Genomic DNA, 115,343 nt, shown 5'->3' on the forward strand with positions numbered 1-115,343 from the left:
ATTGCAGCCTGTCTCCGATCAGGAATTGGAGGGCGCGGTCAAGGCGGATGTGAGGCAGCATCGGACCATCCGCCTCCGGGCTATCGAGCTGAGGCGGCCGAAAACGGAGAAAGCGAAAATCGGTCTTTTCCGCCGCCGCGCTGGAGAGCCCGCGAAACGCGCCTTCGCCGGCAAAAAGCTGCTCCGGATCGGCCGGCAGATCGCCCGGAAAGGTCGCGACCTCGGTGTTGCCGTCGAAGGCCTCGCCGCCGGTTATTTCACTGGCCGCAGGCGTCCCCAGGATCGACGGCAGCTTTTCCCGACCACGCTGCACCTGGGCCTCGCGGGTGGCGCGCACCGCCGCCAGCGCCACGACGTCGATCTCGGCGCCGGTGTTCTCAGCTGTCGCGACGGCCCGGCTGACGGTCCGCCGCAAAACCGCCTCCAGGCGATCGTGGCTTGAATGGTGCAGGTGATCGGCCTTGGTTGCGGCGAAAAGAATGCGGTCGATCTTCGGGCGGAACAGGCTCGAGAGCAGCGTGCTGCGGCCGATCCGGAAGCAATCGAGAATGCCCGCCAGCGCCGCCTCGAGGTCGACCAGCGCTTCCGGCCCTGAGTTGAAGGCCGCGAGCGCATCGACCAGCACGACCTGGCGATCGAGCCGCGAAAAGTGGTCGCGAAAAAACGGCCGAACCACCACGTCCTTATAGGCCTCGTACCGCCTGACCATCATCGCCCACAGCGATCCCTCTGGCGCGACGCCTTCGGCCGGCAGATCGAGCGGCGCAAAGGTCAGCGCCGGCGATCCCGCAAGATTGCCCGGCATCAGGAAGCGGCCGGGCGGCAACAGGCTCATGGCGAAACGTTCGTCGCGGCAGGCGCGCAGGTAATCCGTGAACAGCCGCGCCGATGTCAGCGCGGCCTGCTCGTCTGCACGTTCGCGGGCATTCAGCGTCGCAAGATGCGCATGCCATGGTGCCGCGAGTCGCGCGCGGGGACGTTCCCGCGACAGGCCGAGGCTTTCGGCGGACCATTGCTCGTAACTCTTGTTGAGCAGCGGCAGATCGAGCAGCCATTCGCCGGGGTAATCGACGATATCGAGCGTCAACGTGCGATCGGCGCCGTTCTGGCGCTGATAGTCGATCACCAGCCGCAGTTCGCTGATATCGACCGTGGAATTCGGCCAGCGCCGTTCCTCGATCAGGGTGCGGACATGGTTCTCATAGTCGAAACGCGGCACCGCGTCGTCGGGCTGCGGCTCGAGCCTGGCACGGGCGATCCGCCCGGTGGCGAACGGCTCGAACACCGGAAAGCGGCCGCCGCGGGTGAGGCCGTGTATCAGCGCCGTAATGAACACGGTCTTGCCGGCGCGTGACAGTCCGGTGACGCCGAGCCGGACCGTCGGATTGAAAAAGTGATCGCCGTAGTCCTTGAGGGCCCGCGCCGACAGGCGCGCCTCCTCGACAATATCGGAAAAACGGAGGGCCATGCGGGCGGGGGAAGCTCGATGTGACGGGGGCAATGGGCGGAACAATTACCGAAAGTGGCTATTAGAGATCGGAAATCAAGTTTCATACTTCGGACGCGATTTGAGCCGAGGGGTTCGTGGGATTCGTTGACCTCTCCGGAGGTATGATTTATCGCTCCAATAGCCAGCTCACCGGGCCGCCATGACCATCTTCAGACTGAAACAGCTCGCCTCGAATTCGGCGCATGCGGCGGCAGGTGCCATCCGCTGGAACTACGATCGGGCCGAACTGATCGCCGACGGCGTGGTGCACGGCATCGGCGTATTCGGGGGCGTGATCGCGGCAACCGTGCTGATCGTGCTCGCGGCCGTATTCGCTTCCGCCTACGAAATCGTCTCGGTATCGATCTACGCTGCGGGCCTGCTCGCGATGCTCGGGTTTTCGGCTGCCTATAATCTGTGGCCGGTGTCTCGCAGCAAATGGCTGCTGCGCCGCCTTGATCATTCCGCGATCTATATTCTGATCGCCGCAACCTACACGCCGGTGTTCGTGCAGTTGCAGGACCGCGTGTTTGCGATGTCGCTGCTGGCGGGAGTGTGGAGCGTGGCCGTGGTCGGGGTCGTGCTCAAGCTGTTTTTCCCGGGGCGTTTCGACCGCGTCTCGGTCGGTCTCTATCTGGCGATGGGTTGGAGCGGCATCATTGCCTACGACAGCGGTCTGTCGTCGCTGCCGCATCTGGCGGTGTGGTTGATCGCGGTTGGCGGCCTGCTCTATAGTTTTGGCGTCATCTTTCATGCTTGGCGGCGGTTGCGCTTTCAGAACGCGATATGGCATGGTTTCGTGCTGTTGGGCGCGGCCTGCCATTACACCGCCGTGCTCGATCTCGTTCTGACCTGAAGACTTTTCAAACGGCGGATTGATACAATGCAGGTCGCCGGCCAAGTCGTGGTTGTGACCGGCGGCGCCAATGGCATCGGGCGCGCGCTGTGCGAAGCCTTTCACCGCGCCGGCGCGGCCAAGGTGGTCGTCGCCGATCTCGATGCCGCGGGCGCCGAAGCTGTCGCCGCCTCGATCGACGGCGCGGCGTTCAAATGCGACGTCGGGCAGGAGAACGACATCCGCCGCCTGATCGAGGAAACCGAACAGAAATTCGGCCCGATCGCGCTGTTCTGCTCCAATGCCGGCATCGGCGGCGGCTTCGATCCGATGTCCGACAATGCCGGCGGGACTTCCGACGAGCCGTGGGCGAAAAGCTGGGCGATCCATGTCATGGCCCATGTCTACGCCGCGCGGCATCTGGTCCCGCGCATGAAGGCGCGCGGCGGCGGTTACTTTCTCAACACGATTTCCGCCGCCGGGCTTTTGTCGCAGGTCGGAAGTCCGGCCTATTCGACGACAAAGCATGCGGCTGTCGGATTCGCGGAGAATCTGGCGATCTCGCACAAGGCCGACGGCATCAAGGTTTCCATCCTGTGTCCGCAGGGCGTCGACACCAACATGCTGCGCTCGATCCCGAAAGGCCCGCAATCCGGCGACGGCGATCTCTCGCCGGAGCAGGTGGCAAAGGACGCGCTGGCGGGCATTGAGCAGGAGACATTTGTCATTTTGCCGCACCCGCAGGTGCTCGGCTACATGCGCAAGAAAACCGAAAATTACGACCGCTGGATCGCAGGCATGGCGAAGATCCAGGCCAGAATGCGCGAAGCTTACGGGAAGTAAGTGCGGAGGCCGTCGGCGCAACATGTGAGTTCGTCATGCCCGGCCTTGTGCCGGGCATCCACGTCTTTAGAGCTACGAAACAAGGACGTGGATGGCCGGGACAAGCCCGGCCATGACGAGGGACGTGCACGTTGCAGAAATGTCTCATGTCAATCCACGCGGATCAACCCGGCGTGCAACTACCGAATTCAATTTTCAAACAGCCACACTACGAAACGCAGATTCGCGATCCCGCGGCGCGATGCGCCCGGGTGATGCCTGAATTTTTCGCCCTTTGAACAACGAGGGCGTGGGGAATGCCGGGCGCCCGATGCACCCGCAGCCTCGTGTGCGCATGGGGTAGTAAGTATGCACACGAGTATTCACAGCGAGCCATCGGAAATCACCCGACATTCCCGCACGCAGTGGTTTACGGCTTATACCGTGCTCTCCCCGGTGATCGGCTTTCTTGCCACCGTCGTTACGCGGATTAATCCGCCAACTTGACACCAGCGTCGGGGTGTCAGGACCACACGTCTTCGCCGTCCGCTGCAGGCAACGCCCGTCAAGCGCGCCGCCGCGTCCACCGCATCCCGCCCCGCGTCCGTGACGTCGCGAGCCGCCCCTCTGAGTGGGACAGGACGCAGGAAATATACAACTGATTTGGGTCTTCGGAAAAACAGAATATTTTTGCAAAAGGGGCTGGACACGAAATCGCGGAGTGAGCCCGTCGGGCAAATCACTTCGTGCCAGATCGCTGGATCAGCGAATGCGATGCGCCAATCGCCATCTCGTCATGCCCGGGCTTGTCCCGGGCATCCACGTCTTGGCGGACACGCATCAGGTAAGACGTGGATGGCCGGGACAAGCCCGCCATGACGGATGGATTCATTTCCGTTAGCGAGCGTAGCCCGGATGAGCGAAGACCGTATGTCCTTCCCTGACCGAGGCGACTCGCCCTCAATGCTGTAGCGAGGGTTACCCGGATAGGCCGGGTAGAGCCTCAGGCAAGGAGGACGAGTCATGGCGGATTGTAGCGAAGTTTTCGTTGGTCTTGATACCTCGAAGTTGCGCAATGCAGTGGCAATTGCGGAGGGCGGGCGGAACGGCGAGGTGCGGTATCTCGGCGAGATTGAGAACACGGAGGCGGCGACGTGCAAGCTGGTGAAGAAGCTTGCGGCGCAGCATCGGCGACTGACGTTCTGCTATGAGGCCGGGCCGACCGGGTATGATCTGCACCGGTTGATCAAAACCCTCGGCCACGAGTGTGTGGTAGTGGCGCCATCGCTGATCCCGAAGAAGCCGGGCGATCGGGTGAAGACCAATCGGCGTGACGCGCTCAATCTGGCCAAGCTGTTGCGCGCGGGCGAACTGACCGCGGTCTGGGTTCCGGATGCGCGGCACGAGGCGATGCGGGACCTGGTGCGGGCGCGCGAGGCTGCTGTCGCCGACCTCAAATCCAAACGCCAGCAGGTTTTGTCGTTGCTGCTGCGGCTCGGCCGGCATTATACGGGCAAGAGAACCTGGACTAGGGCCCATATGAACTGGCTGGTGAGCCAGAAGCTCGCCCACCGCGAACAACGCATCGCATTCGAGGAGATGCTGTTGGCGGTCCGGCAAGCCGACGAGCGCGTGATCCGGCTCGAGCGGGCGATCGCCGCAGCAGTGACGGACTGGTCGCTTGCAGAGGTGGTGAGGGCACTGATGGCCGTGCGCGGTCTCGATCTCATTTCGGCTACGATTTTTCTCGCCGAGATCGGCGACCTGTCGCGCTTTGCAACCCCGCGCCAATTGATGGCCTATCTTGGCTTGGTGCCGGGCGAAGAGTCGACTGGTGACAGGGTCTGGCGCGGCGGCATCACCAAGGCCGGCAACCACCGGGCGCGGCGCATTCTGGTGGAGTGCTCCTGGAGCTACCGCCATCCCCCACGCGTCGGCAAGAAGAAGCTTGGCAAGGTGGAAGCCGCACCGCCCGCCGTCCAGGAGATCGCTTGGAAGGCGCAGGCGCGCCTGACCGCGCGCTACCGCGCATTGGCACGGCGTGGCAAACGGCCGACCCTCGTGGTGACCGCGATTGCGCGTGAGCTGTCGGGCTTCATTTGGGTAGTCAGTCGCGCCATCGGCGCGCCGACGACGCCGGCGATGTGAGCGCAGCGACAGACCTGACAAGGAGCCAGCGCCGGGCGCAATCCGGACAAATATCGTGCAACGGCGGGGGCGAAGCCACGGCAGGGGAATTCCCGATTTCGCTTTGTGGCCGATCAAACGATCGACGCCCGCGCGTAGACAACGGACAGCCCCGGACGAAATCTCGGAACTGCGGTTTAAACCCGCGTATCAGAGCTTGATCACCGACGTCTTCAGGCTTCGCCTCCACCCTTGCACGATCATCATTATCGCGCACTCCAGCGAAAATCGCAGGGAGACGATATCTCGCGTTCAAACCACTTGACGAAGGACATCAGAGCGATATCCGGGGCGGCGTCTTCCGTCATTCCCGGATGTCGCTTCGCTCATCCGGGCTACGAGGTAGCTCAGCTCTTGTGCGCGTAAAGCATCGGCACCGCGGAATCCACCACTGCTTCGATCAGGCTGACGCCGTCATGCGAAAGACCGCGCGTCAGCGCCGGTGCCAGTTCGGATGATTTTGTCACGCGCACCGCATCGCATCCCATGCCTTCTGCGATGCTGACAAAGTCGATGCCGGGCAGATCGAGGCCGGGCACGTTGCGCACCTGCATCACCTGGCTGAACGAGCGCATCGCGCCGTAGCCTGAATTGTTGATCACGACTACCGTCAGCGGCAGCTTGCGCTGCGCCGCGGTCCACAACGCCTGGATCGAATACATCGCCGAGCCGTCGCCGACCAGGCAGACGGTCCGGACGCCGGGGCGGCCGAGCGCCATGCCGACCGAGGCCGGCAGGCCATAACCGAGGCCGCCGCTGGCCATGGTGTAGAAACTGTCCTGGCCGCGCATCGGCATGAATTTTTGCATCGCGGGGCGGTGCGACGGGGCTTCCTCGACCAGGACGGCGTTTTCAGGCATCGCAGAGGAGAGCGCGTGCAACAGGTATTCGACCGGAATCGGATCGGCCGCGCCGGGTGCCGGCGGCAGGATGCGGCCAGTCGGCGTCGCGCGTCCGGTCTCGGGCAATAGATCAAGCAGCATCGTCAGCGCCGGCTTCATGGTGGCGACGATGCTGCTGCCAACCGGCGTTACCGCGGCCGCATTGGAATCGTCGGTGATCTGGAAGATCGTGGTGGCGCCATCGAAGATCGAAGCGTGGCCCTCGACGTGGAACGTAAACACCGGCGCGCCGATCACCACCACCAGATCATGCGCGCGCAATGCCTCCGAGAGCTGCCCCGGCGAGGCATGCAGGAAGCCCGCGAATTGCGGATGCCGCTCCGGGAAACTCGCGCGCGGCGAAAACGGGCTGACCCACACCGCGGCTTTCGTTTTCTCCGCCACCCGCACCATCAGGTCGACGGCCTGCGCGCGGTCGACGCCAGGGCCGACCACGAGGGCCGGGTGCTTGCTGGCCGACAGCGCTGAGACAAGCGCGTTCATCGCATTTGCGTCGGGGCCCAGTTCGCGGCTGACATTGCGGGCTTCGACCGGCTGCGTCGGATGGGTCCAGTCGTCGATCGGCACCGACACAAAGGTCGGCCCGCACGGCGGCTGCATCGCCACGTAATAGGCGCGCGCGATCGCCGCCGGGACATCCTCGGCGCGCGCCGGCTCGATGGAGAACTTGACGTAGGGACGCGGAAATTCCGAGGCCCGCTCGGCATAGAGAAAGGCCTGCAGCGGCAGGATGCTGCGCGCCTGCTGGCCCGCTGTAATCACCAGCGGCGTCTGGTTGCGGTGGGCGGTGTAGATATTGCCGAGCGCATTGCCGACACCGGCGGCGGAATGCAGATTGACGAAGCCGGCATTGCGGGTGGCCTGGGCGTAACCATCGGCCATGCCGATGACGGAGGCTTCCTGCAAGCCGAGCACATAGTCGATATCGTCAGGCCAGTCGCTGAGGAACGGCAATTCGGTCGAGCCGGGATTGCCGAACACCTTCTTGATTCCGAACGCGCGCAGCAGGTCGAGCGTGGCTTGCTTGACGGTGGTTGGCTTGGTCGCGGCTTTAGCGGTTTTGGGGGGCAATGGTGTGTGACCTCAGATTTTTCAGCGTCATTGCGAGAAGCGAAGCGACGAAGCAATCCCGTCATTCCGGGGCGAAGCGAAGCATCGAACCCGGAATCTCGAGATTCCGGGTCTGGTGCTCACGCACCATCCCGGAATGACGTCGATGGGTCTCACCACGTGGCGGTACCCTTCATCGTGGGTTGGCCTTACGGAACACTTTTTTGATGCCGAACGCGCGCAGCAGGTCGAGCGCGGCTTGCTTGACGGTGGTTGGCTTGGTCGCGGCTTTAGCGGTTTTGGGGGGCAATGGTGTATGACCTCAGATATTTTCCGTCATTGCGAGGAGCGAAGCGACGAAGCAATCCATACCTTCTTTGCGGATCAGTGGATTGCTTCGCTTCGCTCGCAATGACGGTTCGTAGTGTTTCAGAAGTTCACATCATATCGATACATCGCTCAACCTCATCCTGAGGAGCATCGCGAAAGCGATGCGTCTCGAAGGATGGCCGCAGTGCAAGCCGCCATCCTTCGAGACGCGCGCAAGTGCGCGCTCCTCAGGATGAGGGCTGGTGAGGATCAGGCCGGCGGGGATGACTCGGAGGCCGATTGACTTGACGACATCAATCGCCTCGATCTGTCTCACCACGTCGCGGTGCCCTTCATGGTCGGCTGACCCTGCGAATTCGCGGTCCATAGTTCCATGCCGGCACCTGCGTCGTTGGCGTTGATGCTGAACTCTGAGCCTTCGAACAGCGGCTGCAGGCCGCGATAGCTGAATTTCTTCGGTGCCGTGCCGCCGTGCAGCTTGGCTGCGAATTCCACCAGCAACGCCGCCTGCAGCGGGCCGTGGAAGATCAGGCCGGGATAGCCCTCGACCCTGGTGACGTAGTCGCGGTCGTAATGGATGCGGTGGCCGTTGAAGGTCAGCGCGGAATAACGGAACAGCAGCACCGGATCGGCCATGTGGCTCTCGCGATGCTGCGCGGCTGGCGCCGGCGCCGGCGGTTTGGCTGGCGCGGATGCCTGCCCAGGCGATACATCCCGATAGACGATATCCTGCCGCTCGCGGATCGCGGTGCCGCGCGGCGTCGTGATCAGATGCTCGACGGAGACGAAACACAGCACGCCAGTGCTGCCGGTCTTCATCGTGACATCCGAAATGCGCGAGGTGCGCGTGGTCTCGTCGCCGACGCGCAGCGGTTCGAAAAATTCCAGTTCACCGCCGGCCCACATCCGGCGCGGCAGCGGCACCGGCGGCAGGAAACCGCCGCGGGCAGGATGTCCGTCGGGACCGAGTTCCGACATCGGGTAGACCGGCTGCGCCAGGCACCAATGCACGGTGAGCGGGGCGGCATCGCCCGGCTTCGGCGTGCCGATCTCCATGAACAGCGTGGCGCGCAGGCCCTTCACCAGTTGCGCGGTGACGATATCGGAAGCCACTTGGGTGCGGCCGATCCATTGCCGCAAATGGTCGAGATCGGGCTTTTCGGTCATGACGATTTTGCCTTGACGGAAGCAGGTTTTGTCACTCCGGCACGGTCGCCGATCCCCGGCACGGCACCATAATGACGGGGCTGGTCGACGACGATCGCTGCCGGCGCGGGATAACTCACCGGCCCCGCGGGCGTGTCGACCTCGATGCGGCGCAGATGCGGATGCACGGCGAGATCGGCCATGGTGTTGACCTCGGCAAAGGCGATGTCGGCGTCGGAGAGACGCTTCAGCAGTTCGTCACGGGTCAGGGCGGCAAAACTATCGCCAACGGTCTTGTCGGTCAGCGCGCGGTTGCGGACGCGCTCGACCATGTTGGAAAACCGGGGATCGTTCGGCAGGTCAGGTTGCCCCAGCACGTCAGTGCATAACTTCTTCCATTCGCGTTCGCTCTGGATCGAAATCAGGATGTCCCTGCCGTCCCGTGAGCGAAACACGCCGTAGGGCGCGATCGACGGATGGGCGAGGCCCATCCGCTGCGGCGGGTTGCCGGCCTCTGCATTGAGCAGCGGCACCGACAGCCAGTCGGCCATCACGTCGAACATCGAAATCCTGATATCGGCGCCCTTGCCGCTGCGCGACCGCGCGATCAGGGCTTCGAGGATGGCGGCGTGCGCGGTGGCGCCGGTGGCGACATCGACGATCGACACGCCGACCCGGGATGGGCCGTCCGGACCGCCGGTGATCGAGGCGAGTCCGCTCTCGGCCTGGATCAGGAGATCGTAGGCCTTGCGCTGCGCGTAGGGACCGTCGTCGCCATAGCCTGAAATGGTGCAGCAGATCAGTTTTGGATAATCTTTCTTCAGGCGCTCCAGCGTGAAGCCGAGCTTGTCCATCGAGCCGGGCTTCAGGTTCTGGATCAGCACGTCGGCGCCGGCGACCAGCGCTTCGAGGCTGGCGCGGCCCTCTTTGGTGGCGAGGTCGACGACCACGGAATCCTTGCCGCGGTTGAGCCAGACGAAATAGCTGCTTTGGCCCTTGGCCGCCGCATCATAGCCGCGCGCGAAATCGCCCTCGGGCCGCTCGATCTTGACGACATGGGCGCCGGCGTCGGCCAGCCGCGAACTGCAGAAGGGTGCTGCGACCGCCTGTTCGACGGCAATGACGGTCAGTCCCTCAAGCGGCAGCATTTGGATTTTCTCAGTAGGAGCGGGGCATGCCGAGCACGTGCTCGGCGAGGTAGGACAAAATGAGGTTGGTCGAGATCGGCGCCACCTGATAGAGCCGCGTCTCGCGGAACTTGCGTTCGATATCGTATTCCTCCGCGAAGCCGAAGCCGCCATGGGTCTGCACGCAGGCGTTGGCGGCTTCCCAGGAGGCATCGGCCGCCAGCATTTTTGCCATGTTAGCCTCGGCGCCGCAATCGAGGCCTGCCTCGTATTTGCGGGTGGCTTCCCTGACCATCAGCTCGGCAGCCCGCATCGCTGCGTAGGCCTTCGCGATCGGAAATTGGATACCCTGGTTCTGGCCGATCGGCCGGCCGAATACCGCGCGCTCTTTGGCGTAGGCGGAGGCCTTGGCGATGAACCATTTGGCGTCGCCGATGCACTCGGCCGCGATCAGGATGCGCTCGGCATTCATGCCGGACAGGATGTAGCGAAAGCCCTTGCCTTCCTCGCCGATCAGGTTTTCCGCCGGTACCCTGAGATCGGTGAAGAACACTTCCGTGGTGGAGTGGTTCATCATGGTGCGGATCGGGCTGATCGAGAGCCCGTTACCCTTGGCCGCCTTCATATCGACGATGAACACCGACAGGCCGTCGGTGCGCTTCCTGGCCTGTTCCTTCGGCGTGGTGCGCGCCAAGAGAATCATCAGGTCCGAATATTCGGCGCGGCTGGTCCAGATCTTCTGGCCGTTGACGATGTAGCTGTCATTGCCCTCGCGCTTCGCAAACGTCTTCAGCGACGAGGTGTCGGTGCCGCTGGTCGGCTCGGTGACGCCGAATGCCTGCAGCCGCAATTCGCCGCTGGCGACCTTCGGCAGCCATTTCGCCTTCTGCTCATCGCTGCCGTGCCGCAGCAGCGTGCCCATGGTGTACATCTGGGCATGACAGCCGCCGCCATTGCAGCCGGCGCGCTGGATCTCTTCGAGGATCGCGGCGGCCGCGGACAGTTTCAGCCCGGCGCCGCCATATTCCTCGGGGATCAGCACCGAGAGATAGCCGGCCTCCGTCAGCGCATCGACGAAGGCCTTGGGGTACGCCATCTCGCGGTCGAGCTTGCGCCAGTATTCGCCGGGGAATTGGGCGCAGAGCTTGGCGACGGCGTCGCGGATGTCGGCATATTCGTCTGTGGGTTCGGGTGAAGTCATCGGAACTCGGCCGGCAGATCGAGGGCGCGCATGGTAGCGGTGCAGAATGCGCAGAGGGTTTCGGTGGCCCCGTCTTTGCTGAAGACTTCGACCGTGGCAACCCCGATCGAACCCGACATTTTCAGGGTTTTGGCGCGGGCCACCAGCTCGGTGCCATCCGCAGGCGAGAGAAAATTGACCTTGATCTCGACGGTGACCCCGATCCGGCCGGCCGGCAGGCTCGAGGTAACGGCGACCCCGGCGGCCTGATCGGCCAGCGCGGTAATGACCCCGCCGTGAAAATGGCCGAAGAACTGCACGAGGTCCGGCCGGCGCGCGAGCGCGACCTCGGCATTGCCGGGCGCAACGGCAACGATGCGGAAGCCCGCGGCGTGACTAAAACCCTTGGCGTTGACGGCCTCGGCGAGGCTCGGCGGGTTGAGGGGTGCGCTCAAGGTGCTGATCTTCTCATGTTGTATTATCTCGATCCGGCGATCGGCGGGCACGGCGCAAACGGCGCCTGTGCCCGTGCTGCGATCTCAACACGTCGGGCGGGCAAAGTGCAAGCGTGCCCAGCGTTACGCTGGAATGCGCACCGGCAGGGACTCGATGCCGCGCACGAAGCTGGAATAAACCCGCTTCGGCTCGCCGACCACCTCGATGTTGTCGAAGCGCTTCAACATCTCCTGCCAGACGATCTTCAATTGCAGTTCGGCGAGCCGCATGCCGACGCAGCGGTGGATGCCGAAGCCGAACGACAGATGGGTGCGGGGCCGGGCGCGATCGATGATGAACTCGTTGGGATTTTCGATGCCCTCTTCGTCGCGATTGCCCGAGACGTACCACATCACCACGCGGTCGCCTTTTTTGATGGTCTTGCCGCCGAGTTCGGTGTCTTCAAGCGCGGTGCGCCGCATATGCGCCAGCGGCGTCTGCCAGCGAATGACTTCCGGCACCATCGAATCGATCAGGTCCGGATTGTCGCGCAGCTTTTGATACTGCTCGGGGTACTCGTTCAACGCGAGCACCGAGCCGCTCATGGTGTTGCGGGTGGTGTCGTTGCCGCCGACGATCAAAAGCAGGATGTTGCCCATCAGATTGTCGGGGTCCATATGGCGGGTCGCGTCGTGATGCGCCATCATCGAGAGCAGGTCGTTGCGCGGCTCGGCATTGACCCGCTCGTTCCAGAGCTTTGTGAAGTAGCCCGCGCACTCGTCCATCTCGGCGCGGCGCTGTTCGGCCGATTCGACGATCCCGCTTTTCGGCAGCGCGGTCGCGACGTCGGACCAGCGCGTCAGCTTGCGGCGCTCCTCGAACGGAAAATCGAACAGGGTCGCCAGCATCTGTGTGGTCAGTTCGATCGACACCCGGTCGACGAAATTGAAGGTCTCGTTGCGCGGGAGGGCGTCGAGCACCTTGCCGGCGCGGGCGCGGATGAGAACGGCGAGTTCGTCCAGATGCGCGGGCGTGAACATCGGCGACACCGTCTTGCGCTGGGCCGAATGTCGCGGCTGATCCATCGCGATGAAGCTCGGGTAGTCGTACCCCGGCGGCACGTCGCGGATCGAGATGCCGCCAAGTGTGGAGTCGGAAGAGAAGATGCCGTGATTGGTGTCGACATGCATGATGTCGTTGTATTTGGTGACCGACCAATAGGGTTCGATCGGCGCGCTGGTGCAGTAGTGCACCGGCTCTTCCTTGCGCAGCCGCTCGAACCATGGCCACAGCGTATCGTTCTGGAACAGCTTTGGCGCGCCCGGGTGAAATTCACTGAGCGGCGTGGCATACGCCTCTTCGCGCGCCAGTCGCTGAAGCTCGGCCTTGTCGGCCCGGACTGAGGTCTGGATGTTCATCGTTGATCAATCCCAAAATGCCGGTCGCCGGGGTACCTCAGCCGGCAATCCGCACCGGCAGGGTCTCGTAGCCCTTGACGAAGCTCGAATACACCCGCTTGGGCTCGCCGACCACCTCAATGTTGTCGAAACGCTTCATGATTTCTTCCCAGACAATCTTCAATTGCAGTTCGGCCAGCCTGATCCCGACGCAGCGGTGAATGCCGAATCCGAATGACAGATGTTGCCGCGGCCGCGCCCGGTCAATGATGAAGCGGTTGGGATCCTCAATCACGTCTTCGTCACGATTGCCGGAGACGTACCACATCACCACCTTGTCGCCCTTCCGGATGGTTTTGTTGCCGAGTTCCGTGTCCTGCGAGGCGGTCCGGCGCATATGCGCGAGCGGTGTCTGCCAGCGGATGATCTCCGGCACCATGCTGTCGATCAGGGCGGGATTGTCGCGCAACTTCTGATATTCGGCGGGGAATTCGTTGAGCGCGAACAGCCCGCCGGACAGCGAATTGCGCGTGGTGTCGTTGCCGCCGACGATCAAGAGAACGATGTTGCCGAGAAAATTCTGCGAGTCGAGATCGCGCGTGGCCTCGCTATGCGCCATCATCGACAACAGGTCGCTTTTGGGCGGCGCGTTGCGGCGCGCCTTGTAGAGTTCCGCGAAATAATCGCCGCATTCGACCAGTTCGGCCTGGCGTTTCAATTCGGCCTCGGGGCTTGGCGGCAGATAGGTCGCGACGTCCGACCAGTGGGTCAGCTTGCGGCGCTCCTCCCAGGGGAAATCGAACAGCGTGGCCAGCATCTGGGTGGTGAGTTCGATCGACACCCGGTCGACCCAGTCGAAGGTTTCGTTGCGCGGCAACGCGTCGAGCACCTGTCCGGCGCGTTCGCGGATGGTGGCGGCCAGCTGATCCAGATGCGTCGGCGTGAACATCGGCGCAACCGTCTTACGCTGGGCGCTGTGGGTCGGCTGATCCATCGCGATGAAGCTCGGCCGCCGGAAGTCGACCGCGGCGTCGCGGATGGTGATGCCGCCGAATACCGCCGCCGACGAAAACGCCTGGTGGTTGGTCTCGACATTCATGATGTCGTTGTACTTGCTGACCGACCAGTACGGCCCGAACACGCTGTCCTTGCAGTAGTGGATCGGGTCTTCCCGGCGCAGCCGTTCGAAATAGGGCCAGAACGTATCGGAGCGAAACAGTTCGGGATCGCCGGGATTGAACTGCTCCAGCGGAATGGAATAGGCGCGCGCCCGCGCCGCCTCTTGATTGATATTTGGCGCTGGATCTATCGTCCCGTGCATTGAGTTTCTCCCTGATTGCCGCTTCCGTGCTCGGCCCGGACGGCTGTTTGGGCGAATTACAACCCGTCGCGCGCTCCGGAGCAAGGGAGAGTTTGCTGCATCGGGAGCTATCGCAGGCGCCGGTCCGGCGGATGCCCCCTTCTCAGCCCCGCCGGCCCGTGACAAGCTTCTGCGCAAGGCCTAGTGCTTGCACTGAAAGCAGCATTGTTTGTCCGGAGGCAGCCCGACCATGATCCCCAACGCGCATCGGATGTTCAATTTCGATCTCGGTGAAACCGCGGATGCGATTCGCGAGACCGTGCATGATTTCTCCACCCATGAGATCGCGCCGCGCGCCGCCGAGATCGACAGGAGCAATCAATTCCCGAGGGATCTGTGGCCGAAGCTCGGCGCGCTCGGCCTGCACGGCATCACCGTCGAGGAGGAGTATGGCGGATCGGGGCTGGGCTACCTCGAGCACTGCATCGCGGTCGAGGAAATCTCGCGCGCCTCGGCGGCGGTCGGCCTGTCCTACGGCGCGCATTCTAACCTTTGCGTCAACCAGCTGCGCCGCAACGGCAACGAGACCCAGAAGCGGAAATATCTGCCGAAGCTGATTTCCGGCGAGCATGTCGGCGCGCTGGCGATGTCCGAGCCCGGTGCCGGCTCCGACGTGGTGTCGATGTCGACCCGCGCCGAGAAGAAGGGCGACCGCTACGTCATCAACGGCAGCAAGATGTGGATCACCAACGGCCCGATCGCGGAAACGCTGGTGATCTATGCCAAGACCGATCCGGCCGCGGGCGCCCGCGGCATCACCGCCTTCATCATCGAAAAAGGCATGAAGGGATTTTCCACCGCGCAGAAGCTCGACAAGCTCGGCATGCGCGGCTCCGACACCGGCGAACTGGTGTTCGAGAATTGCGAAGTGCCGGCAGAAAACGTGCTTGGCGAGGTCGGCCGCGGCGTCAACGTACTGATGTCGGGCCTCGACTACGAGCGCTCGGTGCTGGCCGCGGGTCCGCTCGGGATCATGCAGGCCTGCCTCGACGTGGTCATGCCCTATGTGCACGAGCGCAAGCAGTTCGGCCAGCCGATCGGCAGCTTTCAGCTGGTGCAGGGCAAGATCGCCGACATGTACACGACGATGAACGCGTCGCGTGCCTACGTCTACGCGGTGGCAAAGGCCTGCGACCGCGGCGAGACCACGCGCGAGGACGCGGCCGGCGCCATTCTCTATGCCTCCGAGAAGGCGACGCAATGCGCGCTGGATGCGATCCAACTGCTCGGCGGCAACGGCTATATCAACGACTACCCGACCGGGCGCCTGCTGCGCGACGCCAAGCTGTACGAGATCGGCGCCGGCACCAGCGAAATCCGGCGCATGCTGATCGGAAGGGAGCTGTTCGAGAAGTCGGCCTGATACGATGCTCGCCATGCCCGGGCTTGACCCGGGCATCCATCATTCTTCGCAAGAGGGCTTTTGCGAGATGATGGATTGCCGGGTCAAGCCCGGCAATGACAAGATTGGATATTAATCCGTCAGATCATTCGCCTTCTTCACCCACACCCGGACGTCGGCGAGCACGTCGGGCAGCACGGCCTTGACTTCCTCGACCGTCATGCCGGCCTTGATGCGCGGGTCGTAGAGGATGTTTAAAATGTACTGATCGTAGATGTCGAAGAAGCCCATCGAGACACTGTCGTTGAACATGGTCCAGGGCACCGACGAAGTATCGTTGATCGGCCCCAGCGACTGCAGCAGTTCTTCATAGGCGCAGTCGAGGAAGACGAAATCGCCATTGTCGACGGTGAGGATCACGTCGGAGTGCTCGATCTCGTATTTGTCGCTTTTGCGAAAACCGGACAGGCATTGCGGATCGAGCGAGGTCTTGATCTCGCGCGCGCGTTCGCTGCCATAGAAGCTGGCGATGGTGCGATTGAGATCGCGGTCGCGCACCATTTTGACGACCACATTGGCGGCTTCGCGGCTCTCGGCCATCGCGATGTCCAGATGCGCGATCCGCTGCCCGATGTCGGCCACGACTTTGGCCAGTTGCGCCTTGCGGTCGGGGCGGTTGCCGTCGGCGAACACCCGCACCGGCTCGTCGTATTTCCTGATGCGGTCGACCCGGCCGGCCAGATGATATTCGGCACCGAACGCGGTCTTTAGAAATCCGTCGGTGATTTCGCTGTCGGTGAAGATCTTCTTCTCGGCGCGCTGGCGCAAAGCGATCGCGGGAATTTCGGCCGCTATTGCAAGCGGCGACACGACGCCGACGAACGCGATAGCAGCGAAAGCGGCCGCGAATATCGGTAAAGCCTGCGAAGACCGGCGAGAGCTGTTCATTGCGCGATGACGCTGCCGCAATCGACGTCTGCGCGCAAGGCTCGATCCGGCACGGCTGACGCGTGAGCGATGCGGGTTTCGCCCTAGTTCTTCACCACCACGGTGGCGCCGACCGAGACGCGGTTGTAGAGATCGGTCACGTCCTCGTTGGTCATGCGGAAGCAGCCGGAGGATACCGCTTGGCCGATCGTCTCGGGCTCGTTGGAACCGTGAATCCGATACAGCGTCGAGCCCAGATATATCGCCCGCGCGCCGAGCGGGTTATCGATGCCGCCCGCCATGTGGCGCGGCAGATCGGGCCGCCGCGCCAGCATCTGCGAGGGCGGAGTCCAGCCCGGCCATACCTTCTTGGCGGAGATGCGGTGGACGCCGCCCCAGCGAAAGCCGTCGCGGCCGACGCCGATTCCGTAGCGCAGCGCCTGGCCGTTGGGGAGCACGAGATAGAGCCGCCGCTCGGCGGTGCTGATGACAATGGTGCCGGGGGCGTACCGGCTGTCGAAGTTCACGGTAGTGCGCGGAATCGGGCTGGAGCCGCGGCCGAAGAAATAGGGGCCGCCGCCCATGATATCGCGGGTGTCGGAGCCCGGGAAACCGAACCCCTGGGCCGATGCCTGGCCGGCGCCGGCCAGCAAGGTCACCGCTGCAAACAGCAAAGCCAACGCCCGGGTCATTATTCTTCCCCGCGAAAAATCCGATCCAGGTGCAAGTCAGGCCATAATTGCCTTGATTTCGCAAGCAATCAACCCGTGATCCGGCCGGGTTTGGGATGCCGCGGTTAAAAAGGCACCGCTATCGGCGGCGATGGCAGCAATGCCCGCGAAGCCTTTGACGAAAGGCGCTGGGAATGATTGATCTGCCATCAGATCCAAAAGATGTCGCCAACGGGAGTGGAATGATGAACGGTGCGGAAAGTCTGGTGCGGACCCTGGTCGCGGGCGGTGTTGACGTCTGCTTCGCCAATCCCGGCACCTCCGAGATGCATTTTGTTGCGGCCCTGGATCGGGTCGAGGGCATGCGCTGCGTGCTCGGCCTGTTCGAGGGCGTGGTGACGGGTGCGGCGGACGGCTATTTCCGCATGAAGGGCACACCGGCCTCGACGCTGCTGCATCTCGGACCGGGCCTCGCCAACGGCCTTGCCAATCTGCACAACGCCAAGAAGGCCAATTCCGGCATCGTCAACATCGTCGGCCAGCACGCGGTCTACCACATCGGATTCAATGCGCCGCTGACCTCCGATATCGAGGGCCTGGCCCGGCCGATGTCGGCCTGGGTGCGGACCTCGCCCGACGCGAAATCCGTCTCCAAAGACGGCGCTGCCGCGATCGCCGCGGCCAAAAGTGCGCCGCCGCAGATCGCAACCCTGATCCTGCCCGCCGACACCGCATGGAACGAGGCCGACGGCATTGCCGAGGTGCCGGCGGAGTCGCAGCGCGCCAGCTATTCGTCCCAGGCGGTCGACAACGCCGCCAAGGTGCTGCGCGGCGGCGCACAGACGCTGCTGCTGCTCACCGGCAGCGCCCTGACCGAGCAGGGGCTGGCGCTGGCGGCACAGATCGCGGGCAAGACCGGCTGCAAGGTGATGGGCCAGACCTATAATCCGCGGATGGCGCGCGGCCGCGGCCGGTTCGCGATCGACCGGATTCCCTATGTGATCGAACAGGCGCTGCCGATCCTGAAGGATTTCAAGCACATCGTTCTGGTCGAAGCCAACGATCCCGTGGCGTTCTTCGCCTACCCGAACAAGCCGAGCCTGTTGAAGCCGGAGGGCTGCGAGGTCCATCGCATGACCGCGGGCGGCGAGAATTCGGTCGCGGCGCTGGAAGCGCTGGCCTCCGCGCTCGGCGCCAAGCCAGGCGATGCGAAACCGCAAGCCATGGTCGAACTGGCAAAGCCAACGGGCGCGCTGACCCACGCCTCGATCGCGCAGGCGATCGCGATGGCGATCCCGGAAAACGCCATCGTGGTCGATGAATCCATCACCACCGGGCGCGGCTTCTTTCCACCGACGGCGGCGGCCGCGCCGCACGACTGGCTGCAGAACATGGGCGGCTCGATCGGATTTTCGACACCGGTCGCGACCGGTGCGGCGGTGGCATGCCCCGACCGCAAGGTGATCTGCATGGTCGGCGACGGCAGCGCGATGTACACGCTGCAGTCGCTGTGGACCCAGGCGCGCGAAGGCCTCAACGTCACCACCATCGTGTTCGCCAATCGCATTTATCAGATCCTGCGCGGCGAATTCGACGGCGTCGGCGCCGGCGAGCCGGGGCAGCGCGCGCTCGACATGCTCAAGATCGACCGCCCGACGCTCGACTGGGTCTCGCTCGCCAAGGGCATGGGCGTCGCGGCGCGTTCGGTCACCACCGCGGACGAATTGGTCAAGGCGCTCGCGGAAGCCATTCCCGAAAAGGGACCGCGGCTGATCGAAGTACGGATGTGAGGGCGGGCGTGCGAAAACGACTCGGTTCGTCATGCCCGGCCTTGTGCCGGGCATCCACGTCTTGACAGCCTGGCAGCAAGGAAGACGTGGATGGCCGGGACAAGCCCGGCCATGACGAAAGATCGCTTCAATTTTTCAGAGAGAGTCTGAAAAGGCTCGCGGCTTTTCCGGTCAGGCTTTAAGATGTCTTGCCGGGGGGCCGCATGCAAGCCGCGATGCAGACCGAGTTGAACAAGTTTGTCTGCGCGCTCGCCGAGTTCTACGCGCGCGAGACTTTTCTGTTCGAGAAGGATCTCGGCGAACGTACGCTGACGCACCGGCTGGCGGTGCGACTCGAACAGCACTTCCCGGGCTGGGAGGTCGACTGCGACTACAACCGTCTCGGCGAACGAACGCTGCGACTGCCGCGTGGATCGATCGTCTCAACCGACGACCATCTCGGCAAATCGATCTACCCCGATATCGTCGTGCACCAGCGTGCCATTCCCAACAACCTGCTCGCGATCGAAGTGCGCAAAGCCGCCAATCATCAGCCGCCCGAACACGACCAGCACAAGCTGCGCGCGCTGACCGACCCGGATCTGTGGTTCGCCTACTGGATCGGGGTTTATCTGGTGCTGGGAAAGACCAGCGTCGTGTCGGATGTCTACACCGGCGGCGTGATCGACCAGGCTCTATCCAGCTGGTTGGCCGGGCGGATCAGGGATGCCGGGTTGGGCGTGGGCTAAGCCGCCATAACCATCGGCGGCGGGAAGGCTAACAACGGGCTGTCGAAGTTCGATTTTCAAAACACACGACTGCGCTGGAACCGTTGCACTCCGGAAAGCGAAAACGTACCGCCGAAGGGGTGAACGGTCCTCGCCTGCTACTCCCGATGAACGAACTGGCGATGAATCTCGCGTCCCAGCGCGTTGACCACAGATATTTCGAGATCCTGATCGTCGCGCAGGCTTTCGTCACGGAAGTGCTGCGCGAGTACCTTGCAATGCGCAATCGCGTCGGCATTCGTCTTGAACTCAAGTCCGACGCTATCCCTCAGTGGAACGCCGTCTTTCATATCGAAGAAAAATTTCTGCATGGAATTACCTCTGACGCACCAATTCGACGTCGCGGCATTCGTTCCCTTACTATGACACCAGGCCTTTCCGGGTGTGAGCCTGCAACCATTTTTCACCTCTGAACAATATGCGCAAGGATACAGCCACGCGCCGATGCTTGTTTCGCCCGCAGGAACGCTGCGCGCGTAACGCAACGTATTGCGACGCAGTTCGACAAGTTCTTCGATGCTGTAAAGACGTTCGGGGGTTTCACCGGACAACATCGGTTCACTCTGCGCCCTTCGCAGGGGCGAGCGCGAGCGAATTCGCGTCCACCAAGCGCCGTCGGCAGAGTCGTAGGTCCTGGTTAATGCGGGTAATCGGGCCAGGCTGCCACGCAGGGTTTTCCAAGTGGTCGATACTGCTCACGTTGAGAGATGCGATGACGATGGCGTGTCAGTGCTCAGGCCGATTCTGAAACAATCGGCTCGATACCGGACGACGATTATGATCGCGATCACAAGCAACGCCGCGACCAGCGCGAGCGCAAGCCCGCGTGCCCCGGGATACGAATTGAGAGACTAATGGAAGAAAGCCCCCGCAATGAGCGGGGCAATTTCGTCCTGACATCGCAGGGGGAGCGCGCGCGGAGCGGCAAGGCCTATCGATTTGTCGTGGGCATCCTTGCAGCAAAGCCACCGAACGGCTTGCAGGATTGCTTCGCAAGATCACCGTACAGCGCGCCGATCTTCTGCGTTTCCCTGACGAATGTCTCGAAAGCCGACTTGGCGAATTCGGTCTGAACTTCAACCGCCTTGTCGAAAGACCTCACGCTCGCGAGCTTCTCGGCAAAGGACTTGGTGTCTTCGAACGACTTCTTCGCGTAGTCGCCGTAGGCAGTGGCAATTGCCTGAAAGCCGCCCGGGAAGGCGCTGGTCGGCATATCGGTGGCACCGATTTGTTCGTTGCCATTTTGTTGCTGCGCGAAATTCTGGTTCGAATCGTTCTGGTTTGCGTTCGACATTTTTGACTTTCCCTTGTTTGCTTGACGGCGAACCAATGATGGCCGCCGCCGATGGTTGCGCAGGAACCGCGGTTCCCGCTTGTTCGTTGGGCGGTCCTTGTGTGTTGGTATGATGATTCCGGAACTCAAGGCATGCGCCGGCCGTGTCATGGCAGAGCAATCGCAATTCGCGGCAACGGGTCACGAGCGGAACAGGCAAGACCATTTTATTTTATCGGAACGAAGCCGCACCCCGGGAGGTTGTATTGGCGTTCCCATGAAAGGAAGCAAACATGACGACCCAAAACCAGCCTGGCCAACAGAATCAATCGCCGGGGCAGAAGCCCGCCCCGCAGCAGGGCGGCGGTCAGAAACCGGGCCAGCAGAGCCAGGCTCCCGCAAAAGGTAGCAAAAATCCCAAACAGCCGCACGACCAAACGAGCGACACCGATACGTAACTGACAGAGACGGCCCGCTTCGGCGGGCCGTCTTCTTTTCATGCAAGGAGATAAAACGATGGCACAGAAGAGTCCGGGCACGGACGGCACCCAACAGGTTCCGGGACGACCGCACGACTCCGGAAGTGCCGCTAACGAGACCGTTGACGGGCTCGACGCCACGGCCGAATCGTTGCGGCGCGCCGCCGAAGATACGCCCTCCGGTGCTGCGCCTGATAACATCGAGAACACACCGGTGTTTGATCGAGCCGGCCGCGCGCCGAAAATTTGACGGCAAGACAATAACGCGCCGGGGGAGCTACGCGGGGATATTCGCCCGCGGTTGCCGCGGCAGTGCCCTTGCGCATTCTTGCTCGACAAAGCATCTCGGTTTTGTGACCGAGAGGCCGGCGCGGTTCTCGTCATCGCCTAGCCATAATATGGTATCGATCGTGACAGGGTTGCATTTTTGGCGCCTGGCATTGGATTGACGGGCCAGAGCAAACGTAACCTAATCAATGCACCAAGGTAGTCCTCCCTGCCAGGAGGCCTTCGTGAAGGAACTTTCGAGCTACGTATTTTCGCCGCTGCACGAGGGCGACATCGCTCTCCATCGCGGCTCCGGAAACGGCCTGGCGCCGATCCTGCTGGTTGCCGCGGAAGAAACTTCGCTCGGTTGCATCGAGCGGCTTGAACACGAATATGCGCTGAAAGCTGAACTTGACGCTGAGTGGGCGGCGCGACCAATCGCGCTGACGCACTACAATGGCGGCATGGCGCTGGTGCTAGAGGATCCCGGCGGTGCGCCGGCCGATCGACTGCTTGGCCGGCCACTGGAGGTATCGCATTTCCTGCGCATCGCAATTCCTCTCGCGGGAGCGCTTCGTCGAGTGCATGAGCGCGGCCTTATCCATAAGGACATCAAGCCAGCCAATATCCTGGTGGACTCGGCAGGCGGCGGCGTGCGGCTGACGGGGTTCGGCATTGCCTCGCGTCTCCCGCGCGAGCACCAAGCCCCGGCCCCACCGGAGGTGATCGCCGGGACGCTCGCCTATATGGCGCCGGAACAAACCGGCAGGATGAACCGCTCGGTGGACTCCCGCAGCGATCTCTATGCACTGGGCGTCACCTTCTACGAGATGCTGACGGGGCAGCTGCCCTTCACCGCCGCCGATCCGATGGAGTGGGTGCACTGCCATATCGCGCGGCAACCGGTGCCGCCGAACGAGCGGGTCGCGGGCATCCCGGGGCCGCTGTCGGCAATTGTGATGAAGCTACTCGCCAAGACCGCGGAGGAACGCTACCAAACCGCCGCCGGTGTCCAGGGCGATTTGGGGCGCTGCCTGGCGGAATGGAAAGCGACCGGCCGCATCGGGACATTTCCGCTCGGCGCGCACGACGCTTCGGATCGGCTGCTGATCCCGGAGAAGCTCTACGGCCGGAAGCGCGAGATCGAAACTCTGCTGGCTTCCTTTGACCGGGTCGTGGCGCAAGGCACGCCGGAGCTCGTGCTGGTGTCCGGATATTCCGGGATCGGCAAGTCCTCAGTGGTGAGCGAACTGCACAGGGCGCTGGTGCCGTCGCGTGGCCTGTTCGCGTCCGGCAAGTTCGACCAGTACAAGCGCGACATCCCGTACGCGACCCTGGCCCAGGCCTTCCAGGGCCTGGTCCGCTCGCTCCTCAGCCAAAACGAGGAGGAACTTGGCCGCTGGCGGGTCTCCCTGAACGATGCGCTGGGCCCGAATGGTCAGCTCATGGTCAATCTCGTTCCCGAGCTGGAGCTCGTCATTGGGAAACAGCCGTCGGTCGCGGAACTGCCGCCGCGGGACGCGCAGAAACGGTTCCAGATGGTTTTGCGGCGCTTCCTCGGGGTGTTCGCGCGCAAGGAGCATCCGCTCGCGCTGTTCCTCGATGATTTGCAATGGCTGGATACGGCGACGCTTGACCTGCTCGAACATCTGGTGACGCACCTGGAGGTGCGGCACCTGCTGCTGGTCGGGGCCTACCGAGATAACGAGGTCAGTCCCTCTCATCCGCTTCTGCGCACGCTCGATGCGATCCGCAAGGCGGGAGCGTTGGTGCAGGAGATCCGTCTTGCGCCGCTCGGCCGCGAAGACCTGGGGCGGCTCATTGCGGATACGCTCAGCCGCGCGCCGGACCGTGCCGCCCCGCTGGCCCGGCTGGTGCACGAGAAAACCGGCGGCAATCCGTTTTTCGCCATTCAGTTCATCTCTGTGCTCGCCGAAGAGGGGCTGCTCCGCTTCGATCATGACGCGGCGCGCTGGCACTGGGAGCCCGATCGCCTTCGCGCCAAGGGATACACCGACAATGTGGTGGACCTCATGGTCAGAAGATTGACCCGCCTGCCTGTCCAGACCCAGGCGGCGTTGCAGCAGCTCGCCTGCCTCGGCAACGCCGCTGCGATCACGATGCTTTCGCTGGTTCTCGGGAAATCGAAGGACGAGGTCCGTTCGGATCTCTGGGACGCTGTTCGTCTTGAGCTGGTCGAGCACTCGGAGGGTTCGTACAAGTTCATCCACGACCGGGTCCAGGAAGCCGCCTATTCGCTCATACCGGAACGGGTGCGCGCCGAGGCGCACCTGCGCGTCGGAAGACTGCTCGCGGCGCATACCCCAGCAGGAAAACGCGAGGAGGCCATCTTCGAGATTGTCAATCAGCTCAACCGCGGAGCCGCCCTGGTTACCTCGCGAGACGAGCGTGAGCAGCTGGCCGAGTTCAACCTGCTCGCAGGCCAACGCGCCAAGGCCACGACCGCCTACGCCGCGGCGATCAGCTATCTCGCCGCCGGTGCGGCCCTGTTGCCGGAAGACTCGTGGGAGCGCCGGCACGAGCTCGCTTTTGCGCTGGAGCTGCACCGGGCCGAATGCGAGTTCCTCACCGGCGCGCTGAAAGAAGCGGAGCAGCGCCTGGCGGCGCTGTCAATCCGCGCCGCCAACACGGTGGAACGAGCCACGGTCGCGTGCTTGCGCGTGGATCTGTACACGACCCTCGATCAGAGCAGCCGCGCCATTGCCGTCGGTCTCGACTACCTCCGGCATCTGGGCATCGACTGGTCGCCGCATCCGACGGAAGAGGAAGCGCGACGCGAATACGAGCGGATCTGGTCGCAACTCGGGAGCGGCATGATCGAGGCTCTGATCGACCTGCCCTTGATGAGCGACCCCGCATCCCTCGCGACGATGGACGTTCTGACCAAGATCGGGCCGCCGAGCTTGCATACGGATGCCTACCTGTTTTCCCTGGTCATCTGTCGGGCGGTCAATCTCAGCCTCGAGAGTGGCAACTGTGACGGCTCGTGCTTCGCCTACGTTCGGCTTGGCATGATCGCCGGATCGCGCTTCGGCGACTATCAGGCGGCATACCGCTTCGGCCGGCTCGGCCATGACCTGGTCGAGCGGCACGGACTGAAGCGCTTCCAGGCCAGGACCTATATGTGCTTCGGAGGTTTCGTCCTGCCGTGGACGAGACATGTCCGGGCAGGGCGTGATTTGCTGCACCGCGGCCTGGAGGCAGCGAATAAGACGGGCGACCTGGTCTACGCGGCCTGCGGCCACCATCTGACGACGAACCTTCTTGCGACCGGAGAGCCGCTCGTCGATGTGCAACGTGAAGCCGAGAATCGACTCGCATTTGCGCAGAAGGCGCGGTTCGAGTTTATCATTGACATCGCTGCCACTCAGCTCGAGCTGATCCGAACTCTTCGCGGACTGACGCCGACATTTGGATCCTTTGATGATGGGCAGTTTGATGAGTTTCGGATCGAGCGTCGTTTCACCCGCAGTCCGGATCTACAAGCTGAGTGCTCGTATCTCATCCGCAAGCTCCAGGCGCGCTTCTTTGCAGGCGAGTATCGTACAGCCGTCGAGGCCTCCGCGAGGGCGCAATCTCTGTTGTGGACCTTGGCGTCACATTTCGAAACGGCGGAGTATCATTTTTACGGTGCACTTTCCCGAGCCGCCTCTTGCGATTCCACGCCAGTCGCACAGCGGCAGCAGCACATCGAGGCTCTTGCGGCGCATCATAAACAACTCCAGGTGTGGGCGGAGAGTTGCCCGGACACTTTCGAGAACCGCGCCGCGCTGGTCGGCGCCGAGATAGCGCGGATCGAAGGCCGCGAGCTTGATGCCGAGCGCCTCTACGAACAGGCCATCCGATCGGCTCGCGCGAACGGCTTTATTCACAATGAGGCGCTCGCCAATGAACTGGCTTCCCGCTTCTACGCGGTGCGAGGCTTCGAGAAGATCGCCCGTGTATATTTGCAGGACGCCCGCTACGGCTACTCGCGCTGGGGCGCGTTCGGCAAGGTGCGGCAACTCGAACAGCTTCATCCGCATCTCCGCGACGCGCCAGTCCCTGCATCTCCCACCACTACCATTGGCGCGCCCGTCGAGCGGCTGGATGTCGGAACGGTGCTCAAGGCCGCACAGGCGGTGTCCGGCGAGATCGTCCTCGGTGAGCTCATCAAGACGCTGCTGCGGATCGCGGTCGAACATGCCGGTGCCGGGCGGGGCCTGCTCATCCTGTTCCCGGTCGACAAGCCACGGATCGCGGCGGAAGCGACGACCGGCCGCGGCCAGGTTGAGGTCACGTTGCGCCAGACGGCCCCGTCACCGGCCGAGCTTCCCGAATCCGTGCTCCACACCGTGATCCGGACGCGGGAGAGCGTCATCCTTGATGACGCCTTGACGCAGAATCCGTTCTCGGCGGATGAGTACCTGCGTCAGAAGCACGCCCGGTCGGTCCTCTGCCTGCCGCTGGTGAAGCAGTCCAAGCTGATCGGGGTGCTCTATCTCGAGAACAATTTGGCATCGCACGTATTCACGCCCGCGCGGATCTCGGTGCTGGAATTGCTGGCATCGCAAGCGGCGATCTCGCTGGAGAACGCGAGCCTGTACAACGATCTCCGGGAACGCGAGGCCAGGATCCGCCGCCTGGTCGACTCGAACATCATCGGGATCATCATCTGGGATTTTCAGGGCCGAATCATCGAAGCCAACCAGGCCTTTCTTGATCTGTTGGGTTACAGCCGTGAAGACCTGATCTCGGGTCGGCTACGATGGACCGAACTGACGCCAGCCGAATGGCGCCGCACCGACGAACGGGCCCGCGCAGAACTGAAGGCGGCGGGAACCGTAGAGCCCCGCGAGAAGGAGTACTTTCGTAAAGACGGCAGCCGCGTTCCGGTTCTGGTCGGTGCTACGATGTTCGGCGACAAGCCAGACGAGGGCGTTGCCTTCGTGCTCGACTTGACCACACGCAAACGCGCTGAGTTCGAGCGTCAACTCTCGTCGTCATTAGTTGAGCAGGCTACCGAGTTTATGGCGATTGCCGACCTCGAAGGAGGGACGCCGCTCTACCTGAACAAGGCGGCGCTGAAAATGGTCGGTCTCGACGGCCCGGAAGAAGCGAGAACGAGGCGGGGGCTTCACTACATGTTCCCCGAGGACCGCGAGTTCGTGACTACCGTCCTCTGGCCGTCGGTGCTGGAGAAGGGGGCCTGGTCGGGCGAGATGCGTCTCCGCCATTTCAAGACCGGTGACCCGATCCCGGTGCTCTATTCGGCCTTTCGGATCGACGATCCGGAGACCGGGCAGCCAGTGGGCGTCGGGAATGTGTGCAGCGATATCTCCGACAGCAAGCGCGCGGAAGAGAAGCTGCGCGCCAGCGAACAGCGCCTTCTCGATGCCCAGATGGAGCTTGCGCACGTCACGCGCGTGACGACGCTGGGCGAACTGACAGCTTCCATTGCCCATGAAGTAAACCAGCCGCTCGCCGGTGTCATAGCCAACGCCGAGGCCTGTCTGCGCTGGCTCGACCGTGCAACTCCCGACCTGGACGCAGTGCGTCGCTCCGTGGAATGGATTATCGACGACGGCAATCGGGCGAGCGAGGTGATCCGGCGCACCCGGGCACTCGCGAACAAGACCGAGATTGAGAAGGTGCCGCTCGACATAAACGACCTCGTCAGGGAGGTCATCGCGCTGGTGCAGCGTGAGTTAATCAGTCACCGGGTGTCGTTGCGGATGGAGTTGGCACCCGACCTCCACATGATCACAGGTGATCGGGTCCAGCTGCAGCAAGTGATGATCAATCTGGTGATGAACGGCATTGAGGCGATGCAATCGGTCACCGATCGGCCGCGCGAACTGGAGATCCGATCGCGTCTGGACGAGACACAAGTGCTCGTAAGTGTGACGGATTGCGGCGTCGGGATCCCCGCCGAGAATGCGGACCGGCTGTTCAATCCCTTCTTCACCACCAAATCCAGCGGCATGGGCATGGGGCTCTCGATCTGTCGTTCGATCATGGAAGCCCACGGTGGCCGGCTGTGGGCCACGGCCAACATACCCTACGGCGCCGCGTTTCAGTTCACCCTGCCGGTGAACACCGACGCTGCGTCGTGAGGTTGCGCCCGTAAGCCGTCCAAAGAACGGGTGGGCCGGCCGCGAGTTCAGTTCTGGGGCAATCTGCGAAACACTCGCCAAGCGTAAAGGTTTTCCGCCTTGCTCCCAACGTCAGACATTGCCCGGCCTGTTTCGCGGTTCAATCCACGGTCTCAGGCGCAATTTTGCTTCCAACAGATTCCTGGTGCGGTTGCGCGCCCTCGAGGCGATGGTGGGCGCACAAGGGATCGAACCTTGGACCTCTCCCGTGTGAAGGGAACGCTCTCCCGCTGAGCTATGCGCCCGGGATATTCGTGCAAAGTCGGAAGCCGGAAATCGCGTCCGATCGAACAATGCACACCAGTCAGAGTCCGCGATTTACGAAGTGCGGGGCACCGGTGTCAAGCTATGGTGTAAACCCGCGTCCAGCGGCGCACCGGGATCCCTGATCAAGGTGAATTACCCCGGCTGCCGCGCCCGGGAGGCGTGGGACTGCAGGGCCCGGATGCGTTCAGCGAGCGTGCCGCCGCCCTCGGGCATGCCGCCACTGGGAGCCACGCCATTGGCGGCACCGTTGGCGGGTTTTGCCGGCTTTGCCGGGATCACCGGTTCCGCGGCCAGCATGGCCTCGATCGCCGAATTCGGGCCTTCCAGCTGCATCGCGAGTTTGGCCACTTCGGCCGCAATATCGTTGATGCGCTCGCGCAGTAGCGCGTTTTCCATGCGCTCGGTCGCCCACGAGCTTTCGGCCGCCTGCTGGATCGCGTTGATGTCGCGCTGCAGCTTGGCGCGTTCGTCGCGCGCGATACGGAGTTGTTCCTCGACCGCGGCCTTTTCGGTGCGCAGCTTTTCGATCGCCGGCGATTTGCCGCCTTCGCTCAAGGCCGCGATTTCGGCGCGCAATTGGTTTGCCGCGCGTTCGGTGGCTTCGTTCTGCTGGCGCAGCTGGTTGTTTTCAAAGTCGCGCTCGGCCAGGAGCTTGCCCTGGGTGGTGAGCCGCCCCTCCAGGTCGTTGACGCGGTTGCCGAGCATTTCGGCTTCCTTGACCTGGATGATCAATTGCCGATCGAGATCGGTGACGCGCTGGCTCAAATTCTCGACGCGGCTGCGCGCCTCGGCAAGCTCGCTGGTCGCCTTTTCTGAGTCGCCGCGCTCCTGCGCCAGCCGCGCCTGCGTGGCGGCGAATTCCTTTTCGGCATCGCTGACGCGACTCTTGAGCTCATCGATCTGGGCGCGCACCGCCACCAGCTCGACCTGACGGCTCTGCGCCATCATCGAACGGTCGGACAGCTCGCTATTGATTTTCGCAAGCTCGCTTTGCTTGTCCTTCAGCGCCTTTTCGGCGTCGCGCAGCGATTCGGTCTTGGCGGTGAATTCCTCTTCGGTGGCGCGCATCTGTTCCTTCACCGCCTTCTCGCGCGCTTCCAGCGAGAAGATGGTGGCGTTCTTTTCGCCAAGCTCGATTTTCATGCGATTGATCGCATCGGATTTCTTGCCGAGTTCGGCGAGCTGGCTGGTGGTCTTGCTCTTGAGCTGGTCGACGCTCATCTCCAGCCGCCGCGCCGACATCGCGAATTCCGCGCGCAACTGATCCTTGTCGGCCTGGATCTCGGCCATCGACAGCGGCGTCGCCGCCTCCAGCCGCTTCGTCGTCAGCCGCACCGCGCGGTTATGCACCAGCGGTACGATCATCAGCCCGAACAGCATCGAGAGCAGAAAACCGATCGCCAGATACATGATCGGTTCGACCATCAGCGGTAACTCCCCATGAGAAAATCGTTAATCACAATGCCATGGGGCACAGGGTAAACGCCAGCCTAATGCCGCGTTAACGTGAATCCGTAACCCGACTCATTCCGCCGCGAGCAATCCGCGCGAGGAGACGTCAGAACGGGTTCCAGGTCGCGTGCGGGGTGTATTTGAGATAGCCGATATTGGCGCCCAGCCGTAGGCCCAGACCGGAACGGATCGGCACCAGCACGATGTTGTTCGCGGTCAATGCGGTCATCCCGAAGCCGCCGATGATATAGGCGGAGCCGTTGATGCCGACAAAGCGCTGGTAGATCGCGTTGGTCGCCGGCAGGTTGTAGACCAGCGTCATGGTGCGCGCGCCGTCGCCGCCCCAGTCGAAGCCGACCGACGGTCCCTGCCAGTAGACCCTGAGATCGCCGGCATTCTTGGTGTAAAGCGTGCCTTCGCCGTATCTCAGCCCCGCGACAAAGGCGCCGGAGCCTTCCTCGCCGAGGACATAGCCGTTGGGCAGGCCCCATTGGCTGACCGCGCGCTCGATGACCGAAGCGAGGCCGCGCGAAACATTGCCGAAAAACCGGTGCCCGGCGCTGGTCAATTCGTCCGGACCGTAGGTAGCGGCGCTGGGCTGGCGTTGCGGCGGAGGCAATTGTTCCGGCGGGCCTTGTTGCGAGGAAGCGGGCACAGTCCAGCACATCAGCGCGGCGAGCGTCACCGCTGCAAGGCGTGAGGCTAAAATCATGAAAGAACCCCTGGTATCGAAATCTCGGCCGCCGCCTTAACCTGATGCCAACTTGCACGGCTCTAGGTTGCGTCCGGTGTCCCCCGACTCGGATGTTATCGTTATCAACTATGACGGCAGAACGGCAGGAAAGAAACGGCAGTCGGTCGCGAATCGCTTTTCGCCCCGGAATAGCCTTGATCGTCGTGCTGGCGAGCCTTGTTGCAGTGCCGTGCTTCCGGTTTGCGGCTGAAGCGTCGACCACCGAGCGGGTGGTCGTCAACCGTTTCACCGGGCTGGCCATCGAGGGCTTCGATCCCGTCGCCTATTTCGTCGACGCCTGTCCCGAACGCGGGATCGAGGATTTCGAGGCGTCGGAGGCCGGCGCGGTCTGGCGTTTCCGCAACGAGGGCAATCGGGCGTCCTTTGTCGCCCATCCCGATATTTACGGTCCCCAGTTCGGCGGCTACGACCCGATCGATGTGGCGCGTGGCGTCACCTATGCCGGCAACCCACGGTTCTGGGCGATTGCCGGCGAGCGGCTTTACCTGTTCGGCCGCGAGGACAACCGCGATGCCTTTGCCGCCGACCCCGCGCGTTTTCTGCGCGAAGCCAATTCGCGCTGGCCGGTGCTGCAGCAAGGTCTGGCACAGTAGCGGGCTACAAATCGTTATCGCGCCGCCCCGGGATCGCCGCAGGCGACTCCGGGATCGCCCCAGGCGATGAATTCCGGCACGATGAAGCCCGCGCCGCCTTTGCCGAACTGCAAATCAGCCCCCTGGGCGTCGGTGATCTTGCCGCCTGCCGCGGTAACGATGGCGTAGCCAGCGGCGACATCCCATTCGCAGGTCGGCGCGAGGCGGGGATAGATATCGGCTTTACCCTCGGCCACGCGGCCGAATTTGACCGCCGAGCCGAGCTTCGCGCGAACCGCGCCTGGTCGGGCCGCAATGAAGGCCTCGGTCCGGCTATCGCCGTGCGAACGGCTGACCGCTGCGATCCAGGGTTCGCCGCGCGGCGGCAGCGGGCGGGTATGGATCGGCTTGGCCACGGAACCGGTTTGAGTCGTTAACCGCTCCGCGCCGCGACCGACCAGCCCCCGCCATATCAACCCAAGTGCCGGGGCGCCGATGATGCCCAATAGCGGCGTTCCGTTGCTCACCAGCGCGAGATTGACGGTAAATTCGTCGCGGCCGGCGACGAATTCCTTGGTGCCGTCAAGCGGATCAATCAGAAAGAAGCTGCCGTCATAAAGCGGCTTTGCCAGCTGAACGCGTTCCTCGGACAAAGCCGGCAGCCCTGGAACGAGCCGCGCCAGACCGTCGGCAATGATGCGGTCGGCGGCGAGATCCGCCTCCGTCACCGGCGATCCGTCGGTTTTGCCGTCGATCTTCATCACCTGACGGTTCACGGCAAGAATGGCGGCCCCGGCCCGGAGCACCAGGTCGGTCAACGGCGCCATCAGCGCCGCCGCGGCATCGCGATCGATCACCTCAGCGGACAAGCGTGCCTCATTCATCGGCGGTCCTCATATGCTCCTCGTCTTTCCCATCGGTTTTCGTCCCCGGTTGGCAGCCCGCGCGTTCGCAGTGTATCAAACCAGCAAGCATGCGTGATTCGCCTTAGTCCGCGCTTTCAGCGGATTTCCAGGAACCTCCTATGTCTGGCACTTCGTCTCCCGCTCCGGCCCCCGATGCCCTCGAACTGGCGGCACTGTTATGTTCGCGGGTTTGCCATGATCTCATCAGTCCGGTGGGCGCCATCGTCAATGGGCTAGAGGTCCTCGACGACAATCCCAAGCCGGACGATCGCGAATTTGCGCTCGATCTGATCCGCAAAAGCGCCAAGACGGCGTCGGCCCGGCTGCAGTTCTGCCGTCTGGCGTTCGGGGCGGCGGGATCGTCGGGCGCGCAGATCGACCTCGGCGACGCGCAGACCATGGCGCGTGGCCATCTCGAGGACAACAAGACCACGATCGCGTGGAACTTGCCGCGCGTGCTGCTGCCGAAAAACAAGGTAAAACTGCTGCTGAATATGATGGTGATCGCGCAGCAGACGATACCGCGCGGAGGCACGCTCACGGTCGATCCGATCGGCGAGGGTGATTCCATCGGCTTTCGCGTCGCTGCCAGCGGGCTCAACGCCCGCATGCCGCAGAATATCGCCGATCTCCTGAGTTCGGGCTCGGCCTCCGCCGTCGATGCCCATGCGGTGCAGCCTTATTATACGCGGCTGCTGGCGCAAGCCTGCGGACTGAAAGTAGTGCTGGCGCCCGAGGGCGATGCGGTGGTGGTGACCGCTTCCTGAAGGTGCCGCGCGCATTCCGCAAAAAGCGGGCCGCGGTGCTGCGATCGGAATGGCCGCGAAAATTACGCCAGGTCCGGGAATATGGTTAACCAACGGTTTACCCGTTGGCGCCGAATTCCGTCGGGCGGCCTTATCTCTTTGTTGAGCCCGTTCTTTTGCAATTGCTCAACCAATATTAAACGCTTTGCATAGAAGCTGGCCAAACTCCGAAAGGCGTGGCGAGGTCGCGCGCCCGTGCGTTCGAAGGCCTGTTTCATGGATGATTTGTTGCGGGAGTTCCTGACCGAAACCAGCGAGAGCCTGGATACGGTCGACAATCAACTGGTGCGGTTCGAGCAGGATCCGAACAACGCCAGGATACTCGATAATATCTTCCGCCTGGTTCACACCATCAAGGGCACCTGCGGCTTTCTGGGCCTGCCGCGGCTGGAAGCGCTGGCGCACGCCGGCGAGACCTTGATGGGCAAATTCCGAGACGGCATGCCGGTCACGGCCGACGCCGTCAGCCTGATTCTCGCCAGCATCGACCGCATCAAGGAAATTCTCGCCGGGCTTGAAGCCACGGAGGCCGAACCTGCGGGCGACGATCAGGATCTGATCGTCAAGCTTCAGGAGATGGTGGAGCGCGGGATGGCCGCGATGTCAGCGGCTCCTGTTCCTGCCAAGCCTGCGATCGAGCAGGGCACCCTGGTGCCCCAGATACTGGAGCGGCCATTGCGTCCCGGCGAAGTGTCGCTGGACGAACTGGAGCGGGCGTTCCGCGAGACCGCGATCGAGACTGCCCCCCCGCGCGCGGCCGTGGCCGCGCCACCGCCCGTGACGCCCGCGGCTGAGAAGCGCGCCGGGCTGCCGAAACAGCCGAAACCCGCGGCCGCCAAATCGGTGGTCGAGTCTGATGTGCCCGAGGCCGACAAAGTCGCCAACCAGTCGATCCGCGTCAATGTCGACACGCTGGAACACCTGATGACCATGGTGTCGGAACTGGTGCTGACCCGCAACCAGCTGCTCGAGATCTCCAGGCGCAACGAGGATACCGAGTTCAAGGTGCCGCTGCAGCGGCTGTCCAACGTCACCGCCGAGCTGCAGGAAGGCGTCATGAAGACGCGGATGCAGCCGATCGGCAATGCCTGGCAGAAGCTGCCGCGCATCGTGCGCGACCTGTCCGGCGAACTGCACAAGCAGATCGAACTGGAGATGCACGGCGCCGACACCGAGCTCGACCGGCAGGTGCTCGACCTGATCAAGGATCCCCTGACCCACATGGTGCGCAACTCGGCCGATCACGGGCTCGAGACCCCTGCCGAGCGGGCGGCCGCCGGCAAGCCCGAACAGGGCACCATCCGGCTGTCGGCCTATCACGAAGGCGGCCACATCATCATCTGCATTGCCGACAACGGCCGCGGCCTCGACACCGAGCGGATCAAGGCCAAGGCGGTGGCGAACGGTCTCGTCACCGAGGCCGAACTGGAGAAGATGACGGAAGCCCAGATCCACAAGTTCATCTTCGCGCCGGGCTTCTCCACCGCCGCCGCGGTCACATCGGTGTCCGGGCGCGGCGTCGGCATGGACGTGGTGCGCACCAATATCGACCAGATCGGCGGCACCATCGACGTCAAGTCGGTGGCCGGCGAAGGCTCCAGCGTCACCATCAAGATCCCGCTGACGCTCGCCATCGTCTCGGCGCTGATCGTGGAAGCCGCCGGCGACCGCTTTGCCATTCCGCAGCTGGCGGTAGTCGAGCTGGTTCGGGCCCGGGCCAACTCCGAGCACCGCATCGAGCGCATCAAGGATACCGCGGTATTGCGGCTGCGCAACAAGCTGTTGCCGCTGATGCACCTGAAGAAGCTGCTCAAGATCGACGACGGCTCCTCTTCCGATCCGGAGAACGGTTTTATCGTGGTGACCCAGGTTGGCAGCCAGACCTTCGGCATCGTGGTCGACGGCGTGTTCCACACCGAGGAAATCGTGGTCAAGCCGATGTCGACCAAGCTGCGCCACATCGAGATGTTCTCCGGCAACACCATCCTCGGCGATGGCGCCGTGATCATGATCATCGATCCCAACGGCATTGCCAAGGCGCTCGGCGCCGCCGGCACGGCCGCCCATGAGATGTCGGACGAGAGCGCCGCGATGCGCGCCTCTTCCGCCGAACAATTGACCTCGCTGCTGGTGTTCCGCGCCGGCTCGACCCAGCCCAAGGCGGTGCTGCTGGCGTTGGTCACCCGGCTGGAAGAGATCGCCATCGACAAGATCGAACTCTCCAACGGCCGCCATATGGTGCAGTACCGCGACCAGCTGATGCCGCTGGTGCAGATGTCCGGCGTCAGCGTCCAGACCTCGGGCGCCCAGCCGATCCTGGTGTTCGCCGACGATCACCGTTCGATGGGGCTCGTGGTCGACGAGATCATCGACATCGTCGAGGAGCGGCTCAACATCGAGGTCGCCGGCTCCCAGGAGGGCATTCTCGGCTCTGCCGTGATCAAGGGCCAGGCCACCGAGGTGATCGACGTCGGCCACTTCCTGCCGATGGCGTTCGCCGACTGGTTCAGCCGCAAGGAGATGCAGCCCTCGAAGAGCTCGCAATCGATCCTTTTGGTCGACGACAGCGCGTTCTTCCGCAACATGCTGGCGCCGGTGTTGAAGGCGGCGGGCTACAAGGTGCGGGTGGCTCCCAATGCGCAGGAGGGCCTGGTGGCGCTGCGCTCGGGCCAGACCTTCGATGTGGTGCTGACCGACATCGAAATGCCCGACATGAACGGCTTCGAATTCGCCGAGACCATCCGGGCCGACCAGCACCTGAGCGCGATGCCGATCATCGCGCTGTCCTCGATGGTGTCGCCGGCAGCGATCGAGCGCGGCCGGCTGGCCGGCTTCTACGATTACGTCGGCAAGTTCGACCGCCCCGGCCTGATCGCGGCCTTGAAGGAACAGACCGCCGAACTCCACCGGGCTGCGGCATGAAACAAGTTCAGCCGGACGGCATGAGGTATCCAGCATGACCAGCAAGACCGAAACCACCGAAGGCGCCGTTGGCGAATTCGTCACCGCGGTCATCGGCGGCCAGCTGTTCGGCTTGCCGATCTCGCGGGTCCAGGACGTGTTCATGCCGGAGCGGCTGACGCGGGTGCCGCTGTCGCCGGGCGAGATCGCCGGCGTGCTCAATCTGCGCGGCCGTATCGTCACGGTGGTGGACATGCGCGCCCGTCTCGGCCTGCCGAAGAACGACGACGGCAAGCCGCCGATGGCGGTGGGCGTCGACCTGCGCGGCGAATCCTACGGCCTCCTGATCGATCAGATCGGCGAAGTGCTCAAGCTCGCCGACGACGGCCGCGAGGAAAACCCCGTCAACCTCGATCCCCGCATGGCCAAACTCGCCGGCGGCGTGCATCGCCTTGACGGCCAGCTCATGGTCGTTCTCGACGTCGATCGCGTCCTCGAAATCGTTCCTGATATGCAGGCGGCGTAAGGAATATTAGCGGGCAGGTCGTAAACTCGATCTGCATTTGAAAATGTCCCTTCCGGGAAGAAGCAGAGGCTAAAATGAGAACATGTCTTGTTGTCGATGACTCAAGCGTCATTCGCAAGGTCGCAAGGCGCATCTTGGAAGGCCTGAATTTCCAGATCGTCGAAGCCGAGGACGGCGAGAAGGCGCTGGAAGTCTGCAAGCGCGGGTTGCCCGATGCCATCCTGCTCGACTGGAACATGCCGGTCATGGACGGCTATGAGTTTCTCGGCAATCTGCGCCGGATGCCCGGCGGCGATCAGCCCAAGGTGGTGTTCTGCACCACCGAGAACGACGTCGCGCACATCGCGCGCGCGCTGCACGCCGGCGCCAACGAATACATCATGAAGCCGTTCGACAAGGACATCGTCACGGCCAAGTTCCAGGAAGTTGGCCTGATCTGATCTGTCCGTTTCGATCCGGCGGCTGAACTGCCTTCGGCGTTATCGTTTCCATCGTGCCGCCTTCGGCCGGATCTGGTGAATAATGAGTGTTGCGTTGGCAAGTTGCTCGACCTCCAGTACGACGCGGCAAGAGCCGCTGCGGGTGATGGTGGTCGATGACTCCGTGGTTATTCGCGGATTGATATCGCGCTGGATCGCGTCCGAACCCGACATGGTTGTCGCGGCCTCGCTGCGCACCGGCCGTGACGCCGTCAACCAGATCGATCGCGTCAATCCCGACGTCGCCGTGCTCGATATCGAAATGCCGGAGCTTGACGGCATTTCGGCGCTGCCCCTGCTGCTGGCGAAGAAACGCAACCTGATCATCATCATGGCGTCGACCCTGACCCGCCGTAACGCGGAGATCAGCTTCAAGGCACTGTCGCTTGGCGCTTCGGACTACATTCCAAAGCCCGAAAGCACCCGCGAACCCGCTGCCGCCGAGACGTTTCACCACGATCTGATTCAGAAAATCCGCTCGCTCGGCGCCAAGGTCCGCCGCACCGTGCCGGCAACAGCAAGTCCTCCGCTGGCGCCGGCGCTGGAACGGTCGCGTGAGCCGCAGCCGCGGTCGCCGCTGGCGCAGCCGCAACTGACGCATCGTGCGTTCAGCACGCAGGCGCCGCGCGTGCTCGTGATCGGATCATCGACGGGCGGCCCGCAGGCGCTGATGGCGCTAGTCACCGACCTCGGTCCCGTGATCGATCGGTTTCCGGTGCTGATCACGCAACATATGCCGCCGACCTTCACGACGATTCTCGCCGAGCATCTGGCGCGCTCGAGCCACCGGCCGGCGCACGAAGCCGTCGATGGCGAGATCGTCAGGGCCGGTACGATCTATCTGGCACCGGGCGGCCGCCACATGCGCGTCGCGCGCCACGGCGCCGAGGTTGCGATCGCGCTCGATGATGGACCGCCGGTGAATTTCTGCAAACCCGCGGTCGACCCGTTGTTCACTTCCGCGATCGACGTCTGGCAGGGCGGCGTTCTGGCTGTCGTGCTGACCGGCATGGGTTCGGACGGGACGCGCGGCGGCAAGGAGATCGTGGCGGCCGGCGGCAACGTGATCGCCCAGGACGAAGCCTCGAGCGTGGTGTGGGGAATGCCCGGTGCGGCGGCCAATGCCGGGATTTGCGCGGCCGTGCTGCCGCTCAATCAGATCGCGCAGAAACTGGTTCGGGTGTTTTCGGGAGACCGTTCGTGACGTCGGACTATGAGTTCTTGCGCAAGCTTCTGAAAGAGAGTTCCGGCCTGGACCTGTCTACCGACAAGCAATATCTGGTGGAAAGCCGGTTGATGCCGCTGGCGCGAAGAGCCGGTCTGCCCGGAATTGCCGAACTGGTCGCAAAGATAAAGAGTGGATCCGACGCGCTGACGTCAGACGTGGTCGAGGCGATGACCACCAACGAGACATTCTTTTTCCGCGACAAGCTTCCGTTCGATCATCTGCGCGAGGAGCTGCTGCCGGCCCTGGTGCAGGCGCGCGCCGGCCGCCGCAGCCTGCGGATCTGGTCGGCGGCCTCTTCGACCGGGCAGGAGCCGTATTCGATCGCGATGTGCGTCAAGGAATTCGCGGCGCTGGCGGGCTGGCGAATTGAAATCATTGCGACCGACCTGTCGCAGGCGGTGCTCGAGAAATCCAGAGCCGGCATCTTCAGCCAGTTCGAAGTCCAGCGCGGCTTGCCGATCCAGATGCTGGTCAAGTATTTCGCGCAGGTCGGCGAGTTGTGGCAGCTCAACGCCGATATCCGCGCCATGGTGCAGCACCGGCAGCTGAACCTGCTGCAGGATTTTTCGCATCTCGGAACGTTCGACGTGATCTTCTGCCGCAACGTCATGATCTATTTCGACCAGGACACCAAGGCCGGCATCTTCGACCGTCTTGCCAGGGTGCTCGAACCCGATGGCGGACTGGCGCTGGGCGCCGCAGAATCCGTGCTCGGTATCTCCGACGCCTTCAAGCCCTATCCGGACCGGCGCGGACTTTACCACCCGAACCCGGCGCGCGCCGCGCGCGCGGGTGCTGCGTCGGCGATGAAGGCGGTTGCTGCGCGCTAGAACACGGCGTGGACTCGTCAGCACTTTGCGGGATACCGCGTTATGGTCGCGATCTGTCCGCAACATCATTGTTCCCTGTTGCCCTCGATGCAGGCTCTGCGGGAAGTGGTCCGCCGTGGAGCCGCCAGTGCTCAAAATAACTTCTGCTTTCGGGGCATGACGGCCGTGGCCGGACTTCCCGCTGGCTCGCCCCGGTCGTGAATGACCCCGAAGCGGACTTGGCTTGCAGGAATTTCGCCTCGCCAAGTAGGGGGGGAGATCGATCTAACTCCGCCCACGCCAAGCGCGGCCCGATGGCAGGCTCCGCACCGAACACTGGATCGTGTCCACGCGGCGGGCGCGCGACTTTCGTCACCTGTGGAACCCAATCCCCTCGGGTTTCAAATTCATGTCATTCCGCCGAATGCCACGCTGACCCTTGAAGGCGACGTGCTGCGGGTTTCCATGCCCGCCCCCGCGCGGGAGTATCGCCGCCCCATCGACACGTTTTTTGCCTCCCTTGCGGAGAATCAGGAAGACTGCGCCGTCGGCATTATCTTGTCGGGTGTCGGCAGCGACGGATCGCTGGGGATCAAGGCGATCAAGGAGCATGGCGGCTTCACGCTCGCTCAGGCGGAATTCGACGAAACCGCGATGATCGGGATGCCGCGCAGCGCGGCGGCGACGGGTCTGGTCGATCACGTCGCATCGGTCGAGAAGCTCCCTGCGAAGCTCCTCGAACATCAGGCTTATTTAGCCAAGGTCGAGGAGCGAAAGGGTACAGACGGCGCGCGCGACGACGTCCGGGAAAGTCTGGCGGCGATCACCACCGTGCTGCGCAAGCGCCTCAAGCACGACTTCAGCGGCTACAAGCAAAACACCATGGTCCGGCGCATCCAGCGCCGGATGCAGGTGCTCCAGATCGAAGCCGTTCCCGCCTATGCCGAGCATTTGCGGCGGGAGCCGTCGGAAGGCGACGCGCTGTTTCGCGAACTCCTGATCGGAGTAACGCAATTTTTCCGCGACGAGGATTCATTCGAGGCGCTGAAAGCGAACTTGCTGCCGTCGCTGTTGGCCGCCAGGGAGGCCGGCGATCCGTTTCGGGTCTGGGTCGCCGGCTGCGCCTCAGGAGAAGAGGTTTATTCCATCGCCATCCTGTTGCAGGAGGCCATCGGAGCGCACCGCACCGACGCCACAGTAACGATTTTTGGGACCGACATCGATCCACAGGCCATTGCGTTTGCCCGCGCCGCCCGTTTTCGCAGGATGGACGGCATTTCACCTGAACGGCTACAACGCTGGTTTGTGAAGAACGGCGAGGATTACCTTCCGACCCACGCCATCCGCGACATGTGCGTATTTTCCGAACACAATCTGATCAGAGACCCGCCGTTTTCCAAGATCGATCTGATCTCCTGCCGCAACGTGCTGATCTACATGGAAAACGACTTCCAGCACCGGGTCATGCAGACATTCCATTATGCGCTTCGGTCGGGCGGATATCTGTTCATCGGACCATCGGAAAGCATCAGCCGCGAATCGCGGCTGTTCAGCGTTGCTGACAAGAAGCATCGCGTCCTCCAGCGCGATGACAGCGTGAGAGCGGCGCTTCCGGACTTTCAGCCTCACTCCAGGGCGGCCGCGACAGTGCAGGCGCCTGCCGTCCGCGAGGACCAGATCGACAAAAGCGCGCGTCGCGTCATGGCGAAGCATTCTCCCGCATATTTTGTCGTCGACCGCCACCACAATATCGTGCGCTTTTCCGGAGGTGAGACCGGCCGCTATCTCGAACCGTCGGAAGGCAACGCCAGCCTGAACTTCTTCGCCAATCTGGCAAGAAGCCTGCGACCGCAAGTGCGGCGCGCCGTCGAGGGCGCATTTGCCACCGGCAGGATGGTCGAAGAGGAGAATTTGAGGATCGAAAACGGCGGCCAGTTCGTGGACCTCCTGGTCGAGCCGATCGCCGAGTTGGGAAAGCCGATCGGCATGGTCGTGGTGGGGTTTCGCGAAGGCCGGCCGCGAACCGAGCCGGCGCGCGACGGAGAAGCGTCGTCGGCCACCTTGCGCGATGTTGAGGCGCTCGGGCAAGAATTGCGCACCCTGCAGATTCGTCATCAGGCCACCAGCGATGAACTGGAAAGCCAGCTCGAAAACATGAAGTCGGTGATGGAGGAATACCAATCGGTCAACGAAGAGCTTCAATCGTCCAATGAGGAATTGGAGACTGCCAAGGAGGAAATGCAATCGGTGAACGAAGAGCTTCAGACCATCAACGGCGAACTGCATGGCAAGAACGACCTCTTGATGCAGGCCAACAACGACCTGCAGAATCTCCTCGACAGCACCCAGATTGCGACTATTTTCCTAGATGACGACCTGCGCCTCAGGAATTTCACGCCGGCGGCGATGGAAGTATTTTCCTTGCGGGACAGCGACCGTGGCCGTCCGATGACGGATATCATGTCGCTGCTTTCCTACGACAAACTCCGCGAGGACGTCAGGATCGTTCAGCGCACCCTGAGCGTCGTGGAGCACCAACTCGATCTGAAGGACGAGAGCGCGACCTACATCATGCGGATGCGGCCGTATCGCACCGTTGCAAACGTGATTTCCGGCGTGGTCTTGACCTTCAACAACGTGACCGAGCCGAAGCGGCAAAACGAGCATCTGCAAATCCTGATGCAGGAATTGCAACACCGCACCAACAACCTCTTCACTGTGATTCAGGCCATGGCGCGCCAGACGGCGCGGACCAGCACGACTTTTGGCGAATTTGAAACGCAGTTCGGTTCGAGAGTACAGGGCCTGGCCCAATCCAATGCCTTGCTTATCGATCAGGACTGGAAGGGCGTCTCGCTGGACAAGCTCATCGAAACCCAGCTTGCGCCGTTCGTCGGCGCCGACACGATGCGGATCGAGGCGGTTGGGCCGCAGGTCAGGCTCGCGGCCGGCGCCGTGCAGACCCTCGGGCTGGCGCTACACGAACTCGCGACCAATGCCTCGAAATATGGCGCGCTGTCAGCGCCCGGCGGCAGGGTCGTGCTGAGTTGGAGCTTCGAAGACAAGAACGGCGCTCCCGAATCGTTTCGGATTGAATGGCGCGAAGAGGGCGGACCTCCGGTCAAACCGTCAACACGCAAAGGCTTCGGCCGTTTTGTCACCGATCAGATGGTAACGCGCGCGCTCAATGCGACCGTCGAAACCGACCTTGCATCGGAAGGATTGCGATGGAGGCTGCAAATGCTGGCAAGCGAGGCTCGTGCTCCGGCATGATCCGATCTTCGGACGCTGGCGTTGAAAAGCTCATACTCAATCGTGTTGTGGTCGGGATTCGAAACGGCAGGCTGATCAAACAATTTACCGCTGGTCAGATTAGCTAGAACAGGGCGTGGACTCGTCAGCACTTTGCGGGATACCGCGTTATGGTCGCGATCTGTCCGCAACATCATTGTTCCCTGTTGCCCTCGATGCAGGCTCTGCGGGAAGTGGCCTGCCGTGGAGCCGCCAGTGCTCAAAATAACTTCCGCTTTCCGGGCATGACGGCCGTGGCCGAACTTTCCGCCGGCTCGCCCTGTTCGCTTTTGATCCCGGCTCGGACATTGGCCCTTTTCAACGTAAGGTCGCGCAGAGGCTCCGCCGACCTGGTGAAAAAGGCGGATGAGCGCCCGCGGGCTGATGGATGCGCCGCGTTGTCCATAACGAATCCGGCCCGCTGTTTCGGGATCGACTGAACGAAATTACACACGCGACAATGAAATCGACGCTTTTAGTTCAAACTTGTAGCTGTCGCTGGCGCAGACCAGGTTTTGATTGAGGCCTGAGCCGTCACCGTTCACAGCGTCGGTGGCGCGGCAGCGGATGCGTTCGCTTTCCCCGTGGTCCAACGAGTAATGCCCGTTCCGGGAGGACTTCGATGCTGGCAGATCCTGGGAGTGAGCTTACGAATTTCCCGAACAGGAAACGATGCGCGAGGCAGGTGATCCTCGCAGATTGAATTGTCCCCTTCGATCCGTCAGGGTTGTTCTAGATGGACTACTCGTCTATTTCTTGGTTCGAACACGGGTTTTTCTTTTGCTTGCTATAGATTTAGATTTTGACTTAGCCGAGGTCGGCCTAATTGCCTTGATGAGTTGCGGGGCGATCGGTGAACCGAGGCCGGTGCACGCGTCCCAGCCGGTACTAGCTACGAAGCTGCCGTTGTTTCCCTGCACGATGTCGCGGAAGGCGGCAGTGCCTTGAGTGCCATAAATGGCGGGTTGGATAAAACCGGCGGATTTGCCGTTCTGTTGATTGGCCACAGCAATGACGCCAGCCCACAGCGGAGCAACGGCACTCGTGCCGCCGATTACCAAGGTCTTCCCGTCAACGCGGACGACATAGCCGCTGGCGGGGTCAGCGTCGCCGGCAACGTCTGGAACGCCGCGACCGCCAGCGGGGTCCGTAGGTTTGGGGACTTTCGAATTGGCCTGCCAGGTTGGCAGCGGGAAGATGTTGCTGACGCCTCCGCCGGTCGCGCCGCCCTGTGGCTGGGCATTCCAGACAGTCTCAGCCGTGATGGTTGAGCCGCTGCCCTGTAGGTTGGTGCCACCACAGGCGAGGACGTGCGGGCTCGAAGCGGGGAAATCGACATGATTCTTACCGTCGGTAACGGCGTCTGAGGAGCCGTTGTCGCCCGATGCTGCGGTAATAGTGATGCCGAGGGCAGCTGCAGATTGGCAGGCGGCGTCAAGTGCGGCCATGGCCTGGGCGGTCCAGTTGACTTCAGCCGAGCCCCAAGAGATCGAGATGACACTGGGTTTGTAGGTGGTGTCGTGAATGGCGTGAGCGATAGCGTCGACAAATCCCTGATCAGTGTTGGGCGCAAAGTAAACGACTATGCGCGCACCCGGAGCGACGGCACCGGCAACGTCGATGTCGAGCATGACCTCGCCGTCAGCGCTGCTGGAGTTTGTGGGGTTGTTCCTACCGGTTCCTATTGGGACGGCTATTACGGTAGGTGGCTTCTGGCCGAGGGTTTTGAAGTAGGCCGTAATGTCTGTCTGGCGAAAGCCGCCGCCAAGTTCGATGATGCCGATTGTTTGATTGGATGCTGTAACGCCATTTGGAAGTTGGTAGAGTTCGCCGACCTGCACCGGAGTATACGAGATTATGCCTCCGGCATGGGGACGGGCGAAACCTTGGCCTTGAGCGGCTTGAGCAGCGGCTACATCCTGTTCGCCAAGGATGCGAAAGTGTGGTTCAGCTTGCGGACGATTGTCCAGGCCTAGGACGGCGACCACGTAGCCCTGAAGTTCGGCCGGGAGATTGATGCTGCCTTCACGAACCCGGTAGGTTACGCCCTCCATCGTCTTGTGTGCAAGGGAGACGCCGAATGCTCGTTGCATGTTGGCGACTGTACCGGTGAGCTTGACGGTTCGACGTCCGGGTGCTGGCGTGCCAGGCTGGACGGTAAGGCCAAACTCTTTGGCGAAGCGCTCAACGAGCTTCACGGCGGCGGGGTCTGCCGCATGGCTATCGTTGAACTGTGCGCGAGTGAGGCGTTGTTCGCCTGTGATATGCGCTGCCTTGAGCGGCGTCTTGCGTCGGACAATGACCGATACGGTGATGCGGGCGGCCAAAGGCGCCGGCTTTTCGCTGCCCGCATCCGCGAGGGGTGCTTTCTCGCTGCCCGACAATACAGTGCGGCTTTGAGTGGCGAAGTGAGGAACGGATTTTTTCGATGCCATTTTGGTCCTCCAAGGCGGATAAATTGTGAGGAGTTGGCAAAAAAATGCTGTTTTCGACCACCGGGTTATAAGCTTGTCGGCGACGGTCCTGGCTTCTCACCGACTTCCCTAGATGAGTGTTTTTACACGGCCAAGGTCCAAAGCGCACGACGCGCCGTCAAGTCAGAGGTAATCGAGAAGCCGCGACCGCAACGCCGCGAGCGACGACGTTGCGAACCAAGTGGATCGCCGACCACTTTCGGAGGCCATCAGGCGGCGATGGTTGCGACGCCCTCCAGCTGCTTGATGACATCGTCGGACAAAACGATCGCGGTCGCCGCCAGATTTTCCTTCAAATGCACCATCGACGAGGTGCCGGGAATGAGAAGGATATTGGGCGCGCGACGAAGCAACCAGGCAAGCGCGACCTGCATCGGCGCAGCGCCTAGACGCGCGGCGACGGCGGACAAGGTGGACGATTGCAGCGGATTGAAACCGCCGAGCGGGAAGAACGGCACGTAGGCGGTGCCGTCGCCCGCAAGATCGTCAATCAGCGCGTCGTCGTCGCGGTGCGCCAGGTTGTAATAATTCTGCACGCAAACGATCTCGCAAATCTTGCGTCCTTCCGCGATTTGCGTCGGCGTGACGTTGCTTAGTCCAATGTGACGCACCATGCCTTTGCGTTGCAGTTCGGCAAGGACAGTGAGCGGCGCTTCGAGCGATCCTTCGGCAGGGCCATGCACGTCGAACATGCTGCGCAGGTTGACGACGTCGAGCACGTCGACTCCGAGATTGCGCACATTTTCGTGCACGGCTTGCGTCAGTTCATCCGGTGACATGGCCGGAATCCACGATCCATCGGCGCCGCGCCGTGCGCCAACTTTTGTGACGATGGTGAGATCGTCGGAGTATGGGTGCAGCGCTTCGCGGATGATCTGGTTGGTGATGTGCGGCCCGTAGAAATCGCTGGTGTCGATGTGGTTCACGCCTTGCCCGACGGCCTCGCGCAGGACGGCCAGCGCTCCGTCGTGATCCTTGGGCGGGCCGAAAACGCCGGGGCCTGCAAGCTGCATGGCGCCATAGCCCAGGCGATTAACAGTGCGGCCGCCGAGAGTGAAAGTGCCGGACTTTTGAACACTGGTCATGGTCGATCTCCTTGTTGCGACCACCCTCAGCTAGACCTTGCCAGCATGCACGAAAATAGGCACAATTTGCACAGGTCGTGCGGAAATCCGAACAATGAAAGCGAATCTGGCTGACCTCAATGCATTCGTCTCGGTGGCCCGCGCCGGCGGCTTTCGCGATGGCGCGCGCGCGAACGGCCTCAGCGCATCGGGCCTGAGCGAGGCGGTTCGCAGGCTGGAGGCGCAGCTCGGCGTCAGGCTCCTCAACCGAACAACGCGCAGTGTCGTTCCAACCGAGGCGGGCGAGCGCCTGCTGGAGCGGCTCACCCCGGCGCTGGCCGAGATCGAAGCCGCCATCGACGTGGCCCATGGCCTGTGTGACCGGCCGGCAGGTACGCTAAAGCTGAATGTCCCGGTCAGCGCCGCGCGGCTGGTGCTGCCGGCGATCGTTCCGGCGTTTCTCGCTGCCTACCCGGACATTCGCCTGGAGGTAATCGCCGAGGAGAGTTTCGTCGACGTGCTCGCGGCCGGTTGCGACGCCGGCATCCGGTATGGTGAGCGGTTGGAGCAGGACATGATTGCGGTGCCGATCGGTCCGCATCAGCAGCGTTTTTCCCTGGGCGCGGCCCCGGCCTATCTCGATCGACGAGGAAGACCGGAGCACCCGCGCGATCTGCTCGGCCATACCTGTCTGCAAGGCCGGTTTGCGAGCGGGGCGACGATGACCTGGGAGTTCGAGCGCGACGGTGAAGTCGTCAAGGTCGACGTGACGGGGCCGCTGACGGTGCGCATCGGCGGCGCCACCGATCTCCTTGTCGACGCCGCGATCGCAGGCACCGGCATCGTGCCCTTGTTCGAGGACTGGCTGCGCCCGCACTTTGAAAGCGGCGCTCTCGAACCGGTCCTCGAACCCTGGTGGCAGCGTTTCGCGGGGCCGTATCTCTATTACCCTGGACGGCGGCTTGTGCCGGCGCCGCTGCGGGCCTTTGTCGATTTCATCAAGGTATAGGCCCACAAAGTTTCGCAGCGGCCGTCAAAAGGCTGGCGCCTGATGCATCTGCATCTAGCACGACTGTCGTGGTTCGTAGTAAATTGTTTGAGGGGGAGCGCGAGAGCCATCGGCTAGGGCGCGCACCGCCAGTCGTGGAACTACTTTAGCGCTGCCCTCGGACCCTCATTGAAGGAGGCGCAGCAATGGCCATCGATTTCAGGCTGACGACAGAACAGCAGAATCTGCGGGAGACCGCGCGTGACTTCGCGCAGAACGTGCTCGCACCGCTGGTTCCCGATGCAGATGCAACGCGCGACCCGCATGAGGCCTTCGCCAAGACCAAGCCGGCTTATGTCGAGTCTTATAAGCTTGGGTTCGCCATGGGATTCCTTCCCAAGGAGTACGGTGGCGGCAGCGTCAGCAACCTCGACCTCCAGCTGGTCGCCGAGGAGATTTGCGCCGTTGACCCGGGCTTCGCGACGACGCTCCTGGTCAATGGTTTGGGCCTTATGAACGTCGCCTGGTTCGGCACCGATGCCGAAAAGGAGAAGTGGCTTCGGCCGGCCTGCACGGATGCGAAGGGAGAGTACCTTGCCGGCTGGGTGGTAAGCGAGGCAGGGGGCCGTCCCGGCGGCACCGCAAATTTCGATGCACCACAGCCGTCACCCGTAGGCATCGGTCTCACCGCCGAGCTGACGAACGGCGAGTACGTGCTGAACGGACGCAAATACTGGCCGTGCAATGCCGGCGGGTGGGACAAACAGGGCGCCGACGTCAACGTATGCATCGTCAGGACGGACAAGACGAAGGGCGGCAAGGAGGGTCTGAGCGCAATCATGGTGCCGAGAGGCGCGCCGGGCTTCCGCGTCGAGAAGGTCATCGACACGATGGGCCATCGCCTCTGTCAGAACAATTCGCTCGTGTTCGACAATGTGCGTGTTCCCGAAGAGAACATCATCTCCGGCACGAAGGGCAACGGCGACCTCGTCATCAGCAAGGCCTTCACGTGGTCGGGCCCGGTCGCGGCGATCGCCGCAGTCGGTGTCGCCAGAGCCGCCTATGAATACACCCTCGAATGGGCCAAGGGTCACACGGCAGGTGGTGCTCAGCCGATCATGCAACACCAGCATGTGGGTTATCTGCTGTCGGATGTGGCTATGAAGATCGAGGCTGCGCGCTATCTCTCCTGGAAATCGGCCCAATACCTCGATCTCTATGACAGCGAGGGCCATGTCCCAGGCGCCTGGTCGAAGATTTTCGGCGGGGAGACCTGCGTCGAGGTCGTATACACGTGCATGCGCATCATGGGCGTCAACAGCTACGATCGGAGCCATCCGCTCGAGAAATATATGCGTGAGGCCCTGTGCTTCCCGATCTACGACGCCGGCAACATCGGCATGCAGCGTCGCAAGATTCATGGCGTGATGGCCCACGATTCATTCGACCCGCGCGCCTTGGTCGACAACAAGGCGATGGTCTTCTCGAAGGAGATGGAAGGATTGGACACGTCCCCGAACCTGGTCGAAACGGGGACGCCTCCGGAGCCGCACAGAGTGGCGGCTTAGTGCGCAGTCCGGAGCGGGTGGACGATCCGCGGGCCGAGCGAAGGCCGAGGCCCAGCGCTCGGCCGCTGCCGTCAGCGCCCCTGACGGCAGCGGCCGGCGATCGGTAGCTGTAGCCCGGCGCCGCAAGATCAAGCAGTTGGACGCGAGTGATCGCCAGGATCATCGACGAGGTCCTTACTGGTCCCTCATGCGCGAGAACGAAGCGATTGTCCGGGTATATCCGGGACACGTATCGGAGCGGGAGCGGCCCATGACGCTGATGCTGTTGCCGGACCTTCCGAAAGGCATACGACCGCTCGTGACGCCAATCGTCGACACCGCCGATGCCGCCTTTGTCATGTCATTAGACTGCCAATTCCTGGCCTGGGGCTCTCGCGCTCAGCAGCTGTTCGGCTTCTCCCCTCCCGATGTCCTGGGCCGGTATTGCTACGATGTGCTGCCGGCACGCGACGCCTCAGGTCGATGCCTGTGCAGCGTGAATTGCCCGATGGTCGTCGGCGCGCGTTATGGTTATAGCGTACCCCCGTCGGAGGCTCGCATCTGTACGAAACAGAACGGTGCGATCTGGGTGCGGTTGAGCCCGATTGTGCTCCGCGCACCGCACGGAGCCATTTGCGCCATCTTGGTCCTCGCCACCGACGTGGGTCGCTACAAGCTTGCCGAACAGCTCGTACGCTGGATCGCAAGCCGCCTCGATGCGGGTGAGGATTCGTCGACCTTTGCGGCTGGCGATGCCGCAACCATGCTCAGAACCTGCTTCCCGGATCTGACCCAACGGGAATCGGAAGTGTTGTGGGAAGCGGTCATTGGCAAGGACTACCACGAGATCGCCACGGCGCTTGGCATGCAGCCGACGACGGTGCGCAACCATCTTCAACGCATCCTCACCAGACTGGACGTGCACTCACAACGACAAGCCGTCCTCAAGGCAGTGCTGGCTCTTGTAACGCCACGGACGGGATCCCAAGCTGCACCATCAATGTCGCGATCTTATTAGGTCGGGTTCGTAATATAAGTTGTCACCAAATCTCTACAGGATGGCGTGCGGCAAAAATCGCGACGTATTGCCGGTGATCGGATTCTCGTCCTCGCGGATCGACAGCCCGCACGGCGTGTGGTCGACCAGCCAGCTGCCGAGCACCGGATACTGGCTGGAAAAATTCGGCAGCGGCGCCAGGGCCTGGCGAATAAATCCTTCCGCGCCGTACGGTCCCTCTTGCTCCACAACCGTTACGCCCTCGCTGACCAGCGCGACGTTGGCGCCTTCGCGCGAATAGAGCGGCTTGCGCACGAACGAGGTGCCGAGCCGCGCCGCGTTCGGATCATCCTCGAAATAGGCCGGCAGCAAATTGGGGTGATTTGGAAACATCTCCCACAGCAACGGAAGAATGCCCTTGTTGGACAGGATGGCTTTCCATGGCGGCTCGATCCAGCGCGTCGGCGCTTTTATGAGCCGCTCGCCGAACGCATCGTGAAACATCCATTCCCATGGGTATAGTTTGAACATCAGTTCGATCGAACGCTCGGGATCGACGAAACGGCCATCATCGCGCCATCCGATATCCTCGACATCAATCAAGGTGGTCGCCAGCCCGGCCTGCCGCGCGGTGTCCTCGAGATAGGCCAGCGTGCCGGCATCCTCGGGGTTTTCGATCGTTCCCGCCAGATGAAGGTGGCGGTCGCCGCCGAGCTTGGTCCACGCCTCGATCAGACGTTCATGGATCGAATTGAACTGGTCGGCGTGGGACGGGATGATGCGCCGCTCGATCGCCTGCTCCAGCCAGGTCCACTGAAACACCGCCGCCTCGAAAATCGAGGTCGGAGTGTCCGCGTTGTATTCCAGCAGTTTCGCCGGGCCGCGTCCGTCGAAGCTGAGGTCGAGCCGGCCGTAGAGGCTGGCTTCGTCGCGATACCAGCTTTCGGAAATCAGCGGCCAGAACGCTTCCGGTATTTTCAGCCGGCGCAACGTATTCTCGTCGTCGATCGCGGAGGCGACGAGTTCGAGGCACATCGCGTCGATCTCGGCCGTGGGCGCCTCGATCTGGCGCTCGATTTCATCCAGGGTGAAGGCGTAGCAGGCGCGTTCGTCCCAATAACGCTCGCCGTCGATGGTATGAAAATCGAACCCGGTCTCGTCAGCGGTGATGCGCCAGTCGTCGCGCTCGGGGCAGGCGAGGCGCTGCATCGACGGCCGCTAGCCGCCGCCGTGCGCGTGGCCGTGGAATCGATGCGGTCCGCCACCGAAGCCGCCATAGGTTACGCGGCAAGTCTCGATCAGCCGCCCGTCCGGGCCGCGCACCGGCTGCAACACGAATCCAGGACCGCAGTACCCGCCTCGCGGGACGAATCCCATCGATACCGCGCCGGCGGCCGCGGTCCCCATCATGGTCAAGACGACACGGCGCGAGCGTTTCATGGTGCGGCCCCTAACGGATTTCCCTGTCGTCATTCAGGCATGCGCGACGCGATGAGGCAAGCCCAAAACAAAAACCCCGCCGTTCGCGGCGGGGTCCACTCGGGAGGTTGCGAGCTGCAAAGCTCGCCGAAACTTTTCGATCAGGCGGGAATGCGCTCTTCGACCTCGTGCGGCTCGCGCAGCACGTAGCCACGGCCCCAGACGGTCTCGATGAAGTTGCGGCCTTCGGAGGCGTTGGCGAGCTTCTTGCGCAGCTTGCAGATGAAGACGTCGATGATCTTGAGTTCCGGCTCGTCCATGCCGCCATAGAGATGATTGAGGAACATCTCCTTGGTCAGGGTGGTGCCCTTGCGGAGCGAGAGCAGCTCCAGCATCTGGTATTCCTTGCCGGTCAGGTGCACGCGCTGGCCGCCGACCTCGACCGTCTTGGTGTCGAGATTGACCACGAGATCGCCGGTCTGGATCACCGACTGGGCGTGGCCCTTGGAACGGCGCACGATCGCATGGATCCGCGCCACCAGTTCGTCCTTGTGGAAGGGCTTGGTCATGTAGTCGTCGGCACCGACGCCGAGACCCTTGACCTTGTCCTCGATGCCGGCAAGGCCGGAGAGGATCAGAATCGGGGTTTTGATCTTGGAGACCCGAAGCTGCTTGAGCACGTCGTAACCGGACATGTCAGGCAGGTTGAGGTCGAGCAGGATAATGTCGTAGTCGTAAAGTTTGCCGAGATCGACGCCTTCTTCCCCGAGATCCGTCGTGTAGACGTTAAAACTCTCGGATTTAAGCATCAACTCGATCGACTGCGCGACGGCGCTGTCATCTTCAATCAGCAAAACGCGCATGCCAGTCCCCTATAGTCGCCGCTCCGGGCGTCAGGTCGGCCGCACTTGCGGCACTCAAAACGCCTTTGAACAACTGATTCGGATCCTGACGACATATGGTTAACAAAATCTGATTCGAGTTCGCAAGCTCTATCGGTGCAATTTTTGTCGAATCGCCCTAAGATATTGCAGCGAAGCAGATTTTTGTATCCGTTCTCGTTCAGGTTCCACATTAAGAGACGGGCCCAACCGACTCCTGCGACTCGCCCTTCCTTCTGACGGTCGAGCGTCCTCAGTTACCAAAGACAGTGACGTAATGATTAACGATGCGGGTAAACACGAAGTTAAAGCCGGGGCTGAAAAGCGCTGAAACTTAAGGTTTTCGCAATGAAAGCACTCGCCGAGCAGATCAGCGACATCGACGGCGTCAACATTTATGGCCGCGTGGTCGGCGTGCGCGGCCTGATGGTCGAGATCGCCGGGCCGATTCACGCCATGTCGGTCGGCGCCCGCATCGTGATCGACACCGGCGGCAACCGCTTCATTCCATCCGAGGTCATCGGCTTCACCGGCAGCAACGCCGTGGTGATGCCGTTCGCCGGCCTCGAGGGCGTCAGGCGCGGTTGCCGCGCTGTCATCGCCAATGCCGCCAGCCAGGTAAGGCCTTCGCCGGCATGGCTCGGCCGCGTCGTCAATGCGATGGGCGAGCCGATCGACGGCAAGGGGCCGTTGCCGCAAGGCGCCTCGCCGATGCCCTATCGCAACTCGCCGCCGCCGGCGCATTCGCGCAAACGGGTCGGCGCGCCGCTCGATCTCGGCGTGCGGGCGCTCAATACGTTTTTGACCTGCTGCCGCGGCCAGCGGCTCGGCATCTTCGCCGGTTCCGGCGTCGGCAAGTCGGTGCTGCTGTCGATGCTGGCGCGCAATGTCGACGCCGATATCACGGTGATCGGCCTGGTCGGCGAACGCGGCCGCGAGGTGCAGGAATTCCTGCAGGATGACTTGGGCGACGACGGTCTGGCGCGCTCGGTGGTGGTGGTGGCGACCTCCGACGAGCCCGCCTTGATGCGGCGGCAGGCGGCCTACCTGACGCTGGCGATAGCAGAATACTTTCGCGATGAAGGCAAGGATGTGCTGTGCCTGATGGATTCGGTGACGCGTTTTGCGATGGCGCAACGCGAAATCGGCCTGTCGGCGGGCGAGCCGCCGACCGCCAAGGGCTACACGCCGACCGTGTTCACCGAATTGCCGAAGCTTTTGGAGCGCGCCGGTCCGGGCACCGGCGTCGGCACCATTACCGGCATCTTCACGGTGCTGGTGGACGGCGACGACCATAACGAGCCGATCGCGGACGCGGTCCGCGGTATTCTGGACGGCCATATCGTGATGGAGCGGGCGATCGCCGAGCGCGGACGCTTTCCCGCGATCAATATTCTGAAGTCGGTGTCCCGCACCATGCCGAAATCGGCCGATCCGGTCTATCTGCCGACCATCATGAGGGGGCGTCAGGTGATGGCGACCTATGCCGACATGGAAGAACTGATCCGACTTGGGGCCTATCGCGCCGGCTCGAGCGCCGAGGTCGACGAGTCGATCCGGCTGCATGGCCCGCTCGAAGGGTTCCTGCGCCAGGCCAAGGACGAGGTGACCGGCCTGAGCGAGGGTTACCGCCAACTTGAGCAAATCCTCGGAAGTTTGGAAACGGAACGCTAACTTTGTCAGGCCATCATCCGCGCGACACAAATAGCGATGCCGGCGGGGCCCTCGGGGGATGCCGGTCCTGTCCCGCGTTCAGATTGGGACTTCTGGGGAGTATGAGTCGATGAAGTCACGTGAAACCCTGATCCGCCTGAAGAAGTTTCAGGTCGACGAAAAGCGCCGAAGGGTCACCCAGATTGAAGGCATGATCGCCGATTTTCAGCGTATGTCGGTCGACCTGGAGCGCGAGATCCACACCGAGCAGGAGCGCGCCGGGATCAATGATCCCACGCACTTCGCCTATCCGACCTATGCCAAGGCTGCGATCCAGCGGCGGGAAAACCTGACCCGTTCCGCCGACGAACTGCGGATTCAGCTCGAAGACGCCAAGAGCCTGCTGACCGAGGCGTTCGAAGAGCTCAAGAAAGTCGAGCTGCTGGACGAGCGCGATCAGGCCCGCGAACGCGCCGAAGAAAACGCCCGCGAACAGGCCGATCTCGACAGTATCGGCCTGATGCGCGCACGCATCGGGGCCGTCGCCTGAGGCGCAGCACTCCGTCACCTGCCAAAGCACATCAAAACCCGGGCCGCGAGGTCCGGGTTTTCTTGTGATGTCCACAGGTCGGCGACCGCCGACTTGGTGGACTGGTTCGGCGCAAGCTATGATACGACGAGTCAGGAAATGCCGCTTAGATGTGTAGAAAAGCGATGTTGAATCGCGACTTTGGGGGCAATGAATGCTGACGCCAGCTGAGCTGGTCTGGCTGATCGCCGCCGTGGCGAAGGGGGATGAGGCCGCTTTCGAGCGCCTGTATGCAGCCACACGGGCGAAACTCTTCGGCCTGGTGGTGCGTATCTTGCGCCGGCAGGATCTCGCGGAGGAGGTCATTCAGGAGGCATACGTCAAGATCTGGAACAGTGCAGGACAGTTCAATCCCGGCCTGGCGTCGCCGATCACGTGGATGGCGTCGATTGCCCGAAACCGTGCGATCGACGTCGTGCGCAAGAAGAGCGAGCTCTCGATCGAGGAGGAGCCGGCGGCGATGGAGGTGGCTGCCGAAAGTCCGGATCCGCTGGCGCGCCGGGAGATGAGCGAAGAGTTGAAGCGGTTGCTGGAGTGCATTGGCCGTCTGGAGCCGGATCGGCAAAAGCTGGTGCTGCTGGCCTATTACAACGGTTGGAGCCGCGAGCAGCTGGCGGCAAAGTTCGAGACGCCGGTGAATACCGTGAAGACCTGGCTGCGTCGCAGCATGATGGACATCCGGGAGTGTCTTGGACTCTAGAAGACCTCGGACTTTAGCAGATCTTGGACTTTGAATAATGGCCTACAGCGAAGACCATATCGCGCTCGCCGCGGAATATGCCCTCGGCACGCTCGATACCGAGGAGCGGGCGCAGGTCGAGGCTATGATGGCCGTCGACAAGGATTTCACCGCGATGGTTCAGGCCTGGGAGCACAAGCTCGGGATCCTGAATCAGATGGTTGGATCGGTCGAACCGCGCGCGGAAGTCTGGGACAGGATCAGAACCGCCGTGGGACACTCCGAGCCGCAAGGGCCGCTGATGCTTCCCGACGCGCCGCGACCGCCGCCGGCTGTGCCCGAAGTCGAGACGCCCGCCGTCGTGGATACGTCCAACCTCATTCGGTTGTCCGCCCTGGCGAGGCGCTGGCGCAATATTGCGACGTTGACGACGGCGATCGCCGCCGCACTGGTCGCCATGATCGCGGTCGGGGTCTATCAGCCGGATCTGCTTCCCGAAGCCATTCGCCCCAAACCGCGGACCCAGGTGGTTGAGGTCAAAGCCCCCGCGGCGCCGACGCCGCCGTCCGCCCAGTATGTCGCGGTGTTGCAGAAGGAGGGCGGATCTCCCGCCTTCATTCTCACCGTCGACGCGGCGACCAAGGACTTCACCGTCCGCAAGGTCGGCGCGGCAGCCGATCCCGGCAAGAGTTTCGAACTCTGGCTGATCTCCGACAAGTTGCCGCGGCCGCGTTCGCTGGGCGTCATCGGCGACGGCGATTTCACCGCGCGTCCGGTACTGGCGTCGTACGATACCGACACCATCAAGACGGCAACCTATGCGGTGACGCTCGAGCAGGCCGGCGGCTCACCGGACGGCAACCCGCACTCGGCGCCGGTCTATACCGGCAAGCTGATCGAGACCGTTCCGCCGGCCGCGCCGACGCCGCCGCGGTAGAGCCTGATCAGTCGGAAGAAAAGGACAGGCGTCTTGCGCACCGTCCGCTCTCTCCCTTTGGAGGGGGCGATGGCGAAAGTGGGGGAGAGAACGCACCCGCTTCGCAACCGAGAGTAAGACCAGACCAGCCCACAAAATGAAAACGCCCGTGGGGAGCGGGCGTTTTCGGTAGTCAACTTGGGGGTAGTTGGGTCTTCTTATATCCACGAGGCGACTTTGGGGGGCTGGTTAAAGAGCCACGTGAATTCCTTAAACTCCTCAACGGACGAGCGACGTATCCGAACTGGTGACCGCCACCGGTTTGCCGGCCTTGATGACGCGCGCAGTCTGGGTATAGCCGTCGTCCGAATTGTTCCGAGCCGAGACGCTGAGGCCGACCACCACGATACCTGCCACGAGGGCTACGACCACGATCTTGAGGTGAGTCGAGCGATCCGCGCTGTAGATCGAATGGTTCATGGAAGCCTCCCGGCGTCTCCCCTGCACCCTACGGATTTGTCTCTGTCGCCCGCTGGCAGGTTCAACAGCTCATGGCAAGCAAAGTAGGAATTCGGCTTTAAGTTCCTAAGAGGCGATCACAAAGCAGTGAAAAGACTTGAACGCCCGCGATCAGCGTTCTCGGCCGGAACCCTCCAGCTGACGATAACTAAATTATTTCAAAATGTTATTAGAGATTAAGAGTTTGGTGCGAGCTGTGGCGCCAAACGGCCCCCAACCCGGCTTGGCAGAAAATCGTTTGCCTGTGGCAAAAAAGATGCGGCTTCGGTGCTTCGGCCAGCCCTCGCTGCTAGCTAGATGCTTCCGACCGTCTTCAGCCGCGCGCGGGGATGGATTTCGGCCTGCGACAACACCGTCGTTTGCGACCTGAAGCGCTCCACCAGCGAACGCACGAAGGGACGGATCGCCGCCGAGGTCACCAATACCGGCGCCTCGCCTTCGCGGGCCGCCTGTTCGAAGCGCTCGCGTACCACGGTCATGAACTCCGACAGTCTTGAAGGCTGCATCGCAAGACTGCGCTCCTCGCCCGTGCCGATCAGCGACTCGGCAAAGGCCTGCTCCCATTTTGCCGACAGCGCGATCAGCGGCAGGTAGCCGTTATGGGAGGTATTCTGGGCGCAAATCTGCCGCGCCAGCCGGGCGCGAACATGCTCGACCATGGTGGCCGGGTTGCGCGAAAACGCCAGCGCGTCGGCGATGCCTTCGAGAATGGTCGAGAGATCGCGGATCGAGATGCGCTCGGCGAGCAACAGCTGCAGCACGCGCTGAATGCCCGAGATCGTGACCAGGCTCGGCACGATGTCCTTGACCAGTTCGCCCTGCTCCTTCGGCAGGTCCTTCAGGAGTTTCTGCACCTCGCCATAGGACAACAGGTCCGACATATTGTTCTTGAGAAGCTCGGTGAGGTGGGTCGAGAGCACGGTGGCGGCGTCGACCACGGTATAGCCCTTCAGCGAAGCCTCCTCCTTCAGGCTGGCATCGACCCAGGTTGCCGGCAGCCCGAAGGTCGGCTCGGTGGTATGTATGCCGGGCACTCCGACCTGGTTTCCTGCGGGGTCCATGACCATGAACTGGTTCGGCCAGATCCGGCCGGTGCCGGCATCGACTTCCTTGATCTTGATGACGTAGGTGTTGGCCTCGAGCTGCACGTTGTCGAGGATGCGCACCGCCGGCATCACAAAGCCCATCTCGATCGCGAGCGAACGGCGCAGCGCCTTGATCTGCTCGGTCAGGCGGTCGGTTCCGTCGGGGCCGTTGACCAGCGGCAGCAGCGCATAGCCGAGTTCGATCTTGAGATCGTCGATCTTTAGCGCGGTTGCGATCGGCTCTTCGGCCGCGGCGTTCGCCGCGGCGGCGGCTGCGGGAGCGGCGGCGGCGACCGCCGCGGCTGTCGAGGCCGCGCGTTTGCGTTTGCCCGCCGTGATCGCCAGCGCCGCCGCGCCGCCGCCCAGCAGCAGGAAGGGAATCATCGGAATACCCGGCAGGATCGCCAGCACCAGCATCACACCGGCCGACATGCCGAGCGCCTGCGGATAGCCGGAAAGCTGCTTCATCAGCGCCTTGTCGGCGGCGCCGCTGACGCCCGCCTTCGAGACCAGCAAGCCCGCCGCGGTGGAGACGATCAGCGCGGGCACCTGCGTCACCAGGCCGTCGCCGACGGTCAGCAGCGTGTAGCTGCGTGCGGCTTCGCCGAAACCGAGGCCTTGCTGGAAGACGCCGATGATGATGCCGCCGATGATGTTGATGAAAACGACCAGAAGGCCGGCGACCGCGTCGCCGCGCACGAATTTCGACGCACCGTCCATCGCACCGAAGAAGCCGCTTTCGTCTTCCAGTGCCTTGCGGCGCTCCTTGGCGACTTTCTCGTCGATCAGCCCGGCGGACAGATCGGCGTCGATCGCCATCTGCTTGCCCGGCATGGAATCGAGGTGAAAGCGGGCCGCGACTTCCGCGATACGTCCCGAACCTTTGGTAATGACGACGAAATTCACGATCACCAGAATCGCGAAGACGATAATTCCGATCACGAAATTGCCGCCCATCACGAAATTGCCGAAGGCTTCGATGACGTGGCCGGCGGCGTCGCTGCCCTCATGTCCGCGTGACAGGATCAGCCGGGTCGAGGCCAGGTTGAGCGACAGCCGCAGCATGGTCGAAATCAGCAGAATGGTCGGGAACGAGGAGAATTCCAGCGGCGCCTGGATGAACAGCGATGTCATCAGGATCAGGATCGACAGCGTGATCGAGATCGCGAGAAAGAGGTCGAGCACGATCGAGGGCAGCGGCAGGATCAGCACGACCAGAATGGTGAGGATACCGAACGCCAGCGCGAGATCGCCGCGCTTCAGGATGGTGCCGATTTCGCTGAAACTCGGAATGCCGCTTCCGGGCGCCCTTGCGATCTGCCCTGCCGTGACATCGACCATCGTTGCTGCTTCCCCCCGCGAATGCCGGTCACGGGCGCCAAACGTCTGCGCGGCGGCCGAAGGACCACCGTTTCGAAAGTGAGGCACCGCACTGGCGTCCACGGGTACTCCCCCGTTTTACGCGGCTGACGACACTCAACTTTTTTACTGGGCAATTTTTGCCCGGTTTATGGTTAGGAAAGGGTTAACGGCGTCCCTCAGTCGTTCCGGGCGCGAAGCGAACCTCAGATGCGCAATTGCGCATCGGGGAACCTCGAGATTCCGGGTTCGATGCCAGTGCATCGCCCCGGAATGACGGAAACCCTGTTGCACTGCATCTGCATGCCCAATATCGCGCCATGTTGCTTGACCCACGGGCCGCGGGCAGGGAAGTTGCCCGTCGTGCACGCTCCCTCCGATTCCCAAGGTCGCCAAGCTTTCGCCCCTGATTCCCGCCAGGCTTGGGTGCGGCTTGCGCTCGCGCTGGTGATCGGCTCGATCGGCAGCGTCGGCATGTGGTCGGTCGTGGTCGTGCTGCCGGGGGTGCAGGCCGAATTCGGGGCCAGCCGCGGCGATGTATCGTTGGCCTTTACCTTCACCATGCTCGGCTTCGGTCTCGGCGGCGTCGCCGCCGGAAAGATCACCGATCGCCTCGGCATCGTGGTGGCGATCGGGCTTAGCATCGGCTTTCTTGGCGTGGCCTATGTGGCCGCCGGCCTTTCGACCACGCTGTGGCAGTTCATTGCCGTGTATTTCCTGATCGGACTGGGGACGTCGGCGACCTTCGCGCCGCTGATGGCGGAGGTTTCGCACTGGTTCGAACGCTATCGCGGGCTGGCGGTGACCATCGTTGCCAGCGGCAATTATGTCGGCGGAACGATCTGGCCGCCGCTGGTCAATTGGGGCGTGCAGTTGGCCGGCTGGCGCACCACCCATATCGCTGTCGGAATTTTCTGCGCCGTGACCATGACGATGGTGCTGCTGCTGCTGCGCGCCCAGATCGGCGGCGCAACACGGCGAGATCATGAGAACGCGCCGCCGCCGCGGGTCGATCTGCGGCTCAGCAACAATACGCTGACGGCGCTGCTGTGCATCGCCAGCGTTTCCTGCTGCGTGGCGATGGCGATGCCGCAGGTTCACATCGTCGCCTATTGCGGCGATCTCGGCTACGGTGTGGCGCGCGGCGCCGAAATGCTGTCGCTGATGATGGCGTTCGGGATCGTCAGCCGCATCGGATCGGGGTTTCTCGCCGACAGGATCGGCGGCGTCAGAACGTTGATGATCGGATCGGTGGCGCAGGGTTTTGCGCTGCTGTTCTATCTGTTTTTCGACAGTCTCTCCTCGCTCTATATCATCTCCGCGATGTTCGGGCTGTTCCAGGGCGGTATCGTGCCGAGCTACGCCATCATCGTCCGCGAATCGATGCCGGCCAGCGAAGCCGCGACCCGGGTCGGCATCGTGATCCTGGCTTCCGTGGTCGGGATGTCATTCGGCGGCTGGGTCTCCGGCGTGATCTTCGACGCGACCGGCTCCTACGCGGCGGCTTTCCTCAATGGCCTTTTGTGGAATGCGCTCAACATCACCATCGGGGCCGGGCTGTTGCTCCGGGCGCGGCAACGGCTGGCGATGGCGTCAACGACCTGAGCATGCCCATGGAAGGCCGCCCCAACAACCGCCGGGGCCGACGGCGCCGTTTCATTGACGCTGTCCGTGAAACGTGCATCATACCATCAGGACAACCGAACGCCAGTTCGACATTTGAAATGCTTGATTATCGAAGCGTCATTTGTATTGCGGGAGTATCGTTCGCGTCATTGCACCATTCCAAATTTTTCAAAGTCCGATTATTCAGATTGAGGAGAAAGTCATGCGGCATCTCGTGCGCATTGTCCTTTCCATATTTGTCGCCGCTCTGATCGTTCAAACGACAGCCATCTCGAAGTCTTTCGCCGATTGTCCGCCGAATTGCAGAAAGGGGAATCAGAGTGCGCCTCCGGCCTCGCCCCCGCCCTCGAACCCACCCCCCAAATGAGAGCGTTGCTGTCTGCGATTAGACGCGCCGGCGCTGGTGCGGCTTTCCGTATTTGATATGCTTTTCCAATGCGAACGAATTGACGGACGAGCCACGGCACCATGCTCAGGGCTTCCAAAAAGGCAACGAGCCAGGAATCGCCAGACCATCGGCAACGTTTGAGCGCCTGGGCACCCAAAACGCAGCGCGCGGCGGCACGCTGGTTGAAAGCCGGTCGAAAAGTCTGGTCTTTGCAAGGCGCGGGGCTAATGACCGCCGCGGCGGCGCTGATCAGCATCATCCAAATTCTCGTTGCGGTTCAGGGCAAGCTGGTGATTCTTCCGTTCGAGGTCAGGAGCGATCAAAATACGCCGAGCGATCTGGGAGCGTCGTTTTCGGCCAGCCTGTCGATCGCTCTGAATGAATACAGGTCGCTATTTCCCTCCTCGGCTCCGAACAGCGCACGGCAGACTGTTACGAGCAAAAACTATCCCGACCTCGTTCAATCCTTCATGTCGGACCTGCCGTTTGTTGAGATTCCGAGATCTTCACCCTTGAACAAAGGTGCGACGGTCCTCGAGGCAATTAAAATCGGGCCGATTTCGATACCGGTCAGTCAGGTCGTGTTCGAGAATCTGGCTTTCTTTCACGACGACACGTTGCGAGGAACGCTTGAGATCTGGGGAAACGAACTCGTTGCGAGGATTTCGCTGGGGAACGACGATGCAACGACCACCATTTCTGTTCCGAAAGATCAGGGCTACCGTGCGCTGATAGATCGTATAACCGTGGAATTGCTTCAAAAGAAGAAGTGGATTTCTCCAATCCCGATGAAGCTGTCAGCTTTGACGTTGTTCAGTGAAGGGCTGCACAATTATTTGAACTTCGACTTATATGCAGAAGACAGGTTCATCAGCGCTGCCCGGGAAAAGTACCAAGCCGCGTTGCAGGCGGACCCTGATGCCGATCTGGCCCGTCTCCATCTAGCCGCTACGCAGTACATCAGCACCGACCCGGCAATCATCGCAAAGGCGGTAGAGAATTTCTCGCTGCTGGTCGGAGACCGGCATTTCAACCGCGCCGCCAGAATTGGATATGTCGCTTCTTCTTTGCGATACATTGAGCGCGCGGGCGGGTGCACCGGGTTATACCGGTTTCTGGCTCCGACCCTCCAGGAGGTCCGATCATGGGAGCAGGACGGGAAACCCCCCGCTGGAATCGAAGAACTGCTGCTTTGGAGTGCAACGTTTCAATTGACCGCTGACTTTCTGCTCCCCGGCAAGCCGTGCGCGCAATGGATTAAATCGACGTTACGGGAAGACAGCGTCACCAAGCTGTTCGAGAAGGCACAACAGGGCTACGAACAGGCAAAGGCGAAGATCGCGGAACCAAAGCGATACCCGGATAGCGTAGTTGCACGATATCAATTTTACGTTCTTCTCAGCACCAAATATTTGCTCGATGACATGGTCGATTATTCCCTGCTTTTGAAAACCCCAAATCTGGAGCTTGCAAACGCCGCGCTGGAACGCGGCAAGGAAATCGAGAAGCAGAAGGACGCGATGCCCGAAGCGCAGCAGCGCTTTTTCGCAACCAGCATCGCCGGCTCTGTTGCAGACAGCTATTTGCGGATAGCGAAGATATACGAATCGAACGCATCAGCGGCAGGACCGCTTGTTTCGGCCGCCATCGATCAACTACGGCTGGCGGCAGGATCAACCGAACCGCTCACCGCGCAATGGGCTTTGTTCCGGCTGGCTGACCTTGAACTGGGCCGATCGAACGCGCGAACGTCAATGGAGTGGTTGACCCGGGCCTATAGCGGTTTGCCGTCGTTTTCCAGCGCCTTCGATGAATCCTATTTTCCGTTTGGCATCCTGGTCGAAAAGCCCAGCCAGCGCTGCGAGGCCATCACGCTGCTCAAAAAAGGAAGCGCAGCAGGAAGCGTCGCGAGTAAACTGCTTCTTATCGACGCGCTGCGGCGGATGGGCGATTTGCCCAACGCATTGGCGACTGCGGACACGCTTCGAACGTCCGTCGATTGGTCGACCAAGTGGATGGGCGGCGCGATCCAGCAAAAGCTCTCGCTGGTCGAAGCGAAACTGAAGCCGCACAACACAGTTCCTGTCGATATGGAGGCGCTGTGGAAACAATCCGATTCGCTGGGCCCCGAAAACGAGTTTCTGAAATTTGACGTTTACGAACTGGCGGAAATCATCGGGGATGAAGCGCTCTTGACAAAGCTGAAAGCGAGAATATCGTTTCCGCCATTGCATCAATCTGGAGTTGTCCAGTCCAATTGTTGAGGTTGGTTCAGGAGATAGTCATGAGAGCCCTCGTGCGCATTGTCCTTTCAATATTTGTCGCCGCTCTGATCGTTCAAACCGCTGGTATTTCCAAATCGTTCGCCGATTGTCCGCCAAACTGTAAGCCGAAAGAAGCTCCGCCCCCGAAGCCATAACGCCTGAAGAGCCTCGGGGCCCCGAATTCATTTCGCCTGCGCGATATGGTTATTTTGGCGATCGCGCGGGGATTTGTTTCGTCTTCTGTCCTGAAGTCGGCAAGGCTGACCGGACGGATGCTGAATTTTCGTCTTCAGGCCGCAAATTGTTTTGATGTATCTTGACGCGAACCGGTACGGCCCCGGATTGCGTCGGGGCAGGCTTTGGCTCCAAAACGCTTCACACCCCCTGGCCCGCCTTGCCGGTGCGGAAGCGACCGCAAACGTTGTTTTCATTACCGCGGCATCCCCCGCAGATTTTGCTTCGCTTCGGGATTGCCGAGCGCCGCCGCCTTCTCGAACCACTGGCGCGCGGCCCTGACATTGCGGCGAACGCCGTCGCCTTCGTTGTAGATCACCCCGAGGTTGTTCATCGCGGCGGCGTTGCCGAGCGCCGCGCCTTGTTCGAACAGGTGCCGTGCCTCGCCATAATCGCGGGGTACGCCTTTGCCATAAAGATAGATCAGGCCAAGATTGCCCATGCCTGCAGGCACGCCGGCCTTGGTCGCCAATTCGTACAACCGGCGGGCTTCCGCCAGGTCCTTGACCACGCCGTGCCCGGTCTCATAGAGCCAGCCGAGGTCGACCATGGCGATCGGTTCGCCGGCCGCCACACCCCTCGCGTACCAGCGGCCCGCCTCGACATAATTGGTGGGTACGCCCTCGTTACCCTCGTACACGCTGCCCAGATTGTTCATCGCCATGCCGTAACCGGCGGCGGCTGCTTGCTCGTAGAGCCGCCGCGCCTCGACATAGTCCTTCCGCGCGGTGGCCACGCGTCCGGCCTCGAAGGTAAATCTCACCACTTCCGGATAGTGCGCGATCGCGTCGTTGCAGGCTGTGGAGGCCGCGGCGACGTTGATCCTGTCCACTTCCACGCCTGCGAGGTCCGGCGCATGCCCGGTATCGTAGGGCATCCCGGCCAGCCGGTCGCAGTCGGTGACGAGATCGCGGCGGAGCGGATCGTCCGGCGGCGTGATCCGGGCTTCCTGAACGGGCGTATCAGGCGGTGCCAGCGCCGGCCAGGCGTCCACCGTCGGCGGCTTGCCGGCGAAATAGAAATTGCCCGCGATCGGCGAGGAGGACACCCACGGCAGTTGCTGGCCGCCGGTCGCCTTCTCCACCGCAAGGCCGACTTCGTTGAACGACTTGAACAGGCCGAAGCCGGGCCGCTGCATCGTTTCCGCCAGCGCGCGCGTATACGGGCTGTGACCGTCGTCGCCATCGAGCGAGACGCTGCGCGGCTGGGTCGCAAACGAAATCAAGGTCCCGATGGGTGCCTGCATCTGCGCAAGGCCGCCCGTGGTCGAGCGTACGCCGCGGTCCCTGAACGGGTTGTCGCGACAGGCGTCGAGCAAGACCAGGTTGATCCGCGCCCCGGCTTTTTCCATCTGGCCGAGAATGCTCGCAAGACCGGTCATCTGCGCAAACACATCGCCTTCATCGGCCGGATGGGCGTCGACCGGGACCAGATAGTTGAGGCCGTGCGTCTCCACGCCGTGGCCGGCATAATAGAACAGCGCGACGTCGGCTCCGGTCAGCGCCGTGCCGAACTTGCGCAGGGCCTCGTCGAAGCCTGCCTTGTCGAGGTCAAGCTGGGCGCCGCCGCCGACGATGGCAAAGCCGAGCGAGGACAGCGTATCCGCAATCAGCCTGGCATCGGCCGTGGGGTTGGGCAGCGCCGGCACGGTGCGGTACGCCGAATTGCCGATCACCAGCGCGACGCGTTTTTCCGCATGCGCCGCCGAGCAGCGGCCGGCGCACATCAACAATGCCGCGAGTATCCATCGCGACACGATGCCGATCCGGCCGTCCATGACAATGCACTCTCCGCGCGCGAGCGAATTCCCGCTGTCTGTTGGTGTCGTAACGGCAGGGATTGGTTCGATCAGTGAAGGCCGCCGCGGTCCGAAACGATCGGCGAGTGTGGCCATCTTATTCATTTTAGTTGAATGGCTGGATGCAGCGTCACAGATCCAATCTTTCCAGAGGTCCGGATACCGGGCTACCACACCTATCTTGCATCAATGGTAGAAATTATATATAATTCTACCATGAGGAAGGCGATGCATCTGAACATCAAAAACGACGAGGCCCATAAGCTTGCAACCGAGCTTGCCGAACTGACCGGCGAAAGCCTGACCTCGGCCGTCACGCTGGCCTTGCGGGAGCGTCTCGCGCGAGAGCGCCGTCGCCGTCGAACCGACCGCATCGCGGCCCGATTGATGAAGATTGGTAGCCAGTTTGCTGCGCTCGCCGATACCGGACGCGGCCCGGACGAAATCCTCGGTTATGACGACGACGGCTTGCCGACATGATCGTGGTCGACAGTTCGGCCGTCATCGCAATCTTTCGCCAGGAGGAGGATGCAGAGGTTTATGCGGAAAGCATCGCAGCCGATGAAGATCCGGTGATGTCCGCAGCCAACCTGGTGGAGGTATCGGTTGTGTTGCGTGGGTTGAAAAAGACAGTGCCGGAAAAGGCTGAACGATGGCTTGACGATTTCATCAAGGCGGCGGGCATCCGGATAGAACCGGTAACGCCAGAGCAGGCGCAGGCGGCGCGTTTGGCACACTTGAGATACGGCAAAGGTACCGGGCATGGCGCGGCGCTGAACTATGGCGATTGCTTCGCCTATGCACTGGCAAAGGCAATGGACGCGCCGCTGCTGTGCAAGGGGAACGATTTTCCGTTGACCGACATAGGCATCGCGTAGTCGGAGTGTTCGGACGGACCGGCCTTCATCGCGCGCGGGCGATGCGCTATCGTTTACAAAGGCTCCTTCCACCACGAATGCCGCCCAAGGACGCAATGGAGGACGTGCCATTCGCGCGAGGTCAAGTCCGCCCACTCGGGCGCTTCGCCAGAAAGCGATCGATCGAAAGAGGTCCGGATCCTCCCAAGACGAGGGTCAACAGGCACGCGAGATAAAGAAGATCGGTTTCATAGCCCGGCGGCCCGAACTGTGCGCCGGCTGCCGTTATTGCCTGAAGCTTGATTGAGCTGAAGCCATAGGGCAGGTGCACGGTGAATATCGCGGTCAAAAGGACGATCGCCATCGGGATGCTGGCTAGCGGCACAAGTGCGCCAAGTAACACGGCCAATCCGCCCAGGATCTCCACCGTGATCGTGAGCCATCCCAGCAAATGAGGCGCGGGAAGGCCTATCGCCGACAAGATGGCAGGGAACGCATCGAAGCCCCGCGCCGCCTTGGCGAAGCCGTGTTCCATGAATCCGTATCCAACGATCAGGCGCAGGGGGATCGGAGCCCAGCGGGCGAGCGACGGCCGGGTGCTGGGGTAGAGAAGACGGTGCCACGTTCGCGGCCCTTCTTCATGATAACTCATTGATTCCATTTCCCTCACTCCGTTTTTATTTTGGAAAACCGTTGCATGGCGAGAATTTAACGCGAACTCCATTGACATCAAGACATCATGACGTCACGATGGCGTTATGTCACCTGTACCCCTCTACGAAACGGTCGAGGCCACTCTGGCGGCCGGCATCGCTAACGGCAGCCTGCCGCCCGAAACCCAGTTGCCGCCCGAAGAAGGTCTGACTGAACGGTTCAAAGTCAGTCGCACCACGGTGCGGAAGGCGATCCAGAATTTGATCGAGCGTGGCCTCGTCGAAGTGCGACGCGGAAAGGGGACTTTCGTCACCCAGCCGAAGATCACGCAGGAGCTGACCGAGTTGACCGGTTTCGTCGAGGACATGCAGGCGCTGGGGCGAAGCCCGACCGCCCGCTTGCTCGACAAGCGCATCGTCGCAGCCGACGAAGCCGTCGCCCGCCAACTTGCATTGGCACCCGGGACGCTGGTGGTCAGACTCCGGCGTGTTCGCCTGGCCGACGGCGTTGCCATGTCGTTCGACGAAACTTATTTGCCGCGCGACATAGGTGAGAAGATTGCGGACAACGACCTCGAGGCTGAGCCGGTCTTCGCGCTGCTGGAGGAGAAGTACAACACGCCTCTGGTCGAAGCTGAGTACAAGCTGGAAGCGACAGCGGCGGACGCTGTCGCTGCAGAGGCGCTTGAAGTGCCGACCGGCAGTCCGATCTTCCTCGTCGAGCGCACGTCCTACACGACAGGCAATCGGCCCGTCGACTATGAGCGGTTACACTATCGCGGCGATCTGATCCGGTTCGTGACGCGGCTTGCCCGACGCACCAGGACCTCAACCCAAACCAAAGAAGCCTGACATGGATGCCGGTTCCGGATCGTGGCTGTTCGTCATGTCCGTCGGCGCGAGCGCGCTGGGCGGGATGCTCGGCATGGCCAGCGGCATCTTCATCGTGCCGATCCTTACCCTGTTTGGCGGCGTGGACCTGCGCACTGCCATCGGCGCAAGCATCGTCTCAGTGATCGCCTGCTCCTGCGGCAGCGCGGCATCCTTCCTTGACGGGGGACTCACCAACGTTCGCCTCGCCATCGTGCTGGAGACCACCACGACGCTCGGGGCTCTCACGGGCGTGTGCTTCGTCGGGTTCGTCCCGGTGTCCTTCCTTTACGGCCTCTTCGCCGTCGTGTTGCTGGTGTCGGCGCATCAGATGCTCGCCCGGCGCGGCGATCCGGTCGACATCGGCATTGCCGACACACCCGGCAATTGGGCGGACACACTTCGACTGCACGCGAGCTATCCCGACCATATGCTCGGCCGCAGCGTCACCTACCGGGTACGACAGCTGCCCCTGGGAATGTTCCTGATGTACGGCGCCGGTGTTATCTCGGCGCTGCTTGGGATCGGCAGCGGCGTGCTCAAGATCCCCGCGATGGACACCGCCCTCCGCCTGCCGATCAAGGTGTCCTCGGCAACCTCCAACTTCATGATCGGCGTGACCGCGGCGGCCAGCGCGGGGGCGTACTTCATCCGAGGTTCCATCGTTCCCGCCGTTGCGGGTCCCGTCGCCTTGGGGTCGGTTCTGGGATCAGTCGTTGGAGCCCGTATCCTGATGCGAATCTCAAATGAAAGAGTCAGAGCCCTGTTTGTTGTTGTGCTCATAGCCCTTGCGGCGCAGATGCTGCTCTCTGCCTTCCACATCGAGTTGTTCGGAAAGGCCGCATGATCATGGACGACAAGGCCGTGGACGAAGCTCGCAGGATGGAGTGGCTCGTTTCGCGGCAGCTCAAATACGGTATCTGGCTTGCGTCGAGCGTGACTGCGCTCGGGATGATCGTTGCCCTGTTTGGCCGATCCCTCGTCCCGCATGGGCACACCATGACGCTGGGCACGAGCATCGTCATGAAGGGCATCGCACTGATCATCCTGCTGCCGATCTTGCGTGTTGTCTTGATGCTGATCATGTTCTTGCGCGAGCGTGACTATCTCTTTGGGATGATTTCCGGCATCGTGCTCGTAACGATTGGCGTAAGCGTAGTTGCCGGGCTGTACGCACCGGCGATTCACTGAGGCCTTGGTGGACGCCGGGGAAATCCCGGGTTTTCTCGAGCACAGCTTAAGCCGGGCAGCAAAGGGGCCTCTAAGCGGAATGCCCGATATCTGCAACCGGCGAAACGCGGTGGGCCCGCCAGGACTCGAACCTGCAACCAGACCGTGAGTGACCGCCAGACCACAAGGCGCACTTCGCGCCCGTCTCTGCATTCAAAACTTCCGTTCCCGGCGGCTGGGCTTGAGCGCGGAAAGCCCGACCATAATTGGGCCCGTCTTCAGGCCCATCAAAACGGCCCTGTCGACCAGCACAGTCCTGCGCCGTCGGCGACAGTTGGAGTTTGATCATGCTAAATGACCGAGAGAATATCCTGAGGGCGCTCCGCGAGAAGCCGCTCAAAGTCTATGAGATCATGAAACGCGCCAATGTCGTGAATGAGGAAGCCTGCCAGTCCCTCCTGTTGAAAATGCGAGGCGAAGGTCTGGTAAAGTTCGATATTCACAAAGGACGATGGCTCATCGGATAGACCCGGCGAAGAGATGGCGATTACGCCAATCGATTGAACGCTGACAACAACAATGGTCGGAACAGCACCCATGACCGGCGATCAATCCAGAGGACTCAAAGTCGGCGACCGTGTTTGTTGGGGAGCCACGACAACGGATCTGGGCACGGTTATCGCAACGTCCTGGAGTGAAGTCACCATTTCTTGGGATGACGGAGATGCAAGTTCAGTCTCGCACAACGATATGGTGAAGGTTGAACGGGTGCCTATGAAACCGATGTGAGCGACTGTTCCGGCAAGGGTCGAACTGAATCGACGGGCACGGGCGTGGTGTGAGGTTGCAAGATGAACTATTCAAAAGTGAACGCCGAATAACGCCGCTATATCGCGCAACACGATGGTTCACAGCAACGCTCGCCCGGGCTTAAAGATCGCTGGGCCCGGACGAGGAAAGGGAGCGCCGGTTCACGCCGGCGGGTTTTGTTTGCTTGCCCTAATACCGCGGACCGCCGACTTGCGCGTTGCGCGGTTGGCGGCGCTATCTTCGGCAATCAGTTTCAAAGCCGAAGCTTCGTCGCTACAAGAAGCGATGCTTAGCCGATCAGCGTACACGATCCACTGATGGCCAATTTCCTTGACCGAATATTCTGTCATTTCGAGGCCTACCACTGTGAGACCCCCAGCCAGAATTGGCATTTACACCTGACTGGCCTTACCGTTCGGTTAACTGGCAAAGGAAAGCCGTCAGCACTCGCGCCCCGCATGCGGGCTCCTCTTGGCCAATCCGCTGTTTTGATAATCCAGGTAATGGACGCAACGGGTCAACACGGCACTCATTTCTGACACTTCGAGGCGAGACAAACCTGATGTTGCGGAAACTGATCTGGCTCTTGTCGGTCCTTGTTATCTCGGCGGCTGTGTTTATAGGCGTCGGCCTCGATCGCGCGTTTCGTGTGGTCACCGGTCTTGTGGCGCATGACATCTGCTCAAAAACGTTCATATCAGGTTTCGACCCACAAATTGTTTTTGCGGAAACCATCGAACGTCAAGGCGTTCGTCGGCTGAAGTGGGCACTGAACTATGAGGTCGACAGTTCCAACAAAGTGGTTCGGGCGTCGTTAGCGGGTTGGGCAGTGAGCCGCGCGGCCTTTCATGATGGACTTGGCTGCATCATTTTGCACGGCTCTGCTGAACCGCTTCTGCCCAAGTCCAGTATTGCCGAGTTGAAGGTAGCAACGCCGTTGCTGGCGGAAATCGGAGGCCCAACTGCCGTTGAAACGTCCAACCTCAAACTTGAAGCCGCGCTCGATCACGCCTTTGAGGAGCCCGCGGCGCCGCCCTATCGACGAACCAAGGCAGTTGTTGTTGTGCTGGATGGGGCCATCGTTGCTGAGCGCTATGCCCCTAATGTCGGCATCGATACGCCACTGCTCGGGTTCTCCATGACCAAATCTGTGGTCAATGCACTGGTCGGAATTCTGGTCGAACAGGGCCGGCTTTCCGTCGCGGAGCCAGCACCGATCGCAGAATGGCGCAACGACACCAATCCGCGTCGCGACATTACGATCGAACATCTGATGCGCATGACGAGCGGCCTCGCATTGGATGAAGATAAACTCGGCTTCGACGCTTCCAGCCAGATGGTCTATTTGCACAACGACATGGCGGCATACGCAGCACGCGCGACCGTCGTCGCCCCGCCGGCTACCCGGTTTGCTTACAGCAGTCCAAGCGTTCAACTGCTGGCGCGGATAATTCGTGACAGTGTCGGCGGTCCTGAGCAGACCTTGGAATTTGCGTGGCGTGAACTCTTCAACCCACTTGGAATGCGAGACGTTACTCTGGAATTCGACGCAACTGGCACGCTTCAAGGTTCATCCTATATGTTTGCAAGCGCGAGAGATTGGGCGCGGTTCGGGTTGCTCTATCTGTACGACGGTGTGGTTGGCGGCCGCCGCATCTTGCCGAATGGCTGGGTCGAGTTTTCGGCGAGAGCGACACTTGATACCGATTATGGCGCCGGCTTCTGGACCAATCGCAGCCATAACCAGCAAGCCGTTAATCGAGTCAGCTGGGGCATGCCGCGGGACGCATTTTTTGCCCTGGGGAATCTTGGCCAGATAATTGTCATCTTGCCATCTCAGCAGCTCGTCATCGTTCGCCTTGGCGACTCCGTCGATCCGCTCGGAGAAATGCGCGGCTTGGCGCGATTGGTGCGCGAAGTCATTTCCGCGACCCCGCGTTAGTCGTCGGTGAAGGCGGTCGCTGCTCAGTAGGGCACAGAAATTGCGCTTGTGGTCTCAATCGATGGCGCACACGTCAAAATCGGGCCGTATCGGTAGACATGGCGTCGAAAGAACGGCTCCCAATTTGCAACAGGAAAATGGAGTCTAAAGGGCGGCCAAGGATAAAGGTAAGTAAGCGGTGGTGGACCAATGCTGCAGCTGGCCTCACTCACCAAATAATCGTCGTATTCCGCAACGTGCCGGTAACGCCGGGCTTCCGCAGAATTCATCGTCGCTACCGCAGTCGTCCCAAGCACTACCGATGCGGTCAATATCAGCTTTAAGTTTTGCATGAGGTCCCTCGACTCCTGACGAGTGGATGGTGCCATGAAATTGTACGTCGAATTGGCAGGTTTGGGAATATGGCTCCGACAGTTCAATCGAGCTTTTCGCAATCCCGGGCGAACGCAAGGGGTCCAACCAGTAATCCGAGACTATTGCGCGGCATCCAAACGGTGGCCAGGGGAGAGCGGGGACCATTGCCGTACCCACAATGCCCCGAGAGATCCGCGTCACGACATAACCACCGCCCTGAGCCGCAGCAGAGGTCTGGGTGTCAGAGGCGAGCAGATATGATCTCCTGCTCCTTCGCCGCAAATGCGGGATGACCTCTCACGGTCCTTCTTCACTCGATGTTGCCTATGTGGTAGCATGCCCAATCATCTAGCGGGTAAAACCTATAATGGGCGCCCGCTGGACTGGCGAACGCTAACATTGCTCCCAAGATCGCGCCAAAATACTGCCGCGTAGATCATCCAGGGTTCGAGCGGCGGAATCAACCTGAAGTAAAGTAATGGGCTGCCAGTACGTACCGCTGAACACATCACGTTGGTTGATATCGTGCAGTTCTTCTTTTCGATTGGCAATTTGGAGCAATTCCTGACGGTCGGAACTCTCGATGAAACATTGATTTAGAGAAACCATGAAGCATCTGTCGGTTTTCCTTCTCACGGTCACGAGTAGCGCCGCTCTCGCTCAGACAACCGGTACGGTGAATCCGAGCCGCGCTCCCGCGGAGCCTTCAGTGAAGGAAGATGTCCCGCCCGGCGCCTGTATGCCGATCGGGCTGACCGCTTCTGGAGAAATCGTTTTCCCGATTCAATGCAAGGAGTTTATCGAACGCCAACGCGGAAAGGCGGTGGAGCAGAAACCCGCTGCAGAAGGGGCGCCCGCGCAGGCCGCAAAGCAGCCGGATAGCGCGCCTCCACCGGAGAGCAAACCGGTTGCTCAACCCGTCGAAGCACTTCCACTGCCGAAGAAGCGCGTTGAGCAGGAGCCGGGCGAGCGCGCCAAGAGCCCAGAGGATGGCCACCGCTGCCTCCACTATCGGAGCTACAATGCAGAATCCGGAACTTACACGGGCTTTGACGGACAGCGCCATTCCTGCCCCTAAGTTCAAGTCGGCACTTGGGACATATGTCAGACTAATCCGGCAGAGGCGTGACGGCTCTAGCATTGAAGCGCGGCAGGCGGCGGAATGCGACCGTGCTAATCGACGAGGCCGCCGTCGGCGCAAAAACGGACCGGCCATACTGGCCAAATTAATCGCTTCCTGAAAACCGGTGACACTCTTGTCGTTAAGAGGACCTAGCAAAGTACACCATTGATCTGCTGCTGCTTCCTAAAGGCCATTACAGACCAAAGCGTCAGTCCGATCCCTCGGGGAGAATGGACAGACACCACGACAACTGCCGGTCGGCTGATGTGACCATCTTGGGCGGCTTTCCGGAATTCGAACGCGAATTCATCAAGGCCTAAACAGCGCAGTGTCGCGACCGCGTCCATGGGCGTGGAGTTCGGATGGGGGCGTAAGCAAAAGCGGACGCCGCACCTGCAAGGGGAAGTCAGGATGCGTAAGGCAAAGGGCGGTTGGTTCGAGAGTTCGGCAGTTCGTATGGAGTTTCGCCGACCAAGATCAGCCGCGCCAGATAGGCACGGAGGATAGCCATCCTGCCGTTTGAATTATTAAGAAGTTCGCGTTCAACTACTAGCAAACGAGCCTGGGTCGCTGGACGTCAAGGTTGCAAATTAACTCTGTCGTGGACCTGACGGATGACGGAATCCACCACCGGGGTGCCTTCCGCAGGCCCATATTGTGCTGAAGGCACATTGCCGCATACGGATATTTCCTCTGGTGATCGTCTCCGTATTGTCGCAAAGTTACGTGAACATCAGTTCATTCTGGAGAAGTGGGGGCCGAATTATATCTTTCCGTTCAGAGTAAGGATTAGAAAATGGGCTCGCAATTTACTTTTGGGAATGAAAGTGGAGAAGATATCTACACCCGCGCACAGATTAAGGGTGAAATTTGCCGGCATGAGTTGTCCCTTCGCAAGATCGATGAAGAGCGCCAGCAGCTCGCGGAAGGACTGGCAAAAAACGATTTTCTGCGGCGACTGATCATTCGCCGACGTCGCGAAGCCTGGCTGTCGGTTGACCGGACCAAATGGCGCAATCGGGCGTCCAGGTCCATGGCCCTCCGTTAGCGAAGGGCGACTAACCAGACATATCGTTTTTCCGGTTGAGTTTCTCCAACTACGTTGCGGTAAATCCCGGGAAAAGGGACCGGATTTCGAAGCCGCGGTGGTTTTCAAAACCGTATCGCGAGGTCATCTCGGCAACAGTTGTTGTGCGACTTGGATTGCTCAATTCCTTGGCCGCAAGTCACGACGCGTCGAATGGCCGGCTAACATGTCCATCGTCGTGATGAACCCTTTCATTGAACTCTTCGGTCAACGGGCGCAGCGACCCGGATTCTGTCCAAACGGACAATTGCAGCTCCGCGGGGAGGGTAAACGCACCGCAACATCAGCAATCTGTCATTTCTCGGCGCGAATCGGAGGCCCAATTCAATGGTGAGGAGAAGTTCAGAATTTTGTTAACAGTGCGAAAAAATGCTCAAACGACAATCAGAAGCATTGAAAACGGAAGGTTTAATGGTTTACATGAGAAAGGGCGCTGAGCGGCCAATTTTGGTATTGGCACAAATCCTGGAACTGTGATGAAGTTGAGCAAGTACCATCTAACCTCGTTGTCCGCGGACGAATTGTGGGCTCTCCACGAACAGGTAGGGGCAATTCTGTCAGAAAGGATCTCTTCGGAGAAACGCGAGCTAGAAGAGCGCCTTGCCAAACTGAACGGCAGTTTGAATGCTGATCGAGCGAAGAACAAAAACGAAAATTCGTCGCCCAGTGAACGCCGTGCGGTCCGCCGGAACTATCCCCCGGTCGTTCCTAAATTCCGAAACCCCTCGGACCCGTCAGAGACTTGGGCCGGTCGCGGTAAGCAGCCTCGGTGGATGGTGGCGCAGCTCAAGGCAGGCAAGAAAATGGATGATTTCTTGATCGATCGTTCGAAGCGCAGGCGGGGGTAGGACGACGATTTTTGAAGGCGCTGGTGGGCGGCCGTCGGTTGATCCAAAATTCATAATCCGGGTGCCTTGGCATTCTCGAGTGCTCGAAACGAGCGACCGACGAGGGGTCTCGCGCCGAGGTTGCCCTGATGCCTTGCGAATAACGTGCCGCCGCACCGCATTGCCAAGTGCAAGAAGATCCAGCTTCCCTTGTGATCAATTAGTGCGGTGCATCCGCTCAGGCGATCTTGGTATTGAGGTCTATTCAGGCCGATAAAACTCGCGCCGGAGCTGCGATGATATGTGCAGGTCCGATCGAGGTCGTGTTTTTAAGTCATCGGGGCGCCGCTCGCGATTGCCGGCTTTCTGGGCCGAACTCAGATCGATCTCAGAAAAGCTGCCGTCCCAAGGAGCCGCGTCGCTGCTGATATTCCTGAGAGCTAGCTGACGCGCCATGAACGCATCAACTAGCTCCCTTGGGACATCACTCGTTCCGCCCTGCCCAAAGGTCACCACCGGTGGTAGTTCCGGATGCATAAGAGTATGCGCCATGCCGTACGCCGGCCAAACCGGAGGGTGACTCAAATTTGGCAACCCGAATTTCGTGGGCTCAGCACAAAAACTACAGCTCTCGACGCTCACGAACCCTGAGTATTGTGACAGCTCTTTGTCTAGCCGCAGTTGATATCGAAATGCATCCAAACTTGCAGCAATGCTGACGCCATAGAACCCCGCTAGAAACGTTATCGCCAGATCACGTAACGGCCTCTCTCCGAACCAATCGAAGAATCGGGACGGCCATTCAACAAGGTCGCGATTAAGAATGATCGGTAATGAAGCGATCAACGCCACAATGCCGGCGCTGTAAATGCGGGATGGATAAGCGTACTGAAATTCCCGCGTACGAAGGCCAATCAATTCCGGTACGATTAAAATGCAAAGCGGAACAGCGAACGCAACAAGAGGAGCGGCGGTCCGGAGAACAAAGTTTTCTCCAATAAGCTTCAAGTAGATCGCCCCCACCAATAGTGCCGCAATAAAGATTCCGCTTATTGCAAACACGAACCAATGAAACGCGTCGTGACCCGGACGCGTGGTCTCGCCATAATGACAAATTATTTGAAACGGCAGGGCGAGGACAAGGATTGCAACTAGCGCAAGCTCCTTGGACGAGACCCTTTTGGATCGCCGGCCGGTATAGACGCCAATTGCCAGCACAATGTTTGACAGCGCGACAATTTCGTAGCTCGCCAGAAGTAAAAATCCAATAAAGAGCCGCCGGAACGCTTGAGGATCTCGCTCAGCGTCAAGGGAATATACGACGAAAATCGTTGTAAGACCCAATGCAAAAAGGAGCTCCGTTGCGGCGAAATTGGAAAGAAAGATCGTGGCGGAAATAAACAATGTGACCAGCAGGCTCTTAGTGGGAGCATTCAACCTGGAATTTATAATAATAATCGCCGGAAGCGCTATCTGACAGTAGGTAACAACTCCGTACGCGAAGGTTGCAAGCTGAATCTGTGAAGGAAAGAAGAGACCGATCAGCCGAACCGGGGCAGTCGTCCACAGTACGGCAAAAAAGCGTCTCGGCGTTTCTTGGTCCTGTGGATACCACAATGGATCGAGAAACGACTGCACGACAGAGCTTGCTCCGTCCATAAAAAATTGACGACCAGCAATCGCACTGACAATAAGTACCAAAGTGATAGTCACACTGTGCGCAGCGGCACCGTCCTTCGTGAGCCATGTACGCAAATGCATGGTGGAACTCGTTTTTTACAACAGAAATTCTGAAAATAGCCTTCGAGAACGATTTATTGATTTGGCCCCGAATAGCGTATTGATTTTAAATGATAATTAATATTATTTGTTAAATCAAGCTCATCATTAAAATGGCTCGTTTTAATTCTGTGAGGTTCTCGCCTGTCTAAGCTGTTGTTCTTAGGCTGTTCTTGCTAAAAAAGATCGGATGCCACTTAAAACGCCAATTAATTTGCCCGCCAGAGCAAGCCCCCAGGCAGGTATCGCAAAGAACGCCCGGTCTGTGGTCAAGGTGAGATCGACCGGACTGTTCGCCACCGATCCGGTGCTGCGGAAGCTGGGGAAAGCCAACACCTTTAAGACTGGCCACTCCTGGTTGCGCTGGCCGGTTTTGAGAATCCGGGCACTTCTTTCAACCCGCTGCTCGGCCGCGGCTGTTACGACAGCATGGTCTCGGCGCTTGCGGTTCGCGAAATGCTCGATTGTGCGCCGCATTGCGCGGATGAGGCTAATGCGGCACCGTGAATACTGTGGTGGAGCATTCGTGGTTCTGCAGAAGAGCGCAAGGTTGCAAGCCGACCGGTCCACGATCTCGTCACCGCCAATGGCGCGAGTCACGATTGAGGGGGGCGGCTTGGGGACCTGGCGATGGAGTCATGGCCATTCACGGCCGGCGCTTCCTTCGGAATAAAACGACCACAAGAAAAATTGCGACAATCGCTGCTATCAAAGCCCCCATGCGAATTTCCTCGCGGGAGAAGCCGACATTGACATGAAAAAAATGACGCAGCACGGCCGCGGTTATTCCCGCCACCACAACAAACGCAAGAAAGTGCCTCATCCTAGAACTGATTGGATCCATGCCGGGAACAGTCTCCCTTCCAACCTCACGACTGCCGACTTCGACGATGTACGGACGCTCGGTCCTCTCCTCGCCTGCCCGCCATTTTAGCGCGCCGCGAGAGCGCGCGAAAGCGGCCAAGACGCGCGTGTCGCCTTGTTTTGGCGCCTAGCGCAGTCAAGCGCCCATCTTTGGCAGATCGATGAGGACAAGACGGCCGGCCATCCATGCACTTGAGTAAATGGCGGGTAGGGCGGCCGGCGTCATGGGCGCTAGATTGATCTCGTTTCTGGGCCGATTTACGAACCCAGAAGGATGAGCTCTCAACAGCGCCTAACGATCTCGCCGGAATGGATCGCTTCATTTCCATTGCTTCGGCTCCGGTACGGTTTTTCTTCTCGAATTATACCAATAAATCGTCTATTTTGGGCTCAGAAAATGTCCCCCTTGCTCTAACGGCGGCGCAGCGAGGAAATAACCGGCCGACATTTTTTGACGTTTCTGGTCATTTTGCGGAATGTCGTTCCTGCGCATCAACAAGGGTGAACAAGTGGCGAATGGGTCCAACCGTAGTCGAGCGGTGCTATGACAATCCAGGCGGTTGGAGTTCTTGCTCTTGCGATAGGTTTGGCCGGCTTTTTTTTCGACGCATCGTTCATTTTGTATGCTTTCTTTTGCGCGACGCTCTTGGGGTCAGCCGCGGCGTTTGTCCTGACTTCGCTGGGCGGGACTAACATATCGCCAGCTCATCTTCTTCTTGGATTTCTTGCCGTAAAATTGATTGCCGACCGTCTTGTTCTTCAGAGAATCGCCGAGGGCATTGCCCCAGGCCGGCCCGGCTTCTGGTTGCTCTTGACCGTTGTCTACAGCGCGATTTCGGCATTTTTCCTGCCGAGATTGTTTGCGGGTGAGACGTTCGTCATCGCGGTCCGCGCCGTAGACTCTTTCAATTTTCCGCTCGCACCAACGATGGCGAACTTGACCCAGTCGATCTATTTGATCGCAGACTTCATCTGCTTCATCCTGATTTACGGCTATGCCAGGGATACAACGGGAAGATTGACTGTAGGAAATGCCGCGGTTTGTTGCGTGATCCTTAACCTGATTTTTGCCGGGCTCGATCTCGCGACTTACGCGACGGGTACAACCGAGTTGCTGGCATTTATCCGCAATGCCAATTATGCGTTGCTTTCCGAAACCGAACTGGCCGGCTCCAAGAGAATAGTTGGTTCCTTTATTGAAGCGTCCGCATTCGGAGCGGCGACGCTGGGTTATTTCGCATTTGCAACGAAGCTATGGTTATTGGGCGTGCGCCCGCGACTGATGTTCACACTGTCCCTGCTATCGCTCTGCGCGCTTATCTTCTCAACCTCGTCGACCGCCACTGTAGGGCTCGCCGCGATGTTGTTGTTCAGTTATTCTGAGATACTTTTTGTTGTGATGCGTCGGCCGCTGACTTCGCAGATGTTTTTCTTCCTGATCGGCGCCCCGATCGTATTCGCGATCCTTGGCTGCGCCATAGCATTGAACGAAGAAGCTTCGGCCTATGTTTATAACCTTCTGGACACCACGGTGTTCAGCAAACTGTCGAGCTCTTCCGGAGAGGAACGATCCTCATGGAACGTCCAGGCTTGGCAGGTTTTCGTCGACACGTTCGGTTTTGGAGCAGGTAACGGAAGTATGCGCACGTCAAGTTTTCCGCTCGCGGTCATCGCCAATCTCGGCGTCATTGGCGCGGGATTATTTGCCTTATTTTTCGCAGGCATATTTTTTGGCGGAAACAACACTGGAGCGCACGACTCGCTGGAGGGTGCGTATCGACAAGCTGCCAAGTCAGCCTGCATTGCTTGGCTGATTACAGCGACTATCTCGGGTTCCTTGACCGATCTGGGGATGCCTTTCTTTGCCTTCGCCGCAATTGCCTGGAAGGATTCCGCCAGTGCTGGTTTTGTGAGAAGCCAGGTCGTTCGGGGCCGACGAATTCTTCGGTCGTCTTAAATTCGGTAGTCTTAAAAAGAACGAGTTATCTTATATGCTTATTTGTGTCAGCCTTCTTATAAGCGGCTAAGCCGCTGCGCGGGGAAGGACTGTTAAAAAAGCTGCGCACGGATGAGGTTCCATAAAGCAATGCGTATAGTTGCTATCCTTGCCGTCGTGATCGGAGCCGTGGTTATTCCCATGCGAATACCGAAGGCGTACGGTCAAGTGAGGTCCATATCGACGTCGCAATTGGTCCAGATGATCGGCGTCAACGTACACATGCGTTACACCGACGGCGCGTACGCGAACCCGACAAATGTCTTGCAGGCCCTGAGGTTCCTTGGCGTCAGTCACGTACGTGACCTCATGCCGGGCACCGGGGCTCCGGCAGACATGCAAGCGCGCGATGCGCTGAGACGTATGGTCTTTGCAGGGATAAAGCTTGACCTGATTTTTTCCGGCAGCTGGCGTCCAGCAGAGGCTGTGGAGCTGGTCCGCAACCTTGAGAAGGCGGTACCTGGCTCGGTAGCGTCCGTCGAAGGCTATAACGAAATCAACAATTTTCCCGTGACGTTTGAGGATCAAAGCGGGCTCGCAGCAGCTGCGGCCGGTCAAAAGGCGCTGTACCAATCCTTCAAAGGAAGTCTGGACGTTAGACATATCCCGGTCATCGACATGACGGGGTTCGAGATGCTTAAGGATCCAAAAGTCACGTACGGGTCGTCGTTGGAGGGATATGCTGACGTGATGAATGTGCATGCCTATGCGCAAAATGGGCAGCAGCCGTCGATCTGGATCAATCCTGAAAAAATCGAAGCGTATAAATCGCTTCAACAGGTTCTTCCGAAAGTCATTACGGAATTTGGTTATTCGACGATGCCTCAAAGTGGATGGTTAGTCATCGGTGTCGACGAGCGCACGCAAGCGAAAGGCCTGCTAAATGGCTTGTTTGATGCGGCACGATCCGGCTATGACAAACTCTATTTTTACGAGCTGCTGGATCAGAAGCCGGACCCGGCGTCGAAGCAACTGGAATTCCATTTCGGCCTGTTCACATTTGAAAATCGGCCCAAAGTGGCGGCCCAGGCGATCAGAAATCTTGTGCAAGTTCTCGGAGGGAGAGAAGGCGGGTCCGCCGCCGAACCCAACCGTCCGGAACCCAATGGATCTTTTCATTTGGACGTTCAAAAACCGGAGCGCGGTGACCAATTTTTTACGTTGGGGTTGATGAAATCCGATGGCACTCAAGTGGCCGCAGTTTGGCGGGAGACCATGTTTTGGGATCGTGACACAGGGCAGCCGCTCGAAGCCGACGGGATCACTGCGACGCTGACATTCGACAAGCCTTGCGAATCCGTCAAGGTTTACGACGTTCTCCGGTCTTCCGAGCCAACCGCGGTTTCCACCGGTGGTGCGGTTTCGGTGGTGATCGGAGATCACGTCCAATTGGTCGAGTGTGTTAATTGAAGACCGAACGAATTTACTCGATCGACTCGTTACGCGCCCTTGCGATGACGATGGTCATCGCACAGCATTGCAAACTGCTTCCATTTGGATGGACCGGGGTTTGGCTGTTCTACGTCATTTCAGGATTTGTCATCTCTCGAAACCTCATTGCGGAAAAAGCCACTTTTAAGCCAGCCCCGCTTTTCCACTATCTTTCTTTCGTGCTCAGACGAATCTTCCGGATCGTCCCGCCGTATGCCGCGTACATTCTTATTTGCCTATTGGTCATTCGGCTGCTGGGCTACCCGGAGCAGTATCGGGAGCTGCCCTATCTGGCCACGTTCACTTATAACTGGAGGATGATCTTTAGCGTTGAGCCGCAATTCTCAGCCTTTGGTCATCTTTGGACCATAAGCGTCGAGGAGCAGTTTTACGTTCTCTTTCCAATTCTGATTTTGCTGGTGAACCGCGACCGCGCTATCTTTGGGTTAATTGCAATCTGCCTCCTCGTTCCCGTCTTGAGAAATGTGATGGCCTGGCAGATGGCGGCGCATGGATGGGATGCCGCACGCATCGCATTCGGAGTGTACGCCTCTTCCTTTGGGCAGTTCGACGCCTTTGCGATGGGCGCTTTGCTCGCCCATTTCGAACCGGCGATTCGGCGCCATCCCCAGTTTGCTACGAAATCGGCGTGGCTAGCCCTCGTTATGGCTACGGTCTACGTCGCAACGTATATCGTCATTAATATCAGGCTCGGAGCCCATGGCATTGACGCAATCCGAAATATTGTCTCCGGCGTGCTATACGGCGAGAAGAGAGAGGTCTTCGTCTACATCGTGATGAATTCCTGCGCTGCCGCCACCTTGGCCGGTGCGATCGCCGGATGGAGGGTGTTCAGTCTGATTGAACATCCTTTTGTGGTTGCCGTCGGACAGGTTTCCTACGGCGGCTATTTACTGCACGCACTCGTTTTGCTTTTGATGGGTGAGGCGATTGATTCGTTTTTCGAATCACAGGCGCTCCAGATTCGGATCGTTTTCTTTCTTGTCGCCTGGTGCTGCACGGTCGGGATAGCCTGGCTCTCTTATATCACGTGGGAGCGTAAGCTGATCCGTTATGGGCATAAGGTCAGCCAGCGGATCATGCTGAGGGCAAACGGACGTCCGGTCGGCGTTTCAGTCTGATCGCCACCTTGTGTCTCCTGTTGCACGCTCACTGAGCCATCGACAAGTCTATTGCGCTGTTGGTGCTTTTGCGGAGAGGAGGGGGGTTATGAGTGTCTCTGGAAAAATAAGTCAAATCGCCGGTCTGGCGACTTACCCGACAAACCCGATGTGGAGCGCGCCTAACGCGATGGTCGCCCGAAAGTCTCATCGCGTCGCCGGCGTTTATGGGCGATTTGGCGTGTCCCTAACTTCGTTTGAACCAACGCGCCTGTTTGGCAAGTTTATGTAGGGAACTCGTACGAAATAAATCGGCTACACCTAATTTCGGCATCGTGGGTGTGCGGCTCGCCGCTATTGTGCTATACGGTCGATTGAATGAGAGGCTTAACATGAAATTTATGGCGGTAGTCTTCTTCCTTGGGTCTGTCACGGGCGCGGCTGCCCAATACGGTGTTTCAAACGCGCGAGATGGTAATGGAAATCTTATCCGAGATCGCGGCGTGAATTCGACAAGAACTTTTGATCAGCCGCCCGTCAACAACATCAACAATATCAACAATTCTGTTAATCGGAATGTGCCCGCCGCTGCGCCGACCAGGGGCGTCGCAAAGGGCGTAAGTAAATAATGAGCGACGGAAGCGCATCAAGCAGCGTCGTGCTCTACATCCAGGCTCGGCGTGGCTTTTCCCAATAAGGAACGATCGTCGCGATCAAGCCTTCTAGCCGCACACTAGAACAGGACGGCGTCGATAACCCTGGGGGGTTTCAACGCGCCGCATTTGGATGCAGCCGGGGTAGACCGCCAAACTGTAATGGAAAGGTGGCAGATCGAAATATCCATGGATCGGACAGAGAAAGGCGAGGTCGGGACCACATAGCGTCATGGGAAATGGTCGTCCGCGGGCTGAGGCCTCTGTTAGCGTGCTGCCCAATGCCGTTCCAACCAGAGCGGCGACCAAAGCGATGTTGGATGCAGATGACATTTCATGACCATTGAAATTGATTATTTAAACCGGCGCCGTAGCAGTCCTCAATACTAACGCGATTGGGGTACCTCGCCAAGATGCTTGGATCCAGTGTGACAGAATCCCGAGCAACTGCACTTAGAAATCTCCGACTTCGCCCGAACCAAGCTCAAAAACGACCTGTCCCGGGCCAATGAGCCAAGAGGAAGGGCTTACTGGGCGCGTTGGAAACCGCGATTCGGGGCGTTGGAAGGTTTCCGTGAGTTCTCTGATCGATTCGAACTGCTGAAGGCACCAGCGCACGTTGCATCGCACCATCAATCAAGTGGGGGTCCCAAAATATGGCCCGCAACCGATAGAAATCCGTTTCGGGCCGCCATTTGGGGTGCCGACCGACCAGCCGGTTGCCGATGGCGCCGGCCATTGTGCCATTTGCCGTCGGAGGGCCGCTGGCGGGCCGGGTGGCCCGCTGCAGCGATCTGGGCTCGGGCACGATGTTCGCGTCGTTGCACGCGGAAGTTGACTTCCGACGTCAGGGGGCGGACCTTTTCCCCCTGACGGGGGTGCTCCAAAAATTCTTCCCGCTGGCCGGTACTTTTTACCGTTGCGGGCGAGGTGGTCGATCACAATGCCTGAACTGACGCTGCGAATGGAAACTTCTTACTAAAATTGCCAAAAACAGTGGGATTGCAGCCCTTTTATCAGAAAAGCGGACGCCAATTCCACCTGCCACTCATGGCCCACCGTAAAAGAATTCCCGAAAAGTAACCCAGCTGGAGGATTGTTTGAGCTGCTGCGATCGCAAGCAGTGTGGTGAGAAAGTGCCATCCCTGCAGAACTGCAAAAATCCCTGAACCAATAAGCAAAAGCACCACGATAGGTAGCAATACCTTAAGCCGAAATCTGAGGCCCACCACGAACCCCATTATCGCCAGCGTAATCGCTGCGTATCCCATTCCGAAACGCCTTCCGGCCTTTGGCCCGCCAATCGAATCAGGGCAAAAACAAAGCGAAACTGTAAAAAAACAGGTTAACAGGAACTCCGAGACCAGAACAGATCGCGGCACCTTTGGGCATTCTGGGCCTTTTTAGGGCTCTTTAGGGCTCTTTAGGGGCTTTGCGAGGCAAAGCGGGCGCCCAGAACTGTAAATGGTGTGTTGGAGATGCCACAACCCGCGTGATTCGGATTTGGCGGCCCAAACTGGCTATTTGAACGTGGCCGGCTCGTCTGTAAGGTCTAGCTATCGATGAGGGCAGCAGCTGAATTAACGGCAAATCAATCGTAACAAATTAATCGTAATTGGACCAATTCAACGGATGGGGGCGGATTTGGTGTTACCCAAACGAGCCGTTTCGGGCGGATGGATCGCAACGACTATCGGGGCGCTCTGAAATGCTGAATCGTCTTCCGGCGCTCTCTGCCATCACTCTGGCTGGTTTCCTGCCAGCCTGCGGCCTGTTTCCAGGAACCGGTCCGACCAGCGACGCTGTCAACGGCTATGCAACCGCCGGGATAAGATCCACGGCATCCCTACCGTACGCGTTGGTGGACATCAGCTCAGATACCATCGGCTTCTTGTCGCAGCCCAATCTGATAACTTTTGCGGGGACGTTCCCCGATAAGCGCGCAAAGCCGACCCAGGTCGTGGGCGTCGGTGACATCTTGAACATATCGATTTTTGAAGCGGCCCCGGGCGGACTGTTCACACCGGGAACTGCCTCGGGAGCGCGCCCTGGCAACTTCGTCGATTTGCCGCCGCAGGCCGTGGATCAGAAGGGTAGCGTCTACGTCCCTTACGCTGGAGAGGTTCCCGCTGCCGCGCGAACAATTCCCGAAATTCAAGAGGCCGTCGTGGCTCGGCTGCGAAATCGCGCGATCGAGCCACAGGTTGTGATTAGCCTCAATCAGCAGCATGCGAGTGTTGTGAGCGTCTTGGGAGATGTGAACGCGCCCGGCGTGTTACCGCTTAACAGCGTTGGCGAGCGGTTGCTCGCGCTGGTGGCGCGCGCCGGCGGCCCCAAATTCCAGGCCATCGAGAGCTACGTCACACTCCAACGGAACGGCAAGGAGGCGAGGGTCCTGCTGAGCCGCATTGTACACGATCCGCGCGAAAATATTTTCATTCGGCCGAATGACGTTATTTTCATCAATCATGAAGCCCCGACCTTCACGGCGCTAGGGGCGTTGAATCAAAACATATTCGGATTTAATTCGGAAATACCCTTCGATGTTGAGACGCTTACGCTGTCTCAAGCGATAGGCAAAGCAGGCGGACTTTCCGACGTTCAGTCAGACCCTGGCGAAATTTACGTCTACCGATTTGAAGATCGCCATTTCCTTGAGAAACTCGGCGTCGACACCAGGAGATTCATTCTCGATAAAATACCGACGATTTACCGCATCAACTTGCGCGATCCGTCGGGACTCCTGCTGTCATCTGCCTTCCAGATGCGGACCAAGGACGTGCTGTATATCGCCAACGCCAAGGTCGTCGACTACTATAAGCTGTTGACGTTGATCAACAACACGACAGCTACCGTGAGGAACGTGAACTCCGGCGTCCATGAAATTGCAGCACCGCTCAACTAACCATCTCTGGGCCGGCTGATCCGCGACAATCGACCGCAAGATCGCCGGCCATTAGTCCATCGAGGCGGCGTTTGCGGCGCTACTGCCGTCGGTCACAACTTCAGAGGCGTCCTCCGCCTAGCTGATTTGTGCCTCCTCCGGATCGCGATCGCCGGAGTTAAAAGCAGTTTAAACCCGTAAGAGGACGGAGGTTGTTGGGGAACGAGCGCGTGACTTATTCTGACGCAACTCGCGCGTGCCAGTTCCATGCGGTCCTGATGATGGACTCGAGATCATAACGCGGCGACCAATCAATTATGTGTTTGGCCAAGGTATTGTCTGCGACAAGTGCAGGCGAGTCGCCGTCCCGACGCTGGCCATATTCAACGCGGAAATCGCGGCCTGAGACGCGCTGGATCGCCGAAAGCAGTTCTTTTACGGTCGTCCCATGGCCGGTTCCCAAATTCAAAGCGACGCTGTCACCGCCGCTCAAAAGATGTTCGACCGCGCGAGTATGGGCATCGGCCAAGTCCAGGACATGGACGAAGTCACGGATACAGGATCCGTCGCGGGTTCTGTAGTCGGATCCCATGACCTGGAAATGCGACCGCTTGCCTAGCGCAGTCTCAATCGCGAGTGGAATTGCGTGGGTTTCCGGTAAATGCCGCTCGCCGATCCTTCCTTCAGGGTCGGCACCCGCGGCATTGAAGTAGCGCAGAATGACGGATCGAACGCCGCGATAGCGATCCAAGTCCTGTAGGATCTGCTCGACGATCAGCTTGCTCCGACCGTATGGATTAATTGGCAACTGAGGATGGCCCTCACCCATCGGCATGGAAACGGGAATACCGTAGGTGGCGCAGCTCGACGAAAAGACGATCTTGTCCACGCCGGCAGCCTGCGCGGCCAATAGGAGAGAGATCGTCCCGGATACGTTGTTGTCGTAGAAGCCTGCGGGGTCTTGAACGGATTCGCCGATCTCGATCGCTGCGGCAAAATGAATAATCGCGGCCGGTCGATATTTCCTGATCACATCGTCCAGTTTAGGGAGGTCCCGGATATCTCCCGTTTCCAAAGGCCCCCATTTCACAAAATCCGCATGGCCGTTCGAAAGGTTATCATAGGTTACGGGGATAAAACCCTTATTGAAGAGATCAAGACACGTATGGGATCCGACGTAACCAGCCCCTCCGGCAACAAGAATGTTTGTCATCAATCTCCAGTCCCACATCCGTTTGGAGCACGCCTAACTTTGCGTCCTCACCTGGAAAAGCCGCAAGGGGGCGCCATAGGATATTTTGAAAGATTGTATGAAGGCGCTAATAAGCGTTGTCGGAATCCAGCAGTGCCGGAATCGTGACGATAATGATCTTCGCGTCCAGCAGCATCGACCAGTTGCGGGCATAGAATGTATCACATGCGACACGCTTGCTGTAGGTGGTTCCGCTGCGGCCGCTGACTTGCCAAAGCCCGGTGATGCCGGGTCGACAGGCCAAGTAAGCATCAACGCCGGTGGAGTATCTCACCAGCTCCTCAGGAGTGACCGGACGCGGCCCAACTATGCTCATATCGCCCCTGAGTACGTTGAACAGTTGGGGAAGTTCATCGAGACTGGTCTTGCGAAGAATCGAACCTATTGCAGTGACCCTGGGATCAAATTGTAGTTTCCGGGTAGCAGCCCATTCGGCCTGCGCCTCAGGGTTCGAAGCCAGGTAATCGCGAAGACACTTTTCGGAATCCGCGACCATTGTGCGGAACTTGAAACAGTCGAATTGTTTGCCGCCAAATCCAACGCGCTTATGACGGAAGACAGCGGGGCCGGACGAGCTGAGGGCGCAAGTTATAAAACAAAGCAACAACAGGGGAACCAGCACGATGATGCCAGAAATCGCTAAAATGATATCTACGACCCTCTTGCTTGAAAGCCCCACGGGAAGGGGGGTGTTTGTAGTCGCGAAACTCAAACTTTTACGGGATTCAGCAAAACCGACCATGTCGCACTCCAGAACAGAATAATAGCAATGCGGCCCGGTTATTTAATTCGTGGTTTAGCTATTAAAGCCGCACTGCACAAAATGCGCAAGAGCCTTTTTAAAACAATCTATGATTTAATTTTAATTACTACTAAGCCCTTACGACTGCTCTGAAATTTCGCCGGCGCCCGCTCTTGCGGCAGCTTTCACACGATATTGGTCTAGGATTCGCGCATTAGATTTGTGGGGGTGGATGGCGGTTTGATTAAAATGAAAAATTCCGCGGGCCAAAATTAACAGATTCCGCAGTTCCATTTTAAAATGGCCGCCTGTGCGCGTGCCGAAGAACAGCGCCATGGGTCTTCTCCCGCAATGCCGCCAATTCGGCAGATTTTTGGCGGAACGTCGATCGAAATCGTTCCGCCGGGTTTGCGGAATCCGCTGAAAGTCATCCGGTCAGCGCCCAGCACCGTCGCCGCCGATGAAAACAAGAAACCCATGGCCGGTTGAAACAATGTCTCCTGGTTCAAGACCGGGGTCGTTTGATGGCAAGTTGACCCGTTAGTTCGCCGTTTTCGAGGTTGGACTGGATCGAATGGATCGCGCGGGATCGCGCCTGAGCCACAAATTCCTCTGGTCGATGTCGTGCATCCTCGTTGACGCCATTGTTGTGGGGTCAGAGTGGCATCAGAAAGATCCGACGGATATTGCTGGAATTCCGGTTGCGACTCTTCCGCGAAGCCTCTCGCGGGCGCCCCCGCTAGGCAGCCCAACCCGAGGAGGAGGGGAATGATAGTTTGCGAAAGCAATACTTTCTCCGGGGCGGATCGAACAATAAACCAGCTTTCGGCTGTCCCCGCGCCAATCGAAACACCCAATCCGGACCTAAGCTGCCTCCGGCGAAATATTTTCATTAGAGTAATACATGTAGCGTCGATCCGAATATCCCTCAAAACGATGCATAACAGCTTCGTCGGTCTTGTTCAGCACCGCGCCCAAAAGCCGCTCCGATAAAACCGGGGACGTACGCATAGCCTTGACGATTTCATCGGTCGACGTCGCCGCCCATTCGACAACCAGGACGAAAGCATCAAATAAATGGGCGGTAGCCTTGACGTCCACGACCGGAAGGATAGGCGGCAGGTCAACGAGAATATAATCGTACTCGCTGCTTGCCGCCTTAAGCATGTCCTTTATGGCAGAAGCCGTGAGAATATCCGAACTGTTAGACGTCTTGGTCCGAGCCGAAGCGGGTAAGAAGTCGAATTTGAAGTTGATATCCGAAATCACCAGATCTTTGAAATCCGATCTGTCCGCGACCATATTGAGCAATCCTGGCGCGTTTGAGTATCCTAGCGCTCTGGTCATGGCGGGATTACGCAAATCCGCATCGATCAAGAGAGTACGCGCGCCGGCCTTAGCGAGAAACGCCGCAAAACTGGTCGCGACGGTCGTCTTACCTTCGCCAGTTAGTGCAGAAACGATCCCGATGATTTTGGCTCCAGTGGGATGAAGATCAATCGCCACCTTGATATATCGAAGTGCCTCCGCAGTCGAAGAGAACGGTGCCGCATCGATAATTTGACGGAACGCGCGAGAATCTCGAGTGGCGCGCAGCCGGTTAAGACCGGGCTTGGTCTTCTTTAAAGCCGGCAGCACGGCAAGACAACTCGTGTTTAACAGCCCTTCAATCTGCGAGCGGGTGTGGATCTGTCGATTCATCTGTTCACGAGCAAACGCGGCGATTCCTCCAAGGGCTAACCCGCACAGCGTTGCCAGTGCCATCGTCAACGTGATCTTGGGTGAACTGGGCCGACTCGGGGGGGAGGCGACTGTCACCAGTCGGGCCTCAGTGGAAGGGAACGATTGCTGCTGGACGGATTGTGTGAAGCGGGTCAAAAACGTCTCATAAATTCCGCGATACGTGTTGGATGCAGTCTCGAGTTCACGCAGCCGCACTTGCGCCTGCCGCGCCGAGGCCGACTTTTGGAAAACTTCCGTCATCCGTTTATCAATCGCCTCTTCCTGACTTCGAGCAATTGCCAGCTCACTCTTATAACTCTCGGAAATCCGGGAAACTTCGTCCCAAATCGCGCGTTGGAGGCCAGCCATTTCAGCGCGAAGATTTCGTGCCGCGATGTGATCCGACCCGTAACGGGAACTCCATTCTGATTCTTTGCCCTGATCGTCCAGATATTGCTGGCGGAGCCTGGTGATCACAGGATTGCTCAAGGCGTCGTTTACGACCGGGTCGGGAATGTCAAGATTTCCTTTGTTGTTCGATCGCTGCTCCAAAACACGCGTTATGCGATCAACCTTTGCTCTCGCCTGAGTGGTATCGGATCGGGCCTTGGCTAGAGCAGTGCCAAGCTGATCAAGTTCGACTTCACTCGCTAATTTTCCGTCTACTCCGATTATGATGTTGTTTTCGGATTTAAAGTCTTGAACCTCTTTGAAAGCATTGCTGGCCTGCTGGCGCAGCTCTCCAATCCGCAGCTGCAACCATTCGCTCGCACGGCGGGTCGCTTCAAACTTCGCTTGCAACTGATCTTCGATATAGGCATCCGCTACCGCGTTAGCGATCGTCGCAGCCTTCTCCCTGCTTAGGGAAGTATATTGAATCTGTTCGATATAGCTGTGGCCAAGCCGCAAGACTTTCAGATTGCTCTTGAAGACACCCAACGCCTGCTGCACTAATTCGTCGTTCAATACTGCCGGCTTGGAAGGGTCCGGGCTGGGTGGTGAACGGAATAGAGTAAATATCCGCGACAAAATGCTGGGGCTTGCTCCGGTAAATTCCGGATCTTCCGTCAAATGCAATCGCTTGATAACGGCCAAAGCAACCGTTTCGGACTTGGTGGTTTCGATTTCGCTTTCGACGGAAGCGTCTTCAACCGATAGTTTTTCAGTAGACAACTCGGATTGGGTCCACGTGACTTTTTTGGTATCGATAATCATGTCCGCTTGCGCGGTGTATTTAGTTGGCGAGGTCACGATGTAGAGCGCACCGACGACGATCGACAAACCGGTGATGATGGCGATCAAGCGCCATTGACGCGAAAGAAAGACGCGAACCTGGGTCAACCCGGTGAACGGATCGTCCTTTACCGCCGTCTCGTAGGGTTGATTGAGAAATTGATTCGCGAAATTCATGGTGATTTTCTCTGACTAAGTGCGCCTCATGGCCCCGGCTCGCTCATGTAGCGCGTCGAACTTGCTGGAACTGCCGCAGCCCGTCAAAGCGGATTGATTCAGAGCGGCGACGCCAAATACGCCTGCCGTATTCGTTGAAGAAGCGCCACCACCATCCGAGCCGGACGTACCGCGGACCGACCGGTGCGGGTTAATGACGACCATGCTCCCCGCGGAACCGGTTGCAGCTGTCGACAGATCACCCACCACCGCTGTGAATAGGGTCTGGAACTGGCTGTCTTCAAAACCTGCCGCCGCTCGCTGAACTTGCGGCGCAACCTGCTGATCGACGGCCAGACAAGTCAGCGCCGGCTGGGCAACGCCCGCCGCAATTGCCCCCTGGAACCGTGGTTGTGCGGTTTGCGCCACGTAACCGAGATCGGGCGCGAGTTGTGGTTCGTTCACTGCGAGATTTCCCGCAGAGGCAGCCACGGCTGGCCAATCCGTGCCGGGGGCGCGGATTGTGCTGAACTCATTAAGGTCTTCAAATGAAAGCGGGGGAACCATCATACACGCCGTGGCTGCCGGGTTTCCGAAAAGGGCAGTAACCGCCACCAACCCAAAGACAACGCTCATCAATTTAATACCCATGACATTCCCCGTTTCAAATGCAAAGATCCTCCGCTATTTGTTTGGCGCCGCAATATTTAATCGAGTTAGTAACTCATATGGCCCGCGCGATCAACCAACTTTCGCTGGCTGAGGTTGCTCCGCCGAAAGGCCGCAACCGCGCAATTGGAGTATCTCTATGAAATCAATGGTTTTAACCGACCGAAGAGCGCGCCTTGTCGCGTCAAGTTTTAGCAGAATTAAGCATCTAACGTGCCAGTATAGTATAATTAACGAAAGCGTGATAAGTTGCCGGATAGCCGGTTTAATGTGGATTTGACCATATTGGCTTACAAATTCCGTATTTGCGCGGCGAAGTGACGTGCGTTCAACAGTCTGGCTGCACGAGAAGTTTTTGGTTCGCGGCCGGCGGCCGTCATTGCCGGCCGGACTTCGTGTCTACGCAATCGGCGATATCCATGGTCGACTGGATTTGCTCAATCAATTGCTGGCCCTCATCGATGCGGATATGGAGCAATTTCCAGCGACCAGGCCGGTCTACGTGTTCCTGGGCGATTACATTGATCGCGGGCATTGGTCGCGCGAAACGATCGAGCGACTCATTGAGCATGCTGCCGAGCATGAATCGGTATTCCTGAAGGGCAACCATGAACTGATTGCTATCAGTTGTTTAAGCGACGGCACCAAGATCGATCAATGGTTGCGTCTTGGCGGCATGGAAACGTTGTCATCTTATGGTGTCGGGGCAGACTTAGTCGCCAATCGCAAGCAGACGGCCGGAACGCAACTGGCGTTTCACAGCGCACTGCCGCAGTCGCATTTTCGCTTTTTTCGAAACTTGCGGGAATGGTTTGCGAGCGGGGATTTTTTCTTCGTCCATGCCGGAGTGAATCCTGATGTTGATCTCGCGCATCAGACGGAAAAAGACCTGTTATGGATTAGACACGAATTTCTCTTTTCGAGCCGGGATTTCGGAAAAATCATCATCCATGGACATACACCGACCACGGAAATTGAGCTGCGGTCAAATCGGATCAATATAGACACGGGCGCCTTTGCGACCGGTCGCTTAACTTGTCTGGTGATTGAGGGCGAAACATTGTCGGTCATCGATACCGTGCCTAATCAAAAAAATTGCCAGCGTTGAGCTCACCGCCAAGATGAGTGCTTTTGGGCCTGTAAATCCTCTATATGCGCACGCATCTTGGCAAAAAACTGATCGCGACCGAATTGCCTGGCGTGTCTAGTAATTTTTTCCGGATCGAAACTTATATCAGCAAGGCTCGCGACCGCTGCCGAGATGGCCTCGACAGTATGTTCGTTAAAAAAAACCCCAGAGACGCCGTTTGCTACGGTTTCCACCGCACCACCGCGGCCGAATGCGACGACAGGCCGACCGCTCGCCATGGCTTCAACAGGGACCATGCCGAAGTCTTCTTCACCAGGAAAAATCAACGCTTGGCATCTGGCATAGTGTCGTTTGAGAACTTCGAATGGCTGTGGACCAAGAACCGAGACGGTCGGGCCGGCAAGTTGACGGATCTCCTCTAGCATGTCACCTCCGCCAATGACGATCAGCTTCGATTTCATTGCATTGAAGGCACGCACCGCAAGGTCAGGTCGTTTATAAGCGACGAGTTCGCCAACCATAAGATAGTAGTCTTCAAGTTCCGAAGTCGGTGCGATCGAAAATGCCTCGGTGTCGACGGGAGGAGAAATAACTTTCGAATCGACCCCGTAATAGCGTCGAATACGCTTTGCGACGGTCTGCGAATTGGCAACAAAACTGTCGACGCGCGCGGCCGAGGAAACGTCCCACATTCGCAGATAATGCGATAGGGAAGGCATCAATAGTCGCGCCATCGGACCGGCGCCTTCCCTGTAATCGTGATACATATTCCAAATGTATCTCATCGGAGTGTGACAGTAGCAGACGTGGAGCGCGTCCGGGGCTGGAATTACTCCTTTTGCCGGTCCTGATTCGCTGCTGATGACTAGATCGTAGCCCCGCAGATCGAATTGCTCGAGTGCCATTGGCATCAGCGGCAGATAAGTCTTGTACATTTTGGCAGCGCGGGGCAGAGAATTAATGAAACTCGGAACGACCTTGTGCTGGCGAATCGTTTCGGAAATCTCCTGCGGCGCGTAAACATGGGTGAAGATGTCTGCCTGCGGATACATCTCGCATAGCGCCTCGATTACCTTTTCGCCGCCGCGCATACCCACCAGCCAGTAGTGAACGATTGCGACTTTCATCAAATTCCCCCAAACCCCGGCGGTTCGCGGTGCGCGTTCACGCACCATTCTACATGCATTCAATCGGCAGCATTAAATCGCCCAAAACCAGGGCGTCCAATGGCCTGGGTTTCGAACCTCGATGCTGGTGCTGGGCTATTCTTTGCTAGCGTTCGAATTGCTGCCGTGCTTGTCCCTGTTGGGTAGACCTTATTCCATTCTCAGGCACCCGCGGCCACGATTGCGGGCGTCCAAGACCGATGGATGCCGATTAATACTAAAACCAGCGTCTTGCGCTGTCTAACGTTAACGTATTCTTTTCAGGCAGAGGAAGCTTGCCTTGTTTGGAATTACGAGCATCGTTAAGTGCCGTCGGCCGCGGGTCTTTCGGGGAACGATGGTCGACCCGTCTATTTGGCATTATGACAGCGGATCTTTATCGAACGGACAGGTGAGGGCTTTTTGCATTGAAACGTCGAAGCATTGAAGTGTATTTAAAACGACCAGACAATGAGATGGCGGTGCGCTTTCGGCGGTTAGCAATCAACGGTAAATTTCTGACTGCGGGACCGACGGGCGTGCACCGGGTTGCCGAGCAACTCGTGCGCCAGCTGGCAATGCATCGCGACGAGCTCGCCGATCTGTTTGAACAGCCTCCGCGTCTTATTACTCCGCCCAACGCACATAATGAATCTCTCGATGTATTCGACCGGGAGCGCCGTGGCGTGTTCCGCGGTCAGTTATGGGAGCAAATCGATCTTCCGCGGCTAACCCGATCGGATCTGCTGCTGAACCTTTGCAATTTGGGGCCGATGGCAAGCAGAGCCGCGATCACCATGGTTCATGACGCCCAGACGTTCACGACGCCAAAATCATATTCGTGGGCTTTCGGCAATTGGTACCGCAACGTGTTGCCGGTGCTGGGGCATAGACACGCACGGATACTGGCGGTGTCTGAGTTCTCAGCGAATGAATTGGCGCGGGTTGGCGTTGCTCGGCGAGACAGTATCTCCGTCGTGCCTAATGGGGTCGATCACCTGCTCGACTGTGCCTCGCAGCCTGAAATTGTCCAACTGCTAGCCCTTGATCCTCGCAAATTTATAGTTGGGCTATCCAACGTCCAGGTCCACAAGAATATTGGCGTGTTACTCAAGGCGTTTGCGGCGTCCGAGTTGGACCAACTGAAGCTCGTTCTGGTCGGAGCCGCTAAGCGCGAAGAATTCGAGATGCTTGGGCATTCGGTACCGTCCAATGTTGTGTTCGCTGGGCGGATTAGCGACGGAGAATTGCGGGCCCTGCTGGAATCCGCCTTGTGTGTTGGCTTTCCTTCTACAACGGAGGGATTTGGCCTGCCGCCGCTCGAAGGTATGAGTCTTGGCTGTCCAGCGGTGTTGGCGCCATGTGGTGCGTTGCCTGAAGTTGGAGGCGGCAGCGCTCTTTTTGCCGGGCCGGCCGATCCCCGGCAATGGGTCGCTGCCATCCGACGGCTTGCTGACGATGCTGACTTCTGGGCCAACTATTCTCGCGCCGGCCGCCAACGTGCGGGCTCATTTACCTGGAGGCGCGCAGGACAAAAACTGGTCGATGTTATCAAAGAGGTTGTTCTGGCCGATGTCGCCCAAGGTCGATAGTACATCAATGACGACTCACTCGCCCAGCCGAATTGCCATCGTTATTGCCAGCACTGGCCGGCCGGTGGAACTCGGACGCTGGAGTGATCACGCGCGGAGGCAAACACTTCCGCCATCGGCATTGGTTTATGCCGTTGCGAAGCCCGCGGACTTGCCCCGCTGCAGCGATTTGCAAGGTGCTGTTGCGGTGGTCGCCAGCGTTCCGGGCTTGCCTATACAACGCAACGCAGGTCTCGAGGCAGTGATCAGGTCGAATGATATCATCGCCTATTTCGATGATGATTATGTGCCGTCTTCCTACTGCGTCGAGGGAATCGATCACTTTTTTCGAATGCATCCTGACGTCGCGGCAGCTAATGGGATGCTTCTCGCCGATGGCATTAATTCGGCTGGAATTCCCTACGAGGAGGCGACAGAGTTGGTTAGCCGGCATGATAACCGGCAACGGGCGCAAGGGGTGGTGCTTCATGAATTGAACGGACTTTACGGCTGCAACATGGTTTTTCGCGCCAAGGCTATCGGCGAAGAACGCTTCGACGAACAGCTTCCGTTGTATGCCTGGCAGGAAGACATCGATTTCTCGGCGCGCGTGGGCCGACACGGCCGGCTAGTGAAAACGAACGCATTCCACGGCGTGCATCAAGGCATGAAGGGCGCGAGGCTATCAGGCATTCGCCTCGGATATTCGCAAGTCGTCAATCCGATCTATCTGGTACGCAAAGGGACGCTGCCGGCAAAGGATGCAACCAAGTTAATGCTCAAGAATATCCTTATGAATCATGCCAAGGCACCATTTCCGGAGCCTTGGATTGATCGCCTCGGGCGGTGTAGGGGCAATTGGCTAGCTTTGTTCGACGTGCTGACGGGACGAGACCACCCGAAGAGAATCTTGACGTTGCCCCGATAGGTAAACAATTGTAGTGCTAGTCTGTCCCAAGGTGTTTCCGCGACAAGAGGGGAACATTCAAGATCTTACCGATTTGATCGCACCCATAATGCCGGGCGATCGTTTCGCAGGAGGCGCCGATCTCCTCTTGGTGTGGGTACTATCTTTCCGATCGAGCCGCAGGGTCCTTAGCCCGCGATCGCACGCGTTAGCGCCCAACGCCAACTAGCGACCGCTTTCTCCAACGAAAACCTTGTGACGCTAAGTTGAAGTTGGGAAAGCCGACTGGCGCGCTCCTCATGGGTCATGGCAGCTATCTTTCGCATGCCGGCAGCGATATCAGCCACGTCGAGCGGATTTACGAATACCGCTGCGCAGCCGGCAACCTCTTCCAATGCCCCGCGGCCGCTTAAAACCGGGACCAGACCATAATTAATTGCCTCAGCCGCAGGAAGCCCAAAGCCCTCGAGCAAACTCGGCAAAATGAAGCCCTGTGCCTTTCTGTACAGCCACCGAAGTTGATCGTCTTTCACGTAACCGGCTAGAATTACCCCCGCTGTCGCCTGTGCCAGGGTTATCACCGCCTCCGCGCCCGGCTCCGGACCGCCACAGATGACGTATGCGTACCCTTCCTTCGCAAGCCCCGAAGCATCGAAAGCCTGTATGGAACGCAACTGGTTCTTGCGTGCGCCAATGCTGCCCACTGTCAGAAGGAACTTGGAAGGAATGTCAGGAAACGCTTCTTCGTCTCTCCGCTCCATACCGCTCCGAATTGGCGGATAGACCACCTGCAGCAGAGGGAATTCACTTCCGCAGTAGCTGACGAAATCCCTCCGCGAAGCCTCGCTGACGAACAGCATGAACGGTCTCGCCGCTTTAATCATGTCGAACGCAAGGGTGTACAACTCTCTGACCCCCGGCTCGTAAAGATCGGGATGGGTTATCGGACCCATATCATGACATAAAACCACGTCGTTCGATTTCAAATTATAGAGCACGCATTCCCTTGGGTCGGTAAACACCATCGGACGGGGATGCGAAATCGGCGCCGGACCGATGTGGCCTTGGTAACTCCGCACTCGAAGATCGACTTCGATGCGGGCAAGCCTTCCTAACACTCGTGCAACGGACTTAGGGGGCAGGTTCTTTAGCGGAATTCGCCAGTAATAACAGGTGCGGATCAAATCCCGGGAAGCATCGATCATGTCCTTGCAAAAGAAATACTTACCCGTGCGATTGTTGAGCGCTAACGTGAATTCACAATCCAATGCAGGGGAAACTCCAAGCACAAAACAATCCTCATCTGGTTGATCAAGGTCTAAGATAGAGTGCTGCACTAATCCGGTAGTTGCTCAATTCCTAAATCGGCCCCTGTTGTTGAAGCGGATCCCACAGAGAAGTTCATGGGACCTTCATTCCGCGTTGTAGGAAGTCTTGGAATCCGGTCATGTCCCCGGCTATTGCGAAGCTTTCCCAATAGGCAAGGGCGCTGGCCTGGGCGGCTTCGAGTTCTGAGTTGTTCAAGAGCACCCGCTCGATGCAGGAGCGCTCAATCGGAAAAACGCAGCCCTCGTACCCTGGCGGTAATCCCTCCATTGAGTGGCGCGAAGCGAACACAGGTCGTCCTTGACTGAGTGCTTCGACGGCCTTGATCTTGAGACCGGTACCGTCGACAGGGGAGATAGCCGCTTTTGACGCTGCATAGATGGCGGGCAGATTATCGACGAAGCCGAGCAGTTCGATGTGTGGCTTCCCCTGCGCGAACGCGCGGACGGAAGCGTTTTCCCCGACCCGCCCGACCGCTGCGATCCGCAGCGACGCGAGCCATGTCTTGTTCGCCTCGAAAAACGCCAGCAGACCGCGCGCATTTTGAAACATGTCAGACCCCACGAAGACAAGATCGTAACGGTATCCGGTTTGCGGTCGATCTGCCCTGCGCAGTGGGGTGACAGGTGGATATTGCGGAATGTAGAAAACTTTGGGATCCGCCACAATGGCGCGAAAAAAGCCGGCCTCGACAGGCGAAATTGCGATAATTGCCGCCGTGCAATTGAGCACTCCCAACTCGCTTCGCATCCTGAGCAACGAACGAAGATTGAGGGGCGGCGTGCCATGTTTCTTGGCGACCTGGATAGATTTGATGTCGTGGGTTTCCACCGCAATGGGGACCGACGGCACACCATTAAGCTGCGTCAGGCCGTCGGCATAGTTCACGATCCAAACCGCGTCGCCCGGTTCGGTCACCAGCGCTTCGTAGTTCGGGCTTGCTCCGCGGCGGCGCCACGCGATAATTTCGTGCGCCCTGGCGGGCATAAAAGATGTGAGTGCATTTTTGAGGAACGTCAGGCAACGAAGCACAGGGGTTTGCGTATCCAATACCAATCGAACGGTTGGAAACGCGGTTTTGAACGCGCTTTGAGCGGCTTCGGTCCACGGCTCGGTCGGGTGGTTTTCGAAACTGAAAAGTGTAATTGAATAGCCGGCCTTCACCAGATATTGCAGCAGGGAGGTCATCCGCGCGTGGGCACCGTTACGCAAGTGAATGAACGTTCCATTGTAATAGACCACGACCCGCATGGGCCGCGAGCTAGCCACTGCGGGTCCAACCCGATCTTCATCGCCGACGTAAGAAGATGCTGCCAAGCCGGGCGTGCTCATTCGAGATCAAAGGGTTATTGGGACGCTGGCCAATTGAGCGTGCTCCCTAACATCATTCGATAGGTCCATCCTGGAATTTGTCGCGCCGATTAATCTCTGCCTAGTGACGATAGCCAGAATCGCATGGCGCCCCTGAGGTTACCCCGAAGATTTTTCCGGTGACTGAGACCAAATTCCTTATCGGCGAGCGGACCGCCGAAATACTCCCACAAGCCGCTGCGGATGTCGCGACAAATGCGAAACAACAATTTCCGATCCCTAAGTCCATGCTTGGCGTAAAGTGCCCCGTTGCCAAGATTATACACGTCTTGCAAAAGCTTCACTTCCGCGAAATCTCTCCGTCCATGATGATGAAATACCACGATTGAAGGATCATATAATACCATCACTCCGGACCGGTGCGCGCGGTACACAAAATCCGAGTCCTCTGCTGCCCCGATCGGTTGGCCCGCCCCCAGGCGGGTGTCGAAACGCCCCACGAGTTCCAGGGCTGAGCGCGACATTGTTAGGTTGCAGCCATGTATGAAGCCGCCCGGGTGTCCTCCGGTAAATCTCTGTGGCGCCAAATCGGTCTTGATCGTAAAGGGCAGGTCGCGTGGGTCACCCAATTCAACGCGGCCGCCACGAAGGGCGGGGCCGGCGTCCGTAGCATAAGCTCGCTCAACCTGCGTCAAATAGTCGCGAGCGACTGTGCAATCGTCATCCGTAAAGGCAATTATTTTTCCGGTGGCATGTTCGAGGCCACAATTTCTGGCATGACTTAGACCGCGCTGCTCAGCAAGAAGGACTCTGCAGCGGACCGACGTCGATCTTTGCCAAGCCCGTAGCACGGCAGCAGTCGCGTCCGTCGATCCATTGTTGACGATAAGCAACTCGACTTCTACCGCGCGATTTGCGACTGCCGCCTGTTCTATCGAATTCAAACACGCCGGCAAGCTTTCGGCTCTGTTGCGCGTGCAGACGATGAGCGATATTTGGGGCATCGACAAAAATCGGCATGAGGATAATCTCAATTAACCATCCTAAATATTTACTCTCGCCCATCTAGAGCGGCTCGGTCAATTTGCGTGCGGCTTTTTGTCTCGAACAGTTCCATCACATTCATCAATTAATTGCCGAATTGTGAGTAAATCCTCCCGATGGGAAATAATAATTGTTGCCACCCTGTTGGCCCTTGCGGGGTATGTAACCTCCGGACCCAGATTAGTGACCGATCTCGCAGCGGCGGCGCGCCGCCGTGCCCGCCGATTTCCTGTTTAGGAGAAGCCTAGCCGCCGGTGGGACTGTTCTGCTCATGGAAAAGGCGCAGAAATGTCTAACCTGCAGTATCGTATTGCGTCGTCGGGTCAAACCGTGCGGCAGCCAACGCCAGGCGCCGTTTGCGGTCTTTGAGCTTTTCATGCGGATCGATTTGCAAATCCTTGAGAATTGACTCAAAACGATAAGCGAGATCATGTTTGAGCAAAGACATGTAGACATTTCGCCGCTTAATTGAGCTCATGCGTTTCGTCTCACCCTCCAAGCTGCGCAAAAAGCCAAGATAATCGAAATCGCCGACGGGTGCTGGAATTATCACATCCTCCCAGTCAAACAACCTGGGATAATCAAGCGACGTCGGAGGCGTGCCGAACATCACTGTCCCAGCGGCTGCTCCTTCGTAACATCGATACGTAATCGAATCCTCTTCGCCGGCAAGCTCAACCTCCCTGCTGTGAAAGGATCTAATGCCGAAATTCGGAAAAAATTTTGTCTGCTTCAAAAGCTGTCTCTTCGACAAGCAGTGACCGGCAAAGTCTTTGAGGAACGGCACCGAGCTGTCGAATGAATCGAAAACATAGTTGATCGAACCAGAAACCATCGCCCGCAGCATCTGATCGTGCATCGTCGGAAATCTCCGACCCATGGCATAGACATCGATTGTGCGTTCGCGTTCAATAGAGGCCGGCATCGTTTCCAAGGCCGGAATGCCGTACGCCAAATAATGCACCGGGGGACTGATCATTGATTGAAATAACGGTATTGAACCGATCGACCCGCTGTATACGATGTCAAACGCGTTCAGAACCGTAAGACTTTTTTCAAATTGTTTCAGTTCTGTCCCAAAGGCCTTCAAAACGACGCAAGCAGTTTTGTTGGCCCGGCGTCGCCAGTTCCTAATGCGCGCGATGTCGGGAAGGTCCGGCAGTACGGTTGCAACATATACAAAGAGTTCATAGTCGTCTTCAACCTCGACCGGTTCGATCCGATAGGAAGTGCCTAGCCCGGTCAGCGATTTAATCCGGCGTTTTGCTTTGTCGATGCGTAGTTGCCGGGAACTGTTGGTTGGGCCTGGAGCGAGAACATCCGCGTCATCGCAGCCGGCAAAACCCCAAACCGTCTCGTAGCAATGGGTATCGTATATATAATGCGTCGCGTTGTAATGCGAAGCGACGAGAATGCGGCTTCGGCTCATTTGTACTCCTCGCTGTTAGTCCATGTCCGTGACGATAGCTGAGGTCATTGTCCCAATAGCCCTTTTTGATTAACTTATGAGCGGTGGTGAACATTCAAGGAAACGCAGTGGAGCGCCAAGCATCATATATTTTGCTTTACCGCCGAAAGGAAACATTATCTGCCTCAGCGTGAGTTCCCCGCCAAGGCCTGGCAAAATCGCACCAAATCGAGCTCAACGCCGCCACAACATCTTCGCCATACCTGGCGCGGTTCGATGACCGGCTCAATTAAATAGCCCCGTTCGTTGACCGATTAATCTATTTGAACGCCCCGCGGGGAGCAAAGTATCTTGCGGCGACTGCTATTCGGCCATATTAATCGGAATGGCCCATGGCTCTCGGCGTCGTGGGTTTTGCGGATTGTTTGTGGACAGTTTAATGCTTAAAACCTGATAACTGTTCAGAGTGGGGCGCTCAGGCTGGTGAGCGAAATCGGAACGTGAAGATATTGATTACTGGAAACATGGGTTACGTCGGCCCGCCGGTGGCCAAATATTTGCGGACGGCCCGGCCTGACGCGACCTTACGCGGCTTCGACAATGCATATTTCGCTCATTGCCTTACCGGTGCGTCGGTCTTCCCGGAACGAGATCTCAACGAGCAATTCTATGGCGACGTACGCACAATCCCTGTCGAAATGATGCGCGGTTGCGATGCGGTTGTCCAACTCGCGGCCATTTCGAACGATCCAATGGGAAATCAATTCGAAGCTGTAACGTTGGATATCAATCAAAATACGACGATCTCTATTGCAAAGGCCGCCGCCAAAGCCGGCGTCAAGAATTTTGTGTTCGCCTCAAGTTGCAGCGTCTACGGGATCGCCAAGGGCCCTCCGCGAAAAGAGACAGACCCGCTCAATCCAATCACGGCCTATGCAAAATCCAAGATCGGCGCCGAGTGGGAACTGCAGAAAATCGACACCGACATGGTGGTGACCAGCCTGCGCTTTGCGACGGCCTGTGGCATGTCGGACCGCCTCCGGCTTGACCTGGTGCTCAATGATTTTGTGGCGTGCGCAATCAGTCGGGGAGAAATTACCGTACTGTCAGACGGCTCGCCCTGGCGTCCGTTGATTGACGTGGCCGATATGGCTCGTGCGATCGATTGGGCAATTGATCGGCCGGCCCAAAATGGTGGTCGGTATTTAGCGGTCAACGCCGGCTCAAATGATCGCAATTATCAAGTCCGCGACCTCGCAAATGCTGTGGCCGCGGCCAATCCTGGCACCAAGGTCTCGATCAACACTTTGGCGCCCGTTGATAGCCGGTCTTATCAAGTGGATTTTGGACTATTTCACTCGCTAGCTCCCAATCATCAGCCCTTGGTCGATTTAGACCAATCGATCCAAAACCTGATCGCAGGCTTAAAAAGGATGAATTTCAAGGACGCTGACTTCCGCTTTTCCGAGCTCATGAGGTTGAAGGTGCTGCAAGGACATATCGACAACGATCGGTTGAACCTGGAGTTAAAGTGGAAGAAGTCGGCCGCCAAACATTAGGTTGGCCGCAGGAGTATTTATGCACTTGAACCTATCGCCAGTACTGGGCGCCACGCCAACGTGTCGCCACTGTGGGTCCAAGCTGGGCCTGACGCTTGCCAACCTGGGCCTGTCACCGGTCGCCAATGATTACGTGGACCCGGTGAATTACGCGAGGGCAGAGCCGTTCTATCCGCTCGAGGCATTGGTTTGTCGTGAATGCCGGTTGGTGCAGACCTGCGATATGTTGGCGGCGGGGGACATCTTCCGAGCGGACTATGCCTACTTCTCTTCGCATTCCAGCTCATGGCTGGAGCACGCCAAGACCTATGTCGAGGACATGGCCAGGCGTTTCGGACTGACGCCGGCGTCCCGTCACGTCGAACTCGCATCGAACGACGGTTATCTGCTGCAATATTCGATGGCAAAGGGCATTCAATGCCTGGGCATCGAGCCATGTGAAAGCGTCGCACTGGCCGGCCGGGCGAAAGGCGTCGATACGCGCATTGAATTTTTCGGCAGAGACTACGCCAGGCAACTGCTGACCGAGGGCTGGGCCGCCGACCTGATTACGGGAAACAATGTGCTGGCTCACGTGCCTGACATCAACGATTTTTTGGATGGTGTGAAACTGTTGCTCGCCCCTGACGGTGTTGCCACCTTCGAGGTTCAGCATCTACTCAAGCTGATGCAGCGGCATCAATTCGACACCATCTATCACGAACATTTCTCCTATTTATCGCTGATCGCGGGAGCGCGAATCTTCGCCAAGGCGGGTCTGCGCGTTTTCGACGTCGAACGGCCCGAGACCCATGGCGGGTCTATCCGATTTTTCGTGTGCCATGCGCATTCCGCCCGTTCAGAAAGTCCTCGGGTGGCGAAGCTCCTGGACGAGGAGCGAGCCTATGGTCTGGACAGCGATGCGATCTATACCGCGTGGAACGAATCTGTAAAAGCCACCAAGCGTGATCTCCTTGAATTGCTTGTTGAGTTGAAGCGTCAGAGCAAGACGATCGTAGGCTATGGTGCTCCCGCTAAAGCCGCGACGCTTCTGAACTTTTGCGGAGTCGGGAGTGACTTCCTCGACTTCACGGTGGACCGTGCGCCGTCGAAACAGGGGCGGTATCTGCCTGGAGTTCGCATTCCAATCTTTCCTCCCGAAGCCATCTTTGAGGCAAAACCTGATTTCGTGCTGATTTTACCCTGGAATCTGAAAGACGAGATCAAAGCCCAGATGAGGGAAATCAGGTCGTGGGGCGGCCGATTCATTGTGCCGGTGCCGAAGGCGACCATTGAGAATTAGCTATTGCAGCACCGTTCCAGGATAGGAATTCGGCCGGCGATCAAAGGATATCACCATGAAAGTAGTGGTGTTCGCAGGAGGCCTCGGAACAAGGCTCAGCGAAGAAACCGCAATACGGCCAAAGCCCATGGTGGAAATCGGTGGGCGCCCGATCATTTGGCACATCATGCAATGCTATGCCCATTTTGGGCTTACGGATTTCATCGTACTCGGTGGCTACCGCGTCGAGTTCATCCGGCAATATTTTCTGAATTACAGAATGCATTCTTCCGACTTCACAATAGACATGTCGAACGGTGAGATCGTCTGGACTGCTGCCAAAGGCGAACCATGGCGCGTGACGGTGCTCGATACCGGGCCCAAGACGATGACGGGAGGCCGCATGAAACGCGCCCGCGACATAATCGGCAACGAGACCTTCTGCCTGACTTACGGTGATGGCGTCAGCGATGTCGATATCGGTAAGCTCGTCGCATTCCATCGGGAGGGAGGCAAGTGGGCGACCGTGACCGCAGTCGAACCGCCGGGCCGCTTCGGTGTGTTAAATTTTACCGAGGAAAGTCACGAAGTTGCTTCTTTCCGTGAGAAGGACGGCCGTGACGTAGGGTTCGTCAATGGTGGATTCTTTGTTTGCGAACCGCAAGTCTTCAAGTTGCTTGAAGATGATTCAACTGTCTGGGAGCAGGCGCCGATGCGGCGTTTGGTAGAGGCGGGGCAATTGCGGGCCTATCGTCATCACGGTTTCTGGCAAAGCATGGATACGCTTCGAGACAAGCAGGTGCTTGAAGATATCTGGGCCGCGGGAAACGCACCGTGGAAAGTCTGGAAGGATTAATGGAAGGCGAGTTTTCGTTCCTCGAATTTAAGTTAGAGATATCGAATACGGTGTCCGGGCAAGCCCATGAACAAAGGAACCGGAGAGTGCGAGGCCGTTTTTTTGAACGGGATGCGTGGACCCTGGGCGAGGTCCAAAGGAATTGTCGATGATGTCGAGATCTCTGGAGAACATGACGGCTTTGGTCACAGGTGCAAGTTCCGGCATTGGGCGCGCGACCGCCTCACTTCTTGCTCGTTCTAAAGCAAGGGTTGCTCTGGTCGGGCGGCGCCAGGCAGCTCTTGAAGAACTTGCGACGGAGTGTGGATCTCTCGCATCGGCCTATCCTTGCGATATGACAGATGATACGCAGCTCAAGGGACTCGCCACCAGACTACAAGCCGATTTTGCTCGGATCGATATTTTGGTGCATTCTGCAGGGATAATAAAATTAGGCAGGACAGAAACGTCGCCGGTGGCTGATCTTGACGCGCAATATGCGGCGAACGTTCGTGGGCCTTACATTCTGACTCAACTTTTGCTGCCTTTGTTGCGCGCAGTATCGGGACAAATTGTTTTTGTGAACTCATTGATAACCCGCGTAAATAATACCGGCGGCCGCGGTTCTTACGCAGCCACCCAGCAAGCAGTGCATTCGATCGCGAACGCTTTGCGGGATGAGGTCAATGAGGCTGGAGTTAGGGTGACGACGATCTTTCCCGGCACCACGGCAACTCAAAGGCAAGTCAACCTTCACGAAATCTCCGGCAAGCGATATGATCCGGATCGAATGCTGCAACCAGAGGACGTCGCTGAAGCGGTGTTATTCGCGCTAACGATTGGCAGAACGGCAGAAATTACCGATCTGTACCTGCGGCCCATGCTTAAACCTCTGGTCTAGAGCAGGCACGATGCCCTGCACCCAATGCGCTGGATTGACCCGCACGAGATTCTAAAGGACGCAACTCCCACAATCGGAGCTTGATCCAAGATGAATAATGTAGATCATCGTTCGCTTCTGCGTACGGGCACCTCTCGTGCCGACGCAATCCGGCGTGAAACCCTGTCATGAAGTTCATCCCTCTGGGTAATTCAGATGCCCGGCTCATCGAGCTCGTCGTGCACGGCGACGATCGCGGAAATTTCGCGCGAACTTGGTGCGTCAACAGTTTTTTGGAACAGGGGATCGATTTTAGCCCCGTACAAGGCAACACTTCGTTCACGGCAATTCGTGGCACGGTACGGGGGATGCATTTTCAACGCGCGCCGAAAGCCGATGCAAAGTTGGTTCGCTGCACAAGGGGCCGCATTCATGACGTGATTGTCGATTTGCGAGAGGATTCGATAACGCGGGGCCAAATCTACGTCAACGAACTGGCCGGCGATATTGCCACCATGCTTTACGTTCCGCCTGGCTTCGCGCATGGCTTCCAAACGCTATCGAATGACACGATCGTCGAATATCTGATGGGCGTAGAATACGTGCCCGATCTGTACGACGGCTTTCGCTATGACGACCCGATGATCGGTATCTCCTGGCCCGAAACGGTGGCCGCGTTGTCCGCCAACGATGCTGGCTGGCCATTGCTGGCCGATCGGAATTTTCGGCTAGGAAAGCGAGGCAGCTAATGCCGGGCAGGAAGGGTGTTTCCAATTCGGAAGAGCGTCCCCCCATCGATCTCCATGGTTTGGTTCGGGAACTCTTTCCGATCAACCGAAGCCTTACCGGAGCGGGCGTTCGCGAAACGCTGGCGACCCTGGCTCGACATATTCAATTAGAGGTCACGGAAGTTCCCAGTGGGACTGCGGTGCTCGATTGGCAAGTCCCGCTGGAATGGAACATCCGGAGCGCGACAATCAGGGCGCTCGACGGTCGGTATCTCGTTAATTTTGCGGACAACAATCTGCACATCGTAGGCTACAGCAAGCCGATACGTAAAGAGGTAAGCCGCGCTGAGCTTGCGCAGCACGTCCACACGCTTCCCGACCAACCCGAGCTTATTCCCTATCGCACGGGTTACTTCGCCGACGATTGGGGATTCTGCATGCCGGACAATCTTTGGCGAACGATGCAGGACGAATTTTACCGCATCGACATCGACAGCGATCTTTCGCCGGGATCTCTTACCTATGGGGAGCTGTTTTTGCCAGGGCAGATGCCGGAGGAAGTGCTGATCACCGCTCACCTCTGCCATCCCAGTCTGGCAAACGACAATCTTTCCGGGATTGCAGTCGCCCTGGCGCTGGCAATGAGGCAAGCGCGGCTTCCACGGCGACTTGGCTACCGCTTTCTGTTCATTCCAGCGACCATAGGCGCAATCACGTGGCTCGCTCGCAACGAGGGACATCTCGCCAAAATTCGATATGGGCTGGTATTGACGTGTGTCGGCGACGCGGGCCAGTTCCATTACAAGCGGAGCCGTAGCGGCGCATCAATCGACAGTGCCGTCGCCCACGTTCTTCGCCATTCCGGTCACTCGCACGAAATCGTGCCTTTTAATCCTTATGGCTATGACGAGAGACAATTTTGTTCGCCGGCCTTCGATCTTCCGGTGGGCTGCCTGATGCGCAGCGTTCATGGGACTTTCCCGGAATACCACACGTCGGCAGACAATACCGATTTTGTGAAACCCGACGCACTAGATCAATCCTACGAGGTGTTGGCTGCTTTGCTCGACCTGCTCGATGCTAACTGGAGCTATGTACGAACCGACGGCAGGGGCGAACCCCAACTAGGCCGTCGTGGGCTCTATCGGGCGATCGCAGGGCAAAAGGAGGCAGGCGGCGCCAGCCAAATGGACCTTTTGTGGCTTCTGAATCTGGCTGACGGTAAGTACAGCTTGCTCGAAATTGCAGAGCGCGCTGGCATACCATTCGGTCGCCTTCAGAAAGCCGTCCGCCTCGCACTGGATGCTGATCTCATCCGAGAGGTTGTTCTCGATTAGCAGCGCCTGTCTCACGTCAGCAGGGTAAGAACTGCGGCGCCAGTTTGATCCACGAACCTGAAGTTCCGGCTACGCCGCCGATCAAGATTAGGCGTGAGATTGTCCCGCGCTCTCTTGGTTTCCAGCGGTGAAGCCGCCTATTGGGGGCGGCGGCGTCGAACGCGGCAGATTACTGATCTGTCCCCGGGCTGCGTGAGGCGGTTGATATTCGCACATTGTGCAGAAGAACGACAAGTTACCCAACTGGGCCGACTTTCTATTCCGCAGTAAGCGGGATTTGCGTCAGCTCAGCGATAGGCTTGCCGTAATCTGGATGAGCGAACAGGTGGGCGACAAAAATCTGTTCATGCCATATTTGAGGAATTCGCCTATTCGAAAACCGTAGACCGCTGACAGGCGCAATTTTGATGCTCTCATGGTTCGCGTTAAATTCCTTGATCGCCAGCAGCTCACCGGTAAATTCGTTGTAGGCCCAATCAATATCGCCCACCATATCGTCGAAGTAGCAGGCAACCCGAGGCAACAGATACCGATGCTTTGTCTCGAAAATCTTTAACGCCGTGACCGTCGAGGAATAGTAATCGAGATCGAAAGCTATAAATCCGATGGGCGGAGGATTCTCTTGCTCGACAAAGCCTCGCAGGGTTTGCGCAACGTCGCCGAGGATCAGCCTGGCTGACTTGAGACGAGCTTTCAGTTTGGGGACGTCCATGGCAAAATAGCCGGATTGCCAAAGATAAGGCATGTCGCGGTAGTCCTGCGGCGCTGGCATGCCCTTTCCGGTATCAAAGCCGAACACCATGACCTCAACGCCGGTCTCAGCGTGGACTGCTTCGGCATGTCGTTCCATTGCCACGAGCCCCGCGCCGCCGGCAACACCAAATTCGATGCATGAAATGCGCGAATACCCGAGCTTCCGTGCGAGCATCGCAGACTGCAGCATACAATGTCCGTAATGCGCCCGATCGATCGTGCCGTAATCGAGTTTGCGTTGATAAGTTTTTACAATGCCGAAACGTCGATCGAGGGCTCGGATGAGAAGATAGCGAGCCGGGATCGGATCTTGCGAGAGTAGGGTGCGTTGCAACGACCTGCGTAATCCACCGGTCAGCCTGTTTTCACGAAGCGACATCTATCCCTCGAAAAAATTATACCCGTCTCCCCGAATCAATTTTTGATTGTTCGTTTTTCACGATGTCCGGAGAACCGCCCAGCACCGATCGCCACCGGAGGTGAGCAAATACAGCCAACACATCCTTTTGAGAGTCTTAACGGGCTCCATTGGATAGTGACCTCGTTCGACCAATATCTCGGGCCGCGCGCGGAATTAGCCTTTTAGATTAACTTGGAACAAGTTGAAAACAAATAATAGCCGGGGCAGGTAATTCTTCTGTTGAATTTAATGCCCATCCAGTTAAGATTTAATCTGTTTAATTGTTACGAAGGGCATGCATGGGTTCGTACCGCGCAATCAAGCGCCTTCTTTCAACTGAAGGCGGGCGAGCCCGCATCATCTCGGCGTTAAATCGGTCTGTGCGCCAGTCTTCGCCCGTTGCCGCGGTGCAAGTCGTGCCTTGCCGGGCGCACGACCGCAGCTATCCCAGCCGTGAGGTCGAAGCGGTAGTCCCGCCTGAACAGCAATGGAAATCCACTTCGACCTACTTTCTTGCATGTCTTGGAACCGTATTGGGTTGTTATGCTCTTTTCTTGAGCGGCCTCTTGCTGTTACGGGCGAGTGGCAACCTCCCCCCGCCGATCGTCACGAACAATTTGTGCTTCGACGAGAAGATCCACTGGATGAGCTACGAGCTTCCATCATCCACTCCCGATCTATTGGTATTTGGTTCCTCGGTCGCATGGCGGCATTTTGACGGCGGCCAGGCCATTGAATCGGGTTTGGCGAAAAATCCATACAATTTGGGATTTTGTGGCATGCGCTTGAGTCAGACGGCATTCGTTGCGAGGTATTTTCTGACCAAACAAAAATTCCAATATCCGGCTCGCGCGGTTGTCATTGTGTCACCTCAGGATTTCGAGGGCTGCCCCGGTTCGGAAGAACAAGTGTTTTCGAAACCAGATGCCGATGTGGCTATCTTTTCGCAGACGCACGGATGGGAACTGTATTTGAAAAATGTCGATCCGGTGCCGTTTGTAAGAAATGCAAGCGCAGTCAAGGCGATGCGAAGCGGCGCGAATGACTTAAACCGCCTGATGTTTACCAAATATGGTGATGGTCCCGTTGACAGCACCCACAGTCGCGATCTGACCTACGGTCCTGTCACGAATCTGAAGCAGGAATGTTTCGTCGCTCTAAAGGACCTCGTCCAGCAATTTTCCGGTCACAAGATGCAGACCATGCTTGTTCTGACGCCGATCAGCCCTCAATGGCTTTCGAGGTACGATCCGGACCGCCGTATTCTGGGTGAAGTGCGATCCCGCTTGTCAGAAGCACTGAAGGACTCCGATGTGCGGGTTTGGGATGCAAGCGAGAACAAATCGTTTTCTGAATTGGATTTCACCGACGCTATTCACTTGCGGTGGTCTGCGGTAAGACGGTTCATGACCGCGATGGCCGGCTTCGCAACTAACGGCACGTGAGCGGATAGACGAATGCTGTTCAACTCTCCCGAGTTTCTTCTTGGCCTTTTGCCAATCTCTTTGCTCGTTTTTTTCTGCTTTGGCGTTATGGGATTTCATCGCACCGCCATCATGTGGCTCACGGCCGTTTCGCTGTTCTTTTATGGTTGGTGGAATATCTCTTACGTTCCCCTTCTGTTGTGTTCGGTCTCGTTCAATTTCTTGATTGGCGAAATACTTCGCGGGGGTGGTTCCCGGGGCTGGGTTGGCCTGGGCGTTGCCGGAAACGTCATCCTCCTCGGCTATTATAAATATTCCGGCTTTTTAGGGCAGGTCATTTCCGACGTTGCAGGTCTTAGCTGGACCGTTCCTGCCGTCATACTTCCGTTGGCGATATCGTTTTTCACGTTCCAGCAGATTGCCTATCTTGTCGACTGTCGTGCCGGGCTGGTGAAAGAGAGCAGCTTTTTGAATTATGCGGCGTTCGTAACATTTTTCCCGCATTTGATTGCAGGACCCATCACCCATCACAAGGAGATCATTCCGCAACTCCAATCGATGCGCATTTTCAGGCCGCAGCCGCTTCTGCTCGCGCTGGGTGCAACGATCTTCCTGGTGGGGCTCTTTAAGAAGGTTGCTATTGCCGACTTCCTCGCGCGCTTTGCAAATCCGGTATTTGAGGCGGCAGCGAACAATCAGCCGTTGACTGCGATCGATTCCTGGATCGGGGCGTTTGCTTATACCCTTCAACTTTACTTCGACTTCTCCGGCTATTCGGACATGGCGATCGGCGCTGGATTGCTGTTTGGCATACATCTGCCGCAAAATTTTTCGTCGCCATTGAGGTCAACGAACATCGTAGAGTTCTGGCAGCGTTGGCACATGACGCTGACCCGCTTCATTACGTCATACATATATAATCCGATCGTTTTTTCCTGGAGCAGGTGGCGGGTTCGTCAAAAATTGCCCTTGGTTCAGCCTGGCCGCACCAAACTGGGAGCGTTTGTTTCGCTGATTCTGGTGCCTGTTATGCTATCGATGTCGATTTCGGGCATTTGGCATGGGGCAGGTTATCAGTTCGTCCTGTTCGGTGCGCTGCACGGCACATACATTGTTATCTATCACTCGTGGCGGGAAATAAAGTTGCGAATGTGGCCTGCTGGTTCCTTGAAGTTTCCGCCTGGGCGTCCATTGGCAATCGGGCTTACTCTGGTCTGCGTTGTCCTAAGCATGGTGCTATTTCGATCGGTGAGCGCAACTGCTGCATTCCACATGTTCTCCTGCATGTTCGGAGCCAACGGCATTGTCGTCCCCCAAGGCGTGGCAAATCTTCCGGTGATCGGTACTTTGGTACATGTGTTGGAGTTGAAAGTTGGAAAGCAGATGTTTCTCTATTCTGATCCGCTAATGTTGATCGGCCCGCTGTTGGTGCTCGTTATGATTGCTCCGAACATCTACGAACTGATGGGGGACTATGAGACGGCTCTAACGACAAAATCGTCGAAGCCTGAAGGTGCTTTTGGCAGACTATCTCTGTCGGAACTGCGGTGGCGTCCGAACTTCAGATATTCGTTTTTCATCGGAATCCTGGCGTTTATAAGCGTGGCCAAGCTGATGTCGAATGCGCCTTCGGAGTTTATCTATTTTCGCTTCTGAAAGGGCTCTCATGGAATTTCATCATTGGCTTCCGGTCTGTGGGACCTTCGCTTCGCAACTGAAGGAACTGGACGATGCGCCGCCAGCTCAGCAAATAGCTAGACTAAAATATCTCTCTCAATGTCGGCTCGATTTCATTAAGACCAACGCCCTAGCAGAAAGGATAGAAAACTTAATTCCAGGGTTGACCACGGACAACGCAGTCGAGTGCGGTCCAGCTGTGAACGTTGCCCTTCTTTCATCACACACAATGTCTCACCTGACGGGCGGGATCATCGTGGGTTCTCTTAGAAGAGGCTTCAAGGCGAATCTGTTCGTCGGCCAATATGGACTCTACCGCACCGAGCTCCTTGAGCCAGATCCAGGTTTACAGGCCTTTGCACCGAACGTTATTGTTATCGCGACAGATATTCATGATCTCAACATTGAGATTGCGTTGGATGCAAGTGATGGCGAGGTTATGTCTGCCGTCGACGCAAAAATCTCGGAACTTGTTGAGATCTGGCGGCACGCAAAGCGTAATTTCAAAGCCACCATTGTTCACCAGACCTTGCTCAACACGCACTACCAGATGTTTGGATCGTACGAAGGTTTGCTTCCCGGCACGCCCTACAATGTAATTGAACGGTACAATACCCGGTTGCGCGAAGCCGCTTCGCGAGAGAGGGTTCTTCTCCTTGATATCGATCTGCAGGCCGCCATAAAGGGCCGCGAGAATATAGTGGATCTGGTACGTTGGCATCAGGCGAAGCAACTTGTGAGCCCCATCCTGGCGCCGTGGTACGGCGACTTGCTCGCGAGAGTAATAGCGGCAGTTCACGGATTGTCCAAAAAAGCAATCGTGCTGGACCTTGATAACACGCTGTGGGGTGGGGTTGTTGGCGATGATGGCATCGAGGGGATAGTACTGGGGCAAGGAAGCGCGGCTGGCGAGGCATACGTCGATTTGCAAAAATACCTGCTGCTTCTTAACCGGCGTGGAATTATTTTGGCGGTTTGTTCGAAGAATGACACCGCCGTTGCCGAGGGTGCATTCGTCAATCATCCCGACATGGTGTTGCGGCGGGAAGACGTCGCGTCGTTTGTCGCGAATTGGGATGATAAAGCAACCAATATACACCGGATAGCGGCGGAATTGAACATAGGGCTCGATAGCCTTGTCTTCGTCGATGATAACCCTGCCGAACGGGACATTATACGGCGAGAGCTGCCAATGGTGGCGGTTCCGGAACTTCCGCGCGATGTAGCCCACTATGCATCATATCTGAGTGATGCGGGGTATTTTGAAGCCGCAAGCTTTTCCCAGGAGGACAGAGAACGCGCCAGCCTTTACAACGCTAATTCCATCAGGCAGCAAGGGTTAAGCCAGGCTACGGACATCGAAGGGTTCCTGAAGAGTCTGAAGATGAGACTCGAGGTTGGGCCTGTTTCGAAAATGAACATTGGGCGCGTAACCCAGCTCACGAATAAGACGAACCAATTTAATCTCCGCGCAGTGAAATACACGGAGCAGGAGGTCAACCGTCTGGCGCAAGATCCGCGATCGTTGGCTCTCCAGTTTCGATTGAAGGACAAGTTTGGCGATAATGGTATAATCGCTGTAGTTATAGCGCGACCGGACGAGCGTTGGCCGGACGACACCCTTTTTATAGACACTTGGCTGATGAGTTGCAGAGTCCTCAGCCGAGGGGTCGAAGCAGCGACGCTTGAAGCATTGAGCAAATGCGCGATGCAAATGGGAATTAGGCGTCTGGTTGGCGAGTATCGATCCACCAGCAAGAATAAAATGGTATCGAACCACTACGGAAAGCTTGGTTTTCTGCCCTTACACAGCAGCGACAGCGATGAATCGTCGTCGACAGTCTGGTGTATGGACTTATCGCAAATTGAGAAATGCCCGCATCACATTGAGGTAATCATTGCACATGTCCAGGGAACAGATCTATGCCGAGCTCACGAAGATATTTCGTGAAGTCTTTCGGGATGAAAATCTAGTTATTGCCGGATCGACAACGGCGGAAGATATCTCCGGATGGGACAGCACCGCGCACGTCAACTTGCTGTTGGCGATTGAAATGCACATGGGAGTTACTTTTCATACGAGCGAAATCGACGAGATGCGGACTGTGGGAGATCTGGTCGATGCAATTGAGCGAAAATTAGCCAAATAGGATTTCAGTCTTGCGGGCGGGTTCGAAGCGTTAATTCAACGCCTGGTGTGGTGGCCCGGAACTGGCTGCCGAGCTTCATTGTGATTGATGAAATGGAAAATTTTTTTGGTTTCAGGTTTCATCACTTGGGTCTGGCCGCGCAAACGCCCGACCCGGCAAAAAACTTTCTACTTGGGCTCGGCTATCGTGTTGGTGAAACCATCTTCGATCCCCTGCAGAACGTTCGATTAACGTTGTGCGAGCACCGATCAATGCCGACGGTTGAGATTGTTAGTCGGGGGGAGGGTAAGGGGCCCTTGGATTACTTACTTTCCAGACATAGTGATGGTCTAATTTATCACCTCTGTTATTCGACGGACGATCTGGACCGAGCACTTCAGGCAGTCATTGACGCCGGCTTGCGACCTCATTGCGTATCCGCTCCAAAGCCGGCTATCCTTTTTGCCGGCAAGATGGTCTCGTTCTATCAGATAATTGGCATGGGCTTGATCGAAGTTATCGATGAAAGGGAATGATCGGCGACAGCAGATTGGCTGTAATTCAGCGCAGGTCAAGGCAACCCGAGAGCCGCCGGGATAAGTGTTTGAGCGTAAGGTAAGGGCTGGGGCGAAAAAAATTGTCTGCTCCGCATCGATTGTTGTGATCAGCACGGCTGCGCGAATAGGCTGAGATCAATCGAGTTTGCCAAGCAGGTTTAGGGATTGCTGTCAGCAACCGACTTAGAGAATCGTTTTGACTGGTTGCGCAGGAAGCCAACGACTTTTGACTCGAATCCATCCGGACAGCCTGCAAGGCGCCACAGTACAAAGATCGAGCTTGCATAGACCGATGCGGCAACGCCGACGACCACGGCCACGCCAAACACCAGCGGGCCATAGACCCTTGTTTCTGATAGCCAGTCGTGGAACGGCATGACGGCCATCGCCATAAAAACGCAGCTGAGCATCGATCGCCACGGACCGAACAGTTGCGTGCGTATCGGCAGCCCGATTAGCTCGCGAACCGCGAACATCGAACATCCGGCCACGAGTATCGCGGTTATCAAACGTGCCGCGAGAACACCGGCAATTCCGTAATATAGCGCGCCGATCAGAACGATCGGTAGCCTAACGGCGAATTCAATCAAGCTGAGCCGAAGAAAAATGCTTGTTTTGCCAAGTGTCATGGATAGCGGGGCAAGCGGAGCGATTAATAGCGAAGGGACCACGGCAAGAGCAAGCAGGCGAAGAATGGGGGTGGCCTCAAGCCATTGTCCACCAAGAACCAGCCGGATCAAAGGTTCAGCAACCAGACTCATCCCGACCATCATCGGCAGTCCAACCGCAACCACCGTCGCCGCACTATTCCGATAGGCCGCCGCCAGCCTGCGACCGTCATTTCTGATCAGCGAAAAAGCAATCATGAGAGGATTGAGGACCTGGAACACGATCACCTGGGACGGAAGGATGGCCAGATTGGAGGCCATAGAAAACCGGCCCAGTTCGGGACGGCTAATCAGGCGGCCGAGTATCAGTTGATCCATTTGCCAATTGATGGCGTTCACCGCCTGAGAGGCGGTGGACCAACCGATAAACCCTGCGAATTCGTGCCATTCCCGAAGCGTAAACTTCGGTCGGTAGGGCGCGACAACGTAGGAAACAACGTCCAGGACGATAGGAAAAGCGATGGTGCCGGCCGCAATTGCCCAATAGCTCCGGGTCTCCCATGCCAGACCGACCGAAACCACGAAGCTCGCGCACTTTCCGGCGAATTCACACAGGGCAAATGCTTTGAAATCGAGGTTCTTCGAACGTTCGATCAATCCTGCGCTGAGCACACTGCGCGCTGCAGGTGAGATCGCCAGTGCGCAGACCAGCCCGATCAAGCGATCATCTCCATAGATTTGGGCCAAAGGCCAGGACAAGGAGAACAGGATCAGCGCCACCGCTGCTCCCCGCAAAC

Annotated in this window: 99 protein-coding genes, 1 tRNA gene and 1 pseudogene (3 of these 101 cut by a window edge); 57 read left to right on the forward strand and 44 right to left on the reverse strand. The window is 59.0% G+C overall.

Going from position 1 to position 115,343, the window contains the following annotated elements; all coding sequences use genetic code 11:
• Positions 1 to 2 carry a 2-nt sliver of a YcjF family protein gene (locus tag B5527_RS04690; protein ID WP_079600231.1) on the reverse strand. It extends 1,030 nt beyond the left edge of the window, so a 2-nt sliver of its 1,032-nt coding sequence is all that appears in the window; its start codon straddles the left edge of the window (only 2 of its three bases are visible, at positions 1 to 2); its stop codon lies beyond the left edge, outside the window.
• A protein-coding gene (locus B5527_RS04695) for a YcjX family protein (protein WP_079600232.1) crosses the window boundary here: on the reverse strand, positions 1 to 1,468 show its 5' portion. 2 nt of this gene lie to the left of the window's left edge; the window shows 1,468 of its 1,470 coding nt (coding positions 1-1,468); the start codon lies at positions 1,466 to 1,468; the stop codon is cut by the window's left edge — 1 of its three bases falls inside, at position 1. Before B5527_RS04695 ends, B5527_RS04690 begins: the two co-directional genes overlap by 4 nt.
• A gap of 181 nt (positions 1,469 to 1,649) precedes the next feature.
• Here B5527_RS04695 and trhA point away from each other — a divergent pair, with 181 nt between their 5' ends.
• From trhA to B5527_RS04710, 3 genes are all read left to right on the forward strand, one after another.
• Positions 1,650 to 2,345, forward strand: a complete 696-nt coding sequence (trhA, locus tag B5527_RS04700; protein ID WP_079600233.1) for a PAQR family membrane homeostasis protein TrhA — start codon at positions 1,650 to 1,652, stop codon at positions 2,343 to 2,345.
• 27 nt (positions 2,346 to 2,372) lie between these two features.
• Positions 2,373 to 3,167 carry an SDR family oxidoreductase gene (locus B5527_RS04705; protein WP_079600234.1) on the forward strand — a complete coding sequence of 265 codons (795 nt, stop codon included), beginning with the start codon at positions 2,373 to 2,375 and terminating at the stop codon, positions 3,165 to 3,167.
• Between the two features lie 1,002 nt (positions 3,168 to 4,169).
• Positions 4,170 to 5,294 carry an IS110 family transposase gene (locus B5527_RS04710; protein ID WP_079600235.1) on the forward strand — a complete coding sequence of 375 codons (1,125 nt, stop codon included), beginning with the start codon at positions 4,170 to 4,172 and terminating at the stop codon, positions 5,292 to 5,294.
• Positions 5,295 to 5,680: 386 nt separating this feature from the next.
• On the opposite strand, the gene mdlC is transcribed toward B5527_RS04710, so the two are convergent.
• Complete coding sequence (gene mdlC, locus B5527_RS04715) at positions 5,681 to 7,306, reverse strand: benzoylformate decarboxylase (protein ID WP_079600236.1); 1,626 nt, start codon at positions 7,304 to 7,306, stop codon at positions 5,681 to 5,683.
• Between the two features lie 145 nt (positions 7,307 to 7,451).
• Here mdlC and B5527_RS04720 point away from each other — a divergent pair, with 145 nt between their 5' ends.
• Positions 7,452 to 7,700 carry a hypothetical protein gene (locus B5527_RS04720; protein ID WP_154072011.1) on the forward strand — a complete coding sequence of 83 codons (249 nt, stop codon included), beginning with the start codon at positions 7,452 to 7,454 and terminating at the stop codon, positions 7,698 to 7,700.
• Between the two features lie 227 nt (positions 7,701 to 7,927).
• Here B5527_RS04720 and B5527_RS04730 read toward each other — a convergent pair whose 3' ends face one another.
• The 6 genes from B5527_RS04730 to B5527_RS04755 form a co-directional block, all read right to left on the reverse strand.
• Positions 7,928 to 8,782 (reverse strand): FAS1-like dehydratase domain-containing protein, encoded by an 855-nt coding sequence (locus B5527_RS04730; RefSeq protein ID WP_079600239.1) that lies wholly within the window; start codon positions 8,780 to 8,782, stop codon positions 7,928 to 7,930.
• Positions 8,779 to 9,909: a CaiB/BaiF CoA transferase family protein gene (locus tag B5527_RS04735; protein WP_079600240.1), complete on the reverse strand. Its 1,131-nt coding sequence runs from the start codon at positions 9,907 to 9,909 to the stop codon at positions 8,779 to 8,781. The genes B5527_RS04730 and B5527_RS04735 overlap by 4 nt, the downstream gene beginning before the upstream one ends.
• Before the next feature lie 10 nt (positions 9,910 to 9,919).
• Entirely contained in the window at positions 9,920 to 11,089 is a 1,170-nt protein-coding gene (locus tag B5527_RS04740; protein ID WP_079600241.1) for an acyl-CoA dehydrogenase family protein, read from the reverse strand.
• The gene (locus B5527_RS04745; protein ID WP_172842481.1) at positions 11,086 to 11,523 is read right to left on the reverse strand and encodes a PaaI family thioesterase; all 438 of its coding nucleotides are present in this window, start codon (positions 11,521 to 11,523) and stop codon (positions 11,086 to 11,088) included. The genes B5527_RS04740 and B5527_RS04745 overlap by 4 nt, the downstream gene beginning before the upstream one ends.
• Positions 11,524 to 11,646: 123 nt before the next feature.
• Complete coding sequence (locus B5527_RS04750) at positions 11,647 to 12,921, reverse strand: cytochrome P450 (RefSeq protein ID WP_079600243.1); 1,275 nt, start codon at positions 12,919 to 12,921, stop codon at positions 11,647 to 11,649.
• Positions 12,922 to 12,958: 37 nt separating this feature from the next.
• Positions 12,959 to 14,221, reverse strand: a complete 1,263-nt coding sequence (locus tag B5527_RS04755; RefSeq protein ID WP_079600244.1) for a cytochrome P450 — start codon at positions 14,219 to 14,221, stop codon at positions 12,959 to 12,961.
• A gap of 229 nt (positions 14,222 to 14,450) precedes the next feature.
• On the opposite strand from B5527_RS04755, the gene B5527_RS04760 reads away from it, so the two are divergent.
• Complete coding sequence (locus tag B5527_RS04760) at positions 14,451 to 15,623, forward strand: isovaleryl-CoA dehydrogenase (protein ID WP_079600245.1); 1,173 nt, start codon at positions 14,451 to 14,453, stop codon at positions 15,621 to 15,623.
• A 111-nt stretch (positions 15,624 to 15,734) separates the two neighbouring features.
• Here the strand turns inward: B5527_RS04760 and B5527_RS04765 are convergent, their stop codons facing one another.
• The 3 genes from B5527_RS04765 to B5527_RS43425 all read right to left on the reverse strand — a co-directional run bounded on the left by B5527_RS04765 (position 15,735) and on the right by B5527_RS43425 (position 17,419).
• Positions 15,735 to 16,550, reverse strand: coding sequence for a DUF2927 domain-containing protein (locus B5527_RS04765; protein WP_079600246.1), 816 nt, complete (start codon positions 16,548 to 16,550; stop codon positions 15,735 to 15,737).
• 83 nt (positions 16,551 to 16,633) lie between these two features.
• A complete protein-coding gene (locus B5527_RS04770; protein WP_079600247.1) occupies positions 16,634 to 17,221 on the reverse strand; it encodes a L,D-transpeptidase in 588 nt (195 codons plus the stop codon).
• 36 nt (positions 17,222 to 17,257) lie between these two features.
• A complete protein-coding gene (locus tag B5527_RS43425; RefSeq protein WP_154072012.1) occupies positions 17,258 to 17,419 on the reverse strand; it encodes a hypothetical protein in 162 nt (53 codons plus the stop codon).
• Positions 17,420 to 17,445: 26 nt separating this feature from the next.
• Between B5527_RS43425 and B5527_RS04775 the strand changes: the two genes are divergently transcribed.
• Both B5527_RS04775 and B5527_RS04780 read left to right on the forward strand, forming a co-directional pair.
• Entirely contained in the window at positions 17,446 to 18,990 is a 1,545-nt protein-coding gene (locus B5527_RS04775; protein WP_079607074.1) for an acetolactate synthase large subunit, read from the forward strand.
• 215 nt (positions 18,991 to 19,205) lie between these two features.
• Positions 19,206 to 19,718, forward strand: coding sequence for a hypothetical protein (locus B5527_RS04780; protein ID WP_079607075.1), 513 nt, complete (start codon positions 19,206 to 19,208; stop codon positions 19,716 to 19,718).
• Positions 19,719 to 19,855: 137 nt separating this feature from the next.
• Here B5527_RS04780 and B5527_RS46085 read toward each other — a convergent pair whose 3' ends face one another.
• Together B5527_RS46085 and B5527_RS04790 are read right to left on the reverse strand one after the other, a co-directional pair.
• Positions 19,856 to 20,311, reverse strand: coding sequence for a DUF6894 family protein (locus B5527_RS46085; protein ID WP_245332499.1), 456 nt, complete (start codon positions 20,309 to 20,311; stop codon positions 19,856 to 19,858).
• Between the two features lie 377 nt (positions 20,312 to 20,688).
• Complete coding sequence (locus tag B5527_RS04790; RefSeq protein WP_079600249.1) at positions 20,689 to 21,051, reverse strand: phasin family protein; 363 nt, start codon at positions 21,049 to 21,051, stop codon at positions 20,689 to 20,691.
• Positions 21,052 to 21,323: 272 nt separating this feature from the next.
• Between B5527_RS04790 and B5527_RS45185 the strand changes: the two genes are divergently transcribed.
• The 3 genes from B5527_RS45185 (at position 21,324) to B5527_RS04800 (ending at position 27,892) form a co-directional block, all read left to right on the forward strand.
• Positions 21,324 to 21,488, forward strand: a complete 165-nt coding sequence (locus B5527_RS45185) for a hypothetical protein (protein ID WP_172842482.1) — start codon at positions 21,324 to 21,326, stop codon at positions 21,486 to 21,488.
• Positions 21,489 to 21,546: 58 nt separating this feature from the next.
• Positions 21,547 to 21,759 carry a hypothetical protein gene (locus B5527_RS04795; protein WP_079600250.1) on the forward strand — a complete coding sequence of 71 codons (213 nt, stop codon included), beginning with the start codon at positions 21,547 to 21,549 and terminating at the stop codon, positions 21,757 to 21,759.
• A gap of 262 nt (positions 21,760 to 22,021) precedes the next feature.
• Positions 22,022 to 27,892, forward strand: a complete 5,871-nt coding sequence (locus B5527_RS04800; RefSeq protein ID WP_425305061.1) for an ATP-binding sensor histidine kinase — start codon at positions 22,022 to 22,024, stop codon at positions 27,890 to 27,892.
• 209 nt (positions 27,893 to 28,101) lie between these two features.
• Here B5527_RS04800 and B5527_RS04805 read toward each other — a convergent pair.
• The 3 genes from B5527_RS04805 to B5527_RS04815 all read right to left on the reverse strand — a co-directional run bounded on the left by B5527_RS04805 (position 28,102) and on the right by B5527_RS04815 (position 30,362).
• Positions 28,102 to 28,176, reverse strand: a tRNA-Val gene (locus tag B5527_RS04805).
• Between the two features lie 154 nt (positions 28,177 to 28,330).
• On the reverse strand, positions 28,331 to 29,623 hold the full coding sequence (locus B5527_RS04810) for a hypothetical protein (RefSeq protein WP_079600252.1): 1,293 nt from the start codon (positions 29,621 to 29,623) through the stop codon (positions 28,331 to 28,333).
• 133 nt (positions 29,624 to 29,756) lie between these two features.
• Complete coding sequence (locus B5527_RS04815; RefSeq protein WP_079600253.1) at positions 29,757 to 30,362, reverse strand: DUF1134 domain-containing protein; 606 nt, start codon at positions 30,360 to 30,362, stop codon at positions 29,757 to 29,759.
• 110 nt (positions 30,363 to 30,472) lie between these two features.
• On the opposite strand from B5527_RS04815, the gene B5527_RS04820 reads away from it, so the two are divergent.
• A complete protein-coding gene (locus B5527_RS04820) occupies positions 30,473 to 30,997 on the forward strand; it encodes a YHS domain-containing (seleno)protein (RefSeq protein WP_079600254.1) in 525 nt (174 codons plus the stop codon).
• A 14-nt stretch (positions 30,998 to 31,011) separates the two neighbouring features.
• Here B5527_RS04820 and B5527_RS04825 read toward each other — a convergent pair whose 3' ends face one another.
• Positions 31,012 to 31,860 carry a 3'(2'),5'-bisphosphate nucleotidase CysQ family protein gene (locus B5527_RS04825; RefSeq protein ID WP_079600255.1) on the reverse strand — a complete coding sequence of 283 codons (849 nt, stop codon included), beginning with the start codon at positions 31,858 to 31,860 and terminating at the stop codon, positions 31,012 to 31,014.
• A gap of 140 nt (positions 31,861 to 32,000) precedes the next feature.
• Here B5527_RS04825 and chpT point away from each other — a divergent pair, with 140 nt between their 5' ends.
• The 7 genes from chpT (at position 32,001) to B5527_RS04865 (ending at position 41,903) form a co-directional block, all read left to right on the forward strand.
• Positions 32,001 to 32,648 carry a histidine phosphotransferase ChpT gene (gene chpT / locus B5527_RS04830; protein ID WP_079600256.1) on the forward strand — a complete coding sequence of 216 codons (648 nt, stop codon included), beginning with the start codon at positions 32,001 to 32,003 and terminating at the stop codon, positions 32,646 to 32,648.
• Positions 32,649 to 32,903: 255 nt separating this feature from the next.
• Positions 32,904 to 35,609, forward strand: a complete 2,706-nt coding sequence (locus B5527_RS04840; RefSeq protein WP_079600258.1) for a hybrid sensor histidine kinase/response regulator — start codon at positions 32,904 to 32,906, stop codon at positions 35,607 to 35,609.
• A gap of 34 nt (positions 35,610 to 35,643) precedes the next feature.
• Positions 35,644 to 36,114, forward strand: a complete 471-nt coding sequence (locus B5527_RS04845) for a chemotaxis protein CheW (RefSeq protein WP_079600259.1) — start codon at positions 35,644 to 35,646, stop codon at positions 36,112 to 36,114.
• A 74-nt stretch (positions 36,115 to 36,188) separates the two neighbouring features.
• Positions 36,189 to 36,554 (forward strand): response regulator, encoded by a 366-nt coding sequence (locus tag B5527_RS04850; protein ID WP_079600260.1) that lies wholly within the window; start codon positions 36,189 to 36,191, stop codon positions 36,552 to 36,554.
• 82 nt (positions 36,555 to 36,636) lie between these two features.
• Positions 36,637 to 37,797 (forward strand): protein-glutamate methylesterase/protein-glutamine glutaminase, encoded by a 1,161-nt coding sequence (locus B5527_RS04855; RefSeq protein WP_079600261.1) that lies wholly within the window; start codon positions 36,637 to 36,639, stop codon positions 37,795 to 37,797.
• Positions 37,794 to 38,651 carry a CheR family methyltransferase gene (locus tag B5527_RS04860; protein WP_245332500.1) on the forward strand — a complete coding sequence of 286 codons (858 nt, stop codon included), beginning with the start codon at positions 37,794 to 37,796 and terminating at the stop codon, positions 38,649 to 38,651. The genes B5527_RS04855 and B5527_RS04860 overlap by 4 nt, the downstream gene beginning before the upstream one ends.
• Positions 38,652 to 39,008: 357 nt before the next feature.
• Positions 39,009 to 41,903: a CheR family methyltransferase gene (locus B5527_RS04865; RefSeq protein WP_245332501.1), complete on the forward strand. Its 2,895-nt coding sequence runs from the start codon at positions 39,009 to 39,011 to the stop codon at positions 41,901 to 41,903.
• Between the two features lie 767 nt (positions 41,904 to 42,670).
• Here the strand turns inward: B5527_RS04865 and B5527_RS04875 are convergent.
• Positions 42,671 to 44,356, reverse strand: coding sequence for a S53 family peptidase (locus B5527_RS04875; RefSeq protein WP_079600264.1), 1,686 nt, complete (start codon positions 44,354 to 44,356; stop codon positions 42,671 to 42,673).
• A 248-nt stretch (positions 44,357 to 44,604) separates the two neighbouring features.
• Positions 44,605 to 45,480 (reverse strand): aldo/keto reductase family oxidoreductase, encoded by an 876-nt coding sequence (locus B5527_RS04880; protein WP_079600265.1) that lies wholly within the window; start codon positions 45,478 to 45,480, stop codon positions 44,605 to 44,607.
• A gap of 94 nt (positions 45,481 to 45,574) precedes the next feature.
• On the opposite strand from B5527_RS04880, the gene B5527_RS04885 reads away from it, so the two are divergent.
• From B5527_RS04885 to B5527_RS04895, 3 genes are all read left to right on the forward strand, one after another.
• Positions 45,575 to 46,468, forward strand: a complete 894-nt coding sequence (locus tag B5527_RS04885; RefSeq protein WP_079600266.1) for a LysR family transcriptional regulator — start codon at positions 45,575 to 45,577, stop codon at positions 46,466 to 46,468.
• A 185-nt stretch (positions 46,469 to 46,653) separates the two neighbouring features.
• The gene (locus B5527_RS04890) at positions 46,654 to 48,015 is read left to right on the forward strand and encodes an acyl-CoA dehydrogenase family protein (protein ID WP_079600267.1); all 1,362 of its coding nucleotides are present in this window, start codon (positions 46,654 to 46,656) and stop codon (positions 48,013 to 48,015) included.
• A 250-nt stretch (positions 48,016 to 48,265) separates the two neighbouring features.
• Positions 48,266 to 49,012: a helix-turn-helix transcriptional regulator gene (locus B5527_RS04895; protein WP_172842483.1), complete on the forward strand. Its 747-nt coding sequence runs from the start codon at positions 48,266 to 48,268 to the stop codon at positions 49,010 to 49,012.
• Positions 49,013 to 49,045: 33 nt separating this feature from the next.
• On the opposite strand, the gene B5527_RS04900 is transcribed toward B5527_RS04895, so the two are convergent.
• The 3 genes from B5527_RS04900 to ctrA all read right to left on the reverse strand — a co-directional run bounded on the left by B5527_RS04900 (position 49,046) and on the right by ctrA (position 51,273).
• Positions 49,046 to 50,200 carry a glutathionylspermidine synthase family protein gene (locus B5527_RS04900; RefSeq protein ID WP_079600269.1) on the reverse strand — a complete coding sequence of 385 codons (1,155 nt, stop codon included), beginning with the start codon at positions 50,198 to 50,200 and terminating at the stop codon, positions 49,046 to 49,048.
• 9 nt (positions 50,201 to 50,209) lie between these two features.
• Entirely contained in the window at positions 50,210 to 50,431 is a 222-nt protein-coding gene (locus B5527_RS04905; protein ID WP_079600270.1) for a hypothetical protein, read from the reverse strand.
• Positions 50,432 to 50,571: 140 nt separating this feature from the next.
• Positions 50,572 to 51,273, reverse strand: coding sequence for a response regulator transcription factor CtrA (ctrA, locus tag B5527_RS04910; RefSeq protein ID WP_007600544.1), 702 nt, complete (start codon positions 51,271 to 51,273; stop codon positions 50,572 to 50,574).
• Between the two features lie 366 nt (positions 51,274 to 51,639).
• Between ctrA and fliI the strand changes: the two genes are divergently transcribed.
• The 4 genes from fliI to B5527_RS04930 all read left to right on the forward strand — a co-directional run bounded on the left by fliI (position 51,640) and on the right by B5527_RS04930 (position 55,149).
• A complete protein-coding gene (gene fliI / locus B5527_RS04915) occupies positions 51,640 to 52,965 on the forward strand; it encodes a flagellar protein export ATPase FliI (RefSeq protein ID WP_079600271.1) in 1,326 nt (441 codons plus the stop codon).
• A 109-nt stretch (positions 52,966 to 53,074) separates the two neighbouring features.
• Complete coding sequence (gene fliJ, locus B5527_RS04920) at positions 53,075 to 53,494, forward strand: flagellar export protein FliJ (RefSeq protein WP_079600272.1); 420 nt, start codon at positions 53,075 to 53,077, stop codon at positions 53,492 to 53,494.
• Positions 53,495 to 53,687: 193 nt separating this feature from the next.
• Complete coding sequence (locus tag B5527_RS04925) at positions 53,688 to 54,233, forward strand: sigma-70 family RNA polymerase sigma factor (RefSeq protein ID WP_079600273.1); 546 nt, start codon at positions 53,688 to 53,690, stop codon at positions 54,231 to 54,233.
• 37 nt (positions 54,234 to 54,270) lie between these two features.
• Positions 54,271 to 55,149 carry an anti-sigma factor gene (locus B5527_RS04930; RefSeq protein ID WP_079600274.1) on the forward strand — a complete coding sequence of 293 codons (879 nt, stop codon included), beginning with the start codon at positions 54,271 to 54,273 and terminating at the stop codon, positions 55,147 to 55,149.
• 258 nt (positions 55,150 to 55,407) lie between these two features.
• Here B5527_RS04930 and B5527_RS04935 read toward each other — a convergent pair whose 3' ends face one another.
• Entirely contained in the window at positions 55,408 to 55,608 is a 201-nt protein-coding gene (locus B5527_RS04935) for a hypothetical protein (RefSeq protein ID WP_079600275.1), read from the reverse strand.
• A gap of 332 nt (positions 55,609 to 55,940) precedes the next feature.
• Positions 55,941 to 58,175 (reverse strand): flagellar biosynthesis protein FlhA, encoded by a 2,235-nt coding sequence (flhA, locus tag B5527_RS04940; protein ID WP_154072013.1) that lies wholly within the window; start codon positions 58,173 to 58,175, stop codon positions 55,941 to 55,943.
• Positions 58,176 to 58,394: 219 nt separating this feature from the next.
• Between flhA and B5527_RS04945 the strand changes: the two genes are divergently transcribed.
• Both B5527_RS04945 and B5527_RS04950 read left to right on the forward strand, forming a co-directional pair.
• Positions 58,395 to 59,696, forward strand: coding sequence for an MFS transporter (locus tag B5527_RS04945; protein ID WP_079607076.1), 1,302 nt, complete (start codon positions 58,395 to 58,397; stop codon positions 59,694 to 59,696).
• Between the two features lie 489 nt (positions 59,697 to 60,185).
• Positions 60,186 to 62,369: a hypothetical protein gene (locus tag B5527_RS04950; protein ID WP_154072014.1), complete on the forward strand. Its 2,184-nt coding sequence runs from the start codon at positions 60,186 to 60,188 to the stop codon at positions 62,367 to 62,369.
• A 430-nt stretch (positions 62,370 to 62,799) separates the two neighbouring features.
• On the opposite strand, the gene B5527_RS04955 is transcribed toward B5527_RS04950, so the two are convergent.
• Positions 62,800 to 64,380 (reverse strand): caspase family protein, encoded by a 1,581-nt coding sequence (locus B5527_RS04955; RefSeq protein ID WP_079600279.1) that lies wholly within the window; start codon positions 64,378 to 64,380, stop codon positions 62,800 to 62,802.
• 249 nt (positions 64,381 to 64,629) lie between these two features.
• Here B5527_RS04955 and B5527_RS04960 point away from each other — a divergent pair, with 249 nt between their 5' ends.
• Both B5527_RS04960 and B5527_RS04965 read left to right on the forward strand, forming a co-directional pair.
• A complete protein-coding gene (locus B5527_RS04960) occupies positions 64,630 to 64,881 on the forward strand; it encodes a type II toxin-antitoxin system VapB family antitoxin (RefSeq protein WP_079607077.1) in 252 nt (83 codons plus the stop codon).
• The gene (locus tag B5527_RS04965) at positions 64,878 to 65,279 is read left to right on the forward strand and encodes a type II toxin-antitoxin system VapC family toxin (RefSeq protein WP_079600281.1); all 402 of its coding nucleotides are present in this window, start codon (positions 64,878 to 64,880) and stop codon (positions 65,277 to 65,279) included. Before B5527_RS04960 ends, B5527_RS04965 begins: the two co-directional genes overlap by 4 nt.
• A gap of 121 nt (positions 65,280 to 65,400) precedes the next feature.
• Here the strand turns inward: B5527_RS04965 and B5527_RS04970 are convergent, their stop codons facing one another.
• Positions 65,401 to 65,988 (reverse strand): DoxX family protein, encoded by a 588-nt coding sequence (locus B5527_RS04970; protein WP_245332502.1) that lies wholly within the window; start codon positions 65,986 to 65,988, stop codon positions 65,401 to 65,403.
• 28 nt (positions 65,989 to 66,016) lie between these two features.
• Here B5527_RS04970 and B5527_RS04975 point away from each other — a divergent pair, with 28 nt between their 5' ends.
• The 3 genes from B5527_RS04975 to B5527_RS04985 are packed head-to-tail and all read left to right on the forward strand — an operon-like array spanning position 66,017 to position 67,972.
• Positions 66,017 to 66,763 (forward strand): GntR family transcriptional regulator, encoded by a 747-nt coding sequence (locus tag B5527_RS04975; RefSeq protein WP_079600283.1) that lies wholly within the window; start codon positions 66,017 to 66,019, stop codon positions 66,761 to 66,763.
• Position 66,764: 1 nt separating this feature from the next.
• Positions 66,765 to 67,628, forward strand: coding sequence for a sulfite exporter TauE/SafE family protein (locus tag B5527_RS04980; RefSeq protein WP_079600284.1), 864 nt, complete (start codon positions 66,765 to 66,767; stop codon positions 67,626 to 67,628).
• Positions 67,625 to 67,972, forward strand: coding sequence for a DUF1634 domain-containing protein (locus tag B5527_RS04985; RefSeq protein WP_079600286.1), 348 nt, complete (start codon positions 67,625 to 67,627; stop codon positions 67,970 to 67,972). The genes B5527_RS04980 and B5527_RS04985 overlap by 4 nt, the downstream gene beginning before the upstream one ends.
• 329 nt (positions 67,973 to 68,301) lie before the next feature.
• Here the strand turns inward: B5527_RS04985 and B5527_RS43430 are convergent, their stop codons facing one another.
• Complete coding sequence (locus B5527_RS43430) at positions 68,302 to 68,550, reverse strand: hypothetical protein (RefSeq protein WP_154072015.1); 249 nt, start codon at positions 68,548 to 68,550, stop codon at positions 68,302 to 68,304.
• Here B5527_RS43430 and B5527_RS43435 point away from each other — a divergent pair.
• Positions 68,549 to 68,740, forward strand: coding sequence for a hypothetical protein (locus B5527_RS43435; RefSeq protein ID WP_154072016.1), 192 nt, complete (start codon positions 68,549 to 68,551; stop codon positions 68,738 to 68,740). The genes B5527_RS43430 and B5527_RS43435 overlap by 2 nt on opposite strands.
• A 182-nt stretch (positions 68,741 to 68,922) precedes the next feature.
• On the opposite strand, the gene B5527_RS04995 is transcribed toward B5527_RS43435, so the two are convergent.
• Positions 68,923 to 69,111: a hypothetical protein gene (locus tag B5527_RS04995; RefSeq protein WP_154072017.1), complete on the reverse strand. Its 189-nt coding sequence runs from the start codon at positions 69,109 to 69,111 to the stop codon at positions 68,923 to 68,925.
• 212 nt (positions 69,112 to 69,323) lie between these two features.
• Between B5527_RS04995 and B5527_RS05000 the strand changes: the two genes are divergently transcribed.
• The 4 genes from B5527_RS05000 (at position 69,324) to B5527_RS05010 (ending at position 74,115) form a co-directional block, all read left to right on the forward strand.
• The gene (locus B5527_RS05000) at positions 69,324 to 70,703 is read left to right on the forward strand and encodes a serine hydrolase domain-containing protein (RefSeq protein ID WP_079600290.1); all 1,380 of its coding nucleotides are present in this window, start codon (positions 69,324 to 69,326) and stop codon (positions 70,701 to 70,703) included.
• Positions 70,704 to 71,766: 1,063 nt separating this feature from the next.
• Positions 71,767 to 72,135: a BA14K family protein gene (locus B5527_RS05005; protein WP_172842484.1), complete on the forward strand. Its 369-nt coding sequence runs from the start codon at positions 71,767 to 71,769 to the stop codon at positions 72,133 to 72,135.
• Positions 72,136 to 72,976: 841 nt separating this feature from the next.
• Entirely contained in the window at positions 72,977 to 73,228 is a 252-nt protein-coding gene (locus tag B5527_RS43440) for a hypothetical protein (RefSeq protein WP_154072018.1), read from the forward strand.
• Positions 73,229 to 73,743: 515 nt separating this feature from the next.
• The gene (locus tag B5527_RS05010; RefSeq protein ID WP_079600292.1) at positions 73,744 to 74,115 is read left to right on the forward strand and encodes an H-NS family nucleoid-associated regulatory protein; all 372 of its coding nucleotides are present in this window, start codon (positions 73,744 to 73,746) and stop codon (positions 74,113 to 74,115) included.
• A 240-nt stretch (positions 74,116 to 74,355) separates the two neighbouring features.
• On the opposite strand, the gene B5527_RS05015 is transcribed toward B5527_RS05010, so the two are convergent.
• The 3 genes from B5527_RS05015 to B5527_RS45895 all read right to left on the reverse strand — a co-directional run bounded on the left by B5527_RS05015 (position 74,356) and on the right by B5527_RS45895 (position 76,837).
• The gene (locus B5527_RS05015) at positions 74,356 to 75,855 is read right to left on the reverse strand and encodes a hypothetical protein (protein WP_079600294.1); all 1,500 of its coding nucleotides are present in this window, start codon (positions 75,853 to 75,855) and stop codon (positions 74,356 to 74,358) included.
• A 180-nt stretch (positions 75,856 to 76,035) separates the two neighbouring features.
• On the reverse strand, positions 76,036 to 76,350 hold the full coding sequence (locus B5527_RS05020) for a hypothetical protein (protein ID WP_079600295.1): 315 nt from the start codon (positions 76,348 to 76,350) through the stop codon (positions 76,036 to 76,038).
• 169 nt (positions 76,351 to 76,519) lie between these two features.
• Positions 76,520 to 76,837, reverse strand: a complete 318-nt coding sequence (locus tag B5527_RS45895) for a hypothetical protein (protein ID WP_154072019.1) — start codon at positions 76,835 to 76,837, stop codon at positions 76,520 to 76,522.
• A gap of 444 nt (positions 76,838 to 77,281) precedes the next feature.
• On the opposite strand from B5527_RS45895, the gene B5527_RS05025 reads away from it, so the two are divergent.
• The 5 genes from B5527_RS05025 (at position 77,282) to B5527_RS05050 (ending at position 84,843) form a co-directional block, all read left to right on the forward strand.
• On the forward strand, positions 77,282 to 78,694 hold the full coding sequence (locus B5527_RS05025; RefSeq protein WP_154072020.1) for a hypothetical protein: 1,413 nt from the start codon (positions 77,282 to 77,284) through the stop codon (positions 78,692 to 78,694).
• A gap of 240 nt (positions 78,695 to 78,934) precedes the next feature.
• Positions 78,935 to 80,143 (forward strand): calcium-binding protein, encoded by a 1,209-nt coding sequence (locus B5527_RS05030; RefSeq protein WP_154072021.1) that lies wholly within the window; start codon positions 78,935 to 78,937, stop codon positions 80,141 to 80,143.
• Positions 80,140 to 81,306 carry an acyltransferase family protein gene (locus tag B5527_RS05035; protein ID WP_079600299.1) on the forward strand — a complete coding sequence of 389 codons (1,167 nt, stop codon included), beginning with the start codon at positions 80,140 to 80,142 and terminating at the stop codon, positions 81,304 to 81,306. Before B5527_RS05030 ends, B5527_RS05035 begins: the two co-directional genes overlap by 4 nt.
• 371 nt (positions 81,307 to 81,677) lie before the next feature.
• Positions 81,678 to 81,914 carry a hypothetical protein gene (locus B5527_RS43450; protein ID WP_154072022.1) on the forward strand — a complete coding sequence of 79 codons (237 nt, stop codon included), beginning with the start codon at positions 81,678 to 81,680 and terminating at the stop codon, positions 81,912 to 81,914.
• 1,732 nt (positions 81,915 to 83,646) lie between these two features.
• The gene (locus B5527_RS05050) at positions 83,647 to 84,843 is read left to right on the forward strand and encodes a polysaccharide biosynthesis/export family protein (RefSeq protein WP_079600304.1); all 1,197 of its coding nucleotides are present in this window, start codon (positions 83,647 to 83,649) and stop codon (positions 84,841 to 84,843) included.
• A gap of 214 nt (positions 84,844 to 85,057) precedes the next feature.
• Here the strand turns inward: B5527_RS05050 and galE are convergent, their stop codons facing one another.
• From galE to B5527_RS05075, 5 genes are all read right to left on the reverse strand, one after another.
• Positions 85,058 to 86,035 (reverse strand): UDP-glucose 4-epimerase GalE, encoded by a 978-nt coding sequence (gene galE / locus B5527_RS05055; protein WP_079607079.1) that lies wholly within the window; start codon positions 86,033 to 86,035, stop codon positions 85,058 to 85,060.
• 106 nt (positions 86,036 to 86,141) lie between these two features.
• Positions 86,142 to 86,816 (reverse strand): sugar transferase, encoded by a 675-nt coding sequence (locus tag B5527_RS05060; protein ID WP_079600305.1) that lies wholly within the window; start codon positions 86,814 to 86,816, stop codon positions 86,142 to 86,144.
• 138 nt (positions 86,817 to 86,954) lie between these two features.
• Complete coding sequence (locus B5527_RS05065) at positions 86,955 to 87,152, reverse strand: hypothetical protein (RefSeq protein ID WP_079600306.1); 198 nt, start codon at positions 87,150 to 87,152, stop codon at positions 86,955 to 86,957.
• Between the two features lie 528 nt (positions 87,153 to 87,680).
• Positions 87,681 to 89,948, reverse strand: coding sequence for a polysaccharide biosynthesis tyrosine autokinase (locus tag B5527_RS05070; protein ID WP_079600307.1), 2,268 nt, complete (start codon positions 89,946 to 89,948; stop codon positions 87,681 to 87,683).
• Positions 89,949 to 89,963: 15 nt separating this feature from the next.
• The gene (locus tag B5527_RS05075; RefSeq protein ID WP_079600308.1) at positions 89,964 to 90,578 is read right to left on the reverse strand and encodes a hypothetical protein; all 615 of its coding nucleotides are present in this window, start codon (positions 90,576 to 90,578) and stop codon (positions 89,964 to 89,966) included.
• A 340-nt stretch (positions 90,579 to 90,918) separates the two neighbouring features.
• Between B5527_RS05075 and B5527_RS05080 the strand changes: the two genes are divergently transcribed.
• Entirely contained in the window at positions 90,919 to 91,704 is a 786-nt protein-coding gene (locus B5527_RS05080) for a metallophosphoesterase (protein WP_197689273.1), read from the forward strand.
• Positions 91,705 to 91,706: 2 nt separating this feature from the next.
• On the opposite strand, the gene B5527_RS05085 is transcribed toward B5527_RS05080, so the two are convergent.
• Complete coding sequence (locus B5527_RS05085) at positions 91,707 to 92,813, reverse strand: glycosyltransferase (protein ID WP_079607081.1); 1,107 nt, start codon at positions 92,811 to 92,813, stop codon at positions 91,707 to 91,709.
• 446 nt (positions 92,814 to 93,259) lie between these two features.
• Between B5527_RS05085 and B5527_RS05090 the strand changes: the two genes are divergently transcribed.
• The gene (locus tag B5527_RS05090; RefSeq protein ID WP_245332503.1) at positions 93,260 to 94,423 is read left to right on the forward strand and encodes a glycosyltransferase family 4 protein; all 1,164 of its coding nucleotides are present in this window, start codon (positions 93,260 to 93,262) and stop codon (positions 94,421 to 94,423) included.
• 7 nt (positions 94,424 to 94,430) lie between these two features.
• The gene (locus B5527_RS05095; protein ID WP_079600311.1) at positions 94,431 to 95,330 is read left to right on the forward strand and encodes a glycosyltransferase family 2 protein; all 900 of its coding nucleotides are present in this window, start codon (positions 94,431 to 94,433) and stop codon (positions 95,328 to 95,330) included.
• A gap of 167 nt (positions 95,331 to 95,497) precedes the next feature.
• On the opposite strand, the gene B5527_RS05100 is transcribed toward B5527_RS05095, so the two are convergent.
• Complete coding sequence (locus tag B5527_RS05100) at positions 95,498 to 96,598, reverse strand: glycosyltransferase (protein ID WP_245332504.1); 1,101 nt, start codon at positions 96,596 to 96,598, stop codon at positions 95,498 to 95,500.
• Positions 96,599 to 96,710: 112 nt separating this feature from the next.
• Positions 96,711 to 97,967 (reverse strand): glycosyltransferase, encoded by a 1,257-nt coding sequence (locus B5527_RS05105; protein WP_079600312.1) that lies wholly within the window; start codon positions 97,965 to 97,967, stop codon positions 96,711 to 96,713.
• A gap of 158 nt (positions 97,968 to 98,125) precedes the next feature.
• Here B5527_RS05105 and B5527_RS46090 point away from each other — a divergent pair, with 158 nt between their 5' ends.
• On the forward strand, positions 98,126 to 98,335 hold the full coding sequence (locus B5527_RS46090; RefSeq protein WP_245332505.1) for a hypothetical protein: 210 nt from the start codon (positions 98,126 to 98,128) through the stop codon (positions 98,333 to 98,335).
• Positions 98,336 to 98,365: 30 nt separating this feature from the next.
• On the opposite strand, the pseudogene B5527_RS47525 reads toward B5527_RS46090, so the two are convergent.
• Together B5527_RS47525 and B5527_RS05115 are read right to left on the reverse strand one after the other, a co-directional pair.
• Positions 98,366 to 98,950 (reverse strand): annotated as a pseudogene (locus tag B5527_RS47525) (glycosyltransferase family 2 protein); the annotation flags it as partial.
• A 332-nt stretch (positions 98,951 to 99,282) separates the two neighbouring features.
• Positions 99,283 to 100,419, reverse strand: a complete 1,137-nt coding sequence (locus B5527_RS05115; RefSeq protein WP_079600314.1) for a glycosyltransferase — start codon at positions 100,417 to 100,419, stop codon at positions 99,283 to 99,285.
• A 479-nt stretch (positions 100,420 to 100,898) separates the two neighbouring features.
• Between B5527_RS05115 and B5527_RS05120 the strand changes: the two genes are divergently transcribed.
• The 6 genes from B5527_RS05120 to B5527_RS05145 all read left to right on the forward strand — a co-directional run bounded on the left by B5527_RS05120 (position 100,899) and on the right by B5527_RS05145 (position 106,998).
• Positions 100,899 to 101,957: an NAD-dependent epimerase/dehydratase family protein gene (locus tag B5527_RS05120; RefSeq protein WP_079600315.1), complete on the forward strand. Its 1,059-nt coding sequence runs from the start codon at positions 100,899 to 100,901 to the stop codon at positions 101,955 to 101,957.
• Positions 101,958 to 101,976: 19 nt separating this feature from the next.
• A complete protein-coding gene (locus B5527_RS05125; protein ID WP_079600317.1) occupies positions 101,977 to 103,239 on the forward strand; it encodes a class I SAM-dependent methyltransferase in 1,263 nt (420 codons plus the stop codon).
• Between the two features lie 55 nt (positions 103,240 to 103,294).
• A complete protein-coding gene (gene rfbF / locus B5527_RS05130) occupies positions 103,295 to 104,074 on the forward strand; it encodes a glucose-1-phosphate cytidylyltransferase (RefSeq protein WP_079600318.1) in 780 nt (259 codons plus the stop codon).
• 148 nt (positions 104,075 to 104,222) lie between these two features.
• On the forward strand, positions 104,223 to 104,954 hold the full coding sequence (locus B5527_RS05135) for an SDR family oxidoreductase (RefSeq protein ID WP_079600319.1): 732 nt from the start codon (positions 104,223 to 104,225) through the stop codon (positions 104,952 to 104,954).
• 167 nt (positions 104,955 to 105,121) lie between these two features.
• Positions 105,122 to 105,682 carry a dTDP-4-dehydrorhamnose 3,5-epimerase family protein gene (locus B5527_RS05140; RefSeq protein WP_079600320.1) on the forward strand — a complete coding sequence of 187 codons (561 nt, stop codon included), beginning with the start codon at positions 105,122 to 105,124 and terminating at the stop codon, positions 105,680 to 105,682.
• Positions 105,682 to 106,998 carry a DUF4910 domain-containing protein gene (locus B5527_RS05145; protein WP_079600321.1) on the forward strand — a complete coding sequence of 439 codons (1,317 nt, stop codon included), beginning with the start codon at positions 105,682 to 105,684 and terminating at the stop codon, positions 106,996 to 106,998. The genes B5527_RS05140 and B5527_RS05145 overlap by 1 nt, the downstream gene beginning before the upstream one ends.
• A 256-nt stretch (positions 106,999 to 107,254) precedes the next feature.
• Here the strand turns inward: B5527_RS05145 and B5527_RS05150 are convergent, their stop codons facing one another.
• Positions 107,255 to 108,130, reverse strand: a complete 876-nt coding sequence (locus B5527_RS05150) for a hypothetical protein (RefSeq protein WP_154072023.1) — start codon at positions 108,128 to 108,130, stop codon at positions 107,255 to 107,257.
• A 320-nt stretch (positions 108,131 to 108,450) separates the two neighbouring features.
• Here B5527_RS05150 and B5527_RS05155 point away from each other — a divergent pair, with 320 nt between their 5' ends.
• From B5527_RS05155 to B5527_RS05175, 5 genes are all read left to right on the forward strand, one after another.
• Positions 108,451 to 109,596 carry a hypothetical protein gene (locus B5527_RS05155; RefSeq protein ID WP_154072024.1) on the forward strand — a complete coding sequence of 382 codons (1,146 nt, stop codon included), beginning with the start codon at positions 108,451 to 108,453 and terminating at the stop codon, positions 109,594 to 109,596.
• A gap of 12 nt (positions 109,597 to 109,608) precedes the next feature.
• A complete protein-coding gene (locus B5527_RS05160; protein ID WP_079600325.1) occupies positions 109,609 to 111,231 on the forward strand; it encodes an MBOAT family O-acyltransferase in 1,623 nt (540 codons plus the stop codon).
• Positions 111,232 to 111,241: 10 nt separating this feature from the next.
• Positions 111,242 to 113,203, forward strand: a complete 1,962-nt coding sequence (locus B5527_RS05165) for an HAD-IIIC family phosphatase (protein WP_079600326.1) — start codon at positions 111,242 to 111,244, stop codon at positions 113,201 to 113,203.
• Positions 113,157 to 113,402 carry an acyl carrier protein gene (locus B5527_RS05170; protein ID WP_079600327.1) on the forward strand — a complete coding sequence of 82 codons (246 nt, stop codon included), beginning with the start codon at positions 113,157 to 113,159 and terminating at the stop codon, positions 113,400 to 113,402. The genes B5527_RS05165 and B5527_RS05170 overlap by 47 nt, the downstream gene beginning before the upstream one ends.
• A gap of 80 nt (positions 113,403 to 113,482) precedes the next feature.
• On the forward strand, positions 113,483 to 113,917 hold the full coding sequence (locus tag B5527_RS05175) for a VOC family protein (protein ID WP_154072025.1): 435 nt from the start codon (positions 113,483 to 113,485) through the stop codon (positions 113,915 to 113,917).
• A 179-nt stretch (positions 113,918 to 114,096) separates the two neighbouring features.
• On the opposite strand, the gene B5527_RS05180 is transcribed toward B5527_RS05175, so the two are convergent.
• Positions 114,097 to 115,343: the 3' portion of a lipopolysaccharide biosynthesis protein gene (locus B5527_RS05180; protein WP_079600329.1), read on the reverse strand. 310 nt of this gene lie beyond the right edge of the window; only the last 1,247 of its 1,557 coding nucleotides appear in the window; its start codon lies beyond the right edge, outside the window — the gene reads right to left on this strand; the stop codon is at positions 114,097 to 114,099.

The organism is Bradyrhizobium erythrophlei, assembly GCF_900129425.1.
Taxonomy (GTDB): Bacteria; Pseudomonadota; Alphaproteobacteria; order Rhizobiales; family Xanthobacteraceae; genus Bradyrhizobium; species Bradyrhizobium erythrophlei_C.

Coding starts and splice junctions, on each gene's coding strand:
- B5527_RS04705 (WP_079600234.1), top strand. CDS start 2,373: ATGCAGGTCGCCGGCCAAGTCGTGGTTGTGACCGGCGGCGCCAATGGC.
- B5527_RS04760 (WP_079600245.1), top strand. CDS start 14,451: ATGATCCCCAACGCGCATCGGATGTTCAATTTCGATCTCGGTGAAACC.
- B5527_RS04925 (WP_079600273.1), top strand. CDS start 53,688: ATGCTGACGCCAGCTGAGCTGGTCTGGCTGATCGCCGCCGTGGCGAAG.
- B5527_RS04880 (WP_079600265.1), bottom strand. CDS start 45,480: ATGACCAGTGTTCAAAAGTCCGGCACTTTCACTCTCGGCGGCCGCACT.
- B5527_RS04820 (WP_079600254.1), top strand. CDS start 30,473: ATGACGGCAGAACGGCAGGAAAGAAACGGCAGTCGGTCGCGAATCGCT.
- B5527_RS05075 (WP_079600308.1), bottom strand. CDS start 90,578: ATGGGTATTAAATTGATGAGCGTTGTCTTTGGGTTGGTGGCGGTTACT.
- B5527_RS05050 (WP_079600304.1), top strand. CDS start 83,647: ATGCTGAATCGTCTTCCGGCGCTCTCTGCCATCACTCTGGCTGGTTTC.
- B5527_RS05140 (WP_079600320.1), top strand. CDS start 105,122: ATGAAGTTCATCCCTCTGGGTAATTCAGATGCCCGGCTCATCGAGCTC.
- B5527_RS04855 (WP_079600261.1), top strand. CDS start 36,637: ATGAGTGTTGCGTTGGCAAGTTGCTCGACCTCCAGTACGACGCGGCAA.
- B5527_RS04975 (WP_079600283.1), top strand. CDS start 66,017: ATGTCACCTGTACCCCTCTACGAAACGGTCGAGGCCACTCTGGCGGCC.
- B5527_RS04755 (WP_079600244.1), bottom strand. CDS start 14,221: ATGCACGGGACGATAGATCCAGCGCCAAATATCAATCAAGAGGCGGCG.
- B5527_RS05155 (WP_154072024.1), top strand. CDS start 108,451: ATGGGTTCGTACCGCGCAATCAAGCGCCTTCTTTCAACTGAAGGCGGG.
- B5527_RS04935 (WP_079600275.1), bottom strand. CDS start 55,608: ATGAACCATTCGATCTACAGCGCGGATCGCTCGACTCACCTCAAGATC.
- B5527_RS04890 (WP_079600267.1), top strand. CDS start 46,654: ATGGCCATCGATTTCAGGCTGACGACAGAACAGCAGAATCTGCGGGAG.
- B5527_RS05020 (WP_079600295.1), bottom strand. CDS start 76,350: ATGCGGCGCACAATCGAGCATTTCGCGAACCGCAAGCGCCGAGACCAT.
- B5527_RS04930 (WP_079600274.1), top strand. CDS start 54,271: ATGGCCTACAGCGAAGACCATATCGCGCTCGCCGCGGAATATGCCCTC.
- B5527_RS04985 (WP_079600286.1), top strand. CDS start 67,625: ATGATCATGGACGACAAGGCCGTGGACGAAGCTCGCAGGATGGAGTGG.
- ctrA (WP_007600544.1), bottom strand. CDS start 51,273: ATGCGCGTTTTGCTGATTGAAGATGACAGCGCCGTCGCGCAGTCGATC.
- B5527_RS04980 (WP_079600284.1), top strand. CDS start 66,765: ATGGATGCCGGTTCCGGATCGTGGCTGTTCGTCATGTCCGTCGGCGCG.
- B5527_RS04840 (WP_079600258.1), top strand. CDS start 32,904: ATGGATGATTTGTTGCGGGAGTTCCTGACCGAAACCAGCGAGAGCCTG.
- B5527_RS05150 (WP_154072023.1), bottom strand. CDS start 108,130: ATGTCGCTTCGTGAAAACAGGCTGACCGGTGGATTACGCAGGTCGTTG.
- B5527_RS05070 (WP_079600307.1), bottom strand. CDS start 89,948: ATGAATTTCGCGAATCAATTTCTCAATCAACCCTACGAGACGGCGGTA.
- B5527_RS04885 (WP_079600266.1), top strand. CDS start 45,575: ATGAAAGCGAATCTGGCTGACCTCAATGCATTCGTCTCGGTGGCCCGC.
- B5527_RS05030 (WP_154072021.1), top strand. CDS start 78,935: ATGATCGGCGTCAACGTACACATGCGTTACACCGACGGCGCGTACGCG.
- B5527_RS04895 (WP_172842483.1), top strand. CDS start 48,266: ATGACGCTGATGCTGTTGCCGGACCTTCCGAAAGGCATACGACCGCTC.
- B5527_RS05135 (WP_079600319.1), top strand. CDS start 104,223: ATGATGTCGAGATCTCTGGAGAACATGACGGCTTTGGTCACAGGTGCA.
- B5527_RS05065 (WP_079600306.1), bottom strand. CDS start 87,152: ATGGCGCTGTTCTTCGGCACGCGCACAGGCGGCCATTTTAAAATGGAA.
- B5527_RS05095 (WP_079600311.1), top strand. CDS start 94,431: ATGACGACTCACTCGCCCAGCCGAATTGCCATCGTTATTGCCAGCACT.
- B5527_RS04850 (WP_079600260.1), top strand. CDS start 36,189: ATGAGAACATGTCTTGTTGTCGATGACTCAAGCGTCATTCGCAAGGTC.
- B5527_RS05085 (WP_079607081.1), bottom strand. CDS start 92,813: ATGAAAGTCGCAATCGTTCACTACTGGCTGGTGGGTATGCGCGGCGGC.
- B5527_RS04795 (WP_079600250.1), top strand. CDS start 21,547: ATGGCACAGAAGAGTCCGGGCACGGACGGCACCCAACAGGTTCCGGGA.
- B5527_RS04750 (WP_079600243.1), bottom strand. CDS start 12,921: ATGAACATCCAGACCTCAGTCCGGGCCGACAAGGCCGAGCTTCAGCGA.
- B5527_RS04720 (WP_154072011.1), top strand. CDS start 7,452: ATGGGTCTCACCACGTGGCGGTACCCTTCATCGTGGGTTGGCCTTACG.
- B5527_RS04775 (WP_079607074.1), top strand. CDS start 17,446: ATGAACGGTGCGGAAAGTCTGGTGCGGACCCTGGTCGCGGGCGGTGTT.
- B5527_RS05105 (WP_079600312.1), bottom strand. CDS start 97,967: ATGAGCACGCCCGGCTTGGCAGCATCTTCTTACGTCGGCGATGAAGAT.
- B5527_RS04710 (WP_079600235.1), top strand. CDS start 4,170: ATGGCGGATTGTAGCGAAGTTTTCGTTGGTCTTGATACCTCGAAGTTG.
- B5527_RS43435 (WP_154072016.1), top strand. CDS start 68,549: ATGACCGGCGATCAATCCAGAGGACTCAAAGTCGGCGACCGTGTTTGT.
- B5527_RS45185 (WP_172842482.1), top strand. CDS start 21,324: ATGACGACCCAAAACCAGCCTGGCCAACAGAATCAATCGCCGGGGCAG.
- B5527_RS04735 (WP_079600240.1), bottom strand. CDS start 9,909: ATGCTGCCGCTTGAGGGACTGACCGTCATTGCCGTCGAACAGGCGGTC.
- B5527_RS05000 (WP_079600290.1), top strand. CDS start 69,324: ATGTTGCGGAAACTGATCTGGCTCTTGTCGGTCCTTGTTATCTCGGCG.
- B5527_RS04770 (WP_079600247.1), bottom strand. CDS start 17,221: ATGACCCGGGCGTTGGCTTTGCTGTTTGCAGCGGTGACCTTGCTGGCC.
- B5527_RS04950 (WP_154072014.1), top strand. CDS start 60,186: ATGCTCAGGGCTTCCAAAAAGGCAACGAGCCAGGAATCGCCAGACCAT.
- fliJ (WP_079600272.1), top strand. CDS start 53,075: ATGAAGTCACGTGAAACCCTGATCCGCCTGAAGAAGTTTCAGGTCGAC.
- B5527_RS43440 (WP_154072018.1), top strand. CDS start 72,977: ATGGGCTCGCAATTTACTTTTGGGAATGAAAGTGGAGAAGATATCTAC.
- B5527_RS46085 (WP_245332499.1), bottom strand. CDS start 20,311: ATGTTGTCCGGTGAAACCCCCGAACGTCTTTACAGCATCGAAGAACTT.
- B5527_RS05015 (WP_079600294.1), bottom strand. CDS start 75,855: ATGCATTTGCGTACATGGCTCACGAAGGACGGTGCCGCTGCGCACAGT.
- B5527_RS05160 (WP_079600325.1), top strand. CDS start 109,609: ATGCTGTTCAACTCTCCCGAGTTTCTTCTTGGCCTTTTGCCAATCTCT.
- chpT (WP_079600256.1), top strand. CDS start 32,001: ATGTCTGGCACTTCGTCTCCCGCTCCGGCCCCCGATGCCCTCGAACTG.
- B5527_RS04960 (WP_079607077.1), top strand. CDS start 64,630: ATGCATCTGAACATCAAAAACGACGAGGCCCATAAGCTTGCAACCGAG.
- B5527_RS05170 (WP_079600327.1), top strand. CDS start 113,157: ATGTCCAGGGAACAGATCTATGCCGAGCTCACGAAGATATTTCGTGAA.
- B5527_RS04740 (WP_079600241.1), bottom strand. CDS start 11,089: ATGACTTCACCCGAACCCACAGACGAATATGCCGACATCCGCGACGCC.
- B5527_RS04945 (WP_079607076.1), top strand. CDS start 58,395: ATGCCCAATATCGCGCCATGTTGCTTGACCCACGGGCCGCGGGCAGGG.
- B5527_RS04995 (WP_154072017.1), bottom strand. CDS start 69,111: ATGACAGAATATTCGGTCAAGGAAATTGGCCATCAGTGGATCGTGTAC.
- B5527_RS04970 (WP_245332502.1), bottom strand. CDS start 65,988: ATGTCAATGGAGTTCGCGTTAAATTCTCGCCATGCAACGGTTTTCCAA.
- B5527_RS43450 (WP_154072022.1), top strand. CDS start 81,678: ATGAAATTTATGGCGGTAGTCTTCTTCCTTGGGTCTGTCACGGGCGCG.
- B5527_RS05010 (WP_079600292.1), top strand. CDS start 73,744: ATGAAGTTGAGCAAGTACCATCTAACCTCGTTGTCCGCGGACGAATTG.
- B5527_RS04955 (WP_079600279.1), bottom strand. CDS start 64,380: ATGGACGGCCGGATCGGCATCGTGTCGCGATGGATACTCGCGGCATTG.
- B5527_RS04845 (WP_079600259.1), top strand. CDS start 35,644: ATGACCAGCAAGACCGAAACCACCGAAGGCGCCGTTGGCGAATTCGTC.
- B5527_RS04965 (WP_079600281.1), top strand. CDS start 64,878: ATGATCGTGGTCGACAGTTCGGCCGTCATCGCAATCTTTCGCCAGGAG.
- B5527_RS04905 (WP_079600270.1), bottom strand. CDS start 50,431: ATGAAACGCTCGCGCCGTGTCGTCTTGACCATGATGGGGACCGCGGCC.
- B5527_RS05025 (WP_154072020.1), top strand. CDS start 77,282: ATGACAATCCAGGCGGTTGGAGTTCTTGCTCTTGCGATAGGTTTGGCC.
- B5527_RS04765 (WP_079600246.1), bottom strand. CDS start 16,550: ATGAACAGCTCTCGCCGGTCTTCGCAGGCTTTACCGATATTCGCGGCC.
- rfbF (WP_079600318.1), top strand. CDS start 103,295: ATGAAAGTAGTGGTGTTCGCAGGAGGCCTCGGAACAAGGCTCAGCGAA.
- trhA (WP_079600233.1), top strand. CDS start 1,650: ATGACCATCTTCAGACTGAAACAGCTCGCCTCGAATTCGGCGCATGCG.
- B5527_RS04815 (WP_079600253.1), bottom strand. CDS start 30,362: ATGATTTTAGCCTCACGCCTTGCAGCGGTGACGCTCGCCGCGCTGATG.
- B5527_RS04780 (WP_079607075.1), top strand. CDS start 19,206: ATGCAGACCGAGTTGAACAAGTTTGTCTGCGCGCTCGCCGAGTTCTAC.
- B5527_RS05060 (WP_079600305.1), bottom strand. CDS start 86,816: ATGGTCGGTTTTGCTGAATCCCGTAAAAGTTTGAGTTTCGCGACTACA.
- B5527_RS04810 (WP_079600252.1), bottom strand. CDS start 29,623: ATGGTCGAACCGATCATGTATCTGGCGATCGGTTTTCTGCTCTCGATG.
- fliI (WP_079600271.1), top strand. CDS start 51,640: ATGAAAGCACTCGCCGAGCAGATCAGCGACATCGACGGCGTCAACATT.
- B5527_RS05125 (WP_079600317.1), top strand. CDS start 101,977: ATGCACTTGAACCTATCGCCAGTACTGGGCGCCACGCCAACGTGTCGC.
- B5527_RS04875 (WP_079600264.1), bottom strand. CDS start 44,356: ATGGCATCGAAAAAATCCGTTCCTCACTTCGCCACTCAAAGCCGCACT.
- B5527_RS04825 (WP_079600255.1), bottom strand. CDS start 31,860: ATGAATGAGGCACGCTTGTCCGCTGAGGTGATCGATCGCGATGCCGCG.
- B5527_RS05165 (WP_079600326.1), top strand. CDS start 111,242: ATGGAATTTCATCATTGGCTTCCGGTCTGTGGGACCTTCGCTTCGCAA.
- B5527_RS05145 (WP_079600321.1), top strand. CDS start 105,682: ATGCCGGGCAGGAAGGGTGTTTCCAATTCGGAAGAGCGTCCCCCCATC.
- galE (WP_079607079.1), bottom strand. CDS start 86,035: ATGACAAACATTCTTGTTGCCGGAGGGGCTGGTTACGTCGGATCCCAT.
- B5527_RS05115 (WP_079600314.1), bottom strand. CDS start 100,419: ATGAGCCGAAGCCGCATTCTCGTCGCTTCGCATTACAACGCGACGCAT.
- B5527_RS04730 (WP_079600239.1), bottom strand. CDS start 8,782: ATGACCGAAAAGCCCGATCTCGACCATTTGCGGCAATGGATCGGCCGC.
- B5527_RS04900 (WP_079600269.1), bottom strand. CDS start 50,200: ATGCAGCGCCTCGCCTGCCCCGAGCGCGACGACTGGCGCATCACCGCT.
- B5527_RS43430 (WP_154072015.1), bottom strand. CDS start 68,550: ATGGGTGCTGTTCCGACCATTGTTGTTGTCAGCGTTCAATCGATTGGC.
- B5527_RS04790 (WP_079600249.1), bottom strand. CDS start 21,051: ATGTCGAACGCAAACCAGAACGATTCGAACCAGAATTTCGCGCAGCAA.